Below are 115,343 nucleotides of genomic sequence, written 5' to 3' on the forward strand. Positions count from 1 at the left end.
TCTGACAATTCTGACAATTCTGACAATTCTGACAATTCTGACAATTCTGACAATTCTAAAAATAAGAAAATTCTGATTAAAGTTATGGTTCTATTTTCACTACCTATTTTTTATATTTTCTATTATCAATCAAACTCAGAAAGTAAGTTTTTACAATTTTCTTCAAGCTTGGTTAGAGAGACAAATAACAATAAAATTACTGTATATGTAAAAAAGGATTACATAGCTTTTTTTGAAAAGAAGAGACCACATGAAGCTAAAGGTGATTATATTCCTGTTGATGATGTAGAGGTAATATTAAGAGGAGTAGGAAAAAATGCATTACTGCGGCAGAAAAAACAAATAGGAAAAAAAGTAGAGAACGAGAAGATAGAAATACCTAATGACTCGATTTTTATTGTACGGAAAGATTAATTTTATAAAATAATTACAGCACTTATAGTGGTGGAAGTATAAATAAAGATCAGATAAGACATAAAAGCTCATCGAAAAATGGGCTTTTTTGTTTATAAATATCTGATTTATTTTGGTAATATGTTTTAAGTTAATTTATTAGATTAAAAAATGAAAAGATATTTGTTATTAACTTGTATCATCGCTTCAAATAGCTGTATGGCATATTCTGATACTCCTAGCTTTCAAACATCGTGTGAAAATATAAGCGTACAAGCAGTAAAAGTTATGGAAAGGAGACAAGCAGGTGTAACCTTAAGTCAGGAAAAAGAAGCACTCAGAAAATTCATGGGAATACGTAAGTATAATTCTGAAAGAGTAAAATCCGCATTTGAAACAGTCATGAATAAAATTTTAATTGAAGTTTATAAGGAGAATATCAAAGAAAATGACTTTGAAAATGAAATAATGATCAGTAGCTTTAGACAAAAAATTTTCAATAAATGTTTATCTGGTGAGCTTATTGATGAGTCAATATAAATTCTAAAATTGAAAAATAAAAAGCTTCTGTTTTGAAAAGCTCGCATAGGTGGGCTTTTTTATTGATTCTATACGTTTAATGAGTTTATTTAGTAGTAAAGAAAAAACAAAAGAATAAGATGTAGGACAATAGATTTTTTACTAAATTTATATAATATTTACGTATTCCACTATTTTGTAATGAGCACATTAATTTTATGAATAGAATATTATTATATTTTATAAGTTTATTGATTATTAGTCCAGTGTACAGTGCTGATGATTTTTTCGAAAAAAAACCTTCTATTTTAATTGCTAAAGATGAAGAGGCTCAAAATACTAAAAGTGGTGAGAGTGTTGTTTTTTTTGAGTCAGCAATGCAACAAAAAATAGATCGTACAAATCAACTTTTTAGAAGGGCTGAGCGAGATAAAGATGTTCTATTCCAAACGTCAAATATGAGTGATTATGATAAATCACAATATTACAGAGAAAATAAGTTTGCTAATTATAGAGGTTATTCTCCATATATTGAATCTGCACCTAATAGAAAAGTAATTTCAGAAGAAGAATATGAACAACTAATGGAGCAAAAAAGAAAAGAGAGAAAAGTTGATCGAAGCCTTTGGTACCTATTAGATAAGTAATTTCAGAAGATGAATTTCAATAGTTAAAAGTGCCATAGGAAAACTAGAAAATTAATATTTTTACGGACAAAATATAGCTATTACCTACCAAATCAAAAAATAGTTATGTTATAGAAAAGGATGGGATTGGTATTAAGCTCAAAGGAAGCACTTAACCGATCTTCTTAAAATTCGATGGATTTCGTTAAATAGGTAGAGGATGACCGCACTTTTAGAAAAGGATTTCAGCCCGTCTGAGTTTACATTGTTTTCTGAAATATTATGGAAACTTGGCTCAGGAAAAGGGCAATATAATTTACGTGAAAATATCATTGCAGATATTGCCATCTTGTTGCGGGCTGATTTTGCCGCGTCTTATATTTGGGATTCAACGCATAACTTATCGACAAAAGGTGTGATATGGAAAATCGATCCTAAAGCGATGGAGGACTATGAGTGTATCTGGCAATTTGATGATCCCATTACAGCACAGCTTCATAAACTCCAGAAACCGACATTTGTAAATGAAGTTATGTCTCTCGCAGCCCTTAAAAGAACACCTTATTACAATGAGTTTTTACGGGCTTATGGTTTGTATCACGGTATAAATATTTATTTTGTCCGAAATGGTATCGATATTGGTGATTTACGCATTTGGCGTGCGCAAGACGCTGACATGTTTGGTGAGCGTGAAAAAAGAATATTAAATCTGCTTGAACCTTATTTTACCCAAGCCTTACCACTAGATTTATCAACACAATATGGTCTGACTCCACGTGAACAAGAAGTGGTTCATTTGGTCTCTAAAGGTTTAAGTGATAAAGAGGTGGCAAGTTTACTAGGTATTGGTTTTACCACATTAAGAACCCATCTGAATAATTCTATGAGAAAAATAGGCTGCAATAATCGCACTGAAATGGCCTTACTCATTCAACATTAAAACAAAGCAATCCTCAATTTTGAGGATACGAATTATCAAGCAATTTGTACTAAGTTCTTAAGATCACAACTTAAATGGATTTTAAGTCATCATGTCAAATGCAGTTGAAAAGAATAATTGGACTGAGTTACAGGGTTTAGCAAATGCTTCAGTAGATGTTATCACTCAACTGATTCATGAAAGAAAAGTATCTTGTGAAGAACTCGTGCATCACTACTTTGCTGCTATTGAAAAACAGCAATCTTTAAATGCATTTATTAGCACAGATAAAGCTTCAGCAATTCAACAAGCTCAATATTGGGATAAATACCTACTGAGTGGAAAACCATGTCCAGCTTTAATGGGTATTTTAATTGCGGTTAAAGATAATATTCATGTTGCTGGTTTCTCAAATAGTGCAGGCACACCAGCTTTAGCTGATTTTAAGCCTCAAAGTTCCGCACCGATTATTCAAAAACTTATTGACCACGGCGCGATCATTGTTGGTAAAACCAATATGCATGAATTGGCCTTTGGAGTAACCGGTTATAATACTGCCATGCACATTGAAGGCGTTGTCGGTACACGAAATGCCGTAAACCCATTACACATTGCTGGCGGGTCTTCTTCGGGTAGTGCTGTGGCTGTTGCCGCTGGAATGGTTCCGATTGCGATTGGTACAGATACGGGTGCATCGATTCGTTTGCCAAGTGCATTAAATGGTTGTGTTGGCTTTCGTCCAACGGTGGGAAGATACTCACAAGAAAGTATTACCCCAATTTCACATACGCGGGATACGGCTGGTCCTATTGCACACACAGTATCTGACATTATTTTAATTGATCAGCTTATTACTCAAGAGCCAAGAAAAAAACCATTACCGCCTTATCAAATTAGGCTCGGTATCAATCCATATTTTTGGAATAATTTAGACGAAGATGTTCGTAAGCAGGCGCATATTGCGCTTGAGCTTTTAAAAGAGGCAGGAGTTGAAATTATTAATGTCGATATGCCGAATTTAGAACAACTCAATCACGCTATTTCATTTCCCGTTGTCATCTATGAAGGCAAATATGACCTTATTGAATATTTAAAACATCATCATGAAAATTTGACTATTGAGACTGTAGTTGATCAGATCTCAAGCCCAGATGTTCAGACAATTTTTAAACAGAATATCCTTCCTCAATTAATTCAAGATCAGATGGGGCAACTTGTTCCTGTTTTATCTTTCTATGAAAAAGCCATAACTGAAGCTCGTCCTCAATTGCTTGAACTCTACCAAAATACATTTAAAGCGTATAACTTACATGCTTTATTACTTCCGACATCACCGATTGTGGCACCACTCGCAAATGAACAAGCCAACTCAATTGAAAATTTCCAGACACTCATTCGAAATACAGATCCCGGCAGTAATATCGGATTACCGGGGCTGAGTTTACCCATTGGAAAAAGAGCGAAATCGAAACTACCAGTTGGATTAGAAATTGATGGTTTACCTCATCAAGATAGTGAAATACTTGCGATTGGGATGACTTTAGAAGAAATATTTAAGGTTTTAAATAAGTAAAAAATAAACCGATAATTCTCTATTTTTTAAATAAAAAAGAGTTAAAAGTAACTCTTTTTTAGATTAATTTTATTTTTGAATAGTGCTTGGTTTCTTCAAAATAAGTTGGATTTAGTCTGAAAATTTTTACGGTATTTTACTTAATGTGGTTAATTATAAATATATTAAAAATACATATTTAATAAGCTATGCTTTACTATTGTTAATAAATCAGCATATTTATATTTTATACTTCTATAAATATTATAAAAATTCTCGAAGAATTTCTTTAAATTACATATTGCTCTAATTAAATCAACACAATTCATACAAAGAAAACGCTAGTTTTTAATATTAGTGCAATAAATTTTTCTATCAATTAATTACTTTTATATAAATAATTATATTTTTAAGTTATTGATTTTATTTATTTAAATTAATTTTTAAAGAGGGTTTTTATAATTAATTTTTTTAGAAAATATAAAATTACATAATTTTTAAACATATTTTTTATAGCATGCAGTGTATTGGCGTAAATAGAAAAAATATATGTCAAAAGGGTCAATGATATTTAATCGATTTAAGAACCATAATTTGCACCAAATTTTACGCTGTCACGATTCATTGAATAAACCAAGTGAAAAGTTACGTAAAAAAGACGCTAATAGTTTATTGGTGTAAATAAAAAATCGAATATTACAAATAAACGGAATGAATATGGATAACGTAGCTCAGCTAGAAACTGACACTGATTTCCAAAGTCGAAAAAAGATAACTTGGGGTGTTTTTAGTGTCCTGCTGTTATTTTTAGTCGCAGGCATCATATATTATTTTTTTGTATACCGATTTTATCAATCTACTGATAATGCTTATGTTCAGGCAGATGTTACTTGGGTCATGCCAAAGATTTCAGGCGAAGTGATTGAGTTATTAATTAACGATAATCAGGTGGTAAAAAAAGGGGAAACTTTGGCGGTATTAGACCACCGCGATTATCAAGCCCGTTATGACCAGGCGAGTTCTGTGGTCAGCTTAAAAGAAGCGGCGCTTGGTGTACAACAGCAAAATGAAAAGTCTGCTCAGTCTTCCATTGCTGAAGCAAATAGTGGTGTAGTGGCAGCGCAAGCAGATTTAACTCGTTTAAGAAAAGATTTTGAACGTTATCAAGATTTACTAAAAGATGGCGTGATTACTCGTCAAAACTTTGAAGGCATTCAGTCTCAATATTTAACCGCTCAAGCACAGCTTAGTAAAGCACAAGCCGCCGTAAATGCAGCAGAAGCTCAGTTGGGGAGCTTACAAGCCAGTCGAGCACAACTTTTAGCAGATATTCAAAGTGCTCATGCAAACTTAAACCTATATCAGGTTGATCTGGCTTCCTCAAAAGTGGTAAGTCCTGTAGATGGCAAAATCGGTAGTCTTGCAATTCAAAAAGGCTCACGTGTTTCTCCGCAAACGCGCTTAATGGCGATCATTCCGGAAAACAGTTTGTATGTACAAGCCAATTTCAAAGAAACCCAAATTGAGAAAATGCATATTGGTCAGAAAGTTGAACTCAAACTTGATGCCTATCCAAGCCTAACCTATAGCGGAAAAATTGAGAGTTTTTCACCAGCATCAGGCGCAACTTTCTCACTCATGCCACCAGACAATGCCACAGGAAACTTTAACAAAGTTGTTCAACGTATTCCTGTACGTATTGCCATAGATTCAAGCCCACATATCGATTTGATAAAACCTGGTATGTCGGTTAGTGCCACCGTTGACCTAAGAACTTAATAATAAAATTTTAGGTAATAAGACATGAATAAGTACGTTGACGCCGAGTGGATGTTTCCCGCAAAGACGGCATGGGCAATTTTTGCTGCCATGATTTTTGGCAACTTTATGGCGATTCTTGATATTCAGATTGTGGCGAGTTCTTTAAACGAAGTTCAAGCTGGAATGAGTGCAAGTCGTTACGAAGTCACTTGGGTGCAAACGGTTTATTTAATTGCCGAGATTATTGCAATTCCAATGTCGAGTATTGTCTCGCGGGTGCTTTCAACACGGGTGTATTACACCATCTGTGCAATTGGTTTTACGGTCAGTTCTTTACTTTGTGCGTTGGCATGGAACTTAGAAAGTTTATTGGTTTTTCGTGGCATTCAAGGTTTTATGGGCGGCGGCATGATTCCGACCTCCATGACCGCATTGTATCTACTTTTCCCTGAAGCAAAACGCTCATTGCCTTTGGTGATGTTTGGCATGATCAGTACTTTGGGACCAGCCATTGGCCCAACCATTGGCGGCTGGCTCACCAATAACTTCTCATGGCACTGGATGTTCCTGATTAATATTATTCCGGGGATTATCATTGCTACGGTCATCTACTCGGGCCCAAATATCGACCGTGCGAACTATTCACTCATCAAAAGTATGGACTGGTTCAGTCTGGTGGGTATGGCGATGTTTTTGGGTGGGCTTGAATATTTCCTTGACGAAGGTGCACGACATGACTGGCTTGCAGACACAGGTGTTCGTATTGCTTTCATGATCTGCGTTGTGGGCGGCATGATTTTCTTTTCTAGAAGTTTTACCCAGCCTAAACCTTTACTCGATTTATCCGTATTTAAAAATAAAAACTTTACCTTAAGTGCCATCACAACTTTTGTGATTGGCATGGCGCTCTATGGCTTGGGTTACATGATTCCCGTGTTTCTTGGGCAAGTCCGTGAAATGAATAGTAGCCAAATTGGTCACGTCATGATGGTGACGGGCATTGTGATGTTCTGCTTTGCGCCGTTTCTTGCATGGCTTATTCCCAATTTTGATACCCGAAAAACCGTATTTGTTGGAATGATTTTGGCGGGTTTTGGTGTTTGGCTCAATTCACATTTGAGCATTCATAGCGATTATGACTTTATGTTCTGGCCGCAAATTTACCGTGGTATTGGTCTCATGATTTGCCTGATTGTGGTTTCGCATTTAGCCATGAGCACTTTGCCACTTAGCAAAGTAGCTGATGCCAGTGGTATTTATAACCTGATGCGCAATATTGGCGGCGCGGTTGGACTGGCACTGATTAACTCATCATTAGATTGGCTGACTGCGCTACATGTCACCCAGATTAATCAGTCGATGACACCGCAAAACTGGATTTTCACAGAAAGACTCGACCAGCTCACGGCGCAATATCAGGAAGTTGGTGCAAATGCACAGCAAATCGCGCTCAGTGTGATCTATCGCGACATTCATTTTCAGGCACTGACATCGAGCTTTAATGATTTATTACGCATGCTCGCAATCATTATGTTTGTGACCGCATTTTTAACCATCTTTATGGATCGGGGGAAGAAAATGAACATGTAGCGATTTAGAAATAAAGAGCAGCTTTCAAAGAATGAAAAACAATAGGGCATATCAAAACGTATCCCTTCATAGAAAAAGAACATTGAGATGAGTTTTCTAAAATCGGTTGATGAGATCGGGGAACTCGCAAATTAGAGGTGGAAGGTTAAAGGATTATGATTAATACAACGTATAAACTAATTTCAAAATTGAACCTGAAAAACACGACTTATGGTCAATATTTTGAAAAAGAGCAAATCGATACTGAGCGATTAAAAGTGATGTATTCCATTTACGAACAGTATTATGAAAATACGAGATTTTCTATTTTCGTAGATGATTTCCAAAATAAAAGCGGTGCAATCTTAATTTTTGATTCACAAACAAATGAGATTGTGGGCTTCTCTACTGTTGTGGTGCAGCATTTCTACTTAAACGGTAAGGACTACACCGTGTTATTTAGTGGTGATACCGTCATTTTGAAGAAGTTTTGGGGTACGCGTAGTCTACAAAGTACCATGCTCAAACTCATGATCAAGTTAAGAGTGAAATATCCATTTAACGAACTCTATTGGCTCCTGATTTCTAAAGGCTATAAAACCTACCTGCTACTCGCCAATAACTACTATGTGTATTACCCAAATATTAAAGATGAAAACCAGCATCTCTCGGAAGTCGTCGAACACTATTGTGAGAAATTCTTTGGCGAATATTATGACAAAGATGCAGGCCTGTTAAATTTTGGAGATGACTATCAACCATTAAAAGGTGAGGTCGCACCAATTACTGCCGAAATGAGAGAAAAGAATCCGAATATTCATTTCTTTGAGCAGTTGAATCCGACATGGAAAGCAGGCACAGAACTACCATGTATCGGTCGATTAGGTTGGAAAGATATTGCCCGTTTCCCAGTGAAGCTCATCACTAAACCTACAAGTAAGGGAAAATTTGAAGCCTGTGTAACGTCTAAAACAAAACGTAGAGAGGCCATCCAATGAAATCTAATGAATGGCTAACGCTTGGCTCGCATCTGATTTTAAAAAAATGGTGTGATGCATCTGACCGTAATTTTCAAAAACAGTTTAATGCTTTAGAAGCGACACAACGTCAAATCTTGCATTCGATTTTACAGACCTCTACGTTTGCTAAAGATAAAAAAGTTCAAAACTATGAGCAGTTTGTAAAATCATTTCCTGCGACACGTTATGGCGCATGGCGAGAAGATATTCAACGTTACCGTGAACAAAAGCTTTCGCTCTCAAGCAGTAAACTAGTTCGTTTCCAGCCGACCAGTGGTTCGAGTGAACAAATTAAGTTTATTCCATATACCAAGCTGTTTTTAGATGAACTTGATCATGCGATTGCACCGTGGATGGCAAGTCTATACCGTAAATGCCCACAGCTCAGTTCAGGCACACATTATTGGTCGGTGTCGTGGTTGCCTGAAAGTCAGCGTGAAGTTTTAAAAGATAAAAACTTAAATGATGACAGTGCGCTACTCGGTGTTGGTAAGCGAATTTTGTCTAATTTTACTCAAGCCGTTCCAAGTAATGTTGCCTTTGCGGCCAACGCGGATGATGCACTCTTTGCCACCATTTGTTATTTGGTCACAAACCGTAACTTAGCCATGATTTCGGTGTGGAGCCCAACGTTTGCGCTGCAATTGCTGGAACGTTTGGAGTCACTACAAAAAGACGTGATTGAGGTTTTACAAAGTGGTTCATGGGGCAATCGTCAGGCTTCATTAAAAGAAGTCACCGCACCGCGCAGCCCTGAAAGTGCTCAAGCATTAATGGCAAGTTCAAACGGCGAACAGATCGACTTTAAAAAGCTCTGGCCAAAGTTAAGTCTAGTGTCGAGCTGGGACACCGCAGGTTCAAAAGCTTGGGCCGAAAAATTAAAAGAAAAATTGCCCAGTGTTCAGTTTGAAGGCAAAGGGTTATGGGCGACCGAAGGGGTAGTTACGATTCCCTATAACGACCAATACCCGCTGGCATATCAAAGTCACTTCTATGAATTTGAATATCTAGAAGGTGATAAACAAGGTCAAATCATTCCATCTTGGCAGCTTAAAGAGGGTGATGTGGTGAGTCCGCTGATTACCTCTGGTAATGGTTTGCTTCGTTACTGTCTGGATGATTGCTTACGGGTTACGGGCTTTATAGAGCAAATTCCGTGTTTTGAGTTCCAAGGCCGCCGTTTTGGGGTAGATCTGGTCGGTGAAAAACTCGCGCCTGAAACAGCTCATCAGTTATTGTCGCAGTTAAATGAAACAGAATCGAAAGCGATTTCTTTACTCGCGATTGATACCCAACAGCAGGTTAAACCATTTTATTGTGTGCTTTTTGAAGGCGAAATTCATCACAGCATTAACAATGAATATATCGACAGTATTTTACGTCAAAACTTCCATTACGAACTTGCTCGAAATTTGGGACAGCTTGACCAGCCTCAAATTCGCCAAGCCAATAATGGTTGGAATGCCTATAAAAAACTTGTCATGTTTGATGGCATTATTGAAGGCAATATCAAACCTGAGCCACTCAAAAAAGTCACCCTCAATAGTTTGGAACAACTATGAAAGGGATGAAGCCATTTAATACTCGGTTTTTAACACTTCGACACGCCTTATATTTAGGCGTGTTGGTTGTGTCGAATACACATGCTATGACTTTAGATGAAGCTTTGTCAGCCAGTTTAAGACATGAAAGTCAGCTTGAAGTCAGTCGTTTAAGCGTGAACCAGTCCACCGCTATGCTCGAACAGGCCAAACAGCGTGATGGACTCAAAGTCAATTTAGTTGGGCAACTGGACTATGAAAGAATAGATACACCTTCACACGTCCTGTTTCCAACCGAAGGAAATCGTAAAGGTCGAAGTTTGCAATTACAGGCAGATTATCCGATCTATACCTCTGGCCGACACCGTTTAGGAATTGATGTTGCCGAAAGTCAGCTTTCTGCACAAAACCAAGGTTTGTCAGATCAGAGATCGGAAACCATTTTAAACACCGTGATGGTCTATACCGACGTATTAAAAAAGAAAGCCATTTTAGAACTTAGACAGAAGACTATGGCAAATCTACAACGGTCTTTATATGAGTCAAAGCGCCGTTTTGACGTGGGCATGATTACCCGTGCGGACTTGGCTCAGGTTTTGGCGCAAGTCGCACAAGGACAAGCCGATATTACACAGGCTCAATCTAACCTGACCGTAAGCGAAGCACAGTTTTACCAAGTAACGGGTGTAACGCCTGACAACCTTGTTGCGATTAAACAACTACCCGCTATTCCCGCTAACTTAGATGAAATTTTGGCGCAAACCAAGAACCATCCGGCTTTAATGCGTAGCAAATATGAAAAGCAGGCTGCCGAGAAACAATATGCTTTGACCAAACGCGAACTCTGGCCAACGGTGATGCTCACCAGCCGTGCCGGAAAGCAAGATGAGGCAAGCTATATTGGCTCAGAAAGCAATAACTACATGGTTGGGGTGCAGCTTAATGTACCGCTCTATGACGATGGTTTAAATCGCGCCAATGTCAAAAAAGCACAGGCCGATATCGATTTGGCTAAGCAAAAAACACGAAGTCTTGAACTAGATTTAAATAAGCGAACGCGTACCACCTATGCGCAGCTTCAAACCATTCGACAAAATAAAGAAGCACTAGCAAATGCCATAGAGGCTGCGTCTATTGCCTTTGTCTACACACGTAAAGAGTTTGATGTGGGCACCAAAACCACGTTTGATTTGCTCAATACCGAGCAGAAGTTACTCGATGTCCAAACCCAAAAAACAGTCAATGATCAAGACGAAGTGGTGTTTGTCTATCAGTTACTCGACCAAATGGGGCGTTTAAATAACTTGGTTCCCGTACAAACCGCACAACAGGTGAATAATGAATAAAACAAATACACCGCTTACTGATAATACGCTTATTACCCGTGAAGCAAATTTGGCAGATGATCAGGCTTTACGAGAGTTAATTGCGGTGCCGATGACCACCAAAGGCATACAAATTAGCTTTCAGCGTGAGCCGAGTTATTTTAGGGCGTCTGACATTGTCTATCGGCATAAACTGCACGTCGTGATTGAAGACACCGAGAGTCAAAAGAAGGTGGCTTGTTATAGCAACGGTTACCGTCCATGCTATGTCGATCGAGCCATTCAAAATTTAAGATATGCGGGAGATTTACGGGTAGATCACAGCTATCGGGGAAAATCACTGGTTAAGGTTTTAGCAAAGCATGTAAAACAAACCATGCATGAACCGAATTATAGCCAAATGATTATTTTTGATGATAACCACGCCGCGCGCGCTGCCATCCAAACAGGTAAAACGGGAATGCCTGATTATTATGACGAAGGGCTTATTGAGACATTAAGCCTAACCGACACTGGCGCAAAACGAAAAATCACGGCTTTTTTAAAGCAGACTTCTCAGCAAAGTGACATTCAAGAGATCCGTACATGTGTTGCCGAAGCTCAACATGTGGAAGCTATGAACCAGTTTATTAGCGACATGGCCGAGTTTTATAACTTTATTCCTGCCTATAACTTTGAAGAACTGGCGCAAGGACATCAATATTTTTCAGGAATAAAACTCTCAGACTTTTCACTTTATTTTAAGGGTGAAAAACTAGTGGGCATGTTTGGTTTATGGGATCAGCATACAATTAAGCAAACCAAAATTTTGCATTACAGTTCAGCCATTGGTGTGCTTAGACCTATTTACAACTTGTTGACTCCAATTACTAAAGGCATGCGTTTGCCTAAACTCGGGGACTCTATTCAGTACCATGTGCTACACACCTTAATGTGCCATCCAGAAGATTTGGCTTTGCATCATAAAATGCTCGAAGATGCCTATAACAAGTCAAAACAGCAGGGCGTTGGCGTGGTGAGCTTTACGCTTTCCCATAAAGACCCGCGTTATCAGTTAAACCAGTTTTATAAAGGCGAACGCTTAACAGGTATGCATGGTTTTATTAGTTATGAAGGCGATCCACGACCACATTTTGATAAAAACTTGATTCCATACTTAGAGGTTGGACGTATTTAACCTTTAGATAGGTTCGCCGTAGATCATAAATGAGAAAAAATTTGCTGAATTCTTGGGTGCGTTAAATAGAATTGAGCAAATATATGCGTAAAATGGTGAATGTTAGCTAGAGCAAGAGTCCTTTTTCAGGGGGGATTTTGATTACGTTACAAAATCAAATTGATCGTCTTATATTTTATAAACCTAGCTAATTCGACCTTTTCATTCCAACCTATCTTGGGCCGTTGAAACAATTAACATGGTTTGAAGGTAATAATCTACACGTGAGTGATTATTGTCCTTGTGTGAGTTGTGCGCATTAAAGGCTGCATCATGAAGTTTCACGACTCGAGCGATCGGATTCGAACTACAACGAATTAAATATTCTTCGCGTGTTTCAGTTTCCCGTTTAGTTAATGCATCAACGGCATCACGGACTTCTTTTCCAAACAAACTTTCGATTTTGTCTAGCGTAAGAGGTGTGTCTTCAACGCTATCGTGTAGAAGGGCTGTAATAATATAGACTTCTGAAAATCGGTGCTCAATTAACGAATTGACCACACCTTTAATATGATAATCAAAGTAATCATGAGAACCATACTTTTGACCTTGATGAGATTCTTTTGACAATTTCTCTGCTAATTCAACTTTATTTTGAGTCATTTTTTGCTCTTATCACTTTAAGTATATGACACGGCCTAATTTGTGAGATAGGTCGCTTAATTCATAATTTTATACTGAATAGCCACTCATAAAAAATATCTATTAATAAGATTAGTCACTCATTTTTATATATTCATTCTTAGTTAAGAGGAGCCAATCTAAACCTTAAGTTTTTGAAATTTTAAACTTTAACTTAATGATATAAAAGTAGATTGTAAATATTACTTAAGAATTTCCTTAATTATGTAATTAAATGAAAAACAATAATTATTTAAATATTTTCTAGCCAATTTCACATTGACACTTCAAATATTCAAGATTACCATTTGCGGGCTGGCCTACATTGCCAGTCGGTTGTCGCAGACCGTTTTAAGACCACATCAGGATTATTTCTTCTGAGGAATAGTTTTGTGTGAGCATCTCCTCGTTCCCTCCCGTTGCGGTAGGACGGGAGAGGGACACCCTCGGGTGTGCTGGAGTCTTAACCAGTCTGCGAACCCTCTTCCGTTCTGCCACCATAATTTTAATGTCTTGGCAGAACTCCATATATAAGGAGTTGGCTTTGCACATTCATCATTTCTTGGCAGCCATTGCCAAAAGCTATAACAACACAGCTTAAAACATTTAACGCAGCTTGATCGCCGTAAGGCTTTTTCAGGCTTTAGCTCGTTATTACTTAAAACTTAGACAATTAAAACTTGAGATGTGCTGAGCACAGTCTTTACGGCTTTGCTATGCCTTTTTTTCTCCCAAAGGCAGCGGTTTTTATATCTCATTTATATACAACAATAATTTTTTATAACGGTAAAAATATGCCACATATAGATCTTCCATTTCGTGCTTTAAGCGTACTTCATTCAGCAAGATATTTATTTAACAAACACGGCTTTCATAATGTTGGGATAGACCGAATTATTGAGTCGGCAAACATCCCTAAAGCTACCTTTTATAACTACTTTCACTCAAAAGAACGACTCATTGAAATGAGCCTAACCTTTCAAAAAGACGGCCTTAAACATGAGGTCATGTCGATTATCAATGTTCAAAAAGAATTAACCTTAGTTGAAAAACTCCGCAAAATTTATTACTTACATGCCGATTTAGATGGGCTTTACCATTTGCCGTTTAAAGCGATTTTTGAAATTGCTAAAACACATCCTAAGGCTTATCAGACCGTAGTTGATTATCGAAATTGGCTGATTAATGAAATCTATCATTTGCTTTTAAAAAGCAATGAAAATGCTTCAAAACAAGATGCGCACATGTTTTTGTTTGTGATTGATGGGGCAATGGTTCAGCTTTTAGATTCCACCAAACCAGATGAACGAAAGAGATTGCTTGAGTATTTTTTATTACAGTTGTTGTGACATTTGGGAGGGTAATTGAGAGACACATTCTATAAAATGGATATCAAGAAATTAAATTTTGAAATGTTTAATCAAGATAGGATCAGAAGCATTATTTAATGTAATATAAATATATTCATATAGTTAATAAACTAAATTTTATAAGAGCTTTAAATGAAATTTGAAAAAATCACCCTTACTGAATGGCGACAATTTTCTAAAATAGATATTGAGTTTCATCCTAATGTGACTGTCATTACTGGTGCAAATGGTGCAGGTAAATCTACAATATTAAAATTATTGTCGAAGCATTTTGGATGGGATCATCCATTTTTAGGTACTCCTTTTTTTTCTAAAGAGCAAGGTGCTGTTCAATACAAATCTATATTTACACCATTAGTTAAAAATAATGAAGCTTATCATTATTATGGTGATTCACTCGGGAAAATTATTTATTCAAACAATGCAGTAGCAGATATTTGTATTAACCAACAAATACAGTCAGAAGTTCAATTCAATCTAAATCTAACGGATCAGCTACAAATTAATGGGGTACACATTAATTCGCATCGGCCGGTACCTAGATATGAACGATTGCAAAATATTCCTACAAATCCAATGGATGCGTCACAAGCTTTTGATAGTTATCTTAGAGAGACTTTTAATTTATTTAATAACAGTTATACACAGCATTCTCCTACTTATAGAATGAAAGAAGCGATAGTTTCAATGGCTGCATTTGGTCCTGGAAACCAATTTGTTCAAAAAAATGAAAAAATTGAAAAACAGTTTTATGCTTTTAAGGAAATATTAAAGCATATTTTACCTATTGAGTTAGGTTTTAAGGATTTAAGCATAAGAATGCCAGATATTGTTTTAGAAACTGATTCTGGTGATTTCTTATTAGATGCCTCTTCAGGAGGTATAATGTCTATTATTGATTTGGCATGGCAAATATTTCTCTATTCGCATGATAAAGAGGAGTTTGTTGTAACCATTGATGAACCTGAAAATCATTTACATCCATCTATGCAGCGTTCCCTACTTAATGATTTTGTTAAGGCATTCCCTAGGGCACAATTTATTGTTGTAACGCATAGTCCATTTATAGTTTCATCCATTCGTGATTCTAACGTATACGCATTAAAATACGAAAATTTTAAGGATGATAATGTAAATAAAGTTATAAAAAAAGTTGTGTCTCAAAAATTAGATCTTGATCAAAAAGCTGCCACTGCAAATGAGATTCTGCGTGATGTTTTAGGGGTTCCTGTTACCCTTCCTAAGTGGGCTGATGAGGATCTACAGAAAATCTGTTCAATGTTCACAGTAGATGATATTACAGTGGACGGGTTAAGAAGATTAAGAAATGAATTAAATCAAGCTGGGCTAGGAGAGTTTTATCCAGAGGCACTAAATAATATTGTGGAAGGTCAAAAACTATGATTAAGATAAATAAACTTAATGAACCTACTGTATTAGTAAAAAATGCTTACAAGTGGAAAACTAGATTATTAAAAATTATTACTGAGGATAAAACTCCAACTCAATATCTTCTATCAAGATATAGTGACCCAGAAATTAAGAAAAGACTAATTGAAGAAACACATGGTAAATGTGCTTATTGTGAAAGTAAATTATTACATATTCATCATGGAGATGTGGAGCATATTTTCCCTAAATCATTAGATGAGTCAAAACGCTATGAGTGGGAGAACCTAACACTTGCTTGTGAGGTATGTAATCAGAAAAAGTCAAATGTGGATCCTAATTTGAATAATATTTTAAATCCATATACTGACTCTCCTGAGGCTAGCCTAATCTTTTTTGGTGTTCTAGCTAAGGGAGCTGATAATAAAGGAGAGTCAACTAGAATATTGTTAGATCTAAATAGAACTGCTTTAGTCGAAAGGAGACAAGAACGTTTAGATAAAATTATATTAATAATAAAAGAGTTAAATAATTCAGGTCTACCTATCAAGGCACGACAAGCTATTTATCAAGATTTAATTCAGAATGAAGCTTCAAATAAGCAAGAATATGCTTCTATGGTGCGATTAGCTATTAAATGTTTTGAGGGTGGCATTGCTTCAGAAATAAAGGCTGCATAAGTAAAAGGGAGTGAAAGCTCCCTCTTTTTCTTCTTAGGAAGCATATAGAACTCTATTGTAGTTATTTATAAGTATGCGTGATTCTCTAACTATTGAAATTGGAAATCAATATATAAATTACTTAATTAAATAAACACGGATATCTCAAAAACATCCGTGTCGGAAAAGACTTAAAAATTAATTATAGTTTTCGCTGCCAATTTAATAAGTGGTCGTTTGATAAACAACCTAGCTCCTTATTTTTTTATTTTCATTAGCTTTTCTCCTAGCTGCTGTATTTCTTCAGCCGTTTTACCATTACCGTTTCCACTATTTAAAAAATAGTATATTTTGAGGTTATTGTTATTAATACCCACGTACTTTGTAACCATTTTCTTTTTATCGTAGGAACTATATTTTTTTGTATACACTGGAATTTCAAGTTGCTTTGCAAGAGCAAGTGAAATTTCTAAATTTTTGTCGTTATTTCTGTAATCAGTAAAAATAGCTGCACTTTTCTTGCCATTATTCAAATTTTCGACATAAGCAATGTCACAATTTTTAATTCCTTTGGCTTTCCAAGCTGGACTCAATGTGATGTATGGAATTGTTTCGGCATCAGCGTAGCGTTCAGGATTGCTTTCAGGTTTATTTTTATAATATGGGGTAGTCTGAGATACAAAGTACCCATTAGGCTGAATATAGCCTTCATATAATCCTTTTTCTTTAGTTTCCTTTTTTGCAATTCCATAACCTCTATTTTTCGTAAATCTATTTTTTGTAGCTTCTTCTTGATTTATACCTCCAACTAGGTTGGGTAATAACCCCTCATTGTTTGGATGATATGCATGTCTTGAGCCATCTAAGTTTAATGCTAATTTATTCGTTTTAAAACTAGGAGCTGTATCAGTGTTAGTTTGAGCTAAAGCAAGATTAGTTGATAAAGCCAAGCTTATTACAAGCAATTTTGGGCTTTTGATTAAATTGAATTCCATATTGTTATGACTCCTGAGCAGTAGATTTTTAATTTTTTATTCAAAATAAAGGTGAGTAATCGATTTGTTGTATTGCTAAGGTTCTTCATAATTGAAGGTTAGATCTCCACTATAAGTTAACATGGCTGAATAAAATAAAACAGTAAATAATTTTTTAATTCTTCATTATGAAACTATTTCTTATTTAAAAAATATAGTATTAGTTTTATTTTAAAGGTAATTAACAAAATTTATTTCTATTTAGTTTTTTTAAATTAATGATGGCAGTTTTTTTTGGCATCTGTCGCCTCAGTGCTCATCTCATAAATACTGATAAATTTTAAAATTACAATAATATATACATATAGTTAATTAGACGTTGTAAGATAAAATATTTCCCTAATGTAAATATATGATTGCTTGTTAAGTATTACACAATTAAAAATATTTGATTTTTTTAATAATAAATGATTGTATATAATTAAAATAATACTAAATGGAATTTTTATGAAAATTATAATATTAATAGCAATCTCAATAACTTTATCTAGTTGTAATTTATTTCCAAAGTATCAAACACCTTATAATATTCCAGAAGTAACTATACAGGGTACAGATTGGTATGGAGGCAATATGCTTACATCAACTAATAGGCGGTATTGGCTAACTTATGAGAGAGCTATTGAAGCTGAAGGTTATAAGACCAGCAGAACAAATCAAATTTTAACAAAAGCTAGTAAGGCAGGAGATTTCACTACTATAGATTATCAAATTCCTAAGGATGGCAATAATTCAATGAGGCAGAAATTAAATAGGCAGCTCTTTATCGAAGGAAGTATTTACGCTAGATCTTTATGTTTATCATATTTTCAGAACGCATCTTTTACGAAAGCTCATCGGGAAAATTTAAGAAGACAATCAAATATTACGGGAGGACTCATATCTGCTGCTTTGGGTTTAGCTGATGCTTCAGTAAGTGCTATAAGTGGTGTAGGTGTGGCTTTTAGTAGTTTAGATTCAAGTTTTGATGCTTATAACACATCTTTTTTAGTCAGTCCCAATTTAGGATTAGTCGAAAGAGCTGTCTTTACCCAATTTGATGCAATCTCTGAAAAATATAAAAATTTTGAATTTAATTATGTTGCTGAAACACTCAAAGCTCTTTCAGAATATGATCAAACATGTAGTCAAACAGGCATGCAGGCTATAGTAGATAATGCTTTATCAAAAGAAATCACAGAGTATCCTACTTCAACACATCTAACATCTGATATCGTAGATAATGCCGTAACAGAAGCAAATAAAATAAAGACAACTACAGGAAAAAAAGATGGTAAGTAACTAGCGCATCGTAATCACAATATATTTATTTCATCATATCTATACTAAACCCTAATCAAACAGTACAAGCTATCAGGGTTAATTTTATTCAAATAACTTTGAGAAAAAATATGAAAAACATTGAAATTTTAGAAATAAATGAAATTAGCCATTATGAAGAAGGCTTATCTCTACTATTAGAAGATTCTGTAAATAACGGAGCTTCAATAGGATTCTTAGCTCCTATAGAAAAGAACGAAGTTTTAAATTATTGGCGTAAGGTCAACCATAAAATAGCAAATGGTAATAGCCGTCTATGGATTGCTATTCAACAAGGAAAAATTGTAGGTAGTGTTCAATTGTCTTTGGTGAGTAAAAAGAACGGCGTTCATAGAGCAGAAGTTGAAAAACTCATGGTTCTGACAACAGCAAGAAAGCAAGGAATAGCAACATTACTAATGGATGAATTAGAAAATTTTTCAAGAGAAAAAGGTCTAAGCTTACTTGTCTTAGATACACGTGAAGGCGATGTGTCCGAACTTTTATATAGCAAAATTGGATTTGTCCGTGTGGGTGTCATCCCAAGCTTTGCATTAAGTTCAGATGGGAACTATGACGGCACAGCTATTTATTATAAGAAGCTTGTTTGAGTATTACTAAAGGTACTTATTAATAAATTTTATAGATAACTTATTCTATATAGTCTTTTAATTTTAAAGGAGAATAATCTTGAGCTCTAATTCATCAAATCAAATTAATAAGCTATTCAAGGCAAAAATAGAAAATTTTAAAACGTCTTTTATAAATAATTCGAGAAATTTATATACAAAAGATAAAGAAGAGGGGTTAATACATCCCTCAGAATTCGGTATGTATAGAGAAGAATTAGTAAAAGAATATTTGAAAAATATTTTACCAGATAGAATGGAAATTGGATCAGGGTTTGTAGTGACTGCAAATGGGCTAGTTAGTACTCAGTGTGACATTATCATATATGATAAAACAGTGACGCCCTTAATAAAGAATGAAAAAAATCAAAGGTTTTTCCCAATAGAATCGGTTGTAGCCATTGGGGAAGTTAAATCAAAATTAACTTTATCAGATTTGAAGGATGCTTTATTAAAGTTAGCTAAAACAAAAGGTTTAAGAGATGTTTTATATTCTCCAGCTTATGTATATAGTATAAGAAATAAAAAATCTACTGATGATTACAAACCTGAAAATGATGAGTTTGATCAAATTGTTACGTTTTTGATTTGTGAGAAATTTTCTTTTCCTATAGAAGAGACGCCTTTAACTAATATTATACGGTGCTATGGCGATTCGTCACCTCATAGGCCATTTTGTCATAGACATAATATGGTTTTAAGTATTGAAGATGGTTTATTAACGTATGTTTTAGATGGATATACTATATATCCATTTCCATCTAAACTAACATCTGTCTTTAAATTTGATGAGAAAAATAATATCACTGAAGAGAGCAAAAAAGTTGAGCGTCTTAATTACAGATTTATTAAGCCTATTAATAAAGAATCAATTGAACATATCCGTCATTTCACAAGCATACTACATACAGGACTGATTAGTGTTTCTGTTTTATTTCCAGACTTAGCAAGATACATTCCAGATGAGGAAGATGTACAAATGTTTGACTGTGTTCAAAATTATAAGTTTTAATTATATAGAGCTAATTTTAAAGACAATAAGTACTTTATGGAATAATTTAAGGTAGAACTTATACTATAGGTTCTACCTCTTAACTTTATATAAATGCTTTAAAAAGATGCGCAGATGTTTTGAGTGTTCATTCATCGTTTAATGCACATTCAAAGTTACTTGGGTTTTCTTTACATCTCACCTTTTTCAAAAAATTCATCATTTTAGGGTCGTAGATGCCTGCTTTTGTTAGCTGTATACGCGCTTCGCGCATCATTTTCATATAGTTTAATTGTTCATTTTTAGGAATATCCATCCAATATTTTGAAGGAATATCACTTTCATATTTTGCAATAATGCCAAACGTTCTATTGAGTTGACTAGCTACCCAAGTTCGTGACTTTTGCCCAAAACCTGCTGGAAACTGGTCTTTACGAATAATGAAATTGGCTGAAATTTGAGTCAAAGGAAAACGAACAATAGCTCCTTTCTCACCTAGACCTTTGTGTAGTTCAAAAGGTTTAAATGCCACAATAGGAGCAGGCACAATATCAATTTCATGGTTATTAAATTTCGCACCAGCATTGGTAACATCTACAGATACAGCCTGACCTCCAACATGTTGCACAAGCTTGGGTTGGGCTTCATCATATTTAAATACCCCAATTTTTTTACCAGCAGCTTTAGCGAGTGTATTTATGCTTCTATCATTAACAAATAAATATGCAGGGCCAATTGTGCCTAAACCTGCAATTTCGTAAGGACCTACCACCATGTTTTTTGCTGCCATTGGTGAAGATAACAGCTTATAGGCATTAATTGCCGTTTTCATATTTGTTAATGCGCCAACTGCATCTAACGATCCTGTATATTTATTAAACTGACGGCCACGTAAGCCACTAATAATTGCTCCGTCACATTTGCCGACTTTTAAGTCTTCAGCCGCCACTCGTTCATCAACATATGCTTTTAAAGATATATCAGCTCCCCAATTTTTGGCTTCAAGAGCATAGTCTTTGGCTAAAGCGAAAGCATCTCCCGATTTACCAATTGGATCAAAAACACAGACTTCTTGTTGCTTTGCGTAAATAGTTGTTGTTAAACATGTGCTTGCAATAAATAAAATAGTTTTAAAATGATCCATATTTAATTATCCATTATTTAAATTATAAAAATTATTTTATAAATCTTGGTTAGATTAGATATGACATTTCAATAAAAATTTTAAGGGGAAAAGTCAAAAGATAGCTTTAGGTAAGGAAGTCATTTAATGATTTTTTAGAATATTTATTGTCCGATTTGCGGACAAAAATCTCATAAATCGGTATTTTCTCTATTCTTTTTATATCCTTAAATAAACTTAAAAATTAGTTTATCCATTCCACAATGGAGATTAATTTATGGAAAACTTAAAAACAAAAATTGCGATTATGGACTCAGTGCTAACGAACTTACCCAACAGTGAAATAGAGATTTTTGCGAGTAGTGCAAAGCATCGCAATGAATCATCTAAGTGTATCAAGAGCAAGAAAACTGTAGTCAATGGATAGACCTGAGTACTCAAAGACTTGATGCAAATAAATCAACAAGAAGATTAGAAAACGATTATTAGAATTTAAATGTTTTTTGGAGTTAACAATGAGATTTAAAAAAGGATTTTTAGCACTTAGCCTAGGTTTGCTCTTTATAAACTTAGGATGTGCAAACAATGATAGTGATGACAATAATGCTGCTGCAAGTATTTATATTAATGGAAAAATTTATACTGCCAAAGATAAAGATTCCCTTCAACAAGCCATCGCAATTGCCCATGACGGAACCATCATAAAAGTAGGCAGTAACGAAGAAATCAAAAAAATTGCAGACAACAATACACAAGTTATCGATCTTGAAAATAAAGTTCTAATGCCAGGTTTAATCGATAGCCATATTCATGCCTTAGCTTCTGGTGTAGAGGCGATATTAGCCACTATGGATAGCGGTGATACCACCATAGATATTTCTAAAGTTGAAGCAAAACTTAAACAAGCCAGTCTCGATGGTACGGGAGTTGCTGGAGATGTTCTATTTTTAAATGGTTTGTCATCAGAATATTGGGAATTGGCCGACCAACTCTCAAATGTATTTAATAATAATGAATGGAAAGATCGTCCTATTGCTTTAGTGGGTAGTGACCATCATACAGCTTGGGCAAATCAAGCACTCCTAAAGAAAGCTGGTATAGATGCAAACTTCATTAAGCAACTACCCCCAGATGAACAGCAAAATATTGCACATAATGAAAACTTTGAGCCAACTGGATTTGTAATTGACTCTGGCTGGGATATGGTGAGTGATAAAATTCCATCTGTGTCACATGATCTGCTTTATAAAGGCTCTAAAGAAGCAGTCAAATACTATAACAGTTTGGGCCTTACTGCATGGATGGATATCGCTGCAAATGCCAGTCCAAATAAGGGAATTACCAATATTAAAAATACTGAGGAAACACTAGGGATGATTCCAATGTATAAAGAATTATCTCAGAAAGGAGAGTTAACGGCGCGAGTATCTGGTTTGCATGTAATCAATTCAAAAAGTACGCCCCAAGTGTTTAACATCATTGAGTCAATCAATAGCAAATATAAAAACATAGATAACTTTAATTTAGTGGGTGTGAAAGTATTTGCGGATGGAGTATTAGAGTTTCCAGCCCAATCGGCTGCATTACTTGGTCAGTACTTTAATAGTAATAAGCAAGGAACTCTATTGTTCGATCCAAATACTTTTAAGCAGGTTGTTGATGAAGCGGATAAGCGAAATATGCTTGTTCATATCCATGCTGTTGGGGATAGAGCTGTACACGAATCTTTAAATGCCTTTGAGTACGCTCGCTCAAAGCGTCAGAGCAATGTCCCACATAGTATTACTCATCTTCAACTTGTAGACCCTAATGACTATAAGCGCTTTAAACAAAATAATGTGATTGCTTCTATGCAATTGGCATGGGCCTATGAAGATAGTTTTAATAAAGAATTGGTAAAACCTTATATCGATGCAACTTCTTATAAGGGCATGTATCCTGCACATTCGCTGTTAATGAACGGCGCAACAATTGCTGGAGCAAGTGATGCACCAGTTTCAACAGCCAATCCTTTTATCGCCATGGCGACTGCAATTACACGAAAAGGAATGGAAGGAGAGGTTTTAAACCCAGCAGAAGCGATTGATCGAGATACAGTATTTAAGGCTTATACGATTAATTCGGCTAAAGCACTTTATTTAGATAAAAGCATCGGTACGCTTGAAGCAGGGAAAAAAGCCGATATGATTTTAGTAGATAGAGATATTTTTAAAGTTTCACCTGAACAGTTGGCCGAAACCAAAGTGGTGTGGACTATCTTTAATGGAAAGAAAGTCTATCAAAAGTAATCTGGCTGTTTAGGCTTTAAGGTGAGCTGAAGAAAAATCAGCTCACTCGCTGGATCGCTTTATACAGCAGTATTGCTAAAACTCGATTCATAGCATAAACATGCCTATGAGCAAAATTTTGCTCATAGTTGATGTGAATTAAATAATGTTGAGCAAATATATTCACAAAATTTTTTATCGTATTTTTGAGAAAATAATTGCTCATTTATATCAATTATAAAGACTGTTATGAACATCAAAAATCAGACTCAAGATCGTCAGCAAGTTTTCATCGATTTATATAAACAATATTTATTTAACAAAATAACGCAATAAAGTCAGAATATTACAGCTCTAGATATTTTTTCAAATAGTAGCCTGTTAAAGATTTTTCTGCTGAAAGCAAACCACTAACAGTTCCTGAGAACACCAATTCACCCCCTTTGTCACCCGCCAATGGACCAATATCAATAATCCAGTCTGCTTGACTCATAATGTCTAAATTGTGTTCAATCACAATCACTGTGTTGCCTTTCTCAACCAAGTTATTTAATAAACTAATTAGTTTCTCAGTATCGGAAGGGTGTAAGCCCGTACTCGGTTCATCTAATACAAAAATATTATCTGTTTCATTGATTTGTTTTGTGAGTTTCAACCTTTGACGCTCACCACCCGAAAATGTATTTAAGCGTTGGCCGATTGCAATATAGTCTAGCCCCAAGCTGACCAGAGCGTTAAATTGCTGCTGTAAAGTTCGATCTTCAAAAAATTGACTTGCTTCTGCAACCGTCATTTTTAAAATTTCAGCAATATTTTTACCTTTATAAAGATACTTTAATACCTCAGGCGCATATCCGGAGCCATGACAAACATCACATGTCATTTCAACATCATCTAAAAATGCGAGTTCAATTCTTTCGATGCCTGAACCTTTACATTGAGGGCACGCACCTTCGCTATTAAAACTAAACAGCTTGGCACTTACTTTATTGGCTTTCGCAAATAGCTGACGAATAGAGTCCAGAAGGTCGAGATAAGTCAGTAAGTTTGACCGAATGCTTGCAGTAATTGCAGATTGATTAATGACTTTTGTTTCAGGATATTGTTGGGGTAACACCTTACTTATTAATGTGCTTTTTCCTGAACCAGCCACTCCTGTAATCACGGTTAGACAGTTCTTAGGAATGTCGACATCAATATTTTTTAAATTGAATAAATGGGCATTTTTAATTGAAATCCATTCATTGCCCATACGTGGTGTTTTCTTATAGGTATTTGGCCTTCTAAAAAACTCACCTGTTAAACCTGATGATTTTTTTAATTCTTCAAAAGTGCCTTGGTAAATAATTTCACCGCCGTTGATGCCAGAAAGAGGCCCCATATCAATGACATGATCCGCTGTTCTAATCAGATCAGGGTCATGTTCAACCAGTAAAACGCTATTTCCTTTATCTCTAATCTTTTGAATAATTTTAATAATATTATCTAAGTCTTTTGGGTGAAGGCCAATACTTGGTTCATCAAAAATATAGAGTAAGTCAACCAGACTATTACCCAAATGTTTAACCATTTTAATTCGTTGTGATTCACCTCCCGACAACGTATTGCTCACACGGTTAAGGTTTAAATAGCTAAGCCCAACGAGGTTTAAGTTATTGAGTTTATTGATTATTTCATGCAAAACGGTTTCAAATTTTTCACTTTTTATCGATTCGATAAACTCTAAAAGCATTGAAACGGAAAGAGCGGTACATTCAGCAATATTTTTACCATTAATCTTACAAGATAAAGATTTTTGATTAAGCCTTTGTCCCTTACATAAAGAGCATTCTTTGGTTGTAATAATCTGCTCAAGTTTATTTCGATAACGATTTCTTTCCTGCGCTTCACCTTTTAAAAAGTTACGTTCAAATCGGGTAATTAATCCTTCATAAAGTGCAGTTTTTCTCCATTTACTTGTTGGGTTTAAAGGCTTGTGCGGAGGAGCGTTCAAAAACAAGTCCCATTCTTTTTCACTATAATCTTTTAATTTTTTATCTAAATCGAAATAACCTGAATCTGCATATCGTGTCCAACGCCATGCGGTAGGTTGATAGGTAGGAAAATCAATAGCACCTTCTTCATTTAAGGATTTATCTAAATCTAAGATTTTATAAATATCAATTTTTTGCTCTAGACCAATACCTTCACATTGTGGACACATACCATTAGGATGATTAAAAGAAAAAACGTTTGAATATCCAACAAACGGTTCGCCCATACGTGAAAATAATAAGCGCAGATTGGCATAAATATCAGTAATTGTTGCCACTGTTGAGCGGATGTTACCCGTCAAAGGCTTTTGATTAATAATGACGGGCACATTCAAATTCTCAATTTTATCAACATCAGCTACCCCAAAATGCTGTAAACGATTGCGCACAAAACTGTCTTGAGTTTCGTTAATTTGTCTTTGAGCCTCTGCACCAATGGTTTCAAAAACTAAAGAAGATTTACCTGAACCAGACACTCCAGTAAAAACGACGATTTCATGTTTAGGGATTTTCAACGAAATATTTTTAAGATTATTTTGTCTCGCGCCATAAATATTTATTGTTCTTTTAGTCATATGTAATCACTTGAAGTTAAAGATTTAAGGTAAACGTAAAACAAAATTTATGAAAAGGATGTATATGTTTATTAATCAAATCGTTTAAATATTAAACTTATGAAATGTAATTTTTTAAAATAAAGATAGGCAGCGGTAGTCATAAGTATTTTAGCATTGACTAATGATTAGAGAGATCTATAGTTTTAAACAATAGTTGGGATAATTGGGTTTGAAATAAGATGACTTTAATAAATGATCTAAGCCCAGTCATAGAGAAGACCAAAGCCTTAGCTCGTAAAGTTGATGGGTTGATTCAAAATGAAGATTTTCAAACAGAGATCTCAGGTTTTTCCCTACATAGACGGACGAACAAACAGTCCATACATTGCATTTATGATTTAGGTCTTGGGGTCATTTTACAAGGAGAAAAGCAAGTTCTTATTGGAAATGAGATTTTTAGTTATAGCCGTGGCCAAACCATGTTAACGACCATTGATTTGCCAGCAGTAAGTCGAGTAACACAGGCATCATATTCAGAACCTTTTCTTGGAATGATGCTTAAATTAGATATCGGAATGATCACAGAAATAGCTGGTAGCATGGAAAATATTCATGTTACTTCAAATATTCCATCTTTTTCGATTGAGGAAATGGATATAGGACTGATTGAGGCTTTAGATCGTTTAGTCGATTTAGTAGAAGACCCTTCAATGATTTCTCAAATAGCTCCACTTATAAAACATGAAATTATTGTTCGATTATTATTAGGTAAACATGGTGACTACCTAAGAAACCTAATAAAAATAAGTGTGAGTGAAAAGAATATTTTTAAAGTCATTTCATGGTTAAGAAATAATTTTCTAAATGATGTCAGTGTTGATGAAATAGCTGATCAAGCAAACATGACACCGGCAACGTTTAGGAACCATTTTCGAGAAATCACAAGAATGACGCCGCTACAATATCAGAAGCAGTTAAGGTTACAGGAGGCTCGCAAGTTGATGTTAATGCAATCTATTGAGATAAGAAGAGTTGCTGAGTCAGTTGGTTACGAAAGTCAGTCTCAGTTCACAAGAGAATATGTACGTTTATTTGGGATCACGCCACAAAAAGATCTAAAAGAAAATACAGCCAAGTAAAGAGTAGGTTCTAAAAAACCATATTTTGATAATTAAAGCTCGAAATAGGCAAACAATATTTAAAATTAGGCAAATTGAATAAACGACTTCACCGTAGACTGAATTCATCAAGCAAGTGTACTTATTTATTACAGATATTGATGAGGTGAAAAGATGGAATCAGTAAAAATAAAAAATACCTATTGGGATATTGCTGCCGATTTGTATTTCCCACCAGATTTTGATTCAACAAAAAAATATCCAGCAATTATTAGTGCACACCCAATTGGAAGCTGTAAAGAACAAACTTCTGGCAATGTATACGGTCAAGCATTGGCAAAAGCTGGCTTTGTGGTGATTGCTTTTGATGCAAGTTTTCAAGGTGAGAGTGGCGGCGAACCTCGCTATATTGAAGATCCAACATTACGTGTTGCAGACTTTAGTGTGGTGGTCGATTATCTTGTGACTTTGAGTTATGTTGATGAAAATCGCATTGGCGTACTTGGTATTTGTGGCGGTGGTGGCTATTCAATTAATGCCTCAATGACCGAAAGACGTATTAAAGCGGTCGGTACAATTACTGGTGCAAACTACGGTCGCGTTATGCGTGAAGCCAGCGCAGGCAATCCAATTGCGTTTTTAGAAGCAATTGCGGCTCGAAGAACAGCAGAAGCTCGTGGTGCGGAGCTTCGAGTAGATCAAGGTTTATATCCTACTGTCGAAGCTGCAAAAGCAGACAATGCTGATATTGATCCACTAGAAGCGACTGAATACTACCGTACAGCGCGTGGTGAAAAACCAAATGGTGTAAATAAAACTTTATTTTCTCGAAACGCTGTTGCTGTGGGTTGGGATGCATTCCATTTAGCTGAACTGTTATTAACTCAACCTTTAATGATTATTGTCGGTAGTAAACCGGGTGGTTTCGGTGCTTACCGTGATGGTTTTGAAATTATTAACCGTGCAGCATCTAAAAATAAAGAATTAGTTGTTGTCGATGGTTGGTCACATTACGACTTATATGACAAACCTGAACCAGTAAAAGTTGCTTTAGATAAGCTCATTCCTTTTTATCAAAACAATCTTTAATTGAATTAAAAAATCGGGGCAATAGTCCCGATTTTTTACGCCGTTAATTAATTAAACGTCTTTTATTCAAGATGTATCTCAGCAAAATAGGCAAACAACTTTTCAGTTTAGGCAATTTGCATCAATCCTCTCAATTTATACTTTTTCTTAGAAAATATTTTTATGAGATGAATTCATGACAATTGAATATTCTAAATTATTTGAATCTTTTGCTTTAACGCCAGACATTGAATTGCGTAACCGAATCATTATGGCGCCTATGACAACATGGTCAGCCAATCCTGATGGGACGGTATCAGAGCAAGAGTTGAACTACATCCGTCAGCGAGTGAACGGTATTGGTTTGGTCATTACAGGCTGTACCCATGTACAAGAAAATGGTATTGGCTTTACAAATGAATTTGCTGCATTTGATGATCGTTTTATACCGAGTCTAAAAAAATTAGCTCAAGCTGCAAAAAGCGGCGGAGCGCCAGCAATATTACAAATTTTTCATGCGGGCAATAAAGCGATACCTGATTTAATTCCAAATGCAGATGTGATCAGTGCCAGTGCATTAAACACACCTACAGGTTCCTTTGTCGATAGTCAGATGACGACCCGTGCTTTATCACATGAAGAAATTTTAGAGGCTATTCATGCTTTTGGTGAAACAACGCGTAGAGCGATAGAAGCTGGGTTTGATGGTATAGAACTACATGGAGCACATGGATTCTTAATTCAGAATTTCTTATCGCCGTTGTTTAGTCAACGTCAAGATGAATGGGGTGGTTCTTTAGAGAAGCGTATGCGTTTCCCGTTGGAAATCGTAAAAGAAGTAAAACGTGTAATTAAACAATATGCCAAAAGGCCATTTGCTTTGGGTTATCGCATCTCTGTTGAAGAATACGATGAAAATGGATTGCGAATTAGCGACAGTTTGCAGCTTATAGATTGTTTAATTGACTCAGGTATCGATTATTTACATGTTTCATTAACTGATATTTTAAATAGCAAACCTGTCGATAGTGTTGATGAAAAACTGGCTATTCAAAGCATCATAGAACATGTGAATTATAGAATTCCATTCATCTCGGCTGGAAAAATTCGAACACCACATCAAGCGCTACAAGCATTAGCACTTGGGCTACCTTTAGTCGCAATTGGTAAAGCACTTGTAATGAATCCAGACTGGGTTGAATTGACCGCTAATGATCAGGCCGATCAGATTTCCACAGAATTAGAGCTTGAAAAGGACCCTGAATTACACATTCCAGATCATTTATGGCATGAAATCAAGATCAGAAAGGGTTGGTTCCCTATACGTCAACCAGAGCAGGTTTAAACCTGCTCTAAGTTTAAGTGTTATGGAATGGCTATAAACATACACAAGATATTCTTTTATCAATATGGCTACTCAATAATTCTAATAGTTTGATTTTTTAATTATTTTAACTAAACAATTATTTACTGCATTCATTACAGATGATAAAAATTATTGTAGTTTTTGATTGGATTTAAATTTTTTTATGTCTGCCTCCTTTGCCCAAAGAAGCAAAAATATAGATCAACTTATTCAAAAGGTTTCAGATTTTGCCGAAGTTGAAGGTGAGCATGAGTCTATTATTTCGGGGCTTTCTTTTCATAGTCGAATAAGTCCAACTGAGAGTACACATTGTATTTATAGCCTAGGACTAGGACTTGTTTTACAAGGACAAAAAGAAGTTACTATTGGAGATAAGGTTTATCAATGTCATGAAGGTCACAGTATGTTGACCACTATTGATTTACCTGTCACATCTCATGTTGTAGAAGCATCTTTAAAAAAACCGTTTTTAGCTCTTTTACTACGATTAGATCTTAAAATGGTAAATGAGGTTATTGCAGATTTGTCTGTAAAAGAATTACCAACTTATTCTGATGATACACATGAATCTTTTACAGTTGAGTTAGCAGATATACCGCTTACGGATGCTGTATTTAGATTGGTCAAGTTGATAGATGAACCAATAATGATTCCACATCTAGCTGATTTAATTAAAAAAGAAATTATTATAAGACTTTTAAATAGCTCTCAAGGCGTTTATTTACGTCAACTGGTGAAATCTGGCTCAGTCAATCAAAAAATTCATCAAATCGTGAGCTGGCTAAAAAACAATTTTGCTCAACCCATTCGCATGGATGATTTAGCTGAAAAAGCTTTTATGAGTCCATCAACTTTCAGGCAGCATTTTCGTGAAGTAACAGGAATGAGCCCGTTGCAATATCAAAAGCAACTTCGTCTACAAGAGGCTCGTCATTTAATGCTTAATCAAAATCTAGATGCAGGAAGGGCGGCTAGTTTAGTGGGCTATGAAAGTGCATCGCAATTTAGCCGTGAATACTCTCGCTTATTTGGAGAATCTCCACAGCGTGATATTCAACGTATGAAACAGAACACATAAATTATTTCTATCTATCATTCTAAATTTGAAAGGCAGTTCATCTTCGTGCTTGTTAGAAGTAAAAATTATAAAAAGATCATGATTGAACTAGCCAATTTCTTATCGAGTTCAATTACTATACTGAAAATCAGTTTTCAATCATTTGATTTTAAAAGGATCTTCAATTGCTAGGGTGCCTACATTATCCCAGAAGTTTTGTAGCACAATCTTTAGAGGTCTCAAGATAAAACTAAAAATGGAATACATTTCTGTACTCCATTTATGATTTATCGCACTAAAAAATGCTTAGTTCTATAAATCATTTTTTAGCAGCAAGCGCTTTGCGGTCAGTTAGACGGTCATAGAATGCTGCTGCCTTGAAACCTGTTTTAAATACGCACCACTGGAGTGGTTCAGGTAGCGTAGAAGGGGTCTTGTGGTATAAGTTTTTTAGAATAGGGTTTTCTACTCCTTTAATTTTCTCGGCAAGAAGCTGTCCCATGAGCGACTGAGTCGCAAGCCCATGTCCCGTACAGCCCGCTGCATAGATAATATTTTGATGTGGCCCAGTCGATCCAACCACAGGCAAAAAGTCATAAGCCACACTAACGTAACCACTCCAGCAGTGCTTAATACCAAGACCTTTCAAGGTTGGGTGACGTTCACGTAATGTCTGTGCGAGTGCCGCATAGGCGTCGTGATCTGGTACGTTCGGAGTTTTTGAACCGTAAACATAATTCAACTTCTTAACTGTCAACACCATTGTGTTGTGTGCAGTTAGTCGATGGCTTTCCATCATGAGATGCGGTGTAATAATACCTTCTCGGCTAGGCCAACCCAGCGATTCTAATTGTTTCGGAGTTAATTTTTGGGTTTCAATTGCCGAAACTCGTATCGGAGCAACCTTATCACGTAGCATTCCCAACTGAGGTGTGAAAGCATTTGTGGTTAACACCATGATGGGTGCGCTGGCACTACCGCGAGCGGTTTTGCAGGTAATGATTGGTCCTTCGCTATAAGAGAGTAATGGAGTTTTTTCATAAATCTTAACACCTGCCTGAATGGCTGCACGGCGTAAACCACTCACGTATTTACCGGGATTTAGCGTCCCGCCGCGTTGTTCGCTACCAAACAGAAAAGCTGGTGGAATCCCGCGAGCACGCATTTCGGCTTGATCTACAAAGCGAGTACGGGATCCTAGCTCCTCACCAACTCTCATACTGCGGCGTAACCATTTTTCCTGCGAAGGATCTATGACAGCCCGTATAATGCCAGAAGGATTGTAATCACAATCGATGCCTAACTCGACCAGACGCTTTTCAACATAGGTCACGCCCTCATCGTAGAAATTGACAAACTGTTTTGCACGTTCAACGCCGAGGCGCTTGGCGAACACTTCGAATTCAATTCCCATACTACCAAGCAGATAGCCAGCATTACGACCGCTGGCACCGAAACCACCGAACTCTTGCTCAAGTACGATGACTTTTGCACCACGAGCCGTGAGTTCAAGAGCTGTCGACAACCCGGCACAACCAGCACCAACCACAATGACATCTGCGCTGACCGAACCAACTAACTCAGGTTGAAGGTCGCTAGGCTGTTCTATCCAGCCACCTAAAAGACGAAATGGCATAGATTCAGGGTAGCCACTCATCACTTGTTCATTTGAATAATTCATTCGCTATCCTTCTGTATAACTTCTTAGTGCTAGAGCACAGGCTTTAATCTTTTTTAAAAACAATGCTCTTAGTACGTTTTACTGGCGGGCTGGAATAAAAGATTGAATGGAAACTTTTTGTGAGCGCTCAAGGGCATCATAGGCGTAATACAACTGAATGATGGCATAGCCCCATGTTACGAAAGCCCAAGTCATGAAAATCATATGGGTATCGTCGCCAGGGATCGGGAAAAAGTCATATACAACTGCTACTGCCAAACTCACCACAGCGGTTATTGTGGTGGTCAATGCATGAAAAATCTCTCCGGCACGTGCTAAGCAAATAATGAAATAGAACAGATAAATCACAAGGAAGACCCACATGGTGACGTAAAAATACGGACGTATTTCTTGAAAAAAATCTGCCAGAAAGACTACAAAAGTGCCGGCAAATGAAAATGCGAACAGCATGACTTCCTTAAAAGCGGACGGTTTGTAATTATGGGTGAGTGCCATTAGACCAAGTACAGCAATAATCGGCATACCGAAACTACGCGAGAATGAATCGAGAAACATGGTAATTGAAAAATTAATATTCGAACTTGTCAGCATATAAGAGACAAAGTTTGTCGCAGAGAAAGCAACGATCCAACACTCTAAACCGAGCAAGATATTCTTTTTCTTTAGGAATTTAGCGCCGTATATCCAGCCAATAAGGGCTAATACAATACAGGCAACCAGTCCAAAGATATTTACAATTTCCAAAATGGCAGCATGTGTCATTTCACTATTCGTTAAGATTTTTGATGTAGTAGCTTCCGTTTGGCTACCTGCATCAAGGCCAAGAATTTTCATAATATGACTTCCTTGTAATTAATTGACTGTCATGTCAGTAAAATAATATGCTATGATGAATTAGTAAACAATTTTTTATTTATGATGATGATGGAAAATAAAATAGGAAGGCCGAGTAAAGCCCAAGAAAGGTCTTATGAAATTCTTCAAGCTGCTGTTTCAGTTGTGGCGAGAGAAGGGCTAGAAGGAATTACTTTTGCCAAAGTAGCGGAAGCTTCAGGCATGCAACGTACTCTCGTACATCATTATTTCTCGTCACGTTCAGAATTAATGAATGCTTTTATTGAACATTACATTTCGAAAATGGGTACTGAAATTATTCATCGTTTTAGTGGTAAACTATTGAGCGAGCGAATCATCATGATGTTCACACCCGAAGTGTATCGGACTCAAGATGATTTAATAGTTTGGTTTGAGTTGGTGGCTCAAAGTGCGAGAAATCCATTTATTCAGCAGATGCTCCATACACTTTGGACAAAGCACTGGCTTCCGGATTTTGAAAATCAATTGGCACAAGAATATCCAAAAGCGACTCCAGAAGCGATTAGCTCGGCTGCATATGTACTAGTTTGTTTGTTTGAAGCCTATTGGGCGTTTAGTATTCAAGGTGTCACTGATCAACAGAGACAAAAGCAAATGGAGCAAACGGTATTAATGATTTTAAATGGCCTAAGCTAAATTTAAATAATCGAATACTCAATAAAAATGTAAATACAGGGATGTTAAAGCTCTAGGAATGGTTACATCTTCAAGAGTAGTTGCGTAGTGAACAACAATAGGTAAGATGAAAGAATAGAAAATTTATAAAGTACGGTATCTATGAATAAAAATTCAAAACTTGATCAAGATACACTTTTTATTAAATTACTATTTAAGTCATCTGCCAAAGTGACGGTGGATGAAGTTGAGTACTACCGAAAATATCCTGACCAAATTGACCAAGTCACAGCGCCTATTAATATCCATAAAATATTCTTATGGACTGGAGCATTATTAGGAATCGTAATTGTAGCAATTGCGAAATTCCTTAAATTTTCAGGGAGCTTAGATTTTCTATCAGAAGGTGTTTTGGAATTTGTTATTGATATTATTTATGAAAGTGGAATTGCTTTAATTGGTGCGGCTGTTACTGCTTACATGCTCGGCGTCCTGTTGAATAAACAACAAGAAAACGCCGTAAAATGGCGAGAAGAAATTCGTAAACGCATAGAAGAAACTGAGCAATAGATAGAAAAAAGCTAAAGTGATTTCACTTTAGCTTTTTTATTTTTAGTTCTTTAAGTTATATAAACCATGATCGATTAAATGTTGACTTAAGATCCGACGAAGCTCTAAGACTGATTCAGGCTTTAATTGAATTGAATGTCCACCTTTAATGACTTTTTCTGAAATGGCGCCATCCAAATGAGCACTTTTATACGGAACAATACCGTCTGTAATGGTGTTTGGATCATCGCTTTTTGTGATATTACCCATAATAGAGTGGAAAACTAATCCTTCTTTCGGCGTTATGCCTGAGGTGAGTTCCATAAACTCAGATTTATTACTCAGATCACTAGGCCCATTTTGAAGTTTATTGTTGATTGTTCTTACAAAGTCTTTAAGGTCATCATCATAGCTCGTCAATGTATCGGTTAATGTTTTTAAAAAAGTAGAAGGTAATCGAATAATTTTTCGTGCTGTTACAGTAAACCAGCGATCGGCATAGCTTGTTCCACGATGAGGCGCTGCAAGAAAAATGACACGATCAAAGTTTGGAATGGCCTGCATTTTTAAACGTTCACCAATGACTGGATGTTTTCTCATACGTGCTTGTGCATGTTGACTCATCATAGGCAAAGCTTCTTTTGAAATGTCGGCATTACTCACTAATAGTCGGCTAATAATTCCTCCCATGCTGTGACCAATTAAAACGGCATTAGTGGCAGCGGGGTCTTCTGGATTAAGAGATCCAAATGCTTGCTTGAGTAATGCGTAAATTTGAAAACGACTTTCCAAAATAGGCATATTAGTTGAGTAAAATATTTGCCAAACTTGATAATGCTCACGTAAGGTTTTATCTCCCATAATTTCATTGGTTACCGAAATCCATGCCTCAGGACTACTGGCAAGTCCGTGAACTAATACAATTACTTTTTTATTGGGGTTATAGGGTTCAAGCATATATAAATGCGGCATGTTTAAACGTTGATTACGGTCAATCAGCGTTAAATATGCTGCTGCACCAAGATTATTCTCGGCTAGCCATAAACCATAAGGTGCAGAGAAGTTTGCTGCTAAAGAGTATTCTTTGCCCGCAACATTAATTTTTTCAACATTGTAAGGATCATAGATTTTTATTTTGAAATCTGGACTATTTAATATGTCGCTCTGGGACGCTACCTCATTTTTTGGTTGGGCCACCAGTGTAGAAGCAAGGTAATGGGCTTTATGGATATTTGGATTGATGCCATTTGGATAATTGTAAGCTAGAGGATCAAGAATATATGGGGTTTCTTTTTCAGACGTCTCTTCGTTAGCGTGTAAAACTGCCACAAAATCTGAGCCAAAACCATCACGACGGTTAATGCTTCTTAAACCAGAAAAATTCATGTTGTAACTTGAGGTGAATTTTTCCAGCTGTTTACCTTGTAGTTTTTGATAAGAGTCAATATCAATCTTATATGTACTTTTACCAATTTTTATCTCGGAGGGAATTGTTGCAGAAGCATTTTTTTCACTATAGGTATTTACTAATTGGTTGAGTGCCTGATTATAAAAATCTCGGATTTGCACCTGTCGGTTATCAAAAATACGATCTTGCGGCTGGCGAGACGATTTAAATAAATAAGCATAGCTATAGCGAATACTCTTATCTAAAGCTTGAAGTTCTTGTTCCAAACAATCCTCATTGTTTGCTTGGCAATTATAAGATTCTGAAAGAGCTAAAGCTTTTGAAAGATAGAGTTCACTGGCGGTAGATAAAAATTGCTCTCCCTGTATCTGTGGAATCTTCTCTAAATCAGCAATACATATTTCTGGAGTCTGCATGCAAATTTTTGCATCCATACCAGACATATATAAAACATTTAGACTGGCTTCACTTAATTTTTTTTGGGTAAGAATACTATTACGTTCGTTAGAAATAGTGGTGTGAAGTGTTTGTTTCTTCAAACTCACCAACTGACAGCCACTTGTAATTAATATGCTAAATAGGCTGAGAATACATAAGTGTTGGCGTAGTGGGAGTACAAGCATGTTCATAAATAGACCTCGTAAGCAAGGCAGCGCAAAATTCAACTCAACTGAATTAAAGATGCGAAATAACGAATTTCTAATCGTCCATTTTTAGAAAAACATGAAATTTAAAGGCTAATGTCGGGTGCAAATTAGCCTTTAAAAGAGTTATGAAGGATGGGTTATTTATTTAACCCTCCACCTAAGGCTTTATAGAGTTCAATTTGATTATTTAATTTGGTTTGTTCAAGAACCAGCAAACCTTGTTGAGCCGCATATGCAGAACGCTGGGCATCCAAAACAGTCAAATAACTATCAATTCCAGCTCTAAAACGGGCTGTAGAAAGTTTATAAGTGGTATCGGTTGCAGACACTAAACGGCGCTGGGCGTTTAAACGCTCTTCAATATGAGCATGGGCAGCTAATGCATCGTTGACTTCACGGAAAGAAGCCTGAATCGCTTTTTCATATTCAGAAAGCGCAATTTTCTGGTCGATCTCTGAAACCTTAATATTGGCTGATGTGTGCTGAAAAAACAGGAGGTTTTAACTTGGTAAACTAAACACACTCATCAGGAGTTTACCATGAGCAAGAAACACAAGACTTACACCACAGAATTTAAAGCTGAAGCCATCAAATTAATTGAAGCCAATCAAGGCAATGTCTCGGAAACAGCCAGACAACTTAGCATTTCAATGCAAACTCTTTCAAATTGGAATACCAAAGCAAAGGCTGGAACTTTAGCAGGTACAAAACAGTATTCACCTGATCTAAACGCTCTACTCGAAGAAAATAAAAAACTCAAACAACAGCTCAAAATAGCTGAAATGGAACGTGAATTTTTAAAAAAGGCAGCAGCGTACTTTGCCAAAGAAAGTCAGTAAGGTACGCCTATATGAAACAAAAAAGATATTCTTTTCCAATTACCTTAATGGCTCGATTACTTCATGTTTCAGTTTCATGTTTTTATGATTGGCTCAAGAGAGGCGTGAGCAAAAGAACGATTCAACGAAATCAACAGACGATATTGGTGAAAATAGCCCATGAGGAGACAAAGCAGAGCTATGGTTATATTCGATTAACCAAATACTTACAAGCTCAGGGCATAAAAATGAGTATGTACGCTGTACGTCAGATAAAAGCGCTGAACCACCTGTATTGTAAGCGACACAAGCGTTTTAAAAGGACTACGAATAGTGACCATAATCGAGCGATCTATGAAAACCTGCTGGAGCAACAATTCTCAATGACTAGACCAAATCAAGCATGGTCAAGTGATATTACGTACATATGGACTGTTGAAGGATGGCTGTACTTAGCAGCGGTAAAAGACCTTTACACGAAGCAAGTGGTTGGCTATAGCTTAAATGAGCGCATGACAACACAGCTTGTTTGTAATGCGCTAAATATGGCTATTCACAATCAAAAACCAACCAAAGAACTGATTGTGCATTCAGACAGAGGAAGTCAATATTGCAGCCATGAATATCGAAATATACTTGAGCAATATGGTTTTCAAGGTTCAATGAGCAAGCGCGGAGACTGTTACGATAATGCACCGATTGAAAGCTTTTGGGGAATACTGAAAAATGAGTTAGTGCATCATTACAACTATCAAACCAGAGAAGAAGCCAAAGCAGATATTATAAAATACATTGAATTATTTTATAATCATCGAAGAATTCAAAAGGGTTTGGGTTTTAAGACACCAAATCAAATGGCCGAAGACTTTTATAAGTTGGCTGCCTAGAATCTCCCAAGGGAAAGTCTCCTGATAATTCAGCGTATATCATAGTTACTCATAGTAAAACTTTTAGAGAACAAGTATTAAATGACGATTTAATACATGCATTAGGTGAATATTTTTTTAGAAAGGAAAGTGGTGATTGGTGGTTAATGGCAACCCAATTAATTCAGATTGGACCCGGAAATGTTGCGCAAAAACTACATAGAGATTTAGAGAATTTCCCAGCTTTTATTAAAATGGGAAAAAGCGGTCCATGTGTAGCTGCTAATTGTATGATTGCTTTAACAGAATTTACAGAAGAGAATGGGGCGACTCGTATAATTCCTGGTAGTCATGAATGGGATAATTTTGAAATGTCTGAAGAAGAACGGTTTAGACATGAAGATACTATTCCTGCACTCATGAAAGCTGGAGATATGTTAATTTGGGATGGTAAAGTAGTTCATTCTGGCGGAGAAAATAAAACTGATTCTGAATATAGAAGAGGGATAGCACTGCCATTAACGCCTGCCTATTTTACTCCAGAAGAAACATATGCATTTTCAATTGATTTAGAAATTGTCAGAACATTACCTGCACGTGTTCAAAAAATGATAGGTTTTAGATCTGTATTTCCAGCTAGTGGTAGTGGACTTTGGCAACATAATTTCGAAAAATTAGAAGACTATCTAGGTCTACATTAAAAATATTATTTTATTGTGAATGAAGTAGTTTATATCTTTTAATCTTGAGCTATAAACTACTCTGACTATTTAAATATCTTATTTAAGTATTTGATGAAAACTTGTAGAGTAATTGAGTAGAGATAAAGGCTAGATCTGTTGAATTTATAGAAGCTCTTACTGATAAATCAGAACTGAGCCTAAAAGCATTTAGATCATCTTCCCATCTATGACTTCCCAATAATAAATCTAATTCGAGACTATCAGCATCATCAAAGTTAGTTAGACATTGAATTGTAGAAAGTATCTCAGAATTATTCAGATATTCAGCGGGCATTCTTTCTATATAGCTCATAAATTTTTGAGTATTATTAGGTGTGTTTTTAAAGTTAATATCTTTTGTATAAGTTGCTGAATTGCAATTATTTTTAATTGATCTTATTAAATCCAATTGTACTTTATATAAAATTAAATTTTTCTCTAAAATCGTATCAATATCTAACAACTGATTTACATCATTGTATTTAAAATATTTATTCTTCTTTATATATTCAACTTGATTTTTATCCCAAAAATTACGAATTAATAAGAATCCTTCATTTTGAAGGTGTATGTGCAAATTCTTAGGAAATAAAGTTACAGGAAATTCTGTAACATGTTTAAGTATAAATTCCATTCCTTGACCTATAAAATTCTTTGCTAATTTTAAATAGTTTCCATTCTTATAATTTTAATATGTATAATATATTAAAAAATAAGTTTGGACTTTCCTATGTTTTATCCAATATCCCAACAAATACTTGATGTTAAAAGATAACGATATATTTAAAGCCTAATTTTGCGTTGCTTTAGCTTTTGGGGCTGGTCACCATAGCCATAAGCGAGGTATTGAGTGATTTTTCATCTAGAATACTTTTCAGTTCTAGGACAAAAATGACTTAAAGTTCCGTTGAGACGCTAAGATAGTATAAGCATTAAACTATACTTATTATAGTTTAATAATTAAATACACATAATTTTTATTTTAAATGTAGTTGTTTATCAATAACTTGATTATTTTTTTTGTTTTACTTTTTGTTTATTAAGTTGTATTTATTATTGTTTACTTTGATAGTAATACAAGCCTATCATGACTAATCTGAATCATTCTTTTCTAAGAATCGCATACTGAATAGATTAGAAAAGGGAGTAAATTTACTGAAGAGGTCTATAAAAATATTAGTTTGGACAAAGTATTAATCTAAAGTAAAATTTCATCAGTAGGTTATGAAAGTTATATGTGGTGATCTGTAGTGAATAATATTCGTGTAAAACGTACTCGTGCGCCCCAGCAAAGGCAAATAGAAAGAACCAATCAAATTTTGGATTGTATGGAAGCTTTGCTCAAAGAAAAAGAAATAAATGATATTAATCTCGTGGAAATTTCTGACTTAACAGGTATTGCACTACCTTCAATTTACTACCATTTTCCAAATAAAAATAGCATATTGATTGCTCTTACTGAAAGAGTTCATGAAAACTGGAGACAAAATATTCGTTCACAAATTAGCCCTAATATTGAATCATGGCAAGAGTTAATTTGCCAGTTTATATCTATTGGTGCGAATCATCTTAGAGAAAACTCATATGTACCTAAACTAATCTTAAATAATAATTCACCAATGGAAACCAGAGAAGTTGATTCAAATCAATGCGCTGCTTTAGCGATAGCTATAATGGATAGTCTAGATCATTACTTTGAAGGGATTAATAAAGCTCGTTATACAGAAAAAATGATTATTGCTGTCTATATCTTAGATGGAATTTGGAAAAATGCTTTTTTTCAGTATGGCTCGTTACCAGATGAGATTGTAAAAGAATCCCAAAGAGCATTGATTTCTTATCTAAGAAGTTATTTCCCAGAAGACTTTGAACCCAAAAAGAATCTAGAGGCTTAAAACTAAGCCTCTATGAACTCTTAACGATTAAGAGTTCATAGAGTGTCTTTAAGCTTTTGTTTAATATTTTACAACTATAAAATTTAATATTTTTCATATATATAACGCTAAATCACAGACTTAAAAAAGCCATATAAAAAACTAAGAATTTTTGAGAATAGGGATACTTATAGTAACGAAGCTAGCTTAATTGCTCAATAAATTGGTCACAAACACAATTCAGATGATGATTTGATTACTAAAACATATCATTTATAAATATATTTAAATTATTATTTATCAATATTTTATATATTTTTTTTAGTTTATCTAATTAACTTAAGTCTCATAAATTTTTTCACTTAATCAATAAATAATTTACGGTATCAGTAATCAAAAATATTCTTGTTAAACTATATTAATTATAGTTTATTTTTAATAAAAATAGTTATATTATTAAAAAATAGCAATTAAGCTATAGCAATTGTAGTTTATTGTGTGTTTGATAGATTCTTATGGATTACAAGCAGCAATATTCTATAAGTATGCTTTTGCAACTTTAGGCTTAAAGCAAAATTGATTTAAAAATTAAATAGTTAACGAAAAGGACGTCATATGTCATTAATGAAACTAAGTAAAGATACAGAAATCGATGAAATTGTTTCTACTATCATGAGAGATGGTGGAGTAATTATTGAAAATTTTTTAAATGAAGAACTTACCCAAGAAATTTATCAAGAATTATCTAAACAATTAGATAGTATCCCTGATGGTGAGGATGAATATTTTGCAGGTACTAAAACACGAAGAATGAGTCGATTATTCTCTCGTTTACCACAAATGCAATTGGTCGCAATGAATCCAGTCTTTTTTGAAACTGCAAAAGCTATCCTGCAAAAACCTTTACATTTTTGGAGTGGTGAAAATAGAGTAGAACTTATTCCAGATGTTCAGATTGGAATGACTCAAGCCATTCAAATTTGGCCAGGTCAAAAAGCTCAACCTCTGCATCGCGATGATGCTGTATGGATGTGGCGACATCCGATATATGGCCGTGAAGCACGCGTACAAATTATGTTTGCAGTTACTGATTTTACTGAAGAAAATGGTGCTACAAAAGTGATCCCACAGAGTCATTTATGGGATGATCAAAGAGGACCTCAAATAGAGGAGACTGTCTCTGCGGAAATGAAAGCTGGTGATGCTTTAATCTGGATTGGATCAACTTATCATGGCGGTGGGGAAAATGTCAGCAATGAACCTCGGATTGGTTTGACTATGTCTTATGACTTAGCTTTTTTAAGACAAGAAGAAAATCATTACCTTTCTATGCCACCTGAATCAATGAGTAATTTTTCAGATGAATTAAAAGGTTTATTGGGCTGGAATATGAGTAGTACGTTTGTAGGATTTGTGGAGCATGAGGGCAAAATGATGAATCCTCTTGATTTACTAAATGCTCAAAGAAATTAGAAAGATAAGATAAAATATTTAAGTAAATATTTTAACCCAATAAAGTATAATATTTATACTTTATTGGGTTTTTACCATATTTTAAATCTTAAATTTTATTCCGATTTTGAGAATAAACTAGAGGGTTGATGCTATTAAAATATATAGAAGAAGGGGGCAGAGTAAGAGAATTTTGTATAAAATATTTTCTGTAAAAATGCAATTCAATATTTTATTACTAAATTGCATGCTTGATATTTAATTAAAATTATTTTTTGACAGCTGGATTTAGATGTTTATCTAAAAAGTTAATTTGATCATTAAGTAACTTTTCTTGCCATACTGTGGTGTAAAAATCAAAATGATCAATTGGATACTCAATTAATTCGGTAGGACCTTTCATTAAATTTGCAGCTTTTCTGGCAGCATCAGGTGGAGCAATTTGATCATTGGCGCCTACTTGTACTAAAGCAGGGCATTTTATACTTTTAGCAAAAGTGATAGGTCGGTTTCTAGTTACTTCTAAGGCTGCTCGAGCGCAGACTTCATTACGCCACGTCGGACCAGCCATTAATTTATAATTTTCTTCTGCACCAGGCGTACTAATCATTGCAGCTGTCCCAGGTTGCCCAACAATTGGAATAGTATGCGGTTCTTGAAGCATAACTGCTCTAAGTTGATCTTTCAAACCATGAGCTATAGCAGTTGTTAATTGTTTGAAACCTCCATATTGGAAAACTTGAAAAAGAGCGGCCAAACCATCTGTTGCGGGATTCATAGAAATAACAGCTGAAATTTTTTGATCCTGTGCTGCAACAGTAATCACATGGCCTCCGGAATAAGATGTACCCCAAAGTACTATTCGATTTCGATCGACATACGGCAGATTTCGCACAGTTCTAATAGCAGCTTGGTAGTCTTCACGTTGAGCTTTATAAGAAACATTTTGTCTGGGCGATCCACCAGATTCTCCAAAACCACGATAATCAAAAATAAATGTATCAAAACCAGCTTTATTTAAGGGTTCTGCAAAATTTAATAAACCTGTATCTTTAGTACCACCAAAACCATTCGCCATGACAATGCATGGTCTACCTCTTGAGTTTATATACTTATCGGTATTCGCAGGAATATACCATGCTGAACATGTAATTCCCTTACTCGTAAATTTGATATTTTCCATAGTTTTTCCGTTTTTATTCAGTCTCTTATTAAGCTATAGATTAAATAAGAGACTGAAATTTTTATCGTATGATTAAGCTTGTGCTTTCGTTTCTTCTGATGATGGGGTCGTAACTATAGTCAACTTTTTCTTTGGTGTGATCTGACTAAATTGTAATTCCTTATCAAATACAGGTCCTTTATCAAGTCTTTCAAGATCAAACTCATAATCCTGAAATAAAGTCCATGGACCTTCAGTACCTGCCTTTGGAAATTGTGCAATACTCCTTTGAATGTACCCAGAATTTAAATCGACAAATGATACGCGTTTCATATTTTTATTACTGATGACTGGTGTAAAAATTCTATATTGGTTCTTATCCATGTAGTCTAAAAGTCTACAGAAGTGTCTCCAAATAAGATCGATTTTTAACGTCCAAGCGATGTTGGTATAGCCAAATGCGAACGCAAAATTAGGTACATCTGACAACATCATTGATTTAAATATTGTAGTGTCTGGATAGTTTATTGATTTACCGTCTACCGCTAATTGAATGCGGCTAAATGGTAGAGCATTTAAACCTGTAGCTGTAATAATAATATCGGCATCTAATACTTTCCCCGATTTTAGTAAAACACCTTCTTTGGTAAATTTATCGATATGATCGGTTACAACTGATGCTTTTCCAGAAGAAATTGCTTTAAACATATCTCCATCGGGTACTACACATAGACGTTCGTCCCATGGATTGTACTTTGGCGAAAAATGAGTAGATACATCAAAGTCTTTAGGAAGTTTTCTTCGGACATCTGAAATTAATAAGCGGCGCATAGTACTTGGAAATTGACGACTTAATTTATAGACAGCTCTACTTAATTTAATATTTTTACGTCTAATTAGATCAAAAGCTCGTTTTGGTGAAAAAAGCTTATTTAAAGTATTGGCGATAGGATCTACGCTAGGAAGAGCCATTAAGTAGCTCGGAGATCTTTGAAGCATAGTGATATGTTTAACTTTTTCAGCCATAGCTGGAATTAATGTCACGGCAGTAGCACCACTACCAATAACAATTACTTTTTTATCCGTATAATCTAGATTTTCAGGCCAATGTTGAGGATGAATGATTTGACCTTTAAAATCTTCAGTTCCTTTAAAATCTGGTGTGTAACCAGCGTTGTAATCATAATAACCTGTGCCTAGAACTAAGAATCTGGAATGCAAAGTGGTAATATTTTTTTGATTTTTCTGTTTAACTTTTACTGTCCAAATACCTTCATCCGATGAAAATTCCGCACTTGTTACAGAATGCCCAAGACAAATATGCTGCTCAATATCATTCTCTGAAACTGTTTCTTTCAGATAGTCGCATATCATTTTTGCACTACCAAAAGTTCTTTCACTAGTCCATGGCTTAAAACCAAAAGCAAAACATTGCATATCTGAATCAGAGCGGATCCCTGGGTAGCGAAATAAACTCCATGTCCCTCCAATTTCATCACGTCCTTCTAATATTTTAAACGTTGAGTTTGGTCTATATTTCTTTAAATGGTAAGCAGCGCTAATACCTGCAATCCCTGCACCAATAATTAAAACATCAGTAATAGCAGTTTGATCTGATGAACTCATATCTTTTTCCTCTTTACATAATTTCAGTAAATTGAGCATCAGTTAGATTTCTAAAATGATGATTTTTTATCTTCATTCTTCCTTGACCCTGATGAACAAAAGCCTAATTCCTATATATCTATTCAGGTTTATAAGCCTGCTCTGGTAAAGGAAAAGAGGCATCCTTTTATTATTAATTTATCAATTACACAGTGTCAATGACTTGAGGTAATTATTGAACTCTACAGTTTAATTTTGAAGGTTTTTAAAATAAGTTGTTGATAAATATATATTAAAAAATATAAATTATTTTATTTTTTTTAAATTATTGATTTTATTTAATTAATTTAATTATCGATATGCACTTATTTTTTATCATATTTATTGGAAAAAAATAAAAAGTAATTGAAATTCATAGCGTATTAGAAATTTTAAGTAATGTTAAATAATATCAATTATTGGTTTTCTGTCATTTTTTATAAAATTATTGCTTTTTTAATTTTGTTAAGTCATATTTGTTATGGGTTAATTGTGTTACACAAAAGGAAGTTGTAAATGGTTATACAAGTCGAAAAAATCATGGCTGAACATGAGTTGCATCAGCGTGCAGAACACGAAGAGCAATATTCTTATGGAAGTGCATTCTGTAATGGACAATACGTACCAATACAAGAAGCATCTGTCCCATTAATGGATGCGGGTTTTTTACATGCAGATGCAGCATATGATGTAGTTACTGTTTCTAGAGGTGCTTTTTTCCGTTTAGATGATCATTTGGATCGTATGGAAGCATCATGTCAAAAATTCTTTCTTGAAAATCCCTATAGTCGCGAAGAGGTTAGAGAAATTCTTACAAACCTCGTTAAATTAACAGGTTTAAAAGATGCTTATGTTTGGTGGGCCGTAACAAGAGGGCCTTTAAGCAGTGCGAGTAGAAAAAATCCTGTATTGCAGCAAAATGCTATGTTCGCTTTTGTATCACCATACTTCTTCCAAGCAGATGATGAACGTCGAACAAATGGTTTAGAAATATTAATTAGTAAACACTACAATCGTATTTCTGAAAAAGCTGTAGATCCAACAGCTAAAAATTTCCATTGGATGGATATGAAACTTGGTCTTTACGAGGCTCGTAGTCAAGATAAAGATTGGGTTGTTTTAACTGATGGAAACGGCTATTTAACAGAAGCGGCGGGTGCCAATATTTTTGCTATAAAAAATAATGAAATTTATACGCCAGATTCAGGATGTTTAGAAGGTATTACCCGAAGAACCGTTATTGAATTGGCTAATGAGTTAGGTGTAAAAACACATATAACAAAAGTGAAAGAGGAAGAGCTTTTAGAAGCTGATGAAGCATTCACTTCAAGCTCAGCTGGCGGAGTTATGCCTATTCAAACTGTTGATGATGTGGTTTTACCAGTTGCACCTACAAACGAAAATTCTTTAGCTGCTAAATTACACGATTTATATTGGACAAAGCGTTGGGATGGTTGGTTAGCGACTAAGATTAACTATGGTTCTTAAATTTTAGTATCTATGAAATAAGTAAAGCCTATTTTAACAACTAGGCTTTACTTATTTATAATTAAAAAACTTGCAAAGATTAATTATAATAACACCAATTTTATTCATGTATTTGATTTTAAAATAATAACTTATACTATTTATTAATAGGCGTATATAAGCAATAAAGTCTTGTCGAAATTTTTATTAATACCTACAATGGCTCCGTGCCCATTAGAGTTAGGATAGTATGACAACTGCTGCTCGCCGTAGACCAAAACACGATCCAAAAGAATCTGAGCGAGAAATATTAGAAGCTGCTGAACAGTTTTTAAGTGAACATCATTTTCGTGAACTTAATGTTGATGAGGTTATGCGACGTACGGGTTTAAAACGTCCAGCTTTTTATGTCCATTTTCGTGATAAAAATGATCTTACTTTGCGTCTTGTCCAAAATATTAGTAAAGAACTATTCAAGATTTCAGACCGATGGTTAGAAGGTAATAATCCTCAAGAAGATTTACATCGGGCCTTAGTCGATTCTGTAAAAGTCTATGTAGAGCATGGGCGTTTGTTAAGAGCTTTTGTCGAAGCTGCAAGTGGTGATGAACACGTTGAGAGCGTTTATCGTAGTTTAGTACAGGAATTTATCACCGCTGCTGCTCAGCATATAAAGGCAGAGCAATTGGCGGGAAAAATTAGAAAAGATGTAGAAGTCGAAGAAACAGCAAAAGCTCTGGTTTGGCTTGAAGAAAGATATCTTTCAGAAGCTTTTGGACACTCTTCACAAGTTCAACCAGAGGTAGTAATTCGGGTATTAGAAAATATTTGGGTTTCAACGTTATACGGCACTAATTAAAAAATAATTGTGCCATCGAAAAAGCTTGTACTTTCTCTCTTTAATTAAATTTTAGCTTATCTTTATTCTTTAATTTAGAAAAAATAGTTATGCATTGCTATAATTTATTTAATATTGACACAATGTCATTGACACTGTGTTATTAATTTTGTAGTGTATATTTTGTTCATTTTTATTATCTGAAATAATTTAAATGAACAAGTAAATTGCTAATTAATTTGTGATTTATCAAGAATTATAATTCAAGGATCAATAATGGAAAAATCGGTAAGCAAGGATTGTGCTGAGTTAAAATCATGTTTAGAGATAGTGAAAGATACTATTGCAAATAATCCAATAAAATATTTGTTTGAAAGAAGACATCAGTTGAAATCTGGCCCAATTATATTTAGCGCAGTGAGTGTTTTCTTTAGTGGTTATAGTCAGGCTTCTGCACTTGAACAGTCGGGCCAATCGATATTGCCTTTTTTAGAGGCTGGTAATTATGCAGAAGCAAATGCTTTCGCTATTGATCCTTCTGTTTCTGGCGTAGTTCATGATCGGCCAGATCTTGTTCGACCTAACCAGAGTCGTGATACAGGAAATATTGGACAAGATAATCAATTTTATACAGCTGCATTAAAGTTGCAACTCACAGACCAGTTCAGTTTTGGTTTACTCTACGATCAGCCTTTTGCCGCAAAAACAGCTTATCCACTTCTTCCTAATAATAGTTATTCTGATGATGCCAGCCGTGAAGGTACATCTGTAAATGTAAAAAGCCAAAATTTAAGTTTTATTTTAGGTTATTCACCTATTAAAAACTTTCAAGTTTATGGTGGACCTGTCTATCAAACTGTTGAAGGAGATGTCTCTTTCAGAGGAATGGCATATACCGAAGCTTTTAATGGATACAATGCTAAATTTAAAGAAAAGGGAGAGCTAGGTTGGCTAGTCGGAGGGAGTTATCAAATTCCGGAAATTGCACTTAAAGCAGCTGTAACTTACCGTTCAAAAATTAAATATGATTTTCAAGTAGATGAAAATATATTTGGTGAGCCATTACAATACACTGCGCCTGCACGGACAAAAGTCGAAACGCCTCAATCAGTAAATATAGATTTTCAAACAGGTCTTGCTGAAAAGACGCTTGCTTATATGAGTCTTAGATGGGTGAATTGGAAAAAATTTAATATTCGTCCAGCACAATACGATGCTCTTACAGCAATGTATATGGATGCATTAACGGAAGGAGTATATAAACAAGGGATTGATTTGGATTCCTACCAAAAAGATCAATACAGTGCAACGCTTGGGTTAGGACAACAGTTAACTGAACGTTGGAGTATTGCATCTGATATTGGTTGGGATTCTGGCTCGGGTAGTCCTGCTTCAACGCTTGGACCCATGAAAGGATACTGGTCTTTTGGACTCGGTGCTCAATTTAATCCAGCACCTAATTATTTTATTGCTGCTGGCGTAAAATATTTCTGGTTAGGGGATACTAAATCTGAAGGTGGTGGCTACTATTTACCAATCGAAGGTATTAAAGAATTTTCAGAGCAAGCTGAGTTTAAAAATAACCGCGCAATTGCATATGCGTTAAAATTTGGATATCGCTTTTAGGCTATCTAGAGTAATTGTTTTTTGACATATTCGAACGATAAAGCAGATGAATTTATTTTTCTGCTTTAATTTGTTGTAATTTAAATTATTTTAAAAATATTTAATTAAATCAATGGAATATTGTTTTTATAAGGTTCTAATGAAATATATGACCTAAATATATCTTATTAATTTTACTAAGGATAAAGTAATGGGAAGTGAAACTGCGATATTAACGAATAAGATTGCTCATATTTTATTAAGCTTAAGTAGTTCTAAAAATGGTATGCGTTTAAAAGATTTAGTACTTGAGACAGGTATTGCACATGCTTCTACACATCGTATATTGAATGATTTAATTAAAATTGGATTTGTTCAGCAGCTAGAGAATAAGATATACCAACTTGGTCCTGAAATATTTACTTTAGGACTAAGTGCACCTGTTCCTATATTAGACCTAAATGCTTTAGAGGAATTTGCGCAAGAGTTGGCAGATGACTGTGGCGATTTGGTTTGTATTGGATTAAAACAATTTAATGGAGTGCGCTATGTCGCTGTTTGTCAAGGTGAAAATCCTATTTTTCCTTACACTATACATAAAGGTGATTTGAAGGCCTTTACGGCGACTTATTCAGGTATTGCACTTTTAGCTTATTTAAAAGAAGAAGAGCAAAGATACTGGATTCAAAAACCAAAATTAGATGCTCCTATAGAATGGATTTCAGAAAATCATTTACATTTAAGGAAATCTATACCTGATTTTATAGATAAAATGAAAAAGGATAAATATATATACGCTCAAAACTTAGTCTATCCAAACATCAGTGGAATTACGACGATTATCCCATCCCAAAATGGAGGAGTGCCATATATGACGCTTTCTATTTCAGCTAGTACAGAGCGACTTCAACCAGAATATGCAAAGAAGTTGATACCAAAAATAATGAGTACTGCAAGTAAAATGTCAAAATTAATTTATTAATTTTAATTAAAATATTTATATAATTGATCCTATGGTTTTCAATAAATAGCCTATTTTAAAGAATTATAATAATTAACCACTTGTTTTTATAAACTAATTTTTCTCAACACACATAGTAAATAAAAAATAGTATATTTCATAATTTTAAATATATTAATTAAGCTAATAAAACCATTTGTATTAAGTAAATTTTATTTAATTCCTGCATTTTTTTGCAAGGAGTGTGATATTTATTTTTCAAATTTAATTATTTAATAAAATATATTAAATTAATTTTTTGTTTGTTTTTTAAGTTGTCCATAGGGTGGATTTTAAATAAATTTCAATTATAGATATTAATGTTAGAGTTCTAGTGATGACTTAATTATTTTATTATATTTTTAAATAATATTTATATTTTAGGTTGTCCATAATAATCAAAATCTTAAATGGAGTTATAAGATGAAAATTAGAGCAGCTGTTGTTAAATCAGTTAATGAGCCATATAAAATAGAAACTCTTGAACTCGCTGAACCATTAGATGATGAGGTACAAGTCAAAATTGTTGCTTCAGGGATTTGTCATTCTGATGATGCTGTTCGATTAGGCCATGCTGCTTATGAATTTCCAGGCGTATTAGGGCATGAAGGTGCTGGTATTGTCGAAAAAGTAGGAAAGAATATTAAAAATTTTAAAGTCGGTGATCATGTAGTTTTAGCTTATGCATACTGTAAGCAGTGTAATCATTGCATGCATGGATTGCCTGCAGCATGTACAGATTGGATGACTTTAAATTGGGGTAAACATCGTGATGATGGTTCAGCCTCATTTAAAAAAGAAGATGGTACAGAAGTCAATAATTTCTTTTTTCAATCATCTTTTGCGACTCATACAAATGTTAAAGAAACTAACTTAATTGCAGTTCCTAAAGAAGCTGATCTTCGCTTACTTGGCCCTTTAGGATGCGGTTTATTAACAGGTTCAGGTACCGTTCTTAACGGTTTGAAACCAACAACTGGTTCTTCAATTGCAATTTTTGGTACTGGTGCGGTAGGTTTGGCAGCAATGATGACTGCTAAAATTATGGGTTGCTCAACAATTATTGCGGTTGATATCCATGATTCGAGACTGAGTCTAGCTAAAGAATTAGGGGCGACTCATGTCATTAATAGCAAATCTGTAGATGTAGTAGAAAAAATTAAAGAAATTACCAAAGGGGGTGGTGTTAACTACTCAATCGATACCACAGGAATATCTGAAGTCATGAAAGCATCTATTGATGCATTAGCAATTAAAGGAGTAGCTGCTCCAGTTGCTGTGACAAACAAAGATCTAACCGTGAATACACTAGCAGATCTTGTTGTATATAGTCGAAAAATTATTGGTGTCGTCATGGGCGAAGGTATTCCACAAATTAGTATTCCCCAATTATTAGAATTTCATGCTCAAGGAAAATTTCCTTATGAAAAATTAATAAAATTCTATGATTTTGACGATATTAATACAGCATCTTCTGACTCATTAAGTGGGAAAACAATTAAACCTGTTTTAATAGTTGATCGAAGTTATGCTGCATAGTTTAAATGAATATTAAGTAAAACGGATTATAGTTCTGAACATGAAATTATTTATAGCTGGAATTATATTTTAGTTAAAAATTTATCTTCATAAACTAAATATTAAATCTAATAATTTTTAAGGAAGGAATAACCCTTAAAATAGGAGAAATTATGCGTAAATATACAGGATTTTACATTGATGGTAACTGGTTGGATGAACAAGGTACATCTAACATTGAAGTAATTAACCCATCTACTGGTGAAGTTGCTGGTATTATTTCTGATGGCAGTGAAAAACAAGTTAATAATGCTGTAGAAGCTGCAAAACGTGCCTTTGTCAGTTTTTCACAAACTTCAGTCAATGAGCGGCTTGAACTTCTAAAAGGAATTGCGAATGAATATAAACAACGTGAAGCTGAAATAGCGGCTGCAATTAGTGAAGAAATGGGTGCTCCTGATTGGCTTGCGAGTCAATATCAGGCAGCGATGGGATTAGCTCATTTGAATACTACGATTGAAGCATTGTCAAAGTTTCCGTTTGAAGAGCAAAAAGGTACTACGCGTATATTAAGAGAGCCTATAGGAGTTTGTGGGTTTATTACTCCATGGAATTGGCCTATTAATCAGGTGGTTGTGAAAGTTTTGCCAGCTCTAGCTACTGGCTGCACTATGGTATTAAAGCCAGCTGCTCAAACTCCATTTTCAGCATGGCTCCTAACCGAGATTTTTGATAAAGCTGGTGTACCTGCAGGCGTCTTTAATCTAGTAAACGGACATGGTGGTAAAGTTGGGTCAGCTTTATCACGTCATCCAGATATAGACATGATTAGCTTTACAGGATCTACTGGTGCAGGAATTTCTGTGGCTGTAGATGCTGCTCCTACGGTGAAACGTGTTCATCAAGAATTAGGCGGAAAATCAGCGAATATTATATTAGATGATGCTGATATCGTTCAGGCTGTAGATAATGGTGTCAAAGCAATTATGATGAATACAGGCCAGACCTGTACTGCTCCAACCAGAATGCTTATTCATGAATCAAAATATGAAGCGGCTGTGGAACAGGCTCGTAAAACGGCAGAAAGTATTACTGTGGGCGCTCCATCTAGTAATTCTTATATGGGGCCACTTTCATCTAAAAAACAATTTGATACTGTTCAAAAATATATTCAAATTGGTATTGATGAAGGTGCAGAAATTATTGCCGGTGGTCTAGGTTCACCTGAAGGATTAGAAAAAGGTTATTTTGCTAAACCGACTATTTTTGCGAATGTAACTAATTCTATGAAAATTGCTCGGGAAGAGATCTTTGGACCAGTACTTGTGATGATTCGTTATTCTAACGAGGAGGAGGCGATTGCAATAGCCAATGACTCTCCTTTTGGTTTAGCGGGTTATGTGCAAAGTAGTTCAATAGAACATGCCCGAAAAGTTGCATCAAAAATTCGCGCAGGACAAATTTATTTAAATTATGCCCCATTAGATTTTGCCGCTCCGTTCGGAGGCTATAAACAATCTGGAAATGGCAGAGAATGGGGAGAGCAAGCACTGTATGAATTTGTTGAGATAAAGTCAGTAGTTGGCTTTGGATAATAAAATAAAAAACAGGGCTTTCAAGCCCTGTTTTTATAAAGGTATTTATTGAGGAAAGAGATGTTTATTAATAAATACCTATAAAAATTTAAATCGTTCGTAATAAGCATTCTTGAACAGTACTGCAGACGAGTTTATTGTTCTGCCATACTTTACCGTAGTTCAAGCTTCTTGCCTGTGAACTAATGTTTGTACTTAAATCATAAAGAGACCATTCATCAACCCTAAAGTCATGATGGAAAAGAATAACATGATCTAAACTTATGGCTTTGATCTTGTCGTCAAAGTAACTAATCCCATGATTTAAAAGAGAAATAGAGAGTAAATTGTAATCTGAATAATAGGCCATAATAGCTTGATGCAAAATAACAGAGTCTATATTTAACGTAAATTTGTCATAAGTTCGAAAATATTCTGCATAAGAAGAGGACTTACTTTCTGATTTAAAACCTAAAAATTGAATTGGCTTAATTTCTAATTGAAAAGGTCGCATAAATATTGATTTATAATTATCAGGCACTTGTTCAATCACTTGTAACTTATGGTGCTGCTCTGGTTGTAAGGAATCTGGGGAAGGATAAACCGGAGAGGGAACTTGGAACTCAGGACCTTGTTCAAAATATGCGAAAGAGATGAGTGCGATAAAAATTAATTGTCCATTTTGTAAAGCTTTTACTTCTCTGCGGCTAAAATTTGAACCATCTTGTAGGTCAGATACTTGATAAAGAATAGGAATATCAGTTCTGCCAGCTTGTATAAAATATGCATGTAATGAATGCGCTGGGCGATCTGTTGTTTTTGCTGCAGCGATTAAGGATTGAGCTAAAAGTTGTCCGCCAAATAAATGTGAACCAAAGACTTGTGTACAATTTCCTTGAAATATTAAAGAATCGATTTCTCTTAGCTCAAGTAAATAAAGGAGATCCTGAGTAAGGATGTTCATTATTTATATCTCTTAATAAATAAAAAAGAGACAGATTTGTTTAAATATGTCTCTATAAATGATCAACCTAACCTTATCTCAACTCTTTACGTAAAATCTTACCTACATTTGATTTAGGTAATTCACTTAAAAATTCAATATATTTAGGTTGCTTGTACGCTGTTAATTTATCTGAAATAAATGTGAAAATGTCATTTTCCGTCAAATCATTTTCTTTTTTTACAATGAATAGCTTTGGGACTTCTCCACTTTTTTCATCGATGACGCCAATCGCTGCTGCTTCTAGAACCTTAGGATGTCTACTAACAACTTCTTCTATTTCATTAGGATAAACATTAAAACCAGATACTAAAATCATATCTTTTTTGCGATCCACAATTTTTGTGAAACCATCTGAATCCATTACACCTATATCACCAGTACGGAAAAAACCATTATTTGTCATCACATTCGCAGTTTCTTCGGGACGGTTCCAGTATCCCTTCATCACTTGGGGACCTTTAACCGCAATTTCTCCCTCTTGGTTTAATGGAACCTCATGTCCATTATCGTCCAAAATAGCAACTTCAGTGGAAGGTAAAGGTATCCCTATTTTTCCTGTAAACTCTTTAAGAGTCGGTGGGTTAATTGTGACGACCGGTGAAGTTTCTGATAGGCCGTAACCTTCTAGTAGAGGTTTATTTGTTAATTCATACCAAGCTTTTGCAGTTGATGGCAATGTGGCCATTCCGCCGCTACTCGATAATTTTAAATGACTAAAATCTACTAATTTAATATTTTCGTGGTTGATTAAAGCATTGGTTAATGTATTTACTGAAGGAAATAATACAGGAGGGTACTTAACCATTTCCTCTATCAGGCTGGCAGTATCTCTTGGATTTAAAATTAATACACAAGCAAAACCTACATACTGAGAAATCATGGAAAGTTGAAAAGCAAAAATATGATAAAGAGGTAACGCACAAATCATATTTTGATGATCTTGACTGCCTATGAGTAAAACCGGGCTATAAACTGCATCATTTTGTAATAAATTGGCAACTAAATTGCGATGTGTTAATTCGGCTCCTTTAGACACACCAGTTGTACCACCTGTGTACTGTAAAACAGCTGTATCATCCAAATTTAATTTTGGTTTTGTATAACAACATGACGGATATCTTAGCCCTCTATTAAAAGGATTTAATTTATCTTGAGTATGATCGGTGAATGGGTGAGTTAAAGAATCTTCTAAATTTACTATAAATACATGTTTTACAAATGTATTTGATGCAACTTGCTGAAATATACCTTTTAAATTTTCTAGTAAGATAATCGCCTCAGCACCTGAATCTTTAAGTTGATGCTCGAGTTCTCTTGGAGTGTACAGTGGGTTTACATTTACTAGAATCAGTCCTGCCCGCAAAATACCCATAACTGAGATCGGATATTGTAAAACGTTCGGTAGCATCACCGCGACACGAGTACCTTTTTTTAGTCCTAATGACTGTAGATAGGCCGCAAACCGTAAAGATAAATTATCTATCTGCTGATAGCTTAATTTTTCGTTTCTAAAAATATAAGCAGTTTTGTCTGAAAATTTTTGAACATTTCTTTCAAAAATCTCAATCATTGAAGTGCTTACTGGTGGCAATGTAATTTCGTTAGGAATACCTAATTCATCATATGTCTTTTGCCATGTTTTATTCACTGTTCTAATTCCTATCTTCCTTGTATTACAAAGAGAGTAAGGTTTTTTAATCAATGAATAAAATGAATTAAATAAATATTAAATCATGCATAAGACTAATTTTATTTAGTCATTCTTAAACTAACTCTGGAGAGTATTCATAATCTCTATTAATTGTGCTTTGCACCACACGATTTCTTGTTCTTTTGATTTTTCCTCATCCCAATAAAGATTCATTTCATACCCTTCAATTTTTGCTGGAATCGAATAAATATTTACATCAGGATAATTTTTTTTATGATACAACGCCTGCGTGTGGGAAATCGTAAGTAAGTACTCTGTTTGAGCCAACATACTAATAGCAGTTTGATACTGTTGGCAACGAAGTTTAATTTCTCTCTTAAACCCATGTTTTGATAAAATAAAATCTTCAAATACTCTGCCTGTTGGTCGAGCAGATACTGTTATGTGTTTTGCATTTAAATAGCTTTCTATGCTTATACCCGATTGTAAAATAGGGTGTTCTTTATGGCACATAATGACTAATTTATCTTTCAAACATGTTTGCTGAGCAATTCCTTCCTCTACTAAGTGATTAACGTCTATCGAGAAGTCAATCCTTCCTGACACTAACTCTTGACGTAAATTTTTTCTATCAATACGCACGCTATTTATAATTAAATCTTTATTAAATTTTGAAAAATGTTGAGTAATTAAAGGAAGTAGTATGGGTTCAAATTCATCAATCATTGCGATTGTTAATTTTTTTAAGTCTCTTTCTGGTTGAAAATCTAATGTGCTTTTTATTGCTTCGTTCATTAAAGATAGTGATTGTTCAATATTAGGCCATATGCGTTTAGCTAATATTGATGGCATTACGCCGTGTCCATCTCTAATAAATAATGGATCATTAAAATGTTCACGAAGACGTGCAAGCGCATGACTTACCGCAGGTTGGCTTAAGAACAATTGTTCACTGGCACGTGTTAAATTTTTTTCTTTATAAATCGTAGCAAAAACTCGGAATAAATTGAGATCAATTCTCGCAAGCGATGCTACCTTTTTATTATCTTCGTGCATGATTTACTATTAAATTAATTCATTTTATTCATTATACGATTTTATGTACGCTTGGCAAATACTAAAACAGAGTTATAAATAATGGATTTTGAACTTAGCGCTAAAGGTAAGGCGTATTTAGAAAAAACTAAACAATTCATGGATATAGAGATTATTCCCATAGAAGAAAAATTTTGGAAAGAAGTACACCAAACGTGTGATCCAGAAGATTGGACTACGTGGAAATGGCCAGCAGCTTTAGAAATTCTAAAAGCTAAAGCAAAATCAGCTGGATTGTGGAATATGTTTCTGCCTGATGAAAAGCTTGGAGCTGGATTAAGTATTCAAGAGTATGCTCATATTGCTGAATATACTGGCCGTAGTTTTTTAGCACCTATGGTCTTTAATTGTAATGCGCCTGATACAGGAAATATGGAGCTTTTGTGGAAGTACGGCAGTGAAGCACAAAAGAATCAATGGTTAATGCCCTTATTAAATGGCGAAATTCGTTCCGTATTTTGTATGACTGAACCTGATGTGGCTTCAAGTGATGCAACCAATATGCAAGCCACAGCAATAGTCGATGGAAATGAAATTGTTTTAAATGGCCGTAAATGGTGGTCATCAGGTTTAGGGGATCCTAATACGAAACTCTTAATTTTTATGGCCCATACACCTGATTCATCAAAAAGCCATCATGAGCAACATTCTATGGTTCTTGTTCCTGTTAACACACCAGGAGTAAAAATTGAAAGAATGTTACCGATTTTTGGCGATATTGATGCTCCACATGGTCACGGAGAAGTTTGTTTCAATAACGTGCGCGTACCTATTGAAAATTTTATTGGTGGCCCAGGCGAAGGTTTTGCAATAGCCCAAGGCAGACTAGGTCCAGGACGAATTCATCATTGTATGCGATGTGTAGGAGCTGCAGAGCGTGCATTGGAATTAATGATTGACAGAGGAATGACTCGGATTGCTTTTGGTCAACCTATCCTAGAATTAGGAGGGAATAAAGAAAAAATCGCAGATGCTCGAATTGCTATTGAACAAGCGCGTCTAATGACACTTTACGCTGCTTGGAAGATGGATACGGTTGGAAATACTGCTGCAATGACAGAGATTTCGGCGATTAAAGTAATCGCACCGAATATGATGCAACAAGTTATAGATATGGCCATTCAAATGCATGGAGCGATGGGAGTTTCTAATGACACACCTTTAGCACGCTTTATGGGAATTGCTCGCTCATTAAGACTCGCCGATGGTCCTGATGAAGTACATAAGAGAGTAATTACAAGAATTGAGCTCAAAAAGCGGGGTTATGGACGTAATTACCAGCCATTAAAAGGAAAGATTGCTTAATGAGTACTATCGATGTAGGTGGAGCTGTTCGCCAAGGTGAAAAGTTAGATATTGAAAAAGTAGATCAGTGGTTGAAGGAACAGGACATTGTTTTAAAAGGTATGCCACAAATTACTCAGTATTCAGGTGGGGCGTCTAATTGGACATATCGAATACAGTATGAAAATCGAGATCTGATTTTACGGCGCCCACCTGCAGGAACCAAAGCTAAGTCTGCTCATGATATGCAACGTGAATATAACGTTCAAAAAGCGCTTAAGCCCCTCTATCCATTGGTACCAGATATGGTGGCACTATGCACTGATGCAAATATTATTGGTTGCGATTTTTATGTGATGGATCGAATTGAGGGAGTAATTACAAGAGCAAACCTTCCTGAAAATTTAGACTTAACACCTGAACAAATGCATCAACTATGTATTAATGCCATAGATGCTTTAATCGCACTTCATAATGTGCCTTATAAAGGTTCTGATTTAGAGACAATCGGTAAAGGTGATGGATATTGTCGTAGACAAGTAGAGGGTTGGATAAAACGTTTTGAGCAAGCAAAGACACCAGATGTTGCTAGTTTTAAGGGTATACAAGCTTGGTTGTTAGAGCATATACCAGATGATGTGAAGACCTGTATTATTCATAATGACTGGCGTCTTGATAACGTCATTCTAGATCCCAAATCACCTACAAGACTCATTGGTGTATTAGATTGGGAAATGGCAACTTTGGGTGACCCCTTAATGGATTTAGGTTGTGCGTTAGCCTATTGGATACAAGATGATGATAGCGTTTTATTAAGAACTTTGAGAAGACAGCCTACCCATTTGTTTGGAATGCTCACTCGTCAGGAAGTGGTTAAATATTATTTACAAAAGACCGGTTTACAAACAGATAACTGGAATTTTTACGAAGTTTTTGGTTTATTTCGTTTAGCCGTAATTTGCCAGCAAATTTATTATCGTTATTACCATAAAGAAACACAAAACCCTGATTTTAAAGATTTTGGTCATTTCGTCGAAGCTCTATTTGTTCGTTGTATGCAATTGACTTGGCAATCGAAATAAAAGTAGGAGATTATCTTGTGGCTTTAATTACCTTTGTTAGGCATGGGCAAGCTTCATGGGGTATTGATAATTATGATCAATTATCGATAAAAGGTACTGAACAGGCTAGGGTTCTGGGTAAAGTGTTTGATGATCAGGCTAAATCTTTCGATATCGCATGGCGTGGAGAAATGGTTCGACATCAAGAAACTGCACAACATTGTTTGGGTGAGATGCATTCTTCTTTGGTCGCTATACCGCATATAGGACTAAATGAATTTGATCATGAACAAATTTTATTAAATTTAGATAAGAAAAAATATGCGGATAAATTTGAGATTATTCAGTTTATTAAAAATTCATCTCATCCAACAAAGACAATGGGAGATATGTTTGCTGAAGCTGTTTATCGTTGGCAGAGTGGAGAATATGACACCGATTACACTGAAACATGGAAGCAATTTCAAAATAGATGTGTAGGTGCTTTTACAGATATTGTAAATAGTTCAAAAGGGAAAAATGTCGTCGTTTTTAGTTCTGGTGGAGTGATCTCCGTCATTATTCAATCTTTACTGGGTTTAAGTGATCGTGCGACATTTGGTTTGAATTGGTCATTGGTGAATTGTGGTATTACGCAAATTCTTAGCGATACTAAACGTCATAGTATTTTAAGTATGAATGAACATCAGCACTTTCGTGAATATGGCGTAAATTTGCTAACTTGGCACTAACTTATTTAATTGCAAAAATGAGTTTTTCAGGAAGATACAAAACATTTATTAGATATAGATGAGAAAAAGGAAATAGGAGTATATAAAGTATGGCGACAAATCTTTTTGATTTAACTGGAAAAATAGCTTTAGTTACAGGTGCTAGCCGTGGTATTGGTGAAGAAATTGCTAAATTATTAGCAGAACAAGGCGCCCATGTAATCGTTTCTAGCCGAAAAATTGAAGATTGCAAGGTCGTGGCAGAAGAAATTATTGCAGCCGGAGGTACTGCGGAGGCTTTTGCTTGTCATGTTGGAAAAATGGAAGATATATCATCTATTTTTGAACATATTCGTAGTCAGCATGGCCGATTAGATATTCTTATAAATAATGCAGCAGCAAATCCATATTTTGGACATGTTCTCGATACTGACTTAGCCGCTTATAACAAAACTGTGGAAGTGAATATTCGTGGTTATTTCTTCATGTCTATTGAAGCCGGTAAATTAATGAAATCACAAGGCAGCGGTGTCATTGTAAATACGGCATCAGTAAATGGATTACAGCCAGGTGATAAACAAGGTATTTACTCAATTACTAAAGCTGCTGTCATTAATATGACAAAAACTTTCGCAAAAGAATGTGGGCCATTTGGTATAAGAGTAAACGCATTGGTTCCAGGTTTTACTAAAACTAAGTTTGCAAGTGCGTTATTCGATGATCCAGAATTATATGAAAAACTAATGGAAGATATTCCTTTACGACGCCATGCTGAACCGAGAGAAATGGCTGGAACGGTACTATATTTAGTTTCCGATGCAGCGAGCTATACAAATGGCGAGTGTATTGTTGTAGATGGTGGATACACGATTTAAAAATTTATAGTCATTACATTGTTATAAATTCCCTATCTATTTGCCTATTCTGGTAATAGAAGAACTGTAAATATCATTAAGAACTATTTTAAGGACGAAAGTATGATTGATTTAAAAAATCGTGTAGCAATTGTGACTGGTGCAGGTGCAGGTCTTGGAAGAGAGCATGCTTTATTATTGGCACGCCTAGGCGCAAAAGTTGTTGTAAATGACTTAGGTAGTGATGTTCATGGTAATGGCGGTTCAACTACTGCTGCTCAAAAAATAGTAGATGAAATTATTGCTGCAGGTGGTGAAGCCATTGCAAATGGCGCATCGGTAACTGATGCAGCTCAAGTAGAAGAAATGGTAAAGCAAACAATGTCCCACTGGGGGCGTGTCGATATTTTAATTAATAATGCCGGTATCTTGCGCGATAAAACATTTACCAAGATGTCTTTAGATGATTTTCGAACTGTTATAGACGTTCATTTAATGGGAGCTGTAAATTGTACAAAAGCTGTATGGGATATTATGCGCGAGCAAAAATATGGTCGTATAGTAATGACTACTTCTTCTTCTGGCCTATATGGGAACTTTGGTCAGTCTAATTATAGTGCCGCAAAAATGGCGCTAGTGGGATTAATGCAAACACTAGCTCTTGAGGGAGAAAAATACAATATTCGGGTTAATTGCCTTGCACCTACGGCAGCAACTCGTATGTTGGAAGGTTTATTACCTGGGGAATCTCTTAAAGCACTTGCACCGGCTGCAGTAAGTCCAGCCGCCGCCGTGTTAGTGAGCGAAGATGCTCCAACAAGAATGATTCTATGTGCGGGAGCGGGAAGTTTCGAGGCCGCACATATTACATTGACTCAAGGTATTCACATTGGAAACAGCGACGAGACAGCACATATATTGTTAGAGCGATTAAATGAAGTATCTAATCGTGCAGGTGAAATCGTCCCTATATCTGGTTTTGTTCAAGGTAATTTAGAGCTAGATAAAGCTGGTTTAAAAGTAGGGGAATAAAAATGGGTGATACTCTATCGAATAAAAATCCGATTTCAATTGCTCAACTTTTTGAACTGGAAGGTGAAGTACTTGGAGTTTCTGATTGGATCACAATTGATCAAGCAACAATTAATGTGTTTGCAGATGTAACACGAGATTGGCAATACATTCATGTCGATACTGAAGCAGCAAGCAAAAGTCCATTTGGAGGCACCATTGCTCATGGATTCCTTACTTTATCATTATTATCTGCTATGGCTTCAGAAGCTTTACCGCAGATTAAAGAGCTAACGAGTTCTATAAACTATGGAATGAATAATTTACGTTTTATTCATCCAGTTCATAGTGGAAAAAGAATAAGGGGCCAATTCTTATTAAAATCAATTAAAGAGAAGTCTGCTGGTCGTTATCAAATGGTTGTTGATGTAACTGTTGAAATTGAAAACGAAGCTAAGCCTGCGCTTGTTGCAGAATGGGTATCACTTCTAATTTTATAGTAGGTATTTTCCATGGTAGATGAACTTATTCTTTCTCGTAGCGATTTGGATTTCATATTATTTGACTGGTTAAAAGTAGATTTATTAAACCAGAGAACATGTTTTTCGGGTCAAGATCGTTTTGACTATACTTCCGTTTTAAATGTTTATGAAAGTTTAGCAACTGATCTATTTGCCCCACACAATAAGAAAAACGATAGTAATGAACCTAGCTTTGATGGAGAAAAAGTCAAGGTAAATCCAGAAGTAGGAGTCGCATTACACGAATTTTCTGAGGCTGGATTAATGAATGCTGCGCTCCCGTTAGAATGGGGGGGGATGAGTCTTCCTACTACAATTGAGCGAGCTGGTATGGCCTATCTGCTGGGTGCAAATGCAGGTACGGCAGCTTATGCCTTTTTAACAATTGGAAATGCTAATCTTTTAATTACATATGGTGAGAAAGAAATTATCTCGCCCTATATTAGTGCTATGGCGGCAGGCAAATGTTTCGGGACTATGTGTTTATCTGAGCCCCAAGCAGGCTCAAGTCTAGCTGATATTCGTACTCGTGCTGTTCCTAATGGAGATGGTCGATATCGTCTATTTGGCAATAAAATGTGGATTTCGGGAGGAGATCATGAGATTTCCGAAAATATTCTACACTTAGTGCTTGCTAAAATTCCTGATGAAAATGGTCAAATTCCGACAGGGGTAAAAGCAATATCATTATTCGCCGTCCCTCGGAAAGTACTTAATAAAGATGGGAAACCAAGTGAAAGAAATGATGTAGTCTTGGCTGGAATAAACCATAAAATGGGCTATAGAGGCACAGTCAATTGTGTTTTAAATTTTGGAGAAGGAAAGTTTACTCCTGAAGGAGAAGCTGGAGCCCTGGGACACATCATAGGTGAGCCTGGTAAAGGATTGGCTTATATGTTTCATATGATGAATGAAGCTCGTATTTCTGTGGGATTATCAGCTGCGGCATTAGGTTATACAGGTTATTTGCATGCTCTTGATTATGCAAAAACTCGTCTACAAGGGCGACCAAAAAGTGACAGAAAGCTTAATTCTTCTCAAGTCCCCATTATAAAACACCCTGATGTTCGTAGAATGCTATTAGCACAGAAGTCTTATGTATCAGGAGCTTTAGCATTATGTTTATATGCAGCAAGATTGGTCGACGAGATTAAATCTGTTGATAATGAAAAAGAACAAAATGATATCAATGCCTTACTTGACCTATTAACACCCGTCGTAAAAAGTTGGTCTTCCGAATGGGGGCTAGTCGCAAATGATTTGGCAATTCAAGTTCATGGTGGATATGGATATACACGTGAATATAATGTTGAGCAGTTTTATAGAGACAACCGCCTTAACCCCATTCATGAAGGTACATTTGGTATTCAAGCTCTCGATTTATTAGACCGAAAAACACGTATAAATGATGGTTTATCTATGAGGTTGTTAAATGAACGGATTACTAAAACAGTTCATCAAGCACTTTTAATAGATAAATTACATAATCACGCTACAACGCTAAATGATCATTGGCAAGAAATTCTTAAAGTTACTGAGCAATTACACGCCTTAGATGATTTAGAAATGCAATTAGCAAATGCTGCAAATTATTTAGAGGCTTTTGGGCATTTAGTTGTAGGGTGGTTATGGTTAGATCAAGCAATAACTATATATGAAATGATGAAGACATCATCGAGTAGCGATTTCTTAAATGGGAAATTGGCAGCTTGTGATTACTTTTTTGGCTGGGAAATGCCAAAAATATCCAGTTGGTTGGCAGTACTGGATCCAGTGGAAACAACACCACTGAATATGCCTGAGCAATGGTTTTAGGGATTTTAGATAGATAAGTAATTATTTTTAGAATAAAAAGTGACTTCTAATTCAAGCCCATTCTAAATTAGGAAGTGATAGATTATTCAATAAAACAATTCTTATTTCAATTTTTAGACTAAGTAAGTAAATAAGTTTCGTTATCTAACGAGGCAATGTATTTTCTTTGCCTAAAATTTATCAAACATACTTATAAGCTTAGAGCCACTTTAATAAGTTGAAATATCTTTAATACCTTAATTCCATTGCAATATTTCTATTTATTTCTCTTTTACAAGGAAGATTTATGATTGATGCAATAATTGTTTCAACAGCTCGTACACCTATTGGGAAAGCATATAAAGGTGCTTTTAATGCTACGCACTCACCAACAATGTTAGGGCATGCAATTAAACATGCCGTTGAGCGCGCAGGCATTGAACCGGATCGTATTGAAGATGCTGTTATTGGCTCGGTTTTAAATGCGGGTACGGCAGGAAATAACATCGCTCGAAATGGTTTATTCGCTGCTGGATTACCAGCGGTAATTGGTGCTCAAACAATTGATCGTCAATGTGCATCTGGTTTAATGGCGATCGCTACCGCAGCGAAACAAATTATGTATGACGGTATGCAAACCGTTATTGCTGGAGGTCAGGAAACTATTTCTGCTGTACAAAGCCGATATATGGAATGGGTGAAAGCTGAAGAGGACCCTAATGTTTTAGCTCATCAGCCTACAGCTTATATGCCAATGTTAGAGACCGCCGAGTTTGTTTCAAAAAAATATGGTATTTCTCGAGAAGCTCAAGATCAGTATGCCTTAGAGTCACAACTGCGTACAGCTCGTGCACAGACAGCCGGAATATTTGATAATGAAATTGTTCCTATCACAACTCAGATGATGATAACGGATAAAACTACCGGGATATCTTCATTTAAAGAAGTAATGTTAAGTCAGGATGAGGGAAATCGTCCAAGTACCACATTAGAGTCATTAAATAGTTTAGCTCCGGTCATTGAGGGAGGCGTAATTACTGCCGGAAATGCGAGCCAACTGTCTGATGGCGCAAGTGCTTGTGTTGTAATGAATGGGAAATTAGTAGAGCAGTTAGGTATTGAACCTTTAGGTATTTATCGTGGAATGACTGTTGTTGGAAATGCACCTGAAGAAATGGGTATTGGTCCTATTTACGCGATTCCTAAATTACTTAAACAACATGGTCTCTCAATAGATGATATTGGATTGTGGGAACTCAATGAGGCTTTTGCTTGCCAAGTATTATATTGCCGAGATCATCTAGGCATTGATCCAAATAAATACAATGTAAATGGAGGGAGTATTTCAATTGGCCATCCATATGGTATGACAGGATCAAGATTAGTAGGACATGCTTTACTTGAAGGTAAGCGACGTGGTGTGAAGTTTGTAGTGGTTTCAATGTGTATTGGTGGAGGAATGGGCGCTGCTGGATTATTTGAAGTCGTATAAAGTCAAAAATGACTGAACTACTGTTTGTATCGAAATAGAATAAGGTGCAAACAGTATTTTTTATAACAAATTAAATTATTATGAATAAAAAAGAGAACTTTTCCTGTTTAAGAAAAGTTCTCTATCTATTTAATTAAAAAGTCTTTTTTATACCAAATACTACAGTGGATGAACATTTATCTCCATATGCCATGATTTGTGTACATTCTGAATTCGTTAAATCAGTATCAGCATAAGAGAGTGTGTAATTAATATCATTATATTTTTTTCCTAACTCTACCTTGCGTGTAGTGTAATTATGACGGATATCACCATCCTCATTTCTTAATTGCATACCTAGATCATTATAGCCATAACGCATATCAAGCCAGACGTCATTAGGGAAATTATATTTATAACCTATATAACGATATTGAGCATTTGAGTTCTTTCCCCAGTCATAAAAGTAATTAAAAAAAGCCCCATAAGCATTCGCACTGATAAACCATTCCGTTACGTTGCCATCAGCCCAATTGGGATAGATAGTTTGACCTAACGAGGAGTAAACATACACTTTTTCATTAAATGCATGAAAATAGCCTGCCGTATAAGCTATTTCATATTTTGCTGGTACAACGACTACATCATAATTAGAAATTTGTGCAGAAATATCCCACCCTGATTTATGAGCGAGAGATACCAATCCTTGTACTACAGGTTTACCATCGCTCAGATCAAAACCTGAACGGCGATATTCCGACATAGCAGTAGCCGTAAAATTTAAATTTAAATCCTTGTTAATTTCAACTGCTTGAACCAGTGGCGAGGTTGCTGTAAAGCTTAAAAGAACAATTATAAGTTTTTTATTCAACATGATTTTTTCCTTAAATATCATGAAATTAAGTTGAGTTTTCCTAGCTTGCGATTAAAAATCGCAAGCTTATTTAAACTATGTGTTTGATTGAGAAGATGATTTGCTTATTCTTTACTGTTTACTATTTCAAGAGAGCGGTTAGTCGTGAGGGGGCCATATAACATCACTGGAATGGCGAATAGAATATACAATGCTGCGGCAGTGAACATGACACTTTGTATACCACCGTGGGTAAATAACCAAGCACCTAGGACTCCAGAGACTGCACCTCCAAAGCGACCAATGGAGATAATAATTCCACTTCCTAATGCTCGTAATTTTGTAGGCAATGATTCAGGAATATAAGTGTAATAGCCACTAATAATGATACCTGTCACTATGCAAGCAATACCGCCCGCAGCGATTAATTCCCACATTATATTTGATATCCCTAATACAATCAGAGGAATAGTCGTTAATGCCGACATTGCTAGAATTAAGGACTTGCGTTCAAAACGATCAAGTATAAACATGGTTATAAATGGAGTTACGCAGTAGATCACGTTCCATATAAAGAAAATATAGTAAGCTTTTTCTTCGGAATAATTTAAACCATAGACAAAAGAGTAAACTGCCCAATTGCCAAATAAGTAATATGCTAATGTTGAACCGAAGTACCCAACACCCATTACAATAATAGTAAGAACAACGGTTTTATTTGTGAACAGATCAGAAAGTTTTGCTTCTTTATAATGTTCTACAAATGAAATATTCGGCGTTTCTAATATTTTATTTTTTAATATCGCTTGTCTCTCAAATTTGCTAATAAGTCTTTCTGCTTGTTGATATTTTTTTCTGGCAATGTACCAACGCACAGATTCAGGGATATAAAAACGCATAAAAGGTGCAATGAGAAATCCAATACTACCTACATAAAAAAGATGACGCCAAGCATTATCACCACTGTTGGGTAAATAGAACAATGCTAAAGCGGAAGCGGCTACAGCTGAAAATGCGAAACCGATTGTGACCACCGACATAAAGCGACCACGAGTATTACTAGGAAACATTTCAGACACATATACGAGCAAAACTGAAGTTGCTGCCTGTACGCCGACTCCTGTGATTGTTCTTGAAAACAGCATTATTTCATAGTTGGGTGAGAGAGCTGTCAGAAGTGAACCGAATGAGTAGAGAAGAGTAGCCCACACCATGATGGAGCGCCGTCCAAATTTATCAGATAATCTTCCACCAATTAAGGCTCCAATAATCATACCAACGAAAAACATACTTCCTATAAGACCAATTTGTTCTGTACTATAATTTGTATGCGCCTTAATCGTTGGAGAAGCATATGCAAAAATTGCATTATCGTAATATTCCAGCATTAAATTTATTGCCAGCAATAATGCCCAAAAATAATGCATCCCCATAACCGGTAAACGATCTAAGCGAGCAAGAAGTTGGGCACCACTACCATTATCATTTATTGGGCCTGAATTACTCATATTAAAAACTCCATTTACTATTACGTAATTTAATCCATTGTTTTATCTATAATTAAGCATGAATACCTATCCTTATTCTATTAAGGAGGTTTATTTAGGCTTATTTGTATGAAAGTGATTATCTACAGCTTTAAGAGTTAAATTCATTTATCTCCACAGCCAATCACCGCTACTACACGTATTTCGATTTTGAATTCAGGCCGAGCTAGTTGAGATACCCCGATACTTGTCCAAGCAGGATAATTCTCTGTCAAATACTCATCTTTTACTGACATAAATTCAGCAATTTCTCCTCTTTGATCTGTATGGAAGGTGATGATTTCAACGATATCACTCATTTTTGCGCCAGCAGCACTGAGCACTTCTTTTATGTTCTCAAAGGTCTGACGCGCTTGTTTCTCCATGGATGGTTCTAAAACACCAGTTTCAAGATTTTCACCTACACATCCAGACACCCAAATCATATTGCCTACACGTACAGCAGCTGAAAAATGAAATGGATCGTAGTGTTTCTCTTTGCGTAAACCGGGGTTAATTAATTGTTTTTGCATTTTTTATTCCATTTTGAAGATTTTATTTATTAAGCAATTTTCTGAAAAATTGGTGATCTGAATAGATCTCCTTCATTCAGTTTTTCCATTTCTTCTCTAAAAAGAAATCCATTACGTGCATGGCTTGGATTTGAAGTAGGTAAACAACGAAACGTAGCATCATCGCCAAAGAAACGTAAAACTAATGTATGTCTAGTTGGACACTGTTCATCGACAGGAGCTCCGCCATGTAATGCTCTTGGATGAAGAATCACAACATCTCTTGGTTTTAAATCCCATGATAAAACGTCGTAAGCGTTTGGATTTTTTGATAGTTCTTCATCAATATGTGGTAAGCGAGGGTAAGTTCCATCACCCCATAATGGATCTGTTGGATCGTTTGGATTGCTGAAACTAGAACCATCATATTGGATACCATTATGAGATCCACGAATGACTTCTAAACAGTTTTTCTTGGGTAGTGATTGAAACGTAATCCAGGCATTGCCCCAATGTTTGCCAGCCCATGGAAGATTAGCTGTGTCTTGATGCCAAGGTCCTCGACCGCTGTTACCATTTTCTTTTGCAAAAATTTCTTCGGCGAAATACCAAACATTTTCAGATCCCCAAAGTTCTTGAAAAATCTTACCGAAAGGCAAAGTTTTTACTAAATTATCTAACTTATCTTTAGATAATGGATTTGCATTATCTATATGGGTTTGAAGTTTGGTGCCATCTAAAGCACGAAAGTTACTTGGCCCAGGATGAGTCATATTCCATTTGAATATTTCGTAGCAGTCTGAAATTTGCTTTTCAGTAAGGCAATTTTTAAAAAGAAAAGCGCCATCATTACGAAAAGCTTCTATCTGACTTTTGGTAGGCTTAATTTCCATATCATATTCCTTTGAATTTATAATAACTACAATAATTAATTTCCAAATCGTGTGAGGTTTTTTGGAAAAAATTATTAAATATATAGAGTTATGGGTGGTTCTCATCATGTTAAACCCATATCCTTATAATTTTTATTTATCCCAAATTATGACTATCTTTTGAGCTTAACTAATTTTTTATAATGAATAAAATGAATTAAACAAATGATTAACTATGCACAGTAGTTATTTTTATTCTTATTTTTTTGACTATATTTTCTTTCCAAAATCTATTGTTTCGTATGACGAAATAATTTTTTAAATACCCAATGACTTTAGGACCCAATTAGGAATATTGATTCCAAAATTGAAATGTAGGGAATAGTTAATATGCCAATGTATAAAGCACCACTTCGTGACATTAATTTTGTATTAAGCGATTTACTCGATTTTGAATCACTCTATACACAATATCCTCAGTCAAAAGAAAAAATGACCTCTGAAATAGTAGGTCCATATTTAGAAGTAGCAGCTGAATTTTGTGAAAAAGAATTGCATCCTTTAAACCAATTAGGAGATCAGCAAGGATGTAAGCTTCAAGATGGAGTAGTCATCACACCCGATGGTTTTAAGGAAGCCTACAAAAAATATATAGAATTAGGATTTCCCTCTTTAACAGGTAAGGAAGCGTTTGGAGGACAAGAATTCCCAGGATTATTATGGATCGCCATTTCAGAAATTTTGACGTCGACAAACTGGGCTTGGGGAATGTATTCAGGCTTATCCCATGGAGCAATGTATACCATTGAGAATCATGGAACAGATGAACAAAAAACAAAATTTTTAACTCCTTTAGTTTCTGGAGTATGGACTGGAACCATGTGCCTTACTGAGTCGCATGCAGGTTCAGATTTAGGCCAAATCCGAACTAAAGCTGTCCCGAATAGTGATGGTAGTTATGCTATTACAGGGGAAAAAATATTTATTTCAGCGGGTGAACATGATTTATCTGAAAATATTATTCATATTGTTTTAGCCCGCTTACCGAATGCTCCAAGTGGCACTAAGGGAATATCGTTATTTATTGTGCCAAAATTTAATCTTGATGCTGATGGAAATATTGATAGTCGTAACGGCGTAATCTGTAGTTCCTTAGAACATAAAATGGGTATCCATGGAAATGCAACATGTGTATTAAATTTTGAAAATGCTAAAGGTTTTCTAATTGGTGCTGAAAACCGTGGCTTAAATTGCATGTTTACCTTCATGAATTCAGCACGAGTATTTACAGCTGTACAAGGTTTAGCTGCATCTGAAGCTTCCTACCAAGGTGCGTTAGAATATGCAAAGGAACGTTTGGCTATGCGTTCAATATCTGGTCCAAAATTTCCAGATTTACCTGCCGATCCAATTATCGAACATCCAGCTGTGCGAAACATGCTTTTAACACAAAAAGTTTTTACTGAGGGTTCACGTGCATTAGCTTATTATTTATCAACTTATGTAGATATTGCTGAATTAGCTACAGATGAGTCTGAAAAAAAAGTAGCTGAAGATAAATTGGCATTACTGACTCCTATTGCAAAAGCATTTATAACAGAATTGGGAGTAGAAGTTGCTAAACATGGTATGCAGATTTATGGTGGGCATGGCTATATTTCTGAACATGGCATGGAACAAATTGCTAGAGATGTTCGCATTTCAACATTATATGAGGGAACTACCGAAATTCAGGCAATTGATTTATTAATTCGTAAAGTGATTGGTTCAAAAGGAAACTTATTATTTTTATTAACTGAAGAAATTCAGTCTTTTACAAAAGAACATCGCGGTATCGGTCTTACAGAGAATATGTTATCAAAGCTTGATCTACTCGTTAAAGAATGGCTTGATTTATCTACTTATATTCAGAGTAAGGTTCCAGAAAATCTGGATGAAGTTGGAGGAGTCGCTGTAGACTATCTATATTATTCTGGTTATGTGGTTTTTGCTTATTTATGGGCAAAGATGGCGATTGTCGCTCAAAAGAAAATTGACCAAGGAACCCAAGATGAGTTCTATTCTGCAAAAATCTCTACGGCACAATTCTATTTTGATAGAGTTCTACCGAGAACTTTAACTCATTCAGCGTTGATTAAATCAAATACAGAATCATTATTTAAGCTAAATCCTCAATCCTTCAAATTTGATTAACTTAATTTCATACGAAGCTGTTGATGGATACCATCGACAGCTTTTAGTGAACTAATTAAAAAACAAATCATCATATTTTTAAACTTCAATAAATTGATCCATCAAAATTTAAATTTTTAACAAAACACTTATTAACTCTCTGAAATGACAATATTTCAAAGGTGAAATTAATTTCATATTTGAAATGATTTCTTGTTTTTAAGTTATTGAATTTAAATTAAAAAATAGTGGCATATAAATTGCTCTAATGAATAGAGTTACAAGGAGTGAATAATGAATGCTAACCATATACTGCAATTGAGCGGATTATTGCAGGAAAATCTGGGGTTAATTCCTCATGAGATTCAGTTAAAAAAGATGAGTGGTGGAGCTATTCAAGAAAATTGGCTCGTTCAAACTCAAGATTTTGCCTTAGTCCTGCGAAAAAATGCTGAGTCTAGCGTAGAAGCCAGTTCAGATCGGGAGCAAGAGTTTTTACTTTTAGATCGCCTATATCATTTTGGAATTAAAGTCCCACAGCCGCTTTATTTTGAGAAGTCACCTAACTTTTTAAATAGTGATTTCTTCATTATGAAAAAAATTGATGGTGTAACAGAAGGCCATAAATTAGTCCGCATTGCTGAAGAAGAAAAAAGGAAAAAAATTACTCAAGAAATTGGTAAACAACTGGCCTTCATTCATGCCATTCAATCAGATGAAATATTAGAAAAATTACTTCCCAAACCGGATAAAGATCAATATCTAGAGAAAAAACTTAAAAGTTTTATAGAGCAGCTAGATAGCTTAAAAAGACATCGTCCAATTCTTGAGTATGCCATTCAATGGATGTTCAACAATATTCCAAAGGTAGATGATCTGGTGTTAGTCCATGGTGATTACCGTATAGGCAACATCATGATTAATGATGACCAGATTTCTGGAATTTTAGATTGGGAGTTTACCCAGTGGGGTGACCGTAGAGAAGATATAGGTTGGTTTACTTCTAAATGCTGGCGTTTTGGTCAAGATGAAAATATAGCTGGTGGTATAGGTTCATATAAGGACTTTGCCAAAGCCTATGCGGAAATTTCCGATATCTACATCCCTGAATTTGAAATGAAGTTCTGGCATGTGCTGTCTCATGTTCGATGGGCAATTATTGCCATGCAGCAGTCTGACCGAAACAATGAAATGACTACTCCATCACTTGAACTAGCCTTAACGGAATTTTTAGTTCCCCGCCTTGAAAAGAATATCTTGGAAATATTGGGAGAAAAAGAATGAAAGAGCAAAAAATGATTGACCTGATCAAAGCGAGTCAAGCCGTGATCAAGAATGAGCTTTTACCGCAATCGGGCAGTCAGAAATATAACTTGTTAATGCTGATGCGAAGCTTTGAAATTTTGCAGGCTTATATTTTGCAAAAGGAAACTTGTTCATTACATAGCTCAGGAATTTTACAAGATTATTTTTCTTTTCCAATCAAAGATGTTGATGATGCTATTCAATTGTTTATTGCCGATATACGTGAGGGTAAACAATCTGAGCATACATTTGAAATATTAAAAGCTCTTAATTCTGAAGACCTAAAAATTACTGAACCCAAGGTGGCCCATCATGGATAAGCATCGGCTACGTATTTATTTGGTTCGACATGGTCATGTTTCATATTTTGATGCAGATAATAATCCAATTAATCCTAAATTTGCCCAGTTATCTCAACGTGGAATAGAACAAATACAAGGTTTAGCGCATCAATTACGCGATATTAATTTTGAAAAAATTTATTCGTCTACCATGCCTCGTTCAATACAGACCGCAGAGATTCTGAATAGCTATCAAAACGAATCTAAAGACATTATGTCATTTGATGATATTCGAGAAATTAAAGCAGGGCGTTTAAGGGAAATTTCTTCTGATCGCGCTGAGCTGGAAATCAAAAAGGCTTATCAATTCCATAAAAACAATCTTGAATTGTTTGTACAAGGTGAAAGCTGGTCTCTCTTTATTACTCGTGTACTGACATGGTTTGAAAAGATAATTTTAACGGCGAACAAAGACCAGAATATTCTTATCTCTTCGCACGATATTGTGAACAGAATACTTATTAATTGGGTATATGGGCATGACTGTAAAGATGTTTATTCGCAGGAACAAGATTATGGCTGCTTAAACATTCTTGATCTAACGATTGAAAATCAAATTGTCATAAGTAAACGAATCAAACTCCAAAACTTCACTGCATATAATCTGATTAAAAATGAGCTATTTAATAGCGCTATGGATGATGTGTATGAAACTTATATCGCGACCCAAGGTTTTAAATTAAAGGAGCTCAGCTCATGATCACGCTATCTAATGAATTATTAGAATTACAACAAAAAGTAAGAGAATTTATCCAACAAGAGGTAATTCCATTAGAAAGTGATCCTCGTCAAGATAGCCATGGCCCTAGTGAAGTTTTACGCAGTGAATTAGTGAGTCGCGCACGCCGTTGGGGACTACTTACGCCACATGCAAGTCAGGAGATGGGAGGGCTTGGATGGTCGCACTTACAAAAGGCTGTGGCTTTTGAAGAAGCGGGGTATTCTGCTTTAGGTCCTATTGCTTTAAACATTCATGCGCCCGATGAAGGAAATATTCATCTATTAGATGCTGTTGCAAATGATGCACAAAAAGAAAGATGGTTAAGAAAGCTAGTCGCGGGGGAAATTAGATCCTGCTTTGCTATGACGGAACCTGCACCGGGTGCTGGCTCAGATCCATCTATGCTTCAAACAACCGCAATTGCTGATGGAGATGATTACGTTATTAATGGGCGTAAATGGTTAATTACAGGAGCAGAAGGAGCAAGTGTCGCTATTATTATGGCAAAGATGGAAGATGGCACTGCTTCTATGTTTTTAACAGATACGGATGTTGAGGGATTTATATTAGAAAAAAGTATGAATGCTATGGATTCATGTTTTTCGGGAGGACATGGCATTTTACGCTTTGAGAACTTACGTATACCTAAAGAAAATGTCTTAGGTGAAATTGGTAAAGGTTTTAAATATGCTCAAGTTCGCCTAGCCCCAGCTCGTTTAACCCATTGCATGAGATGGCTGGGACAAGCCAAGAGAGCACATGATATTGCTACTCAATATGCACGTGGGCGTCAATCTTTTGGTAAGAGATTAGGCGATCATCAAGGTGTGGGTTTTATGCTTGCTGATAATGAAATGGATATCTTAACGACTCGATTAGCCGTTCATTATTGCGCGCAAGTTTTAGATTTGGGCGAGAAAGGAAATTACGAGTCCAGTTTAGTTAAAGTGATCAGCTCTGAAGGTATATGGCGTGTGGTGGATCGGTCAGTTCAGATTTTAGGTGGCCAGGCCATGACGGATGAATCAGTAGTCTGCAAGATTTTTAAAGATGCACGCGGTTTCAGAATCTATGATGGAGCAAATGAAGTCCATCGCATGAGCATTGCTAAAAAGCTATTAGGGAAACAGGCATAATAAAGGGAGGTATAAAAGAATGAATATTTTTGATGTAAAAGATAAATATATTTTAATTACGGGTGCTTCAAGTGGTTTGGGTCATCATATGGCTGAATTGTTTGCTAAAGAAGGCGCTCATATTGTCATTTGTGCCAGACGGTTAGAACGATTGAAAGAGTTAGAGAGCTATATCAAAAATGAGTTTGGAGTAAAAGTTCATACTTTTTCATTAGATATAAATGACCGTTTAGCTGTAAAAGATATGCTCACTGCCTTAGAAGCAGAAGGAATCACAATAGATGTGTTAATTAATAATGCTGGAGTAGGTGATACCAAGCGTTTCTTAGATTATAACGATGAAGACTGGGATAAGATTGTAGATACCAACCTTAAAGCTCCTTGGCAATGTACACAAGAAGTTGTGCAGCATATGATTAAGGCTGGACAAAAAGGGTCGATCATCAATATCACTTCAATTCTTTCTCAGTCTACTAACCTTGGTGTTAGCCCGTACTGTGCGTCAAAAGCTGGATTACGCCATTTAACAGAAGTAATGGCAGTAGAGTTAGCTAGATTTGGTATAAATGTAAATGCCATCGCTCCAGGTTATATGATTACTGAAATTAATGAGGAATATTTAACGAGTGAGGCAGGGCAACAGCTTTTAAAGAAGATTCCTACAAGGAAGTTTGTAGAATTTGATGATTTAAATGGGCCTTTACTATTACTTGCTTCTCAAGCGGGCCAAGGCATCACAGGCATCGAAATTAAAGTCGACGGCGGTCATAGTTCCGCCCCTATATAAAACGTTTTTTAATGGAGTAAAAAATGCTAAATCGAAAACCAATTAATATTTTGGTCACCTATATTAATAAACCTAATATTAATGGTTTTCGTGCTTTGGTTGAGCAAGCTATAAAAGAAGTAGATTCTGATGAAATTGATTTGGTGGAATGTCATATTTCTGATGTACAAGATGTTGCTCAAACCTTAGTAGAAAATGGCTGTCAGATTCTTCTTTGTACGGGAGCTACAGCAAGTTTTCTACAAAAGAAATTAAATATAGATATTCAGGTTATTCGAACCGGCACTTTTGATGTCATTCAGGCCATATCAAATTTAAAACAATATAAGCGCATTGCTTTGGTTGGGAACACGTCTACAGTTGATCTTGAGAACTATTCGGATATTTTTGCTTTAGATATACAACAATTTAACTATGACTCATATTTAGATGCCAAGAAAACCATTCATTTAATTAAGAAGCAAGGCTTTGATGCCATTATTGGTTCGCCTGTTGCAGTAGAGCTGGCACTCAATGAAAATCTAGTCGGGCATTTAGCCATTAGTGTGCCGTCTTTAAAAGACTTGCTGCAAAATGCTTTGCGTACCCTTGAAAAGATCCGTAGGGAGCAGTACTCGACTTTACGTTTGACCGAGATTTTTAATCACTTAAATGAAGGTATTTGTTTTATCACAAAACAAAAAAAGATTTCTTTAATTAATAACTCCATGAGTGCTTTACTCGAAAAAGATCCTTCAGATGTATTAAACAAACCAGCATTAGAGATTTTTGAAGGGCTCAACTTTGATATCGATCAAGAAAATAGTCATCAACTCGTTCAATTTAAAAATCTAAAGCTTGCTGTATATATTTCCAAGCTAAAAAATGACTATATAGATGGCTATATCTTAAGAGTGCAGGAGTTAAATGCCTTAGAGCAGTCTAATAGTCAGTTTAGAAAGGTTTCATCAAAGAATTTTAATACAAGATATACCTTTGACCAGATTTTGACGCAGAACACTAATTTTCAACAAATTATCAAGTTATCAAAAGCATATGCAAAAACCGATAGTACGATTCTCATTACAGGTGAAAGTGGTACAGGTAAAGAAGTTTTAGCACAAAGTATTCATAATCATAGCAGTCGTTATAAAGCGCCTTTTGTTGCAATCAACTGTGCTTCTTTTCCCGAAAGCTTATTAGAAAGCGAATTATTTGGTTATGAGGAAGGTGCTTTTACTGGGGCTAAGAAAAATGGGCGTATTGGTCTCATTGAAGCGGCACATGCAGGTACGCTTTTTTTAGATGAAATTGGAGATATGCCATTACATCTACAAACTAGATTTTTACGAGTCTTACAAGAAAGACAAATTAACCGCTTAGGTTCAGTGGTGAGTCATCATTTAGATATACGTGTGATTGCTGCAACTCATGCGAACTTAGAAGAGTTAGTACGAAATGGGAGCTTTCGGGCAGATCTTTACTATCGTTTAAATATTTTAAGAGTGTATACGCCGTCTTTAAAAGAACGAAAAGAAGATATCTTGTATTTAGCCAATTCCTTTCTAGAGAAATATAGAAAAACACTGGATGATTTGCCAAATATTTTACAGAAGGCTTTTTTACACTATTCTTGGCCGGGCAATATCCGTGAACTTGAAAATATTGTTGAAAGAATCAATGTGCTGTTACAGCTTGATCATGAAATTTTAACTCCAGAATTTTTAAAGCAACAGTTACCCGAGCTATTTCAATCTCAAAATCACCACACGGCGCAACCTTTATTAAAAGAGGTAAAGGTTAATCAAGAGTTGAGTTTGATTGAGCAAACACTTTCAGAAGTAGATGGTGATTTAGACCTTGCTGCACAAAAACTCGGGATTAGTCGAACGACTTTATGGCGTAGAATGAAACTCATAAATCACTAATTTCAAAATTGAAATTTTTTCAAAAAAGAAAAATAAAAAACAAAGTAAGTTATTGAAAATAATGTAAAAATAATTTGGCATCATAGTTGCATTGACTCATATAAGCATCTGAATCAGTTGCTAAATTGTGTGAGGAAATAAGAATGACGAATGGATTAATGATGCATTGTAATTTAAACATTACTTCAATAATGCAGCATGCTTTGACAGTTTACGCAGATCAAGAAATTGTGACTTTGAAAGCAGATGGGATAAGTAAACACCGATATACATATAAAGATGCTTTCGAACGTGTAGCTCAGTTTGCCAATGCGCTAGACCGATTAAATATAAGTTCTGATGCTAAAGTCGGAACGATGGCATGGAACTCATATCAGCATTTTGAATTGCACTATGCCATTCCATGTACGGGAAAAATTTATCATACAATTAATCCTAAATTGGCGCCTGAACAACTCATTCAAATTATCAATTCTGCTCAAGATGAAGTACTCATTATTGAAGCAGATTGTTTGGCATTAGTTGATTCTATCTATGACAATATAAAGCAAGTCATAAAACAATTTATTGTGCTCGGTGACCCCAATAAAAATTTAAAAGCACAATTTGACTTTGTCTTTTATGAAGAACTCATTGCTCTAGAGCAGCCTCAATATGATTGGCCAGATATCCCAGAACAACGTGCAAGTGGACTTTGCTATACATCCGGTACAACAGGTGATCCCAAGGGTGTTCTTTATTCACATCGTAGTACAGTATTACATGCGTTAATACTCAGCATGCCAAATGCGATTGGTTTAACGCATGACAGTTGTATTATGCCATTGGTTCCTCTTTATCATATTAGTGCATGGGGAATGCCATTTAACGCCGTTTTATCTGGAGCAAAAATTGTTTGGCCTCACTCATTTGCCGGTCAGACTGAGAAAATTTTCAATTTGATCCAATCAGAGCATGTCGATATTTCTATGGCTGTTCCTACCATCTGGAATTCTTTTAAAAATTATTTTGAAGATCATCAGATTTCATCAGTCAGTTTAAAACGTGCGATTTCTGGTGGCTCCGCTGCACCATATTCACTAATTGAGTCTTTGAGCCAATATGGCGTTGCTGTTGAAAATGCTTGGGGAATGACTGAAACCAGTTCAATGGGAACTTGTAATCGATTAGATCAAATCAAAAACAATATTGAAACTCAATCAATTAAGTGCGGTAAACCTATCTTTGGCCTTTCAATGAGATTACGTGATGAGAATCATCAACTACTTCCTCACGATGGTGTTCATGAAGGCATTTTAGAAGTAAGAGGACATACGATTGCTGAGCAATATATCAATCAGCCTAAAACCTTAGATGAAAATAATACATGGTTTGATACAGGAGATATCGCATGCATAGATGAATATGGATATATGCATATTACAGACCGTGCCAAAGATATGATTAAGTCAGGAGGAGAGTGGGTCAGTAGTGTTGAAGTTGAAAATGCAGCGATGGGGTATGAAAAAGTTGCTGAAGCCGCTGTTATTGCTGCCAATCATCCAAAATGGGGTGAACGCCCACTTTTAATACTGGTGCCAAAATCTCCCGAACAAATTATTGAACATGAGGAAATTGTAGTTTTCCTATCCTCTAAATTACATAAATGGGCCATTCCGTCAGCAACGATATTAGTAGAAGAAATACCGCATACACCGACTGGAAAAATCAGTAAAAAGATATTGAGAGAACGGTATCACGACTATTTCATCAATAGTGCTTTTGCTGAATGTAAATAATGATCTACATAAAAAAGGATTTTTTATATGAACTACTCTCAGGAAGCAAACATCGTTTTAGATACTAAGTTTAAAAAGATGGTGAAGCAAAGAAACCGATTCGCTGTTTTTTTAAGTTTAATCGTACTTAGCATTTATTTTATTTTTATAGGAACAGCCACATTTCGACCTGAGTTGCTTGCAATGCCATTAGAAGCAAGCAAGATCACAGTTGGTTTGCCTATCGCTGCAATTGTTATTGTATCAAGCTGGCTAATAACTGGCTTATATATTTTCATTACAAATCAATATTTTGACAAACAAAAAGAAAAATTAAGAAAGGAATACCGTTATGAATAAATATATAGCTTTTATCATTCTCGCTTTACTTAGCTCGGGTGCTTGGGCGGCTCCAAGTGAGCCCAGAAACTGGACTGCAATCATCATGTTTGCATGCGTAGTTGGTATTTCATTGCTTATTACCTTTAAAGCTGCCAAGAAAACTGTATCAAAAGAAGATTTTTATACGGCTGGCAATGCAATTTCTGCTAAACAAAATGGTCTGGCAATTGCTGGAGATTACATGTCGGCATCAACCTTACTTGGTATTTCAAGTATGGTTTTCTTCAAAGGTTATGATGGCTTTATCTATGTGACTGGCTTTTTTGTTTGCTGGCCCATTTTAACTTTCTTGATGGCTGAGAGACTTAGAAACCTTGGAAAATATACTTTTGCCGATATTGTCTCGTATAGACTAGATCCGCAAAGAACGCGTATTTTAGCAACTTGTGGCTCGCTCATCGTGGTATGTTGCTACTTAATTTTGCAAATGGTGGGAGCAGGCCAGCTTATTAAATTACTGTTTGGATTAGATTATAAAATTGCTGTCATTCTTGTTGGTTGTTTAATGCTGGTATATGTCATTTTTGGAGGAATGCTTGCTACAACGTGGATACAGATTGTTAAAGCAATTCTTTTACTCTTTGGTGGAACAGTTTTAGTATTTCTGGCATTTAAAGCATTTGGTTTCAGTCTAAATAATATGGCTACGGCCGCCGTTAATGCGCATAAACTTGGACAAAAAGTCTTAGAACCAGGACCAATGCTATCAAACCCAATTAATACATTATCTATGTCTATAGGTTTAATTTTTGGTTTAGCAGGCTTACCACATATTCTTATGCGCTTTTTTACAGTACCAAATGCTGCTGAAGCACGTCGTTCAGTGTTTTACGCTTCAGGCTACATTGGGTATTTCTTTATTGTAGTCTGTATTTTAGGTTTGGCTTCAATCGCTATAGTAGGTACTAATCCCCACTATTTTGTAGATGGACAATTAGGTGGTGACCTCATTGGTGGTAGTAATATGGTTGCTATGCATCTAGCAAAGGCGCTTGGTGGAAATTTACTACTTGGCTTTTTATCTGCTGTAGCATTTGCAACGATTTTGGCGGTTGTTGCTGGTTTGGCATTGGCTGGAGCTTCAGCAATTTCTCATGATTTATTTCAAAAAGTAATTAAAAAAGGCAAAGCAACTGAAAAACAAGAAATGGTTATATCTCGACTTTCTGTCGTAGTTTTAGGTGTAATTGCAATAGCATGTGGAATCTTATTTGAAAAAATGAATATCGCCTTCTTAATGGGTCTCACGTTCGGTATAGCTGCTTCAGCTAACTTTCCTGTACTTATTCTTTCTATGTATTGGAAAGATTTGACCACTAGAGGAGCTATATATGGTGGTTTTACAGGGATTATTTCTGCAATTATTTTTGTAGTTTTATCTCCTACAGTTTGGGTTGGAGTATTAGGCCATGAAAAAGCTATATTTCCATTTGATAATCCTGCATTATTTTCAATGCCATTAGCATTTTTGGTCAGTATATTCTTTTCATTAACCGATAAAAGCACTAGAGCTGTGCTGGATAGACAAGGATTTGAATTGCAGGTTGTACGTTCTGAGCTAGGAGCACAGCAAAGTACCTTAGATAAAATGCCCTTACATTAAACAGGAAAGCCCACGAAAGTGGGTTTTTTAACTTAAATTAAAATGCTAAGGCTAGATTTTTGATGGCTACGATTTCTGTTTGGCTTTTTGGCGTAAGACATACAAATATAAGCTTTCTACTTTTTCACGTGCCCATGGTGTGGTACGTAAGAATCGTAAGGATGATTTAACACTTGGATCTATGCAAAAACATCTAATTTCAATTTTACGACTTAAGCCCTCAAAACCACCGTAGTAATCCAATAATTCATCCAAAATGTCAGCAAGTTTTTTGCCGTGTAAAGGGTCATTGGAGGCGTTCATAATAGATCAACAATATTTTTGGAGTCCATTATTATAACCTGAACTAGTTGGAAAATGAGAGGGTTTGAATTTAAACCTAATGAGCAGGAAAGATTGCTTGAATATTTTTTAATGCATTGGTGTGAGTATTTGAAATGCTGTATGTATTGTGGTGATAGAAATCCAAAGAATAGTTGTACGCACGTACTATATCAGTTTTTCTAAGCCTGTAAAGGGGTTTTTAAAATATATTTATAAATTTCAATAAGATATAAAATATTCTATGTATTGAAATTTAGCCTAAGCAAATTAATAACTTTAACGCTCAAAAGGCGATTTAGAAAAAGAAATCTGTATCGCAGTAACAGTAGCCAAAAAATGAAACCCGTAAAAGTGGTAAGTAACTTACGCGTTCTAGCTAGGGCAAATTAAAAATGTAATGACATTTTATAGAACGCTGCCTAGAGTGTTTTTCTGGCTAAAATTAGAAATATGGTTAGTCAGTTTAAATCGTTAAGCGCGCTAAGGGCTAATAAGTTGCTTGAGCAACAGATACTAAGCTGAATTTACTGTAGTAAAGAATAAGCGGCGTAGCAGCAACGTAGAGTAGCCAGAGTCTTATATATGGTAGGTTTCCAAATCTTCTATTTAACATAATATACATTATACGAACAATTATATAATTCACTATTAAGTCTCTGATGCTATTGAATTTTTAGCCCTAGCAATTTCTTCTAGCTGTAGCGCCTTACCATCACCACTAATACAATAAAAAATATTGCTGTCTATTGATACCAATGTCACAGAAATAACGATTTCTTTATTCAAATAACACTTATAAAACTCAACAAAATGCTGTCTGGCTACAAATCAAGTCCATGGCCAAACTTCTTTAAATCTGAAATTAGAAAAATATTTATTATGCCGTTATCTCAAATACATGTGCTTCTTTTAAATAATTTTTAAAGATGCTCCCTGAATGCTGCTACACTTTTTCTCCAGTTCGTATTTCTAATTGATATTGTTCATTCTTAAAAAATCGTACATATTTAAATTGTCGTTAGGAAACTATATTTTACGCCTCAATATATTGAAAAAGTGTGATGAGTTTCAATGTATTTGTGATGCGTAATAATTTTTAATAAATAAAGTGCAATTAGTTTTTAATTAATTTCTAATAAAGTTAAATTAGTCACATTTTAAATAAAATTGGTATCTTATTACTCTGTAGTAATTTTGCAATATAAATATTAGAGGTAAAATAATAAATTACATATTTATTAAATATTTAATCATATATCATATGATGTTTTTATATCGCTCTGTTTGTTTATTAATCTTTAATTTTTAAAATCATATAAATATCAATAAGTTAAATTAATTATTTTATTTTTAAATAATTACATGATTAATATAGTTGAAGAATTCTAACTATTACATTATTTAAAATAGTTAATGTGATTTATATCACATGAAAATTAATAATTTTTCTTGATTTAAACTTAATGATTGTTTTTGAATTAAAAATATTGTATCAAATATATATAAACTATTTTATAAATAGGTATATAAAATGAAAAATAATATTTTTAAACTTCTTATTCTGATGGTGCTTTCCACTTCCCCATTATTTTGTTATGCAAATAACACAATAATGATAAGAGGAAATATTGTTGAAGATACATGCTCAACACAACATAGCGAGATAGAATGTGTTGAGGTAAACAATTTAAATGTTAAACTTGATAGTGAATATTTAAATAAAAATAGCCTTTCTAACTTAGCTCAACATACTGAGAAAATGGACACTAGCATTGAAAGTATAGGCTCTAATCGCAAAGTGGTGGTTATCAATTATCACTAACTTACTAAGGCGTAGCTTTTGAGGCTATTCCTATAATAAGTATGAATTAAGAGTGATTTGTCGAATTCATCGCACATTTTGATGAATTAAATGATGAGTCGCTCTTTTTTTATAAAAAATGGCTATTTGTATATTTTTTCTATATACATATGCATAAATTATTCTATATAATTGTATTGTAAGAATTTAAGCTTCTTTTTCACATAATTTGTTCAATTCTTTTTTATTTACATAGTGTTCTTATGTAACTTGCTTTTTTCGGCAGTCCCTCTTTTTCATAAAACAAAAAAACTTTTATAAACAGCTATATAAGCTGTAGTAACCAGCACTGCATTCCAAATCAAAAAATGTGATTTAATTAAAATTATGAGAAAATAATGTGATCTAGTTTGCATTCTGTTTAAGAAGTGTTAATATCGCCGCATTACTTTTCAAGATGTCAAACACTGGAAAAGTAAGGAAATAAACTTTTATCCAGACTTTTGAGAAAACACTATGAAAAAACTTGCTTTGATCGCTGCTCTTTCGGTTGTAGGGATTGCGAATGCTCAAGCTGCTGATGGTACAATTACAATTAATGGTTTAGTTACAGACAAAACTTGTGACATCGTTACTCCAGCTGGTAAAGACTTCACAGTTACTCTTCCAACTGTTTCTAAGCAAACTTTAGCTGTTGCTGGGGATGTTGCTGGTCGTACTCCTTTCCAAATTAAATTAGCTAACTGTTCTGAAGGTAAAGTAGCTACTTACTTCGAACCAGGTGCTAACGTTGACTTTAATACTGGTCGTTTACTTAACAAAGACGCTACTGGTGCTAAAAACGTTAACGTTCAACTTTTAGGTAGCAACAACAACTTCATCCCAGTTCTTGCTGCTGGTGCAAACGGTGCTCAAGCTAACTCTCAATGGGTTGACGTAGCTGCAGCTGGTAGCGCAGACCTTAACTACTATGCTGAATATTATGCAACTGGCGCTTCTACTGCTGGTAAAGTAAACACTTCTGTTCAATACACAATTATCTATCAATAATTGATGGATGAGAGGGTTTCTGTGTTCGCATAGAAGCCCTCTTTTTGTGATGCTTTCCCGAATCTTTGTTGGTTGAGAATTCTGAAATGAAATTGAACAGTTATAATTTTTTGTTAGGTTTGGCATTTGCTTCAGCAGTTGTTGCACCTGCTACTCAAGCAGAAATTGTAATTCATGGCACTCGTGTGATTTATCCTTCGGATGCTCGTGAAGTTACACTACAAGTTAGTAATAACGGTTCAAAACCAGCACTTGTCCAAGCATGGCTTGATGAAGGCGACTCAAAAAGCACTCCGGACCAATCAAAAGTACCTTTTATGATTGCTCCTCCTATTTCTCGTGTTGAGGCTACAAAAAGTCAGACTCTTCGTATTACTGCTCTGCCAACAGCTTCTCAGCTAAATCAGAAGCAAGAAACAGTTTTGTGGTTAAACGTTTTGGATATTCCTCCAAGACCAACTTCAAAAACTGAAAATACGACGCCTGATAATTTCCTGCAATTAGCAATTCGCTCACGTATTAAATTCTTTTATCGACCAGCTTCGATTAAAGACGATGCGAATTTAGCAGCTGATAAGCTTCAATGGGTTAAATCTGGTCAAAACTTAACGGTAAAAAACCCAACTCCTTTTCATATCACGATGACTTCTGTTTACCAAAAGGCAGGTGATAAAAAAGTTGATTTATTACCTCAAGGTTTAATGATTAAACCTTTTTCTGAAGAGTCTGTTCAGCTTAAGAATGGCAATCTTCAAGATATGAGTTTTATGAATGTCAATGACTATGGTGGTCGAGTCGAACACCAAATAAAACTTCAGTAATCAGATTTATCTTTTTAATAAATTTAAGCACCTATTATGTGAGTAGGCGGACTTAGTTATGCCAAAAAAAAGGCAAGAATCTTATAAATTATTAAAACGCCATATTTGTTACTACTTGGCTTCTGGTGTTGTCACAATGACAATGCCTGTATTCGTGCACGCTGAAGAAACAGTCGCGAGTGCTCCTGTAGAAGCTGAATTTGATTCTGCTTTTTTAATTGGCGATGCTCAAAAAGTTGATATTTCTCGTTTTAAATACGGTAACCCTGTTTTACCAGGCGAATATAATGTTGACGTTTATGTAAATGGCCAATGGTTTGGCAAACGTCGTATGTTCTTTAAAGCATTAGAATCAAATAAAAATGCTGTAACCTGTTTTACAGGAAATACTCTTGCTGAATATGGTGTAAAACAAGAGATTTTAGCGCAGCGCTCTGCTCTTCAAAAAGAAAATAGTTGTTATAAAATTGAAGAGTGGGTTGAAAATGCATTTTATGAGTTTGATAACTCTCGCTTACGTGTAGATATTTCTATTCCGCAAGTTGCTTTGCAAAAAAATGCGCAAGGCTATGTCGACCCAAGTTTATGGGATCGTGGGATTAATGCAGCTTTTTTATCTTATAACGGCAGTGCCTACAAAACATTTACTCAGTCTAATGATCAAAGCGAAACGTCAAATGCTTTTATGGGCGTGACTGCTGGATTAAATTTAGGTGGTTGGCAATTACGTCATAATGGTCAATGGCAATGGCAAGATACCCCTGCCGAAAATCAATCTAAATCAAGTTACGAAGAAACAAGTACTTACTTACAGCGAGCATTCCCTAAATACCGTGGTGTTTTAACACTTGGGGATAGTTTTACAAACGGCGAAGTATTTGACTCATATGGTTATCGTGGTATCGATTTCTCAAGTGATGATCGAATGCTACCAAATAGTATGCTTGGTTATGCTCCGCGTATTCGTGGTAATGCTAAAACCAATGCAAAAATTGAAGTTCGTCAACAAGGCCAACTTATCTATCAAACTACAGTAGCACCAGGTAACTTTGAAATTAATGACCTTTACCCTACTGGTTTTGGTGGTGAAATTGAAGTTACTGTTATTGAAGCTAACGGTGAAATACAGAAATTTGCCGTGCCTTATGCATCTGTTGTGCAGATGTTACGCCCTGGCATGAACCGTTATTCTTTAACTGTGGGTCAGTTCCGCGATCCAGACATTGATCTCGATCCTTGGGTTGTTCAAGGTAAATATCAGCAAGGGATTAACAACTACCTAACAGGTTATACGGGTATACAAGCAACTGAAAATTATGCCGCTGTATTATTGGGTGCTGCTTTTGCTACACCAATTGGTGCGATTGCACTTGACGTTACACATTCTGAAGCTGAGTTTGAAAAACAGTCCTCACAATCGGGGCAAAGTTTCCGTTTAAGTTATAGCAAGTTGATCACTCCGACCAACACAAACTTAACGCTAGCAGCTTATCGTTACTCAACAGAAAACTTCTATAAATTACGTGATGCTCTACAGATTCGCGATTTTGAAGAAAAAGGTATTAATACTTACTCTGCTGGTCGCCAACGTAGTGAATTCCAAATTACCTTGAACCAAGGTTTACCTGAAGGTTGGGGTAACTTCTATGTAGTGGGTTCGTGGGTTGACTATTGGAACCGTAGCGAAAGTACTAAACAATATCAGCTTGGTTATAGTAATAATTTCCATGGTTTAACTTATGGTTTATCTGCAATTAACCGTAAAGTTGAATATGGCTCAACAAATCAAATGCACGATACTGAATATTTAATGACATTATCGTTCCCGATTGATTTCAAAAAGAATTCAGTTAACGTCAACGTTACTGCCTCTGAAGACAGCCGTACTGTTGGTGCAAGTGGAATGGTTGGAGATCGCTTTAGTTATGGCGCTTCAATGTCACATCAGGACTATGCGAATCCATCATTTAACGTAAATGGTCGTTATCGTACTAACTATACAACTGTTGGTGGTTCTTATAGTGTGGCTGATTCTTACCAACAGGCGATGGTTAGCTTAACTGGTAGTGTAGTTGCACATTCAGAAGGTATTTTATTTGGACCTGAACAAGGTCAAACAATGGTACTTGTGCATGCGCCAGATGCTGCCGGAGCAAAAGTTAATAATGCCGTTGGTTTAAGCGTGAATAAGGCCGGTTATGCGGTAGTTCCTTATGTAACTCCTTACCGTCTTAATGACATTACGCTTGATCCACAAGAAATGTCAAGCGAAGTAGAACTTGAAGAAACAAGTCAACGAATTGCACCTTTTGCTGGTGCAATTGCTAAAGTAGACTTTGCAACTAAAACGGGTTATGCAGTTTATATTAATAGTAAAACTGTAGAGGGCAACAGTTTACCATTTGCAGCTCAAGTCTTTAATCAGAAGGATGAAGCTGTTGGTATTGTTGCACAAGGTAGTATGATTTACTTACGTACTCCACTTGCTCAAGATCGTCTTTATGTGAAATGGGGCGATGAAAGCAATGAACGTTGTTCGGTTGAGTACAACATCAGTAATCAGTTGCAAAATAAGCAACAAAGCATGGTAATGACTGAGGCTGTCTGCAAATGAAAAGAATATTATTAACAGGTTTCTTATTTACGGCTGGTCTTGGTGTATATGGTGAAGCTAATGCTTACTGTACTTTAGCCAGTAACAAAAAAGGAGGCTCATTTAGCACGGTTGACATTTCCATGGCCGTAGGTCGCGTTGTGATCCGACCAAGTGATCCTGTGGGAATGGTTTTGAGAAAAGCAACTTTTCCAATTACCGACAATGGTTCAATAGCAACATGTACCTCTTATAGCGATACTATTACTGCGGCACTTACCCAAGGCTATGCATTAAGTCCACTAGGGAATAATATCTATTCAACGAATATTCCTGGAATTGGTATTCGGTTATACCGTGAAGCAGAAAATGCAACTAACTTTTCTGGTTATTACCCGTATACCCGTAGTTTAACACCAGGAACAACTTATAATCTTGCTTCGGGATATTTTGTTGTCGAAATTGTGAAAACTGCTACACAGACTGGTTCGGGTGCATTAGTGCCTGGTTTATATAGTCGATATTATGTAAGTGGTTATATAAACCGCCCTTTTTTAACCAGTACAGTTAACGGTGATGCAATTACCATCGCTTCTTCTTCATGTGAAATTCAAGGTAATATTAATAAAGTTGTACAGTTGCCTACAGTTACAAAGGCTGGTTTCAAAGGTGTTGGCTCAACTCAAGGCGAACAAACCTTCGATATGAACATCTTATGTAATGGTGGTATCAACCCAACGGGTTACGAAGAGAAAAATCTCATTAGCTTAACTTACGACTTTACCCAAGACGGAACAAACAATCAGGTTTTAGCGAATACTGCTCCAACATCTGAGAAAGCAAACGGCGTAGGCGTGCAGTTACTCTGGAACTATCAAAATAAAAATCAAGTCATCAAAAAAGGCGATAAACTAGCCCTAGGTACATTGTCTTCTAACCAGACACTTCAATATAACGTACCAATGACTGCTCGCTACTATCAAACAGCCGCAAATGTGACGGCTGGTAAAGTACGTGCAATGGCTACTGTAACTATTGAATATGATTAATCATATTCAATAGTTTATAAACCTAATAATTTCAAATGCTTAAAAATTAATAATAAATTTTAATTTATCAATACTTTCTAAAAATTTACTACTTAACTCGATAGGAACATTTATGAAAAAAATAGGCATAATTGCTGTTAGTGCAGTGACATTATGTTGGGCAATGTATGAAGTATCTTCTGACAATGCAAATACAGCACTGGGTAAAGAAACTAGTCAAAAAATAGCATCTAAAAGCAGTTCATCAACTACAAAGAATGAAAAATTAGCACCTCAAATGCTTTTGGCTCAAACTACCTACCTTAATTCCTCTGCTCCAGTCTGCCAATATAATTTTGATGCGACTCAAGAAGATTACGATCTTTGGAACAATGAACATATTGACTATTGGCCAATTAAAATATTCCCATTAATAATTGGCCAAAAATTTAGTCTTAAAGTAGAGCCTATGCCAGAAAATGAGTATGGTACTGTAGAGTATGTAGCTAGAAGTAAAGCTAGTCTTAATTCTACTAATGACATTAGTGATTTAATAATACCTCACACAGGTATTATTGCATTTGAAATAGAGCTTAAGATCCCAACCTCAGCTCTTGGGAGCTCATCACTTGGTAATTCTGCTTATTACTCCTCTGGCATTGGTTTTAATGGTGTAACAAATAATGGCTATACAGTCAGATCTAATTTTAGGTTTGATATGGGTACTTATGATCCAGATTTTGGTGAGAATCCTGCTAGATTAAGCTATTCTGTAGCTTACCGACTTAGTGATGAGACTGGCCCTGACAGTCGATATTCTAAAGGTCAAAACATGACAAATAATGCAAATGGATACCAAAGATTAGGTATTTATATTAATCAGAACACTAAGCAAGTTGGCTTTATTATAAATGGTGTTGATCAGGGGTATAAATCTACTTTGCCTGCTCCACTTGAGAATATACGCTTTTTTGTTTCAAGTGATATATCAATATATGCTGAACAATTATTTGGACAAGAGTTGTCGAACGAACTCATTACTGACCGTAATGCGCTACAGTTTAACTATCCTCAGGGTACAACTGACATGTGCGGTAATGCCATTTAAGATATAAAACTATAAGTGGTAAAAAAGGGCTGAATCACAGCCCTTTTTTCTTTTTTTAAAAATGAATGACTGTGCGGATTGATTTACCTTCATGCATTAAATCAAAAGCGGTATTAATGTCTTGTAGAGGCATAGTATGAGTCACAAAAGGTTCAAGTTGAATCTCACCTTTCATAGCATCTTCGACCATTTTAGGAAGTTGTGATCGCCCTTTTACTCCGCCAAAAGCAGTACCTAACCATTTACGGCCTGTAACTAACTGGAATGGACGAGTCGAAATTTCTTGACCTGCACCAGCAACACCAATAATAACGGATTGTCCCCAACCACGATGTGCACACTCTAGAGCCGAGCGCATAACATTAACGTTACCAATACATTCAAATGAATGATCTACACCCCAGCCTGTCATTTCTACAATCACTTGCTGAATAGGTTGGTCATAATCTTTTGGATTTAAGAAATCTGTAGCGCCAAACTGTTTAGCAAGTTCAAATTTATCTGGGTTTGTATCTACGACAATAATGCGTCCTGCTTTCGCTTGACGCGCACCTTGTACAACAGCTAAACCAATACCACCTAAACCAAATACGGCAACCGAATCACCTTCTTGTACTTTAGCTGTGTTATGCACGGCGCCAATACCAGTCGTCACACCACACCCAAGTAAACAAACTTGTTCGTGATTCGCTTCAGGATTGATTTTAGCTAAAGATACTTCTGCAACTACTGTATATTCACTAAAGGTTGAACATCCCATGTAATGGTAAATCGGTTCACCATTATAAGAAAAACGTGTAGTTCCATCTGGCATTACACCTTTACCTTGAGTCGCACGTACTGCAACACACAAGTTTGTTTTTCCAGATTTACAGAATAAGCATTCTTTACATTCAGCTGTATAAAGTGGAATCACGTGATCCCCTGGTTGAACGCTTGTTACGCCCTCACCCACTTCAACTACAACACCTGCACCTTCGTGACCTAAAATAGCAGGAAACACACCTTCTGGATCATCGCCAGATAATGTAAAAGCATCGGTATGACATACCCCTGTATGGGTAATTTTTATTAAAACTTCACCCGCTTGAGGTGGTGCAACATCAACTTCAACAATCTCTAAAGGTTTTCCTGGGGCAAAGGCGACAGCTGCACGAGATTTCATCTTTGGGTTTCCTTTAAATCATTCGGTATTTATAGTCGAGCAAAATAGATTATATATTGGTAATACAAGAGCTTAATTTTGCTTAAATTAAAATTGGCTTTCATGACAATCCATCACAGCATAGCCAGTCAAGTACGTCTAAGCAAGCTTCAGTTTCAAAAAGAAGAAAACCTCTTATTTGAAGAGGTTTCTTATCAAATCACTTATTTTATAAAAGGGTTATGTTTACTTAGAGGTAAATATCTGGTGGATATGGTGTGTTATCGCTAATTGGCGAATACAACGTATTTTCAACAAAGAAGCCATTTGGAGCCTGAGTGGTATCAATCGTAATTGAATCAAACATAACTTGTGGGTAGGCCCAGATAAATTGCTTCATTAAACCTAAAGAAACATTGTTTTTCATGTCACCAAAAATTCGTTGCCAAATGGGCGTTCGATAAGGTTTGGTCTTATCAAATCCATAAATATAAGCAATAGATGCATCAGGAACGAATCCGGAGAGATAGATGACTTTATTTGCCGGATAGCCCAGCCCTTGTATAGGTATTTGGGAAACTGCTTGATGTGCCAAGTCTAAGCGAGCTTCCAATAACCAGTCATAAGCTTCTGTCATCATGTAATCAAAATTAGGATATGAATAATGTTGGCTTGGATAGTTAATATAAGTGGCTAAAGTCTGAATCGGAGATTGAATAGAAGGAAAGAAAATAAGTGGGCTAACTTTAGCAGTGGAGTATTTCGCTTTGATAACGGTGCGAATGTCTTGGCAGGTTTGACCTAATTTATTTCTGAGCCATGTTTTAAACTCATCATATGGCGTTCCTGTTTTATTCATTGCTTCATAGATTGTACCCAAATCTGGTGCATATAGACCAGTATCTGCATTAAAGGCTAGTTTTGTTGGATAGTCATATACACAAGGTAGATTGGTATCAGTGTTATACCACCACCAAGGTTCACCAATCTGCATGTTTACATCACATCCCCCTACTACCATTGCATCTGCAAATTCAATAAAGACTTTACGTAGATATGCCAAAGCATTCTGATGACTTAAACTAAAAAAATAGCTCGGTGGTTGGTAGCCTGTTTTACCCAAATTACTGTTCCAGTCACGTTGAGCCCAATATTCATTGGCCCCCAAGGAATACATTTCAAAGCTTACCCCAAAAATGGGTTGCAGACTGGCGTTATGTAAAGCTTGAGCATATTTCTCATGCCATTTACGCGTACATGAGTTAACGACTGCTTCACCTGTTACCAACGTATCTGGTATTTGCCATTTATTAATATCACTTTTCCATGTCATTTCAGGATAATGCGACATTCCACAATAGTGGTTAACCAAACCGTTATATCCCAAAGTCACCATATTGTTGACTAAGCGCTGAGGGTTTAAATCATAGTGGTCGTCATAGCTGGTACAGATACCATAATTGTGCTGAGGGACAACCACACGGCTCAAATTTAAATTTGCATTTGTACCGGTTACGACTGAATTGGTCAGACGAATATAGCCATCTTCAGGTTGGCTTAAAGGTAGGGCTGATTGACTATTATAATGGCTCGTGAAACCTGAAAATGAAATCCGTTGAATGTTAGTCACTGGGAAGCTATCTGTAGCAGAAAAGCCAGCTTTTACTGTATCCCAGTTAATATGAATATGTGCCGTTCGTGATGAAGGATTATTTGCATAGTTAAATAAGACAATATAGGCAACTTTATCTACGCCATTTTCATTATAGTACACCGTTAAAGTGGGCGTTAAACTTGGATTGTTAAGCACTGGCATCGTGGCAGATAACTCAATATCGAAGTCCCAAATCACCCCTGCATAGCTATATTTGGTTTGGTACGCTAAAAATTTATGATCTTTAGTGTCAGAAGAATCCCAACTAATTCCTACTAGATCATTTGCCATTCGTGCTCTAAAAGATGCTTCAAAACCATTTCCATAATTCGTAATAGCAAAAGACATCGTTTGTGGACCATCTATTCTCCAATAGATAGGACTAAACCGATCAATAAGTGTATTTTGAGTGATTGGATGTGGTGATGAATTAGAATTATTTTGTACATTTTGTGAGTTAGTTATCATGTCTACATTCTCTTAATGTATTAAGAGGTTTTATATTAAATAATAATTTTTATTTTATTGTTCAGATAAGTAACAATGACGTTTAAATTATTTACAGTTAATATTTTTAATAAAGCTCAAAATATAATTAAACAATTAAACTTAATATTATCCTAAAATATTTTTGCACTGAGGAGATAATCAATGTCAAATTTTATGCAGCCTACACATTTTAGGGTGTTGTTTGTATTTACTCCTCTTGTTTTTGCACTAACAGGTTGTAGTGACGCTTTATATTCGCAAAAAACCACACCAGTAAAGACTTCTTCGGAAAATATTACATATCCAAAGATCGATCCATTTTTAGGAGAAAAGTTACAGCCTAATGAGGAAGTGCTAGCTCAGAACATAGCTCAAGTCATTGAAAAGTCAATTCGTGAACAATATACGGCGGGAAATGCTTTACGTGATGCACATCCTAAAGCGCATGGGTGTGTTCGAGCCGAGTTTCATGTCTCAAAAAATATACCTACTCAATTGGCTAAAGGGATATTTATTCCAGATCAAACTTATCAAGCATGGATTCGCTTTTCAAACGCCTCAAATGATGCATCGAATGCGGACATTAATAAAGACGCGCGTGGTATAGCAATAAAAATTCTAAGTGTATCTGGACAAAAAATTTTAGAAAGTGAAAAGCAAGCAACCACACAAGATTTTATTATGATTAATCATCCGGTCTTCTTTGCCAATGATGCTAAACGATATCTTTCTTTTATGAATGATGTGAATAGCCACAATATGATCAGAAAACTTCATATTCCGATTGCTTTGGGTTTTAAAGGAACCATGAATGCACTCGGAGCACGTAATTCGCAAATCGCAAACCCTTTATATGCAAGGTACTGGTCTATGGTGCCCTATCAGCTAGGACTAGGTAATAATCGACAAGCAGTTAAATATTCAGTTCGTTCTTGTTCAATGCAATCAAATAATCTACCTAAAAACCCTAGCCATGATTTTTTAAGAGAAGCTTTAAAGAACACTTTGCAAAGTACAGATGCTTGTATGGAATTTCTTATTCAGCCACGGACCTCAAGCCAAATGTTGGTAGAAGATTCAATGACAGAATGGAATGAGAAAGCAGCTCCTTTTTATCAAGTGGCGACTATCCATATTCCAAAGCAAAACTTTGATACAGCTGAACAAAATAAGTTTTGTGAAAATCTATCTTTTACGCCGTGGCACGCCTTACCAGAACATAGACCATTAGGTGCAGTAAATCGAATGCGTAAAGTTATTTATGAAAATATTAGCAGAGTTCGGCATGATATGAATTTAGCACCTAGACAAGAACCTTAAATACCTTATGCATTAATGCCCTTGCTTGTATCTATAGTGATACGATCAATGAAATCTGCCAACCATAAAATAAACTCATCTTCATTTTTATGTCTTGGTATCAAGCTCATGTCTAATCTAATAGGTAATTCATTTTTAAAGCTAACAACTGCACCATCGAAATTCACAAAATTATATAAAAATTTTAATTCTGTACCTGCAATGGCTTTTTTGATTTCTATGATGAGATTATTTAAGTTTTTAAAATGATTGTTAGAGTATTTATATTTAATATTTTTATTAATTTTTTCTGCTAAAAGTAAGTATTTTGGCATTTCTATCTCCTTATTAATTATTTATAAAATATAAGTATAATTTCAAAGTTATAAAAATAAGTTTTTAATTTTTATTAAATTGTTTCTGAGTTTTTAATTTTAAGTGATAAGTTACGTCTAGAGTAACAGTATATTGTTTGAAAATGTGATTTAGTTTGATTTATATTCTGATTGAATTAGTAGGTATTTAATGTTGATTAAAATGGTCGGATTTTAAATTTATATTAAATAGGCTCAATATATTTAATCTATCAAGCCTATTTAATTTTTAATACCTACTTAAGACTAAAAGCATTCATTAAAACTTAAGTAAGTTTATGGAAAATTTTCATTTTATGAGTTTTTCCACATTTCCTGCATTCTTTGATTTCATTATGAGCAATATCAAAGTCATATTCCCATATATGAATACAGAAAATTTGTCTAAGATTGTGGAGCATAGACACCTCCTTATAAAAAACTGACTCAGCAGTTAGTTCTTTATCAATGTACTTCGCTTATTTTGATGAATTTTCCTCTTTAGCTTTATCCTCCTTGTGTTTACAGCAGTAACCAAAAACAGCACCGGCGCCAAAGAAAAACATAGCTTTAAACATACTTATCTCCAAAAGATCATTAAGCAAATTTAAAACTAACATTGAAGGATGTATCTGTTTTTAGGCCAATGAGGCTGATTCTGTGCGTTATGCAAACTTTTGTGAAAAGTTATAACAATATATTTTATAAGAATAAGAGAGCTAAATTAAAAAACCGCCCCAGAAGGCGGTTGCTGAATTTACAGCGACATATAGAAGTGTAGTGGACGATCACTTCTATATTTTTTGAACTTATTTTTCTTCTTTTATAATTTTAGTAAAGGCATCTGATTTGAAATAATTAATAATCATCTCCCCATCATCACTTGTCGATGATGGCACTTTAGGAGGATCATCATAGTTAAACTTAAAGTCTGGAGGAATAAATTTCGATATTGGTGGAAGCTTGGCCTCTCCTCCCGTTGTAATTCTTTCAATAAAACCCGCGAGCCAAAGTATATATTCATCTTTATTTTTATGGTTGGGCATGAGGCTCATATCCAACTTAATTGCACACTCTTCTAATGGCTTGGTTAAGCACTCTTCAAAATCTATAAAATTATATTTAAGTTTAAACTTAGTTCCTTTAATTTCCTTACGAATTACACCAACCAACTGATTTAAGTTCTCTGCTGAGCTTTCAGAAAATAATTTTTTGTCATCAATTTTTTTATAAACATTCTCAGCAATGATTAAATATTGTGGCATTTTATTTTCTCCCTTTTATTATCAGGCTACTCACTCAGCCTTTTAAGGAAGTATGATAGATATCATGTTTTCTAATGTAATTGTTGTGCTGCCAATTGTAATTAGTGTGTTTTTGTGAAACTTGCAAGCATAACCATCCGAAAAAATTAAAGTTAATGCAAACTGAGTCTCGTTTTTTTTTGCTAAGCATTTATTTTAATCAAAAATTATTTTTAGCTCATCTAAAGTTGGAAGCTGATTATAAGATTGATCTGCAATTACGGTATTTGCCCAGTTTGTCTTCGAGAATATACAAAAATTAAGCTTCTTTAGAACCTGAATGTCTTTATCTAAGAGACCTAATGGAATCCACATAAAATGAGTAGCTCCTACCAAATTAGGTACAGGCGATCCACATTTACTACAAAACGAAGAGGTGAAGCCCGTTTCTTTTTTATAGGTACGGATAAACTCGAAACCTGACAACCATTCAAATTTATCTCGACTCACTAAAGTTGCTGCATTGGCTCCTGTTCCGGTTTGTTTACGACAGAGACTACAGTGGCAATGGTACACTGTCTTGATTTCGTTAATGATAGAAAATTTGACTTCACTGCATAGACAAGAACCGACATGACTCATCTCGAGCATCCTTAGAAAATAATATTGAATATAGCATTAGCCTTAAAAAGGTTAAATTTAACTTTATATGTTTAAATGGATATGCTCTCTTTGAAGGGCTTATAAATATAAGGAATTGCTAGAGTTGAGGCTTGGCAGAATGCATTTATACCGTTTAATATGAATTTTGACATATAAATTGAATATAAAGATGCTGTGATGTGCTTATCTTGGATGCGACTTTAAAAGCTTACATGATTAATCAGCTCTATCAGCACTACAGTAGTATGGCATTAAATGCCTGGGGATTCATAAATACACCTTCGTATAGAGATACATACGACCCTGATGAGAATGATATAGTGACGAATAGCTTTAATTGGTTGAATGATGAGCAAGCTACGGAAAAGACTAAACAAGGATTAACGGCTTTCGTGGCATTAGATGATGCCTTTATTAGTATCGCTTCACGTATGTATTTGATTAGAAATGCAAAAGAAAAGATCGAATTACAATACTATATCTGGACCAATGATTTTGTTGGAAACTTAATGCTGCATGAGTTGTTAACGGCGGCAGATCGTGGTGTAAAAATCCGCTTACTCATTGATGATCAAAATGGAGTAAAGCTTGATGGCGTTCTAAGAAGCCTTCTACACCATCCTAACTTTGAAATTCGATTATTCAATCCTTATAAATTTAGATATTTAAGAATCTTAGACTATATTTTTCGGTTTAAGAAAGTAAACCATCGCATGCATAATAAATTAATTATTGCAGATGGCGTGATTGCAGTAACTGGCGGTCGTAACATCAGTAGTGAGTACTTTGATGCAAGTAGTAAGTTTCAGTTTACAGATCTAGATATTCTATTTTATGGGCATACAGTACAGCATGCTCAAGCAGTTTTTAATGATTTCTGGCAAAGTGAGTTAAGCCAAGATGCGACCAAGCTGGTCGGGACTTGCGCTGTCCACCACTTGCAATCTTTACGACAGCATTATCATGATTTGCTTCATGAAAGTGAAAATCATACTCAAACCGAAGATAAACTTTATGATGCTCAAACTTATTTAAAAGAACTTCTAGAGCACTATCCAATTCAATGGTCAAAAGCATATTTTGTTGCAGATTCACCGAAAAAGATCTTAGGAGTAGCGTCTAAAGAAGAGATGCTTTATGGGCAAGTTATGGCCATTATGGGTGAACCAAAGCAGCACATCGAATTGGCTTCAGCTTATTTTGTTCCTACACAACAAGGTGCTTACTATTTAAAACAGTTAAAGGTTCAGGGCGTTAAAGTTAGGGTTTTAACGAACTCTTTTGCTGCAAATGATGTAGCAATTGTGCATGCTTTTTATAGTCAATATCGAGTCGAAATGCTGAAAAGTGGTGTAGAACTATTTGAGTTTAAGCCATTTTTAGAACGCAGACGTAGAACATGGTATGAAGTGGTAACTGGAAGCGTAATCCCTGCCAAAGGTAAAAATAAATCGAGTTTACATGCCAAATTTTTTGATGTAGACGGTAAAGTATTTATTGGTTCATTTAACTTTGATCCACGTTCGACTTACTTAAATACTGAGGTTGGTCTTGTTATTGAGTCGAGTCAATTACAGGCTCAAATTTCGGTCATGCTCGATCAGCATTTACCTCAAGTCGCTTATCAGCTTAAGTTAAACAGTGAAGGTAAAATTATTTGGTTAGATTATCAGTCGAATGGACAAGTTGTTGAATATGAAAAAGACCCAGATACGAGCCTTTTCCAACGTACAATGATTAAAGCCGTTTCATATTTACCCGTTGAATGGATGATGTAAGAGACTTCAACTTGACTTATAAAATCCCAATCTCTTTAAAGAATTTTTGATAAGCCTCAGCTTTTTTCTCTAGCGCCAATGGATAAGCTCGAGAAGAAGATGGTAAGCGATATAAATTGATATCCCTTCCTGCAAAGTAAGTCGATGTAGATGTCCCTATAAGCGGTTTTTCAGTGTTCTCGGGTAAAACTGAAATTAAGGTATCAGTCGCTTTATCGCCAGTGGTCATAATGGTCTGACATAGAGGAATCTGCTGAAGCAAAACAGCAAGATCGGTGGGCGTTACGATTTCAAGAAATTTATCTGCGGCATTCCCTTTCAACCGCTTAATTTGATAAGCCGTGTCAAAGATTGCAATACCTGTTTCAATTAAGAAATTTCGGATACGTTCTTCATTAAATTTTTTTTGGTTTTCACTTAAAAAGTAAGTTTTGTCTTGGAAAAAAATTAAACCAAAAATTCGCCACATGTCATTTTGGAAATTTGGATAGTAAAAATCCATCTTCCATTTATTACGCGGTGGTGGAAAGCTACCTAACATGAGTAAACGCGCATTTTCAGGTAAAAAGGGTTCTAGTGGATGTGTTTCTATCTCAATTATCATAAAAAATCAGTGTTTACTTAAAAACTTTATAAACAAATTAACCTATTTTTTAGTTAATCACGAGTCATGAAATGCAATTTCTCTTAATTAAAGCGTTAATGGGAAAAATCAGCTCTCACTGAAAAACATTGAGGTGACAACTCTGTAGGAATCACCTCAATAATTTATAACGTTAAGTGATCTGGTGAACTCAAGCTTATTAAGAGTTCAAGACTTTAAAAACCTTACCTGTTCTTGGATGAGCAAAACTGTTATCCGGATCTAAATTAATGACTTTATCCGAAATCACAATTTTAGAAAGTGGCAACCAACTTTGCTCTTGTTCAGCTTGGACAAAGTTTTTTTCATAAATATTTTCATAAATTTGTTCAACTACAATTTCCATACCACACATACTTTTGGCATTTACTTCTTTTAAAATATGGCGCTTTGACATTCTAGTCTCCTTTTTTATTATCCGCATCGCTAATAATAAAGACTCCACTGATACAATATGTAAATTTTAATAATGAAAGTGTTTTTTTTGTTTTAATCATACTTTTGTAATAACTAAATGAATAGTTGAGTAATTATTTAATTTAAATATTATCTTTAAGTTAAGCTATTTAAAATAATTATGAGTTTTAATAAAATTAAAGGGTTCATTATCTGAACCCCTTCTTTATTTAATTTTAAACTTGTACAGCGTTATCAATTGAGCCGTCATCTTGGTTTTGGACCCTATCTTTACTAGTCACTGAGTCGCTATCGTGATCTGTGTTAAAACTCTTACTGTTCTTTTGCTTCTTCTTGTAGACACACATCCCAATCGCAATACCTGTTCCTATCACTAAAATTGACTTTAACATTTTGCACCTCTTCGATTGACGGAGTAACTTTTGAAAAATCAGCTTTAATTAATAGCACATAATTTGTTATTTAACGGCTTTCATTTGCTCCGCTTTTGTAAGGTATTTAATTTTTATGTTAATTGAATAGTGTAATAGTTAAAAAATAAATTTTGATACAAAGCAAAAAGCCTATTCTATATTTTGAATAGGCTTTTTACTGTATTTCAGGATTAAGCAGTATTATGAATTGCTTTAAGCAATCTTATTATCTTTGAATACACTACAAATGTATTTAATGCTGAACTTTTAGTCAAGATAGGATTGAGGAGTTTTACTAATAATTAGTAATTATTGTGATGACTGTCACGTTTATTTTATTGAGATAAGAAAAAACCCATTTCTACTTCTCATGAAGAAATGGGTAATGTGAAAACCACAAAAGACCTGAAATACCAAATGTTCTTACATTCAGTAAGGTTGAGTGTAGTGAATATACCGAATGGTTGACAATTAAACTATTTGTATTTTTTTTAGTCATTTCGGCCAATAAAAAAACAGTTATGATTCTGTAGATTAATTCTGTTTAGTCATTCATTATTGACCAAAAATTCTATCAAGCACTCTCATCCAATTATTAAGACATATATTTTCAATCAGTGTTTTAGAGTAACCACGCTGTTGCATACGCTCAATTAAACGATGTAGCCCCATTACATCTTCAAGTTCAGTACCAATAAGTGCACCGTCAAAATCAGAGCCAAAACCTACATGTTCTTCGCCCAAATGATCCATTAAATATTCTAAATGTTCTAAAATTACATCGATGGATGTATCTGCATTGCGTTGTCCATCCGATCGTAAAAACGCGACATCAAAATTTACGCCCACCATACCTTTACTCTCTCCGATTGCTTTAAGCTGCGAGTCAGTTAAGTTGCGTGCTTGAGCACATAAAGCATGTGAATTAGAGTGCGTTGCTACAATTGGCTGCTGCAATATGTCTACCGTATTCCAAAAAGCTTGTTCATTCATGTGTGAAACATCAATCACCATCTTTTTATCAGCACAGCGTTTTATAAAGTTTTTGCCATCGCTGGTAAGACCTGCTCCAGTGTCAGGCGAATGCGGAAACTTAGCATTTAAACCATGTCCAAAGCGGCTAGGTCTATTCCAAAGTGGGCCAATACTACGCAGGCCTCTTTCATAAAATACATCGAGTAAATCAGGGTTATGTTGTAAAGCCTCAGCACCTTCCATATGCAACATAATTGCTAGCTTTTGCTCTGCTAAGCAGTCCTGAATATTTTGAACTGATGTGCAAATTTTAATATTTTTAGAGTGCTGAGCGAGTTGATGAGCTAAATCGAGTTGTTCCAAACAAATTTGTTCAATTTGCTGTTGGGTAAAATCAGAAGCATTTTGATCAAATAGCTTATTAGGATGATGCTGTTGAACATAGCCATACGGAGGTAAAAAAATCGCAAACATCCCCCCCATAAAACCAGCTTCTTGACAGCGTTTTAGATCAAGATGACCTGCTAAACGTTCATGAATAAAAGCACTTACTGGATCTGGATGATCACTTAGCCATAACCGTGTTAAAGCATCATTATGCCCATCAAAAACTGGAATATGGCTAGGCTTCATGAGCATTCCTATTACTTGCTATATGTCTGTAATCGTGTGGACTGGAATATTTTGTGTGGCGCTTAAAGATTTAGAGTTTCTACTATTACGGAATACTAAATTTTGGAGTGGTGCAGCCAACTGACTTTCTGTACGCGCTTGTTCAATCATTTGATGATACGGCGATTTCCCACAGACAGGATCGGCATTAGCCGCATCTCCAGTCAACATATAGGCCTGACACCGACATCCGCCAAAGTCTCGATCTTTATCTGGGCAACTACGGCAACCTTCTGGCATCCATGCATCACCACGGAAATGATTAAATCCAGTTGATTTGTACCAAATATCTGACAATTTATGTTCGCGGACGTTTGGAAATGAAATTGGTAATTGTCGTGCTGCATGGCAAGGTAGCGCCATACCATCTGGAGCAACTGTAAAGAAGATTTTTCCCCAGCCATTCATACAGGCTTTTGGTCGTTCTTCATAATAATCAGGTACTACAAAAATAAGTTTACAAGGATGATTTTGCGCTTTTAATTTTTCTCGATATTCATTGGTAATCCGTTCCGCACGGGTCAGTTGCTCTTGGGTGGGTAATAAACCTTGGCGGTTTAAAAAAGCCCAACCATAAAACTGACAAATTGCTAGCTCGACTGTATCGGCATTCAGCTCAAGGCAAAGTTCAATGATTTCTTCTATCTGGTCAATGTTATGTCGATGAATAACAAAGTTAAGCACCATTGGATAATCATATTTCTTAACTAGTCGGCACATTTCATACTTTTGCTCAAAAGCATGCTTTGAACCAGCCAAGGCATCATTCACCACAGGGTCGCTAGCTTGAAAGCTCACTTGAATGTGATCTAAACCCGCTTGCTTTAAATCAGCAATGCGTTGTTCGGTAAGGCCCATACCCGAGGTAATTAAGTTGGTATAAAACCCTTTCTGATGAGCATGTGCAACGAGCTCTTCTAGATCTTGACGTACCAGCGGTTCACCGCCAGAGAAACCTAGTTGAACAGCGCCCATCTGCCGTGCTTGATCAAAAACATCAAACCACTCTTGAGTGGTCAGCTCATTTTTATGCTGAGCGTAGTCTAATGGATTTGAGCAATATGGGCATTGTAGCGGACAACGATAAGTGAGTTCCGCTAATAACCATAAAGGTAGGCCAACACCTTCTGTCATACCAAGTCGATCCAGTGTTGTTGCTTTGCGACTAGCATGTAATCCACTACATCCTGATCAATCTCAGCAATATCACCAAATTTTTGCTTTAACTGAGCAATAATTGCGGAAACATTTTGTTGCCCATCAATATATTGCCCAATTGCCCCTGCACTTTCATTTAACTTGATCATGCCTTCAGGATATAAAATCACAAAACCATTTTGAGCTGGCTCGAACTGAAAACGGTAACCTTGTCGCCATGTTGGCACAAGGTTTAAATCAAACTGCTCTTTATTCATTTAAATAGTCCTTTGTGCCAAACTCGTTTGCTCGTCACAGTGTGATAGGGTGCTTCATTGTGAACATGTGCAAGTGTTAGAGCATCTAAAATGCTCCATAAAATATCCAGCTTAAACTGCAATATTTCAAGCATTCGCTCTTGTTGCTCATGAGTTGTAAATGAATCAAGCGTAATTGTTAAACCATGTTCAACATCACGGCGTGCCTGACTTAAACGAGAACGGAAATATTCATAGCCTTTATCATCAATCCATGGATAATGCTGCGGCCATGAATCAAGTCGTGATTGATGAATTTGTGGAGCAAAAAGTTCAGTTAAAGAACTGCTTGCTGCTTCACGCCACGAAGCACGCCGTGCAAAATTCACATAGGCATCTACTGCAAAGCGCACACCTGGTAAAACTAACTCTTCGTAAATAACTTGTTCACGACTCAAGCCCACAGCTTCGGCTAAGCGTAGCCATGCTTCTCGCCCACCGCCATCTGGATATTCACCATCTTGATCGATCATACGTTGAATCCATTCTTGACGGACTCGTTGGTCGGGGCAATTTGCCATAATGGCCGCATCTTTGAGCGGAATATTAATTTGATAGTAATATCGGTTTGCAACCCAAGCCTGAATTTGCTGTTGGGTGGCTTTACCTTCATACATCATCACGTGAAATGGATGATAGATATGATAATACTGACCTTTATCGATAATGGCTTGTTTGAATTGTTCAGTCGTTAAAGCTTCAGGTGTTTGAGTCATGTTTCACCTTAGAGTTCAATCTGCATGCCGTCATAGGCAACTTCTACACCATTTGCTTTAAGCTCAGCAAACTGGCTAGAGTTTTCATTTAAAATTGGATTGGTATTGTTAATATGAATCAGCACTTTTTTAGGTGTACTCAGCTGATTTAAATAACACAGTGAACCACCTTCACCACTAATATATAAATGCCCCATTTCACGGCCAGTTTTAGTTCCAACCCCTGTTTGTTGCATTTCATCGTCTGTCCAAAGCGTACCATCAATCATGACGCAGTCTGAACTCTGCATAATCTGCATGATTTGATCATCAATTTTTCCAAGACCCGGTGCATAGAATAGCTGCTTTTGTGTTTTATGGTCTTTGATAATTAAAGCGATATTGTCGCCGTCATGTGGGTCATTTCGATGCGGTGAATATGGTGGCGCAGCACTTTTAATAATTAAGGGCAAAAATTCTAAATTTTCAAAACCATCAATTTTAAAGGCTTGTTTAGGATTAATTTCATTGTATTGAAGACCACCATTCCAGTGTCTGAGCATGTTAAATACTGGAAAGCCGCTTGTTAAATCTTGGTGGACCATTTCTGTACACCATACATTCATTGGACAACCTTCACGTAAGGTTAAAAGCCCAGTGGTATGGTCTAGCTGACTGTCCATTAAAATAACGCTTGTTATTCCTGTATCACGCAATTTACGCGCTGGTTGAGCTGCTTTAAATTCGAAAAGTTGCTGGCGGATATCAGGTGATGCGTTTAATAAAACCCAGTCTGTTCCATTTTCAGATACAGCAATTGATGATTGAGTACGAGCTTTGGCTTGGATTGAACCTGTGCGTACACCGTGACAGTTCGGGCAATTACAATTCCACTGCGGGAACCCGCCTCCGGCAGCTGAACCTAAAACATAAATATACATAGAATTAATATCTTATTAGAAAGAGATAAGCCCTAGAACAAGACTAGGGCTTATGACATATTTGGATAATACTGAATTAACGTGCTTCGAAGTACATAGTAACTTCAAAACCAATGCGTAAATCAGTAAAAGCTGGTTTAGTCCATTGCATAAATTATCTCCGGTTCATATTAATCTTGTGAAATGAATCACTTGATTAAATCTTATAAGGTCATTAAAAATTTATTCTAAATAAAAAATTTGGGTTTGTAGACCACCCCTAGCCAAGATATTGTTCGATAATTGTGTTTTTTGTCCAAATTTTAATATTTCGCACATATTTGCTTATTGGAAGTTTCATCAAACATTCATACTAAAAGCGTATTTTTTATCCGTCTTTATTGATCAAATGATAAAAAAATGAAAAATTTAACAATACTTTTTAAAGTAACAACACTTTCTCTGGCAGTAACGTTATTGGCTGGATGTAATGACGATGATGATAATGACACCGCACCACCTGCCCAAAGAAGCAATCAGACTGTAAATATTTTAGCTTTTAATGACTTTCACGGAAATCTTGAGCCACCTAAGCGTTATGTTGAAGCACCCAATCCAAATGATGCTGCTCAATCTGTTCGTATTCCTGTGGGTGGAGTGAGTTACTTTGCAGACGCAATTAAAAAACTTAAAGCAGAAAATCCAAATAATGCTGTGGTTTCGGCGGGTGACTTAATTAGCGCTTCTCCTCTAACCTCTTCTTTATTTTTAGATGAACCGACCATTGAAGTCATGAATGATATTCAAATTGACTTTAATGCTGTCGGTAACCATGAATTTGACCGTGGTACAGATGAATTACGCCGTTTAAAGAACGGTGGATGTCAGCAATATACCAGCACTGCGCCTTGCCAAATTAATAAAAACTTTAGTGGCGCAAAATTTGATTTCCTTGCTGCTAACGTAGCAATGAAAAATGACGCCAGTAAAACGATCTTTCCTGCATATAAAGTTAAAACTTATGGTGGAATTCCAGTCGCATTTATTGGTTTAACCCTTAAAGCAACGCCAAGTATTGTTTCTGCTGCCGGTATTAAAGACGTTGAGTTTCGTGATGAAGCCGATACAGTAAATGCCTTGATTCCTGAGTTACAAAAACAAGGCATTGAAGCGATTGTCGTAGTTGTGCATGAAGGGGCAGCGCCAAGTACGAAGTTTAATGAAAAAACATGTGATGGATTAAGCGGCCCGATTTTAGGAATTTTGGATAAGCTTTATCCAGCAGTTGATATTGTTGTTTCAGGCCACACACACCAATCTTATATTTGTGACTATGCAACCAAAAATCCTGCAAAACCGTTCTTACTTACTTCAGCTGGACAATATGGCACGCTCATTACTGACATCAAGGTTGAGCTAGATGGTAAAACTGGTGATGTGATTAAAAAAGATGCTAAACAAGTTCCTGTACAAAGTGAGGCCTATACGTCTGGCACAACCACGGTAAGCCTTACCGATCTCTATCAAAAATTTAGTAAAACTCCAAGCATTGAAGCCATTTTAGATAAGTACCGCCAAGCAGTGACCACCATTTCAAGCCGTGTGGTTGGAACTGCGACAGCTGTGGTAAGCCGTACTCAAGTTGAAAGTGGTGAAAGTCCGCTCGGTATTATGATTGCCGATGCTCAACAAGCAGCTGCCTTAAAAGCAAGTAACCAAGGCTCTGACTTTACCTTAATGAACCCAGGTGGTGTCCGTGCCGATCTACTCATTAACAGTAGTAACCAGATTACATTTGGCGATGTTTTTGCGGTGCAACCTTTTGGTAACTCTATTGTGACTTTGAGCTTAACGGGTAAGCAGATTAGAGATGTACTTGAGCAGCAGTGGTCTGGTGCAAATGCAAACTCATCTAGAATTTTACAGCCGTCTAAAGAATTAACTTATCAATATGCGGCAAATGCGGCTGTTTCACCAAGAGCAAGTAACATCATGGTTGCTGGTTCACCATTGGTTGACAGTAAAGTATATCGCGTGACGGTAAATAGCTTCTTGGCAGATGGTGGTGACAACTTTACAGTATTAAAAGAAGGTCAAAACCGTGTAGGTGGCGGTCAAGATATTGATGCCCTTGAAAGCTATGTCGCTAAGAATTCACCTTTAATTATTCCAGCGACTACTCGAATTAAAGTCATCAAATAGTAAATTTAATAAAAAAGGACAGCTTAGGCTGTCCTTTTTTCTATCTAAACTTTTTATTCTGTATAGAGATTAAGTTCAATACTACTGATATTGGTTCCTGTATTCGCAAAAATAACATCTATAACTTCATGCAGTAGCTCTTTTACTTTTTCATGTTCATAACTGGTTGCTTCTGCCGTTTTTAGACAAATCAAGTTACAGCTCATCTTATCTTTTCTAAGCTTATAGATACTCTTACTTTTTCCTAAGAACACTCTTTTGATGAGTTTGCGATTTTCAAATTCAGACAAGATTCGATAAATTGTTCCAAGCGTGATTTTATGTTCATTTTTAATTTGCGCATAAATACTTACCGCGCTTAAGCCTTGTGGATTTTGATTTAAAATTTCAAAAACCTGTATTCTCGATTTTTTTATTGGTAGTCCATTTAATAATGATTTTGAAGTTGCCGTCATGATTAATTAGCCTTAATGTTGAGAAGTATAGAAATTTTTAAAATTATTTTGTCTATACTTACTTGAAAATTATGGATATTTGTATGTTAAAAAGCAAAGCCTATTCCCCTATGAATAGGCTTTGTACTTGGTTTTAACTTAGAAACTATAAGTTGCTTTTACAAAATAGTTACGTCCATAGAGTTTGGTGTTGAAGGTTTTGTTTTTATCTTCCAGATCAACATCGGTTAGGTTTTTTACACCATAGTCCAATGTTAAACGTGGTGAAAGTGGTGAAGTAAATGTCACGTCATAGGTGGTATAAGCTGGTAACTCTTTGGTTGCAGAGTACATTTGTTTGCCTACGTAGCTCACCCCTGCATTTACACGGAAATCTTCAACCAATGCCCAAGAAATTGAACCATTAGCCAGCCATTCTGGTCGTTCAGTTAAGTCTTTACCTGTAGTTTTATTTTTTGCATCGAGGTAAGTGGCATTTGCTTTAACACCTAAATTATCCGTGAAGTCATAACCACCTGTGAGCTCAACTCCTTTAAGTTCTGCACGGCTTACATTAGTCCAGATTTTTCTAAAATCACCCACTAAACGCGGGTCTCCATCACTTAAGGTAATGGCTTCAATGAGATTTTTCACATCGTTTTGGAAAACTGTAACTGCAGCATTCCAGTTTGGACGGGTTACAATTAATGATGCTTCGTAGTTGGTACTTTCTTCTGGTTCTAGGTCTGGATTACCTCGAATGTGACAACTACCGCCACATGAAATCATTGAGTAATTGATATCTAACTGTGCTGGAGACGGAACTTTATAAGCTTGACCAACACCACCTTTTAAGACAACACCTTCAGCAAGTTCATAAGATAAATAGGCTTTACCGGTCGATTTACCATCAAAGTCATCAAAGTCGTCGTAACGGCCACCTAGAGTTAAGGTCAGTGCATCATTAATATGGGTATCATTTTGAACAAATACACCGTAACTTTTTTGCTGGTTTTTCCCTGTACCGATATAACTCACAACATCTGTAATTTTTTGATCTTTATAATCAAAACCAGCTGTAGTGTTATTCATGAGCCAGTCAAAGTTCGCGAAAGCACGGCCAATTAAATTTTCTTGCTTATAATTACGACTTTGTGGTGCATCATATTCACTGTCATAGTCATAAATTTTGGCTGTTTCTTTTCCAATATAAGCTTCTGTTTTCCCCCATCCCCATTTCCCGCGATGAGCAATTCCTACATTGGTACGCTTCATTTCCGACTCTTGAATTGAGGTTGCTGCATCTTGGGTCAGTGGGCGTTTATCGTTGTTATAACCCAAATCTAAGTCTAAAGTTTGCTGGTCATTAATATTCCAACTTAATGTACCGTTTACGTTTTTAGTATCTTTTTCTACAAAGTAAGCTCCATCTGGATCTGGTTTGCCATTTCGGTACCATGCATCACGGTTATAAGCATCTCCAGCCAAAGTAAAACTTACATTGTCGGTTAGACCACCATATAAGTTAAAGCCGTAACGGAATTGATCTTTACCATTCCCACGGTCAGCTCGGTTATATTGCCCAAAGATCGAACCATGAAGCTGCCCGTCTTCGGCTTTTTTAGTAATAATATTGATTACACCACCCATAGCATCTGCTCCATAGAGAGATGACATTGGTCCTCGAATAACCTCAACACGTTCAATACTATTTAAAGGGATTGCACTCCAGTCAAAGTCATTACCTCGCCACATGGCACCATTAGATGACATGCGCTTACCGTTAAGTAGGATGAGTGTGTAGTTTCCCGATGTATTTAGCATTCCCCGTATAACGATTTTATCTTGTCCGCTGTTGTAGTTATAAACCCCAGCTTGTTTTTGTAAAACATCAGCAAGGCTGAGCGCCGCACTACGTTCAATCTCTTCACTCGTGATCACACTAATGGATGCAGGTGCTTTATCTACGTCTTGTTCTTTTAATGCAGCAGAAACCACAATAGTTTTAAGTTTTTGAACTGATTCATTATTACTCGGCTGTTCACTATCTGTATTTGCTTGAACGGCGAAAGGAAGCAGTGTTGAGATGGCGACCACCAGCGCCTTTTTCGTTAACGTCATTTCTCGGCCCTTATTCTGGATAATGATTACCACATGATAATTATTATCATTTATGATGTGCCGAGCATCATATACTTATGACTTTTACTGTTCAAGATAAAAATAATTATTAGTTATATAATGATAATCATTATTGTTTGTGATTTAAAAAAGCGTTACCATGGCACTTTCGTGTGCCTAAAAACCTATTTAAAACAATCTTAAAGTAGACATAACAATGCTCTCTCGATTTTTTATCTATCACCCTATTTTTGTTTCTGTCATTGCAATTACTATTCTTATTTTTGGTTTTTTTGCCACTTTAGCCATGCCGGTCGAACGCTATCCGAACCTTGCACCACCGGGTGTCACTGTTGTCGCGAACTACCGTGGTGCAGCTGCTGACACTGTAGAAGAAAGTGTGACCCAAATTTTAGAACAACAAATAAAAGGTCTGGATAATTTGCTGTACTTTACATCCCATAGTGAATCGTCCGGAACGAGCAGCATTGATATTCACTTTAAAATTGGCACAGATATCGATAAAGCGCAGCTCCAAGTCCAAAACCGAATTAATGGTGCTTTAAACCGTTTACCTGAGGAAGTTCAAAGACAAGGTGTAAACATATGGAAAACCACGGGCGATATGCTACTTATTGTGGGGCTATATGATGAAACTGGTAAAACCAGCAATATTGATTTGTCTGATTATATGGTGAATCACTTTGAACAACCTTTAAGTCAGCTGCAAGGCATTGGTGAAGTTAATGTTTTTGGTTCAAGCTATGCCATGCGCATTTGGTTAAATCCAAATCAGCTTAGAAATTATCAACTTGTACCGAGTGATATTGAAAAGGCCCTCGAAGATTATAATACTCAGATTGCTGCGGGTTCGATTGGTGCAATGCCCTCTGCTTCTGACCAAAATATCTATGCAAAAGTAAAAGCAGGTTCACGTTTAAAAACAATAGATGACTTTAAATCGGTGGTGGTTAAAGCAAATGTTGACGGTAGCCTTGTTTATTTAAAAGATGTCGCGAGAGTCGAATTAGGGGCAGAAAATTACGAAAGTATTAATACGCTTAATGGCTATCCATCGGCAGGTTTAGGAATTTCTCTAAGCCCTGATGCCAATGCAATCGAGACTTCTGCTCTTATTAAAGAAAAAATGGCTCAGCTTAGCCAGCATTTACCAGCTGGATATAAAGTCGTTTATCCACGAGACAATACGCCATTTATCGAAGAATCTATTAAGCAGGTCATGATCACTTTGCTTGAAGCAATCGTACTTGTCGTTATTGTCATGTATCTCTTTTTGCAAAATTGGCGTGCAACTCTTATTCCAACGATTACCGTTCCGATCGTCATTAGTGGCACATTTGTAGTGTTATATCTCTTTGGGTTGAGCATTAACACGCTTACGCTATTTGCACTGGTTTTAGCAATTGGATTATTGGTTGATGATACGATTGTAGTTGTGGAAAATGTTGAACGGCTTATGCACGAACAACAACTAAGTGTACGTGAAGCTTGTTTAATGTCGATGCAAGAGATTAGCGGTGCATTGGTGGGTATTACGCTGGTCTTAACCGCGGTATTTATCCCAATGGCTTTTTTTAGTGGTTCGACAGGTATGATTTACCGTCAGTTTTCTATTACATTAGCAGCAGCTATGTTGTTATCGCTATTTGTAGCCATGACCATTACACCTGCGATGTGCGCAGTTCTATTAAAAAAACATAATAAAAAACCCAAATGGGGACAGGTACTTGAGCTTGCTCTTCAAAAAGTCAGATCAGCTTTTAGTTTTTTATCGGTTCGCTTAACTCAATTTAAAGTATTTTCCAGTCTATTGGTTGTGGGCATAGCGGTTATTTTATTTATGATTTACCGCAGCTTGCCTACAAGCTTTATTCCAAATGAAGATCAAGGACTGCTGGCTGTGCCTTATAGTTTGCATAACAGTGCTTCAATGAGCCAGACGGAAGAAATTGGAAGGCTCGTCAATAATTATTTTTTTGAACATGAAAGCAAAAATGTTAATACCGTACTGGTCGTAAATGGGCAAAACTTTTCAGGGAGCGGTCCAAATTTGGGTATGGCCTTTGTTTCACTCAAACACTGGAATGAACGCAAAGGTGAAGCCAATACGGCAAGTGCTATTCGTGAACGTGCCCAAGCATATTTACAAAAGAACTTACCCGCTAAAGTCATGGTAGGAATGCCGCCAAGTGTATCTGGTTTAGGTCAGTCTGATGCTTTAGAACTTTGGCTTAGAGATGTAAATGGTCAAGGGCGCGATGAATTAATTAAACAATATAAAGCCTTAGAAAAAGAATCTCAGAATTATTCGGCCTTTGAAAATCTAAACCCGCTTGTGAGTGAAGATAAAGCCGAAGTATTTATTCAACTCGACCAAAATAAAGCCAAAATGTTAGGAATTGACCAACAAGCAATTCGTTCAACCCTATCGACGGCTTGGGGTGGAAATTATGTGGGCGATTTTGTTGAACGAGGTCGAATTAAGAGAATCATTATGCAAGGCGATGCAGAATTCCGTTCTAAACCCGAAGATTTAGCATATTGGCATGTGCGAAATAACTCAGGTGGCATGCTTTCTCTCGCCCATTTTGCGCAAAGTCAGTGGACAGGTGGCCCAGAAGCTCTTACCCGATTTATGGGACTAACTGCCATTCAACTTGAAGCCAATGTAAGTCCAGGCTTTAGCTCAGGTCAGGCAATGCAACAGTTAAGTGATATGGTCGGTAAACAGTCTGGTATAGATGTCGCATGGAGCGGTCTTTCTTTACAAGAGCAACAATCTAACCGCCAAGCGATCTATTTATATCTCATTTCTATTTTGTTTATTTTCTTATGTTTGGCTGCCTTGTATGAAAGCTGGAAAGTTCCTTTTATTATTTTACTAGGGCTTCCCTTAGGCATTACAGGCACTATTATTTTTGCTTGGGTTTTTAAGTTACCTAACGATGTTTACTTTCAAATTGCCCTATTAACAGGTATTGGCTTATCTTGTAAAAATGCGATTCTCATTGTTGAGTTTGCGACTCAAGCACTCAAACAAGGAAAAAGTAAAATCGATGCAGCAAGTGAGGCTTTGAAACTGCGTTTACGTCCGATTCTGATGACATCTCTAGCCTTTGGTGCGGGTGTGGTTCCTTTGATTTTTGCAACTGGTGCAGGCGCTGCGAGTAGATATGAAATTGGAATGAGTGTATTTGGTAGTGTTGTGTTTGGTACATTACTGGTACCGCTATTTACTGTGTTCTTGTTTGTTGTGGTTCATCGTTTACCGAGTTTTCAGTGGTCAATGAGCAAACTATGGTTGAGCCGAACTTTGAGATTTAACAGCCGTATAAAAAAGGATAATATCTCCTTTTAAAGATTAAAATAAAAAATGGCAGATATTAAATCTGCCATTTTTTTATTCTTTCAATTTAAGCGACTAGCTTATCAATCCAAACTTCTAAGGTTGGTTGTTCAGCCAAATCTTCAAAGCTTACCTGTGCGCCGTAAGCTTGCCATTTACCCACTAATGTCATGAGTCGTACCGAATCAAGCCCAAGCATGAGCAAATCATCATTTAACTGAATGTCTGATGCAGGAATCTGAAGCTGTTCGCTCACCGCCAAAACAATACCTTCTTGAGTAAGGGGTGATGCCGCTTGTTCAAGCGCCCAAGCTCGTGTGACCTGTTGAGTTGTCATCACTTGCCCACAACGTGTACTTGTGTATTTTAAAGCCATATCGTGTTCTTCACGGCTAAAATCAGCGAGCGCATCTCCACATAAGAACGGCTGGATATTTAGCATAAAGGCTTCCGCTGCACTCATAAGGCAGCCAATATGAGCATAAACACCACAAATGATGAGCTGGTCACGGTTTGACTCACGCATGAGTTGTTCAAGTGGAGAAAACTTAAATGCGCTATAACGCCATTTTGTTAAGACAGTATCATTTTTTTGAGGAGAAATTTCCGGCAAAATTTGAGTAATTTTTGGATCATCTTTTAGGCCAGTTCCCCAAAAGTCAGTTAATAACTGGCGATGTTCCGGTGTCTGGTTACCGGGCTGTGCCGTATAGACCACAGGGATATTAAACTTACGCGCAGTTTCAATTAGTTCTTTGGTATTTTTAATAAGCTCTGGAATAGGCGCTTGAGTTTGATCATAAAAATCTAAAAAATATTGCTGCATATCATGTACTAATAAAACAGCGCGATTGGTATGCAACTGCCAAGATGTTTTATTCGCCGTAAATTCGTGGGCTTGTGGCATGCTGTAACTAGCAATTTTAGGAATACTCATCAAATTTTTCCTTTTTTATCTTTAAGCAAGAACATTGGTGTTAGTTTCAAGTTGTTGACGTAATCTTTTTTTGTCGATTTTTCCAAAGGCTGTATATGGAAATTGCTCGAGAAATTCGACCCGATCGGGAATTTTGTAGGTAGCAAGTCCATAGTCTTTCAGATGTTGACGAACTGACATTGCAAGGCGAATTTGGCTTGGGTCATCACTTTGTGCTTGCCATGCAATAAAGGCACAACTTTTTTCCCCCATAATCTCATCAGGCATAGCAACCAGTGCTGCTAAGCGAATTTGTGGGTGAGTTAATAAAGCTTGTTCAACCTCTTCAGTCGCAATTTTCTCACCAGCACGATTGATTTGTTCTTTTGAACGCCCTTCTACCACAATGCAGCCATCTTCGCGAATACGCACTAAATCGCCTGTTCGATAAAAACCATCCGGTGTAAAAGAGTGTGCATTGTGCTCAGGTGCTTGATAATAGCCGCGAATGGTATAAGGCCCACGAGTCAGCAAATGCCCTACCTCTCCAGCATCTACTGGCTGATCATTATCATCCAGTACTAAAATTTCATCATCTTGCGAAATTTTTAAACCTTGGGTATGAATAATTTGCTCTTTCGTCATGTCAGAATGGGTGTAATTCACCAGTCCTTCAGCCATGCCAAAAACTTGTTGTAGATTGACTTGGAACTCATCAATCAAGCGTGTGGCAACTGCATCGGGTAAACGCGCTCCTCCGACTTGCAAGCAACGAAGAGTCGACAATATTGGATCTTTATCTTTTGCCGCTTTATCCATCCATGGGCGAACCAAAGCAGGAACCAAGCAAGCATCAGTCACACCGTGTTTTTTGATTAATGAAAAAGCAGTTTCAGGACTTGGATCAGTTCCTAAAACCACAGCACCACCCGAATAAAAAATGCCTAAAGAACCAGCCGAACTCATTGAAAAGTTATGTGCCGCGGGTAAAACCATGAGTAAGCGTGATGACTGATTGAGACGGCAGATTTTTGCGCTTTCGCGTACGCTATATAAGTAGTCGTCATGGGTACGTG

At 35.8% G+C, this 115,343-nt stretch carries 99 protein-coding genes and 2 pseudogenes (1 of these 101 running past the window's edge); 63 read left to right on the plus strand and 38 right to left on the minus strand.

What is annotated here, in order from left to right; all coding sequences use genetic code 11:
* The 11 genes from F968_RS08645 to F968_RS08695 all read left to right on the plus strand — a co-directional run.
* Positions 1-414 (plus strand): hypothetical protein (locus F968_RS08645; RefSeq protein WP_004792243.1); only part of this gene is annotated, 414 nt, incomplete at its 5' end.
* A gap of 150 nt (positions 415-564) precedes the next feature.
* Complete coding sequence (locus F968_RS08650; RefSeq protein WP_004792244.1) at positions 565-933, plus strand: hypothetical protein; 369 nt, start codon at positions 565-567, stop codon at positions 931-933.
* Positions 934-1,130: 197 nt separating this feature from the next.
* Positions 1,131-1,559 carry a hypothetical protein gene (locus F968_RS08655; RefSeq protein ID WP_004792245.1) on the plus strand — a complete coding sequence of 143 codons (429 nt, stop codon included), beginning with the start codon at positions 1,131-1,133 and terminating at the stop codon, positions 1,557-1,559.
* Between the two features lie 199 nt (positions 1,560-1,758).
* On the plus strand, positions 1,759-2,478 hold the full coding sequence (locus F968_RS08660; protein WP_004792246.1) for a response regulator transcription factor: 720 nt from the start codon (positions 1,759-1,761) through the stop codon (positions 2,476-2,478).
* Positions 2,479-2,569: 91 nt separating this feature from the next.
* Entirely contained in the window at positions 2,570-4,030 is a 1,461-nt protein-coding gene (gene iaaH, locus F968_RS08665; protein WP_004792247.1) for an indoleacetamide hydrolase, read from the plus strand.
* A gap of 696 nt (positions 4,031-4,726) precedes the next feature.
* Positions 4,727-5,788, plus strand: coding sequence for an HlyD family secretion protein (locus tag F968_RS08670; protein WP_004792248.1), 1,062 nt, complete (start codon positions 4,727-4,729; stop codon positions 5,786-5,788).
* 24 nt (positions 5,789-5,812) lie between these two features.
* On the plus strand, positions 5,813-7,360 hold the full coding sequence (locus F968_RS08675; protein ID WP_004792249.1) for a DHA2 family efflux MFS transporter permease subunit: 1,548 nt from the start codon (positions 5,813-5,815) through the stop codon (positions 7,358-7,360).
* A 188-nt stretch (positions 7,361-7,548) separates the two neighbouring features.
* Positions 7,549-8,337, plus strand: coding sequence for a hypothetical protein (locus tag F968_RS08680; RefSeq protein ID WP_171065166.1), 789 nt, complete (start codon positions 7,549-7,551; stop codon positions 8,335-8,337).
* On the plus strand, positions 8,334-9,920 hold the full coding sequence (locus F968_RS08685; protein WP_004792254.1) for a GH3 family acyl-acid amido synthetase: 1,587 nt from the start codon (positions 8,334-8,336) through the stop codon (positions 9,918-9,920). The genes F968_RS08680 and F968_RS08685 overlap by 4 nt, the downstream gene beginning before the upstream one ends.
* Complete coding sequence (locus F968_RS08690; protein ID WP_004792256.1) at positions 9,917-11,245, plus strand: TolC family protein; 1,329 nt, start codon at positions 9,917-9,919, stop codon at positions 11,243-11,245. Before F968_RS08685 ends, F968_RS08690 begins: the two co-directional genes overlap by 4 nt.
* Entirely contained in the window at positions 11,238-12,401 is a 1,164-nt protein-coding gene (locus F968_RS08695) for a hypothetical protein (RefSeq protein WP_004792258.1), read from the plus strand. Before F968_RS08690 ends, F968_RS08695 begins: the two co-directional genes overlap by 8 nt.
* Before the next feature lie 201 nt (positions 12,402-12,602).
* Here F968_RS08695 and F968_RS08700 read toward each other — a convergent pair whose 3' ends face one another.
* Positions 12,603-13,043, minus strand: a complete 441-nt coding sequence (locus F968_RS08700; RefSeq protein WP_004792260.1) for an HD domain-containing protein — start codon at positions 13,041-13,043, stop codon at positions 12,603-12,605.
* 812 nt (positions 13,044-13,855) lie between these two features.
* On the opposite strand from F968_RS08700, the gene F968_RS08705 reads away from it, so the two are divergent.
* From F968_RS08705 to F968_RS08715, 3 genes are all read left to right on the plus strand, one after another.
* Entirely contained in the window at positions 13,856-14,410 is a 555-nt protein-coding gene (locus tag F968_RS08705; RefSeq protein WP_004792261.1) for a TetR/AcrR family transcriptional regulator, read from the plus strand.
* Between the two features lie 153 nt (positions 14,411-14,563).
* Complete coding sequence (locus tag F968_RS08710) at positions 14,564-15,835, plus strand: AAA family ATPase (protein WP_004792263.1); 1,272 nt, start codon at positions 14,564-14,566, stop codon at positions 15,833-15,835.
* Positions 15,832-16,500, plus strand: a complete 669-nt coding sequence (locus F968_RS08715) for an HNH endonuclease (RefSeq protein ID WP_004792266.1) — start codon at positions 15,832-15,834, stop codon at positions 16,498-16,500. The genes F968_RS08710 and F968_RS08715 overlap by 4 nt, the downstream gene beginning before the upstream one ends.
* 236 nt (positions 16,501-16,736) lie before the next feature.
* On the opposite strand, the gene F968_RS08720 is transcribed toward F968_RS08715, so the two are convergent.
* Complete coding sequence (locus F968_RS08720) at positions 16,737-17,474, minus strand: hypothetical protein (RefSeq protein ID WP_004792269.1); 738 nt, start codon at positions 17,472-17,474, stop codon at positions 16,737-16,739.
* 486 nt (positions 17,475-17,960) lie between these two features.
* On the opposite strand from F968_RS08720, the gene F968_RS08725 reads away from it, so the two are divergent.
* The 3 genes from F968_RS08725 to F968_RS08735 all read left to right on the plus strand — a co-directional run bounded on the left by F968_RS08725 (position 17,961) and on the right by F968_RS08735 (position 20,453).
* Entirely contained in the window at positions 17,961-18,794 is an 834-nt protein-coding gene (locus F968_RS08725; RefSeq protein WP_004792270.1) for a hypothetical protein, read from the plus strand.
* 110 nt (positions 18,795-18,904) lie between these two features.
* Entirely contained in the window at positions 18,905-19,423 is a 519-nt protein-coding gene (locus F968_RS08730) for a GNAT family N-acetyltransferase (protein WP_004792272.1), read from the plus strand.
* 79 nt (positions 19,424-19,502) lie between these two features.
* Positions 19,503-20,453 carry a DUF6602 domain-containing protein gene (locus F968_RS08735; protein WP_004792274.1) on the plus strand — a complete coding sequence of 317 codons (951 nt, stop codon included), beginning with the start codon at positions 19,503-19,505 and terminating at the stop codon, positions 20,451-20,453.
* Between the two features lie 127 nt (positions 20,454-20,580).
* Here the strand turns inward: F968_RS08735 and adeT1 are convergent, their stop codons facing one another.
* Entirely contained in the window at positions 20,581-21,576 is a 996-nt protein-coding gene (gene adeT1 / locus F968_RS08740; protein WP_004792276.1) for a putative multidrug efflux protein AdeT1, read from the minus strand.
* Between the two features lie 494 nt (positions 21,577-22,070).
* Here adeT1 and F968_RS08745 point away from each other — a divergent pair, with 494 nt between their 5' ends.
* Positions 22,071-23,843, plus strand: a complete 1,773-nt coding sequence (locus F968_RS08745) for an amidohydrolase (protein ID WP_004792280.1) — start codon at positions 22,071-22,073, stop codon at positions 23,841-23,843.
* A gap of 228 nt (positions 23,844-24,071) precedes the next feature.
* Positions 24,072-24,152 (plus strand): annotated as a pseudogene (locus F968_RS20620) (transcriptional regulator); the annotation flags it as partial.
* 16 nt (positions 24,153-24,168) lie between these two features.
* Here the strand turns inward: F968_RS20620 and F968_RS08750 are convergent.
* Positions 24,169-26,430: an ATP-binding cassette domain-containing protein gene (locus F968_RS08750; RefSeq protein WP_004792282.1), complete on the minus strand. Its 2,262-nt coding sequence runs from the start codon at positions 26,428-26,430 to the stop codon at positions 24,169-24,171.
* Between the two features lie 221 nt (positions 26,431-26,651).
* On the opposite strand from F968_RS08750, the gene F968_RS08755 reads away from it, so the two are divergent.
* The 4 genes from F968_RS08755 (at position 26,652) to F968_RS08770 (ending at position 31,042) form a co-directional block, all read left to right on the plus strand.
* Positions 26,652-27,551: an AraC family transcriptional regulator gene (locus tag F968_RS08755; protein ID WP_004792285.1), complete on the plus strand. Its 900-nt coding sequence runs from the start codon at positions 26,652-26,654 to the stop codon at positions 27,549-27,551.
* 153 nt (positions 27,552-27,704) lie between these two features.
* Positions 27,705-28,619, plus strand: a complete 915-nt coding sequence (locus F968_RS08760) for an alpha/beta hydrolase (RefSeq protein ID WP_004792287.1) — start codon at positions 27,705-27,707, stop codon at positions 28,617-28,619.
* 175 nt (positions 28,620-28,794) lie between these two features.
* Positions 28,795-29,943, plus strand: coding sequence for an NADH-dependent flavin oxidoreductase (locus tag F968_RS08765; protein ID WP_004792290.1), 1,149 nt, complete (start codon positions 28,795-28,797; stop codon positions 29,941-29,943).
* Positions 29,944-30,127: 184 nt separating this feature from the next.
* Positions 30,128-31,042: an AraC family transcriptional regulator gene (locus F968_RS08770; RefSeq protein WP_004792292.1), complete on the plus strand. Its 915-nt coding sequence runs from the start codon at positions 30,128-30,130 to the stop codon at positions 31,040-31,042.
* 298 nt (positions 31,043-31,340) lie between these two features.
* Here the strand turns inward: F968_RS08770 and F968_RS08775 are convergent, their stop codons facing one another.
* Both F968_RS08775 and F968_RS08780 read right to left on the minus strand, forming a co-directional pair.
* On the minus strand, positions 31,341-32,702 hold the full coding sequence (locus F968_RS08775) for an NAD(P)/FAD-dependent oxidoreductase (RefSeq protein ID WP_004792296.1): 1,362 nt from the start codon (positions 32,700-32,702) through the stop codon (positions 31,341-31,343).
* A 78-nt stretch (positions 32,703-32,780) separates the two neighbouring features.
* Positions 32,781-33,536 carry a hypothetical protein gene (locus tag F968_RS08780; RefSeq protein ID WP_004792297.1) on the minus strand — a complete coding sequence of 252 codons (756 nt, stop codon included), beginning with the start codon at positions 33,534-33,536 and terminating at the stop codon, positions 32,781-32,783.
* An 81-nt stretch (positions 33,537-33,617) separates the two neighbouring features.
* Here F968_RS08780 and F968_RS08785 point away from each other — a divergent pair, with 81 nt between their 5' ends.
* Both F968_RS08785 and F968_RS08790 read left to right on the plus strand, forming a co-directional pair.
* Positions 33,618-34,214, plus strand: a complete 597-nt coding sequence (locus tag F968_RS08785) for a TetR/AcrR family transcriptional regulator (protein WP_004792298.1) — start codon at positions 33,618-33,620, stop codon at positions 34,212-34,214.
* Positions 34,215-34,355: 141 nt separating this feature from the next.
* Positions 34,356-34,763 carry a hypothetical protein gene (locus tag F968_RS08790; protein ID WP_004792299.1) on the plus strand — a complete coding sequence of 136 codons (408 nt, stop codon included), beginning with the start codon at positions 34,356-34,358 and terminating at the stop codon, positions 34,761-34,763.
* 42 nt (positions 34,764-34,805) lie between these two features.
* Here the strand turns inward: F968_RS08790 and F968_RS08795 are convergent, their stop codons facing one another.
* Both F968_RS08795 and F968_RS19715 read right to left on the minus strand, forming a co-directional pair.
* Entirely contained in the window at positions 34,806-36,779 is a 1,974-nt protein-coding gene (locus tag F968_RS08795; protein WP_004792301.1) for an esterase/lipase family protein, read from the minus strand.
* 155 nt (positions 36,780-36,934) lie between these two features.
* Entirely contained in the window at positions 36,935-37,291 is a 357-nt protein-coding gene (locus F968_RS19715) for a TolC family protein (RefSeq protein ID WP_322782739.1), read from the minus strand.
* Positions 37,292-37,336: 45 nt separating this feature from the next.
* On the opposite strand from F968_RS19715, the gene F968_RS08810 reads away from it, so the two are divergent.
* Positions 37,337-38,502, plus strand: a protein-coding gene (locus F968_RS08810; protein WP_085942227.1) for an IS3-like element ISAba22 family transposase whose coding sequence is annotated in 2 segments (ribosomal slippage) — positions 37,337-37,595 and positions 37,595-38,502 — 1,167 coding nt in all. Because the reading frame shifts where the segments join, the coding sequence is not laid out codon by codon here.
* Positions 38,503-38,543: 41 nt separating this feature from the next.
* Positions 38,544-39,182: a phytanoyl-CoA dioxygenase family protein gene (locus F968_RS08815; protein WP_081399509.1), complete on the plus strand. Its 639-nt coding sequence runs from the start codon at positions 38,544-38,546 to the stop codon at positions 39,180-39,182.
* 82 nt (positions 39,183-39,264) lie between these two features.
* Here the strand turns inward: F968_RS08815 and F968_RS08820 are convergent, their stop codons facing one another.
* Complete coding sequence (locus tag F968_RS08820; RefSeq protein ID WP_004792310.1) at positions 39,265-39,837, minus strand: hypothetical protein; 573 nt, start codon at positions 39,835-39,837, stop codon at positions 39,265-39,267.
* Positions 39,838-40,453: 616 nt separating this feature from the next.
* Between F968_RS08820 and F968_RS08825 the strand changes: the two genes are divergently transcribed.
* Complete coding sequence (locus tag F968_RS08825) at positions 40,454-41,098, plus strand: TetR/AcrR family transcriptional regulator (RefSeq protein ID WP_004792312.1); 645 nt, start codon at positions 40,454-40,456, stop codon at positions 41,096-41,098.
* Between the two features lie 594 nt (positions 41,099-41,692).
* On the plus strand, positions 41,693-42,550 hold the full coding sequence (locus F968_RS08830) for a phytanoyl-CoA dioxygenase family protein (protein WP_004792314.1): 858 nt from the start codon (positions 41,693-41,695) through the stop codon (positions 42,548-42,550).
* Between the two features lie 247 nt (positions 42,551-42,797).
* Here the strand turns inward: F968_RS08830 and F968_RS08835 are convergent, their stop codons facing one another.
* Positions 42,798-43,712: an alpha/beta hydrolase gene (locus tag F968_RS08835; RefSeq protein WP_004792316.1), complete on the minus strand. Its 915-nt coding sequence runs from the start codon at positions 43,710-43,712 to the stop codon at positions 42,798-42,800.
* A 72-nt stretch (positions 43,713-43,784) separates the two neighbouring features.
* Entirely contained in the window at positions 43,785-45,317 is a 1,533-nt protein-coding gene (locus F968_RS08840) for a flavin-containing monooxygenase (protein WP_004792318.1), read from the minus strand.
* Positions 45,318-45,851: 534 nt separating this feature from the next.
* Here F968_RS08840 and F968_RS08845 point away from each other — a divergent pair.
* From F968_RS08845 to F968_RS08870, 6 genes are all read left to right on the plus strand, one after another.
* Positions 45,852-46,823 (plus strand): aminotransferase class IV, encoded by a 972-nt coding sequence (locus F968_RS08845; protein WP_004792321.1) that lies wholly within the window; start codon positions 45,852-45,854, stop codon positions 46,821-46,823.
* Positions 46,824-47,052: 229 nt separating this feature from the next.
* On the plus strand, positions 47,053-47,661 hold the full coding sequence (locus F968_RS08850) for a TetR/AcrR family transcriptional regulator (RefSeq protein WP_004792323.1): 609 nt from the start codon (positions 47,053-47,055) through the stop codon (positions 47,659-47,661).
* 255 nt (positions 47,662-47,916) lie between these two features.
* The gene (locus F968_RS08855) at positions 47,917-49,266 is read left to right on the plus strand and encodes an OmpP1/FadL family transporter (protein ID WP_004792325.1); all 1,350 of its coding nucleotides are present in this window, start codon (positions 47,917-47,919) and stop codon (positions 49,264-49,266) included.
* Between the two features lie 190 nt (positions 49,267-49,456).
* Complete coding sequence (locus tag F968_RS08860; RefSeq protein ID WP_004792327.1) at positions 49,457-50,227, plus strand: IclR family transcriptional regulator; 771 nt, start codon at positions 49,457-49,459, stop codon at positions 50,225-50,227.
* Between the two features lie 441 nt (positions 50,228-50,668).
* Positions 50,669-51,784, plus strand: a complete 1,116-nt coding sequence (locus F968_RS08865; RefSeq protein WP_004792329.1) for an NAD(P)-dependent alcohol dehydrogenase — start codon at positions 50,669-50,671, stop codon at positions 51,782-51,784.
* Between the two features lie 152 nt (positions 51,785-51,936).
* Positions 51,937-53,358, plus strand: a complete 1,422-nt coding sequence (locus F968_RS08870) for an aldehyde dehydrogenase family protein (protein WP_004792331.1) — start codon at positions 51,937-51,939, stop codon at positions 53,356-53,358.
* 88 nt (positions 53,359-53,446) lie between these two features.
* Here F968_RS08870 and F968_RS08875 read toward each other — a convergent pair whose 3' ends face one another.
* The 3 genes from F968_RS08875 to F968_RS08885 form a co-directional block, all read right to left on the minus strand.
* The gene (locus F968_RS08875; protein ID WP_004792333.1) at positions 53,447-54,301 is read right to left on the minus strand and encodes an acyl-CoA thioesterase; all 855 of its coding nucleotides are present in this window, start codon (positions 54,299-54,301) and stop codon (positions 53,447-53,449) included.
* A 73-nt stretch (positions 54,302-54,374) separates the two neighbouring features.
* Positions 54,375-55,991 carry a long-chain-fatty-acid--CoA ligase gene (locus F968_RS08880; protein ID WP_004792336.1) on the minus strand — a complete coding sequence of 539 codons (1,617 nt, stop codon included), beginning with the start codon at positions 55,989-55,991 and terminating at the stop codon, positions 54,375-54,377.
* A 120-nt stretch (positions 55,992-56,111) separates the two neighbouring features.
* Complete coding sequence (locus F968_RS08885) at positions 56,112-57,050, minus strand: LysR family transcriptional regulator (RefSeq protein WP_004792337.1); 939 nt, start codon at positions 57,048-57,050, stop codon at positions 56,112-56,114.
* 81 nt (positions 57,051-57,131) lie between these two features.
* Between F968_RS08885 and F968_RS08890 the strand changes: the two genes are divergently transcribed.
* From F968_RS08890 to F968_RS08925, 8 genes are all read left to right on the plus strand, one after another.
* A complete protein-coding gene (locus F968_RS08890) occupies positions 57,132-58,394 on the plus strand; it encodes an acyl-CoA dehydrogenase family protein (RefSeq protein WP_004792339.1) in 1,263 nt (420 codons plus the stop codon).
* On the plus strand, positions 58,394-59,455 hold the full coding sequence (locus F968_RS08895) for a phosphotransferase family protein (protein WP_004792341.1): 1,062 nt from the start codon (positions 58,394-58,396) through the stop codon (positions 59,453-59,455). Before F968_RS08890 ends, F968_RS08895 begins: the two co-directional genes overlap by 1 nt.
* Positions 59,456-59,472: 17 nt before the next feature.
* Positions 59,473-60,165, plus strand: coding sequence for a histidine phosphatase family protein (locus tag F968_RS08900; RefSeq protein ID WP_004792342.1), 693 nt, complete (start codon positions 59,473-59,475; stop codon positions 60,163-60,165).
* 89 nt (positions 60,166-60,254) lie between these two features.
* Complete coding sequence (locus tag F968_RS08905; protein WP_004792344.1) at positions 60,255-61,019, plus strand: SDR family oxidoreductase; 765 nt, start codon at positions 60,255-60,257, stop codon at positions 61,017-61,019.
* Positions 61,020-61,121: 102 nt separating this feature from the next.
* On the plus strand, positions 61,122-62,030 hold the full coding sequence (locus F968_RS08910) for an SDR family NAD(P)-dependent oxidoreductase (protein WP_004792346.1): 909 nt from the start codon (positions 61,122-61,124) through the stop codon (positions 62,028-62,030).
* A gap of 2 nt (positions 62,031-62,032) precedes the next feature.
* Positions 62,033-62,509: a MaoC family dehydratase gene (locus F968_RS08915; RefSeq protein ID WP_004792348.1), complete on the plus strand. Its 477-nt coding sequence runs from the start codon at positions 62,033-62,035 to the stop codon at positions 62,507-62,509.
* A 12-nt stretch (positions 62,510-62,521) separates the two neighbouring features.
* A complete protein-coding gene (locus F968_RS08920; protein ID WP_004792349.1) occupies positions 62,522-64,345 on the plus strand; it encodes an acyl-CoA dehydrogenase family protein in 1,824 nt (607 codons plus the stop codon).
* Between the two features lie 286 nt (positions 64,346-64,631).
* Positions 64,632-65,816: an acetyl-CoA C-acyltransferase gene (locus tag F968_RS08925; RefSeq protein WP_004792351.1), complete on the plus strand. Its 1,185-nt coding sequence runs from the start codon at positions 64,632-64,634 to the stop codon at positions 65,814-65,816.
* 133 nt (positions 65,817-65,949) lie between these two features.
* On the opposite strand, the gene F968_RS08930 is transcribed toward F968_RS08925, so the two are convergent.
* The 4 genes from F968_RS08930 to F968_RS08945 form a co-directional block, all read right to left on the minus strand.
* Positions 65,950-66,669: a TorF family putative porin gene (locus tag F968_RS08930; RefSeq protein ID WP_004792353.1), complete on the minus strand. Its 720-nt coding sequence runs from the start codon at positions 66,667-66,669 to the stop codon at positions 65,950-65,952.
* Positions 66,670-66,773: 104 nt separating this feature from the next.
* Positions 66,774-68,156 carry an MFS transporter gene (locus F968_RS08935; protein ID WP_004792356.1) on the minus strand — a complete coding sequence of 461 codons (1,383 nt, stop codon included), beginning with the start codon at positions 68,154-68,156 and terminating at the stop codon, positions 66,774-66,776.
* Between the two features lie 143 nt (positions 68,157-68,299).
* Complete coding sequence (locus tag F968_RS08940; protein ID WP_004792357.1) at positions 68,300-68,707, minus strand: RidA family protein; 408 nt, start codon at positions 68,705-68,707, stop codon at positions 68,300-68,302.
* 29 nt (positions 68,708-68,736) lie between these two features.
* Positions 68,737-69,579, minus strand: a complete 843-nt coding sequence (locus F968_RS08945) for a phytanoyl-CoA dioxygenase family protein (RefSeq protein ID WP_004792358.1) — start codon at positions 69,577-69,579, stop codon at positions 68,737-68,739.
* Positions 69,580-69,948: 369 nt separating this feature from the next.
* Here F968_RS08945 and F968_RS08950 point away from each other — a divergent pair, with 369 nt between their 5' ends.
* The 10 genes from F968_RS08950 (at position 69,949) to actP (ending at position 81,689) form a co-directional block, all read left to right on the plus strand.
* Complete coding sequence (locus F968_RS08950) at positions 69,949-71,751, plus strand: acyl-CoA dehydrogenase C-terminal domain-containing protein (protein ID WP_004792359.1); 1,803 nt, start codon at positions 69,949-69,951, stop codon at positions 71,749-71,751.
* Positions 71,752-72,024: 273 nt separating this feature from the next.
* Positions 72,025-73,014, plus strand: coding sequence for a phosphotransferase family protein (locus F968_RS08955; RefSeq protein WP_004792360.1), 990 nt, complete (start codon positions 72,025-72,027; stop codon positions 73,012-73,014).
* Positions 73,011-73,355 carry a hypothetical protein gene (locus F968_RS08960; RefSeq protein WP_004792361.1) on the plus strand — a complete coding sequence of 115 codons (345 nt, stop codon included), beginning with the start codon at positions 73,011-73,013 and terminating at the stop codon, positions 73,353-73,355. The genes F968_RS08955 and F968_RS08960 overlap by 4 nt, the downstream gene beginning before the upstream one ends.
* Positions 73,348-74,076: a histidine phosphatase family protein gene (locus F968_RS08965; RefSeq protein ID WP_004792362.1), complete on the plus strand. Its 729-nt coding sequence runs from the start codon at positions 73,348-73,350 to the stop codon at positions 74,074-74,076. Before F968_RS08960 ends, F968_RS08965 begins: the two co-directional genes overlap by 8 nt.
* Positions 74,073-75,233 carry an acyl-CoA dehydrogenase family protein gene (locus F968_RS08970; protein WP_004792364.1) on the plus strand — a complete coding sequence of 387 codons (1,161 nt, stop codon included), beginning with the start codon at positions 74,073-74,075 and terminating at the stop codon, positions 75,231-75,233. Before F968_RS08965 ends, F968_RS08970 begins: the two co-directional genes overlap by 4 nt.
* A gap of 19 nt (positions 75,234-75,252) precedes the next feature.
* Positions 75,253-76,020 (plus strand): SDR family NAD(P)-dependent oxidoreductase, encoded by a 768-nt coding sequence (locus tag F968_RS08975; protein ID WP_004792365.1) that lies wholly within the window; start codon positions 75,253-75,255, stop codon positions 76,018-76,020.
* Between the two features lie 23 nt (positions 76,021-76,043).
* Entirely contained in the window at positions 76,044-77,927 is a 1,884-nt protein-coding gene (locus F968_RS08980) for a sigma 54-interacting transcriptional regulator (protein WP_004792367.1), read from the plus strand.
* A 143-nt stretch (positions 77,928-78,070) separates the two neighbouring features.
* Positions 78,071-79,705, plus strand: coding sequence for a long-chain-fatty-acid--CoA ligase (locus tag F968_RS08985; RefSeq protein WP_004792369.1), 1,635 nt, complete (start codon positions 78,071-78,073; stop codon positions 79,703-79,705).
* 27 nt (positions 79,706-79,732) lie between these two features.
* A complete protein-coding gene (locus tag F968_RS08990) occupies positions 79,733-80,044 on the plus strand; it encodes a DUF485 domain-containing protein (RefSeq protein WP_004792370.1) in 312 nt (103 codons plus the stop codon).
* Positions 80,037-81,689, plus strand: coding sequence for a cation/acetate symporter ActP (actP, locus tag F968_RS08995; RefSeq protein WP_004792373.1), 1,653 nt, complete (start codon positions 80,037-80,039; stop codon positions 81,687-81,689). Before F968_RS08990 ends, actP begins: the two co-directional genes overlap by 8 nt.
* A 66-nt stretch (positions 81,690-81,755) precedes the next feature.
* Here the strand turns inward: actP and F968_RS09000 are convergent, their stop codons facing one another.
* Positions 81,756-81,992, minus strand: coding sequence for a VF530 family protein (locus tag F968_RS09000; protein WP_003651786.1), 237 nt, complete (start codon positions 81,990-81,992; stop codon positions 81,756-81,758).
* Positions 81,993-83,544: 1,552 nt separating this feature from the next.
* Here F968_RS09000 and F968_RS09005 point away from each other — a divergent pair.
* The 6 genes from F968_RS09005 to F968_RS09030 all read left to right on the plus strand — a co-directional run bounded on the left by F968_RS09005 (position 83,545) and on the right by F968_RS09030 (position 90,414).
* Positions 83,545-83,835, plus strand: a complete 291-nt coding sequence (locus tag F968_RS09005) for a hypothetical protein (RefSeq protein ID WP_004792375.1) — start codon at positions 83,545-83,547, stop codon at positions 83,833-83,835.
* A gap of 495 nt (positions 83,836-84,330) precedes the next feature.
* Entirely contained in the window at positions 84,331-84,864 is a 534-nt protein-coding gene (locus F968_RS09010; RefSeq protein ID WP_000731817.1) for a fimbrial protein, read from the plus strand.
* Positions 84,865-84,950: 86 nt separating this feature from the next.
* Complete coding sequence (locus F968_RS09015) at positions 84,951-85,685, plus strand: fimbrial biogenesis chaperone (RefSeq protein ID WP_004792379.1); 735 nt, start codon at positions 84,951-84,953, stop codon at positions 85,683-85,685.
* Positions 85,686-85,743: 58 nt separating this feature from the next.
* Complete coding sequence (locus tag F968_RS09020) at positions 85,744-88,299, plus strand: fimbria/pilus outer membrane usher protein (protein WP_004792380.1); 2,556 nt, start codon at positions 85,744-85,746, stop codon at positions 88,297-88,299.
* Positions 88,296-89,327, plus strand: coding sequence for a fimbrial protein (locus F968_RS09025; RefSeq protein ID WP_004792381.1), 1,032 nt, complete (start codon positions 88,296-88,298; stop codon positions 89,325-89,327). Before F968_RS09020 ends, F968_RS09025 begins: the two co-directional genes overlap by 4 nt.
* A gap of 112 nt (positions 89,328-89,439) precedes the next feature.
* Positions 89,440-90,414: a DUF4882 family protein gene (locus F968_RS09030; protein ID WP_004792382.1), complete on the plus strand. Its 975-nt coding sequence runs from the start codon at positions 89,440-89,442 to the stop codon at positions 90,412-90,414.
* 55 nt (positions 90,415-90,469) lie between these two features.
* On the opposite strand, the gene F968_RS09035 is transcribed toward F968_RS09030, so the two are convergent.
* A complete protein-coding gene (locus F968_RS09035) occupies positions 90,470-91,579 on the minus strand; it encodes an S-(hydroxymethyl)glutathione dehydrogenase/class III alcohol dehydrogenase (RefSeq protein WP_004792384.1) in 1,110 nt (369 codons plus the stop codon).
* A 229-nt stretch (positions 91,580-91,808) separates the two neighbouring features.
* Positions 91,809-93,680 (minus strand): non-contractile tail sheath protein, encoded by a 1,872-nt coding sequence (locus F968_RS09040; protein ID WP_004792386.1) that lies wholly within the window; start codon positions 93,678-93,680, stop codon positions 91,809-91,811.
* A gap of 183 nt (positions 93,681-93,863) precedes the next feature.
* Here F968_RS09040 and F968_RS09045 point away from each other — a divergent pair, with 183 nt between their 5' ends.
* Entirely contained in the window at positions 93,864-95,021 is a 1,158-nt protein-coding gene (locus F968_RS09045) for a catalase family protein (protein ID WP_004792388.1), read from the plus strand.
* Positions 95,022-95,026: 5 nt separating this feature from the next.
* Here the strand turns inward: F968_RS09045 and F968_RS09050 are convergent, their stop codons facing one another.
* From F968_RS09050 to F968_RS09060, 3 genes are all read right to left on the minus strand, one after another.
* Positions 95,027-95,335, minus strand: coding sequence for a hypothetical protein (locus F968_RS09050; RefSeq protein ID WP_004792391.1), 309 nt, complete (start codon positions 95,333-95,335; stop codon positions 95,027-95,029).
* Between the two features lie 827 nt (positions 95,336-96,162).
* Positions 96,163-96,618, minus strand: coding sequence for a hypothetical protein (locus F968_RS09055; protein ID WP_004792396.1), 456 nt, complete (start codon positions 96,616-96,618; stop codon positions 96,163-96,165).
* Between the two features lie 195 nt (positions 96,619-96,813).
* Positions 96,814-97,248, minus strand: coding sequence for a GFA family protein (locus tag F968_RS09060; RefSeq protein ID WP_081399510.1), 435 nt, complete (start codon positions 97,246-97,248; stop codon positions 96,814-96,816).
* A 200-nt stretch (positions 97,249-97,448) separates the two neighbouring features.
* Between F968_RS09060 and F968_RS09065 the strand changes: the two genes are divergently transcribed.
* Positions 97,449-99,038 (plus strand): phospholipase D family protein, encoded by a 1,590-nt coding sequence (locus tag F968_RS09065; RefSeq protein ID WP_081399640.1) that lies wholly within the window; start codon positions 97,449-97,451, stop codon positions 99,036-99,038.
* Positions 99,039-99,054: 16 nt separating this feature from the next.
* Here the strand turns inward: F968_RS09065 and F968_RS09070 are convergent, their stop codons facing one another.
* The 9 genes from F968_RS09070 to pqqA form a co-directional block, all read right to left on the minus strand.
* Positions 99,055-99,642 carry a hypothetical protein gene (locus tag F968_RS09070; protein ID WP_004792400.1) on the minus strand — a complete coding sequence of 196 codons (588 nt, stop codon included), beginning with the start codon at positions 99,640-99,642 and terminating at the stop codon, positions 99,055-99,057.
* A 199-nt stretch (positions 99,643-99,841) separates the two neighbouring features.
* Positions 99,842-100,078: a hypothetical protein gene (locus F968_RS09075; RefSeq protein ID WP_004792401.1), complete on the minus strand. Its 237-nt coding sequence runs from the start codon at positions 100,076-100,078 to the stop codon at positions 99,842-99,844.
* A gap of 235 nt (positions 100,079-100,313) precedes the next feature.
* A complete protein-coding gene (locus tag F968_RS19720) occupies positions 100,314-100,490 on the minus strand; it encodes a hypothetical protein (RefSeq protein WP_004792403.1) in 177 nt (58 codons plus the stop codon).
* A 576-nt stretch (positions 100,491-101,066) separates the two neighbouring features.
* A complete protein-coding gene (locus F968_RS09080) occupies positions 101,067-102,119 on the minus strand; it encodes a dipeptidase (RefSeq protein WP_004792405.1) in 1,053 nt (350 codons plus the stop codon).
* 18 nt (positions 102,120-102,137) lie between these two features.
* Positions 102,138-103,292, minus strand: coding sequence for a pyrroloquinoline quinone biosynthesis protein PqqE (gene pqqE, locus F968_RS09085; protein ID WP_004792406.1), 1,155 nt, complete (start codon positions 103,290-103,292; stop codon positions 102,138-102,140).
* Entirely contained in the window at positions 103,289-103,573 is a 285-nt protein-coding gene (gene pqqD, locus F968_RS09090; RefSeq protein WP_004792407.1) for a pyrroloquinoline quinone biosynthesis peptide chaperone PqqD, read from the minus strand. The genes pqqE and pqqD overlap by 4 nt, the downstream gene beginning before the upstream one ends.
* Positions 103,570-104,328 (minus strand): pyrroloquinoline-quinone synthase PqqC, encoded by a 759-nt coding sequence (gene pqqC / locus F968_RS09095; protein WP_004792408.1) that lies wholly within the window; start codon positions 104,326-104,328, stop codon positions 103,570-103,572. The genes pqqD and pqqC overlap by 4 nt, the downstream gene beginning before the upstream one ends.
* An 8-nt stretch (positions 104,329-104,336) precedes the next feature.
* Positions 104,337-105,248: a pyrroloquinoline quinone biosynthesis protein PqqB gene (pqqB, locus tag F968_RS09100; protein WP_004792409.1), complete on the minus strand. Its 912-nt coding sequence runs from the start codon at positions 105,246-105,248 to the stop codon at positions 104,337-104,339.
* Positions 105,249-105,324: 76 nt separating this feature from the next.
* The gene (pqqA, locus tag F968_RS19725) at positions 105,325-105,399 is read right to left on the minus strand and encodes a pyrroloquinoline quinone precursor peptide PqqA (RefSeq protein WP_001982218.1); all 75 of its coding nucleotides are present in this window, start codon (positions 105,397-105,399) and stop codon (positions 105,325-105,327) included.
* A 248-nt stretch (positions 105,400-105,647) separates the two neighbouring features.
* Here pqqA and F968_RS09105 point away from each other — a divergent pair, with 248 nt between their 5' ends.
* The gene (locus tag F968_RS09105; RefSeq protein ID WP_004792411.1) at positions 105,648-107,429 is read left to right on the plus strand and encodes a bifunctional metallophosphatase/5'-nucleotidase; all 1,782 of its coding nucleotides are present in this window, start codon (positions 105,648-105,650) and stop codon (positions 107,427-107,429) included.
* A gap of 53 nt (positions 107,430-107,482) precedes the next feature.
* Here the strand turns inward: F968_RS09105 and F968_RS09110 are convergent, their stop codons facing one another.
* On the minus strand, positions 107,483-107,884 hold the full coding sequence (locus tag F968_RS09110) for a transcriptional repressor (RefSeq protein WP_004792413.1): 402 nt from the start codon (positions 107,882-107,884) through the stop codon (positions 107,483-107,485).
* 138 nt (positions 107,885-108,022) lie between these two features.
* Positions 108,023-109,984, minus strand: coding sequence for a TonB-dependent receptor plug domain-containing protein (locus tag F968_RS09115; RefSeq protein WP_004792414.1), 1,962 nt, complete (start codon positions 109,982-109,984; stop codon positions 108,023-108,025).
* A 217-nt stretch (positions 109,985-110,201) separates the two neighbouring features.
* Here F968_RS09115 and F968_RS09120 point away from each other — a divergent pair, with 217 nt between their 5' ends.
* Positions 110,202-113,363 carry a multidrug efflux RND transporter permease subunit gene (locus tag F968_RS09120; RefSeq protein WP_004792415.1) on the plus strand — a complete coding sequence of 1,054 codons (3,162 nt, stop codon included), beginning with the start codon at positions 110,202-110,204 and terminating at the stop codon, positions 113,361-113,363.
* A 55-nt stretch (positions 113,364-113,418) separates the two neighbouring features.
* On the opposite strand, the gene F968_RS20625 is transcribed toward F968_RS09120, so the two are convergent.
* The 3 genes and pseudogenes from F968_RS20625 to F968_RS09130 all read right to left on the minus strand — a co-directional run.
* A complete protein-coding gene (locus F968_RS20625) occupies positions 113,419-113,607 on the minus strand; it encodes a phosphopantetheine-binding protein (protein ID WP_235823111.1) in 189 nt (62 codons plus the stop codon).
* Between the two features lie 30 nt (positions 113,608-113,637).
* Positions 113,638-114,288 (minus strand): annotated as a pseudogene (locus F968_RS09125) (isochorismatase family protein); the annotation flags it as partial.
* 21 nt (positions 114,289-114,309) lie between these two features.
* A protein-coding gene (locus F968_RS09130; protein ID WP_004792418.1) for a (2,3-dihydroxybenzoyl)adenylate synthase crosses the window boundary here: on the minus strand, positions 114,310-115,343 show its 3' portion. Its footprint extends 631 nt past the window's final position; only the last 1,034 of its 1,665 coding nucleotides appear in the window; its start codon lies off the right edge, out of view; it ends in the stop codon at positions 114,310-114,312.

Origin of the sequence: Acinetobacter sp. NIPH 817 (genome assembly GCF_000368405.1) — a bacterium.
Lineage (GTDB): Bacteria > Pseudomonadota > Gammaproteobacteria > Pseudomonadales > Moraxellaceae > Acinetobacter.

What these genes read in the sequence shown, in the direction of transcription:
- F968_RS08650 (WP_004792244.1), top strand. Translation starts at nt 565, where the DNA reads ATGAAAAGATATTTGTTATTAACTTGTATCATCGCTTCAAATAGCTGT.
- F968_RS08655 (WP_004792245.1), top strand. Translation starts at nt 1,131, where the DNA reads ATGAATAGAATATTATTATATTTTATAAGTTTATTGATTATTAGTCCA.
- F968_RS08660 (WP_004792246.1), top strand. Translation starts at nt 1,759, where the DNA reads ATGACCGCACTTTTAGAAAAGGATTTCAGCCCGTCTGAGTTTACATTG.
- iaaH (WP_004792247.1), top strand. Translation starts at nt 2,570, where the DNA reads ATGTCAAATGCAGTTGAAAAGAATAATTGGACTGAGTTACAGGGTTTA.
- F968_RS08670 (WP_004792248.1), top strand. Translation starts at nt 4,727, where the DNA reads ATGGATAACGTAGCTCAGCTAGAAACTGACACTGATTTCCAAAGTCGA.
- F968_RS08675 (WP_004792249.1), top strand. Translation starts at nt 5,813, where the DNA reads ATGAATAAGTACGTTGACGCCGAGTGGATGTTTCCCGCAAAGACGGCA.
- F968_RS08685 (WP_004792254.1), top strand. Translation starts at nt 8,334, where the DNA reads ATGAAATCTAATGAATGGCTAACGCTTGGCTCGCATCTGATTTTAAAA.
- F968_RS08690 (WP_004792256.1), top strand. Translation starts at nt 9,917, where the DNA reads ATGAAAGGGATGAAGCCATTTAATACTCGGTTTTTAACACTTCGACAC.
- F968_RS08695 (WP_004792258.1), top strand. Translation starts at nt 11,238, where the DNA reads ATGAATAAAACAAATACACCGCTTACTGATAATACGCTTATTACCCGT.
- F968_RS08700 (WP_004792260.1), bottom strand. Translation starts at nt 13,043, where the DNA reads ATGACTCAAAATAAAGTTGAATTAGCAGAGAAATTGTCAAAAGAATCT.
- F968_RS08705 (WP_004792261.1), top strand. Translation starts at nt 13,856, where the DNA reads ATGCCACATATAGATCTTCCATTTCGTGCTTTAAGCGTACTTCATTCA.
- F968_RS08710 (WP_004792263.1), top strand. Translation starts at nt 14,564, where the DNA reads ATGAAATTTGAAAAAATCACCCTTACTGAATGGCGACAATTTTCTAAA.
- F968_RS08715 (WP_004792266.1), top strand. Translation starts at nt 15,832, where the DNA reads ATGATTAAGATAAATAAACTTAATGAACCTACTGTATTAGTAAAAAAT.
- F968_RS08720 (WP_004792269.1), bottom strand. Translation starts at nt 17,474, where the DNA reads ATGGAATTCAATTTAATCAAAAGCCCAAAATTGCTTGTAATAAGCTTG.
- F968_RS08725 (WP_004792270.1), top strand. Translation starts at nt 17,961, where the DNA reads ATGAAAATTATAATATTAATAGCAATCTCAATAACTTTATCTAGTTGT.
- F968_RS08730 (WP_004792272.1), top strand. Translation starts at nt 18,905, where the DNA reads ATGAAAAACATTGAAATTTTAGAAATAAATGAAATTAGCCATTATGAA.
- adeT1 (WP_004792276.1), bottom strand. Translation starts at nt 21,576, where the DNA reads ATGGATCATTTTAAAACTATTTTATTTATTGCAAGCACATGTTTAACA.
- F968_RS08745 (WP_004792280.1), top strand. Translation starts at nt 22,071, where the DNA reads ATGAGATTTAAAAAAGGATTTTTAGCACTTAGCCTAGGTTTGCTCTTT.
- F968_RS08750 (WP_004792282.1), bottom strand. Translation starts at nt 26,430, where the DNA reads ATGACTAAAAGAACAATAAATATTTATGGCGCGAGACAAAATAATCTT.
- F968_RS08755 (WP_004792285.1), top strand. Translation starts at nt 26,652, where the DNA reads ATGACTTTAATAAATGATCTAAGCCCAGTCATAGAGAAGACCAAAGCC.
- F968_RS08760 (WP_004792287.1), top strand. Translation starts at nt 27,705, where the DNA reads ATGGAATCAGTAAAAATAAAAAATACCTATTGGGATATTGCTGCCGAT.
- F968_RS08765 (WP_004792290.1), top strand. Translation starts at nt 28,795, where the DNA reads ATGACAATTGAATATTCTAAATTATTTGAATCTTTTGCTTTAACGCCA.
- F968_RS08770 (WP_004792292.1), top strand. Translation starts at nt 30,128, where the DNA reads ATGTCTGCCTCCTTTGCCCAAAGAAGCAAAAATATAGATCAACTTATT.
- F968_RS08775 (WP_004792296.1), bottom strand. Translation starts at nt 32,702, where the DNA reads ATGAATTATTCAAATGAACAAGTGATGAGTGGCTACCCTGAATCTATG.
- F968_RS08780 (WP_004792297.1), bottom strand. Translation starts at nt 33,536, where the DNA reads ATGAAAATTCTTGGCCTTGATGCAGGTAGCCAAACGGAAGCTACTACA.
- F968_RS08785 (WP_004792298.1), top strand. Translation starts at nt 33,618, where the DNA reads ATGATGATGATGGAAAATAAAATAGGAAGGCCGAGTAAAGCCCAAGAA.
- F968_RS08790 (WP_004792299.1), top strand. Translation starts at nt 34,356, where the DNA reads ATGAATAAAAATTCAAAACTTGATCAAGATACACTTTTTATTAAATTA.
- F968_RS08795 (WP_004792301.1), bottom strand. Translation starts at nt 36,779, where the DNA reads ATGAACATGCTTGTACTCCCACTACGCCAACACTTATGTATTCTCAGC.
- F968_RS08820 (WP_004792310.1), bottom strand. Translation starts at nt 39,837, where the DNA reads ATGGAATTTATACTTAAACATGTTACAGAATTTCCTGTAACTTTATTT.
- F968_RS08830 (WP_004792314.1), top strand. Translation starts at nt 41,693, where the DNA reads ATGTCATTAATGAAACTAAGTAAAGATACAGAAATCGATGAAATTGTT.
- F968_RS08835 (WP_004792316.1), bottom strand. Translation starts at nt 43,712, where the DNA reads ATGGAAAATATCAAATTTACGAGTAAGGGAATTACATGTTCAGCATGG.
- F968_RS08840 (WP_004792318.1), bottom strand. Translation starts at nt 45,317, where the DNA reads ATGAGTTCATCAGATCAAACTGCTATTACTGATGTTTTAATTATTGGT.
- F968_RS08845 (WP_004792321.1), top strand. Translation starts at nt 45,852, where the DNA reads ATGGTTATACAAGTCGAAAAAATCATGGCTGAACATGAGTTGCATCAG.
- F968_RS08850 (WP_004792323.1), top strand. Translation starts at nt 47,053, where the DNA reads ATGACAACTGCTGCTCGCCGTAGACCAAAACACGATCCAAAAGAATCT.
- F968_RS08855 (WP_004792325.1), top strand. Translation starts at nt 47,917, where the DNA reads ATGGAAAAATCGGTAAGCAAGGATTGTGCTGAGTTAAAATCATGTTTA.
- F968_RS08860 (WP_004792327.1), top strand. Translation starts at nt 49,457, where the DNA reads ATGGGAAGTGAAACTGCGATATTAACGAATAAGATTGCTCATATTTTA.
- F968_RS08865 (WP_004792329.1), top strand. Translation starts at nt 50,669, where the DNA reads ATGAAAATTAGAGCAGCTGTTGTTAAATCAGTTAATGAGCCATATAAA.
- F968_RS08870 (WP_004792331.1), top strand. Translation starts at nt 51,937, where the DNA reads ATGCGTAAATATACAGGATTTTACATTGATGGTAACTGGTTGGATGAA.
- F968_RS08875 (WP_004792333.1), bottom strand. Translation starts at nt 54,301, where the DNA reads ATGAACATCCTTACTCAGGATCTCCTTTATTTACTTGAGCTAAGAGAA.
- F968_RS08885 (WP_004792337.1), bottom strand. Translation starts at nt 57,050, where the DNA reads ATGCACGAAGATAATAAAAAGGTAGCATCGCTTGCGAGAATTGATCTC.
- F968_RS08890 (WP_004792339.1), top strand. Translation starts at nt 57,132, where the DNA reads ATGGATTTTGAACTTAGCGCTAAAGGTAAGGCGTATTTAGAAAAAACT.
- F968_RS08895 (WP_004792341.1), top strand. Translation starts at nt 58,394, where the DNA reads ATGAGTACTATCGATGTAGGTGGAGCTGTTCGCCAAGGTGAAAAGTTA.
- F968_RS08905 (WP_004792344.1), top strand. Translation starts at nt 60,255, where the DNA reads ATGGCGACAAATCTTTTTGATTTAACTGGAAAAATAGCTTTAGTTACA.
- F968_RS08910 (WP_004792346.1), top strand. Translation starts at nt 61,122, where the DNA reads ATGATTGATTTAAAAAATCGTGTAGCAATTGTGACTGGTGCAGGTGCA.
- F968_RS08915 (WP_004792348.1), top strand. Translation starts at nt 62,033, where the DNA reads ATGGGTGATACTCTATCGAATAAAAATCCGATTTCAATTGCTCAACTT.
- F968_RS08920 (WP_004792349.1), top strand. Translation starts at nt 62,522, where the DNA reads ATGGTAGATGAACTTATTCTTTCTCGTAGCGATTTGGATTTCATATTA.
- F968_RS08925 (WP_004792351.1), top strand. Translation starts at nt 64,632, where the DNA reads ATGATTGATGCAATAATTGTTTCAACAGCTCGTACACCTATTGGGAAA.
- F968_RS08930 (WP_004792353.1), bottom strand. Translation starts at nt 66,669, where the DNA reads ATGTTGAATAAAAAACTTATAATTGTTCTTTTAAGCTTTACAGCAACC.
- F968_RS08935 (WP_004792356.1), bottom strand. Translation starts at nt 68,156, where the DNA reads ATGAGTAATTCAGGCCCAATAAATGATAATGGTAGTGGTGCCCAACTT.
- F968_RS08940 (WP_004792357.1), bottom strand. Translation starts at nt 68,707, where the DNA reads ATGCAAAAACAATTAATTAACCCCGGTTTACGCAAAGAGAAACACTAC.
- F968_RS08945 (WP_004792358.1), bottom strand. Translation starts at nt 69,579, where the DNA reads ATGGAAATTAAGCCTACCAAAAGTCAGATAGAAGCTTTTCGTAATGAT.
- F968_RS08950 (WP_004792359.1), top strand. Translation starts at nt 69,949, where the DNA reads ATGCCAATGTATAAAGCACCACTTCGTGACATTAATTTTGTATTAAGC.
- F968_RS08955 (WP_004792360.1), top strand. Translation starts at nt 72,025, where the DNA reads ATGAATGCTAACCATATACTGCAATTGAGCGGATTATTGCAGGAAAAT.
- F968_RS08960 (WP_004792361.1), top strand. Translation starts at nt 73,011, where the DNA reads ATGAAAGAGCAAAAAATGATTGACCTGATCAAAGCGAGTCAAGCCGTG.
- F968_RS08965 (WP_004792362.1), top strand. Translation starts at nt 73,348, where the DNA reads ATGGATAAGCATCGGCTACGTATTTATTTGGTTCGACATGGTCATGTT.
- F968_RS08970 (WP_004792364.1), top strand. Translation starts at nt 74,073, where the DNA reads ATGATCACGCTATCTAATGAATTATTAGAATTACAACAAAAAGTAAGA.
- F968_RS08975 (WP_004792365.1), top strand. Translation starts at nt 75,253, where the DNA reads ATGAATATTTTTGATGTAAAAGATAAATATATTTTAATTACGGGTGCT.
- F968_RS08980 (WP_004792367.1), top strand. Translation starts at nt 76,044, where the DNA reads ATGCTAAATCGAAAACCAATTAATATTTTGGTCACCTATATTAATAAA.
- F968_RS08985 (WP_004792369.1), top strand. Translation starts at nt 78,071, where the DNA reads ATGACGAATGGATTAATGATGCATTGTAATTTAAACATTACTTCAATA.
- F968_RS08990 (WP_004792370.1), top strand. Translation starts at nt 79,733, where the DNA reads ATGAACTACTCTCAGGAAGCAAACATCGTTTTAGATACTAAGTTTAAA.
- actP (WP_004792373.1), top strand. Translation starts at nt 80,037, where the DNA reads ATGAATAAATATATAGCTTTTATCATTCTCGCTTTACTTAGCTCGGGT.
- F968_RS09000 (WP_003651786.1), bottom strand. Translation starts at nt 81,992, where the DNA reads ATGAACGCCTCCAATGACCCTTTACACGGCAAAAAACTTGCTGACATT.
- F968_RS09005 (WP_004792375.1), top strand. Translation starts at nt 83,545, where the DNA reads ATGAAAAATAATATTTTTAAACTTCTTATTCTGATGGTGCTTTCCACT.
- F968_RS09010 (WP_000731817.1), top strand. Translation starts at nt 84,331, where the DNA reads ATGAAAAAACTTGCTTTGATCGCTGCTCTTTCGGTTGTAGGGATTGCG.
- F968_RS09015 (WP_004792379.1), top strand. Translation starts at nt 84,951, where the DNA reads ATGAAATTGAACAGTTATAATTTTTTGTTAGGTTTGGCATTTGCTTCA.
- F968_RS09020 (WP_004792380.1), top strand. Translation starts at nt 85,744, where the DNA reads ATGCCAAAAAAAAGGCAAGAATCTTATAAATTATTAAAACGCCATATT.
- F968_RS09025 (WP_004792381.1), top strand. Translation starts at nt 88,296, where the DNA reads ATGAAAAGAATATTATTAACAGGTTTCTTATTTACGGCTGGTCTTGGT.
- F968_RS09030 (WP_004792382.1), top strand. Translation starts at nt 89,440, where the DNA reads ATGAAAAAAATAGGCATAATTGCTGTTAGTGCAGTGACATTATGTTGG.
- F968_RS09035 (WP_004792384.1), bottom strand. Translation starts at nt 91,579, where the DNA reads ATGAAATCTCGTGCAGCTGTCGCCTTTGCCCCAGGAAAACCTTTAGAG.
- F968_RS09040 (WP_004792386.1), bottom strand. Translation starts at nt 93,680, where the DNA reads ATGATAACTAACTCACAAAATGTACAAAATAATTCTAATTCATCACCA.
- F968_RS09045 (WP_004792388.1), top strand. Translation starts at nt 93,864, where the DNA reads ATGTCAAATTTTATGCAGCCTACACATTTTAGGGTGTTGTTTGTATTT.
- F968_RS09050 (WP_004792391.1), bottom strand. Translation starts at nt 95,335, where the DNA reads ATGCCAAAATACTTACTTTTAGCAGAAAAAATTAATAAAAATATTAAA.
- F968_RS09055 (WP_004792396.1), bottom strand. Translation starts at nt 96,618, where the DNA reads ATGCCACAATATTTAATCATTGCTGAGAATGTTTATAAAAAAATTGAT.
- F968_RS09060 (WP_081399510.1), bottom strand. Translation starts at nt 97,248, where the DNA reads ATGCTCGAGATGAGTCATGTCGGTTCTTGTCTATGCAGTGAAGTCAAA.
- F968_RS09070 (WP_004792400.1), bottom strand. Translation starts at nt 99,642, where the DNA reads ATGATAATTGAGATAGAAACACATCCACTAGAACCCTTTTTACCTGAA.
- F968_RS09075 (WP_004792401.1), bottom strand. Translation starts at nt 100,078, where the DNA reads ATGTCAAAGCGCCATATTTTAAAAGAAGTAAATGCCAAAAGTATGTGT.
- F968_RS19720 (WP_004792403.1), bottom strand. Translation starts at nt 100,490, where the DNA reads ATGTTAAAGTCAATTTTAGTGATAGGAACAGGTATTGCGATTGGGATG.
- F968_RS09080 (WP_004792405.1), bottom strand. Translation starts at nt 102,119, where the DNA reads ATGAAGCCTAGCCATATTCCAGTTTTTGATGGGCATAATGATGCTTTA.
- pqqE (WP_004792406.1), bottom strand. Translation starts at nt 103,292, where the DNA reads ATGACAGAAGGTGTTGGCCTACCTTTATGGTTATTAGCGGAACTCACT.
- pqqD (WP_004792407.1), bottom strand. Translation starts at nt 103,573, where the DNA reads ATGAATAAAGAGCAGTTTGATTTAAACCTTGTGCCAACATGGCGACAA.
- pqqC (WP_004792408.1), bottom strand. Translation starts at nt 104,328, where the DNA reads ATGACTCAAACACCTGAAGCTTTAACGACTGAACAATTCAAACAAGCC.
- pqqB (WP_004792409.1), bottom strand. Translation starts at nt 105,248, where the DNA reads ATGTATATTTATGTTTTAGGTTCAGCTGCCGGAGGCGGGTTCCCGCAG.
- F968_RS09105 (WP_004792411.1), top strand. Translation starts at nt 105,648, where the DNA reads ATGAAAAATTTAACAATACTTTTTAAAGTAACAACACTTTCTCTGGCA.
- F968_RS09110 (WP_004792413.1), bottom strand. Translation starts at nt 107,884, where the DNA reads ATGACGGCAACTTCAAAATCATTATTAAATGGACTACCAATAAAAAAA.
- F968_RS09115 (WP_004792414.1), bottom strand. Translation starts at nt 109,984, where the DNA reads ATGACGTTAACGAAAAAGGCGCTGGTGGTCGCCATCTCAACACTGCTT.
- F968_RS09120 (WP_004792415.1), top strand. Translation starts at nt 110,202, where the DNA reads ATGCTCTCTCGATTTTTTATCTATCACCCTATTTTTGTTTCTGTCATT.